At 60.4% G+C, this 115,343-nt stretch carries 82 protein-coding genes and 17 pseudogenes (1 of these 99 running past the window's edge); 72 read left to right on the top strand and 27 right to left on the bottom strand.

The genetic code is table 11. The features are described from left to right. The first annotated feature begins 552 nt into the window (after nucleotides 1–552). From noeE to ACTEK7_RS11805, 11 genes are all read left to right on the top strand, one after another. Complete coding sequence (gene noeE, locus ACTEK7_RS11855) at nucleotides 553–1,707, top strand: nodulation protein NoeE (RefSeq protein WP_225130896.1); 1,155 nt, start codon at nucleotides 553–555, stop codon at nucleotides 1,705–1,707. Between the two features lie 210 nt (nucleotides 1,708–1,917). After that, complete coding sequence (gene cysD, locus ACTEK7_RS11850) at nucleotides 1,918–2,883, top strand: sulfate adenylyltransferase subunit CysD (protein WP_225131002.1); 966 nt, start codon at nucleotides 1,918–1,920, stop codon at nucleotides 2,881–2,883. Next, nucleotides 2,883–4,766, top strand: coding sequence for a sulfate adenylyltransferase subunit CysN (cysN, locus tag ACTEK7_RS11845; protein ID WP_225130895.1), 1,884 nt, complete (start codon nucleotides 2,883–2,885; stop codon nucleotides 4,764–4,766). The genes cysD and cysN overlap by 1 nt, the downstream gene beginning before the upstream one ends. Before the next feature lie 590 nt (nucleotides 4,767–5,356). Then, nucleotides 5,357–5,701 (top strand): hypothetical protein, encoded by a 345-nt coding sequence (locus tag ACTEK7_RS11840; RefSeq protein WP_225147983.1) that lies wholly within the window; start codon nucleotides 5,357–5,359, stop codon nucleotides 5,699–5,701. A gap of 1,348 nt (nucleotides 5,702–7,049) precedes the next feature. After that, nucleotides 7,050–9,461 (top strand): 2-aminoethylphosphonate--pyruvate transaminase, encoded by a 2,412-nt coding sequence (locus tag ACTEK7_RS11835; RefSeq protein ID WP_249782088.1) that lies wholly within the window; start codon nucleotides 7,050–7,052, stop codon nucleotides 9,459–9,461. 31 nt (nucleotides 9,462–9,492) lie between these two features. Continuing rightward, nucleotides 9,493–10,551: a dhydrorhizobitoxine desaturase gene (rtxC, locus tag ACTEK7_RS11830; protein ID WP_225130889.1), complete on the top strand. Its 1,059-nt coding sequence runs from the start codon at nucleotides 9,493–9,495 to the stop codon at nucleotides 10,549–10,551. Between the two features lie 29 nt (nucleotides 10,552–10,580). Then, nucleotides 10,581–11,366: a gamma-glutamyl-gamma-aminobutyrate hydrolase family protein gene (locus ACTEK7_RS11825; RefSeq protein WP_225130887.1), complete on the top strand. Its 786-nt coding sequence runs from the start codon at nucleotides 10,581–10,583 to the stop codon at nucleotides 11,364–11,366. A gap of 162 nt (nucleotides 11,367–11,528) precedes the next feature. Further along, nucleotides 11,529–12,398: an EamA family transporter gene (locus ACTEK7_RS11820; protein WP_225147982.1), complete on the top strand. Its 870-nt coding sequence runs from the start codon at nucleotides 11,529–11,531 to the stop codon at nucleotides 12,396–12,398. Next, nucleotides 12,395–13,681 (top strand): ATP-grasp domain-containing protein, encoded by a 1,287-nt coding sequence (locus tag ACTEK7_RS11815; protein WP_225130883.1) that lies wholly within the window; start codon nucleotides 12,395–12,397, stop codon nucleotides 13,679–13,681. Before ACTEK7_RS11820 ends, ACTEK7_RS11815 begins: the two co-directional genes overlap by 4 nt. Then, nucleotides 13,681–15,018, top strand: coding sequence for a glutamine synthetase (locus tag ACTEK7_RS11810; protein ID WP_225130881.1), 1,338 nt, complete (start codon nucleotides 13,681–13,683; stop codon nucleotides 15,016–15,018). Before ACTEK7_RS11815 ends, ACTEK7_RS11810 begins: the two co-directional genes overlap by 1 nt. Before the next feature lie 2,276 nt (nucleotides 15,019–17,294). After that, nucleotides 17,295–17,765, top strand: a complete 471-nt coding sequence (locus ACTEK7_RS11805; RefSeq protein ID WP_225131000.1) for a hypothetical protein — start codon at nucleotides 17,295–17,297, stop codon at nucleotides 17,763–17,765. Here ACTEK7_RS11805 and ACTEK7_RS11800 read toward each other — a convergent pair whose 3' ends face one another. From ACTEK7_RS11800 to ACTEK7_RS11775, 6 genes are all read right to left on the bottom strand, one after another. Next, the gene (locus ACTEK7_RS11800) at nucleotides 17,766–18,209 is read right to left on the bottom strand and encodes an IS66 family transposase (protein ID WP_463671670.1); all 444 of its coding nucleotides are present in this window, start codon (nucleotides 18,207–18,209) and stop codon (nucleotides 17,766–17,768) included. 94 nt (nucleotides 18,210–18,303) lie between these two features. Further along, on the bottom strand, nucleotides 18,304–18,738 hold the full coding sequence (locus ACTEK7_RS11795) for a transposase (protein ID WP_463671669.1): 435 nt from the start codon (nucleotides 18,736–18,738) through the stop codon (nucleotides 18,304–18,306). A 245-nt stretch (nucleotides 18,739–18,983) separates the two neighbouring features. Beyond that, nucleotides 18,984–19,580 carry an anthranilate synthase component II gene (locus ACTEK7_RS11790; RefSeq protein ID WP_225130879.1) on the bottom strand — a complete coding sequence of 199 codons (597 nt, stop codon included), beginning with the start codon at nucleotides 19,578–19,580 and terminating at the stop codon, nucleotides 18,984–18,986. Continuing rightward, nucleotides 19,577–20,971 carry an aminodeoxychorismate synthase component I gene (pabB, locus tag ACTEK7_RS11785; protein ID WP_225130877.1) on the bottom strand — a complete coding sequence of 465 codons (1,395 nt, stop codon included), beginning with the start codon at nucleotides 20,969–20,971 and terminating at the stop codon, nucleotides 19,577–19,579. Before pabB ends, ACTEK7_RS11790 begins: the two co-directional genes overlap by 4 nt. 184 nt (nucleotides 20,972–21,155) lie before the next feature. Beyond that, nucleotides 21,156–21,440, bottom strand: a complete 285-nt coding sequence (locus ACTEK7_RS11780) for a Dabb family protein (protein ID WP_225130875.1) — start codon at nucleotides 21,438–21,440, stop codon at nucleotides 21,156–21,158. Between the two features lie 135 nt (nucleotides 21,441–21,575). Beyond that, entirely contained in the window at nucleotides 21,576–22,211 is a 636-nt protein-coding gene (locus ACTEK7_RS11775) for a GntR family transcriptional regulator (RefSeq protein ID WP_225147981.1), read from the bottom strand. A 114-nt stretch (nucleotides 22,212–22,325) separates the two neighbouring features. Between ACTEK7_RS11775 and bioB the strand changes: the two genes are divergently transcribed. The 7 genes from bioB (at nucleotide 22,326) to panC (ending at nucleotide 29,862) form a co-directional block, all read left to right on the top strand. Beyond that, nucleotides 22,326–23,321, top strand: coding sequence for a biotin synthase BioB (bioB, locus tag ACTEK7_RS11770; protein WP_225130863.1), 996 nt, complete (start codon nucleotides 22,326–22,328; stop codon nucleotides 23,319–23,321). 51 nt (nucleotides 23,322–23,372) lie between these two features. Further along, the gene (gene panD / locus ACTEK7_RS11765) at nucleotides 23,373–23,726 is read left to right on the top strand and encodes an aspartate 1-decarboxylase (protein WP_225130861.1); all 354 of its coding nucleotides are present in this window, start codon (nucleotides 23,373–23,375) and stop codon (nucleotides 23,724–23,726) included. A 74-nt stretch (nucleotides 23,727–23,800) separates the two neighbouring features. Beyond that, nucleotides 23,801–24,958 (top strand): 8-amino-7-oxononanoate synthase, encoded by a 1,158-nt coding sequence (locus ACTEK7_RS11760; RefSeq protein ID WP_225130859.1) that lies wholly within the window; start codon nucleotides 23,801–23,803, stop codon nucleotides 24,956–24,958. Beyond that, nucleotides 24,951–25,586, top strand: coding sequence for a dethiobiotin synthase (gene bioD / locus ACTEK7_RS11755; RefSeq protein ID WP_225130857.1), 636 nt, complete (start codon nucleotides 24,951–24,953; stop codon nucleotides 25,584–25,586). Before ACTEK7_RS11760 ends, bioD begins: the two co-directional genes overlap by 8 nt. Continuing rightward, a complete protein-coding gene (locus tag ACTEK7_RS11750) occupies nucleotides 25,583–26,848 on the top strand; it encodes an adenosylmethionine--8-amino-7-oxononanoate transaminase (protein WP_225130855.1) in 1,266 nt (421 codons plus the stop codon). Before bioD ends, ACTEK7_RS11750 begins: the two co-directional genes overlap by 4 nt. A 1,280-nt stretch (nucleotides 26,849–28,128) precedes the next feature. Continuing rightward, nucleotides 28,129–29,007, top strand: coding sequence for a 3-methyl-2-oxobutanoate hydroxymethyltransferase (panB, locus tag ACTEK7_RS11745; RefSeq protein ID WP_225130853.1), 879 nt, complete (start codon nucleotides 28,129–28,131; stop codon nucleotides 29,005–29,007). Between the two features lie 3 nt (nucleotides 29,008–29,010). Further along, nucleotides 29,011–29,862, top strand: coding sequence for a pantoate--beta-alanine ligase (gene panC, locus ACTEK7_RS11740; RefSeq protein WP_225130843.1), 852 nt, complete (start codon nucleotides 29,011–29,013; stop codon nucleotides 29,860–29,862). Between the two features lie 231 nt (nucleotides 29,863–30,093). On the opposite strand, the gene ACTEK7_RS11735 is transcribed toward panC, so the two are convergent. Further along, nucleotides 30,094–30,297 (bottom strand): hypothetical protein, encoded by a 204-nt coding sequence (locus ACTEK7_RS11735; protein WP_225130842.1) that lies wholly within the window; start codon nucleotides 30,295–30,297, stop codon nucleotides 30,094–30,096. Between the two features lie 1,347 nt (nucleotides 30,298–31,644). Further along, nucleotides 31,645–31,848 (bottom strand): hypothetical protein, encoded by a 204-nt coding sequence (locus ACTEK7_RS11730; protein WP_225130840.1) that lies wholly within the window; start codon nucleotides 31,846–31,848, stop codon nucleotides 31,645–31,647. Nucleotides 31,849–32,240: 392 nt separating this feature from the next. Here ACTEK7_RS11730 and ACTEK7_RS11725 point away from each other — a divergent pair, with 392 nt between their 5' ends. From ACTEK7_RS11725 to ACTEK7_RS11710, 4 genes are all read left to right on the top strand, one after another. Beyond that, the gene (locus tag ACTEK7_RS11725; protein ID WP_225130838.1) at nucleotides 32,241–32,450 is read left to right on the top strand and encodes a hypothetical protein; all 210 of its coding nucleotides are present in this window, start codon (nucleotides 32,241–32,243) and stop codon (nucleotides 32,448–32,450) included. Nucleotides 32,451–33,223: 773 nt separating this feature from the next. Further along, nucleotides 33,224–33,610 carry an ectoine synthase gene (locus tag ACTEK7_RS11720; protein WP_225130830.1) on the top strand — a complete coding sequence of 129 codons (387 nt, stop codon included), beginning with the start codon at nucleotides 33,224–33,226 and terminating at the stop codon, nucleotides 33,608–33,610. Between the two features lie 808 nt (nucleotides 33,611–34,418). Next, nucleotides 34,419–47,282: a non-ribosomal peptide synthetase gene (locus ACTEK7_RS11715; protein WP_474808389.1), complete on the top strand. Its 12,864-nt coding sequence runs from the start codon at nucleotides 34,419–34,421 to the stop codon at nucleotides 47,280–47,282. A gap of 1,282 nt (nucleotides 47,283–48,564) precedes the next feature. Continuing rightward, nucleotides 48,565–49,077 carry a hypothetical protein gene (locus ACTEK7_RS11710; protein WP_225131115.1) on the top strand — a complete coding sequence of 171 codons (513 nt, stop codon included), beginning with the start codon at nucleotides 48,565–48,567 and terminating at the stop codon, nucleotides 49,075–49,077. Nucleotides 49,078–49,308: 231 nt separating this feature from the next. Here the strand turns inward: ACTEK7_RS11710 and ACTEK7_RS11705 are convergent, their stop codons facing one another. After that, the gene (locus ACTEK7_RS11705; RefSeq protein ID WP_225131113.1) at nucleotides 49,309–49,992 is read right to left on the bottom strand and encodes a helix-turn-helix domain-containing protein; all 684 of its coding nucleotides are present in this window, start codon (nucleotides 49,990–49,992) and stop codon (nucleotides 49,309–49,311) included. Between the two features lie 559 nt (nucleotides 49,993–50,551). Here ACTEK7_RS11705 and ACTEK7_RS11700 point away from each other — a divergent pair. Beyond that, nucleotides 50,552–50,833: a DUF3551 domain-containing protein gene (locus tag ACTEK7_RS11700; RefSeq protein ID WP_128947516.1), complete on the top strand. Its 282-nt coding sequence runs from the start codon at nucleotides 50,552–50,554 to the stop codon at nucleotides 50,831–50,833. A gap of 238 nt (nucleotides 50,834–51,071) precedes the next feature. Here ACTEK7_RS11700 and ACTEK7_RS11695 read toward each other — a convergent pair whose 3' ends face one another. Further along, nucleotides 51,072–51,296: a hypothetical protein gene (locus ACTEK7_RS11695; protein ID WP_225131111.1), complete on the bottom strand. Its 225-nt coding sequence runs from the start codon at nucleotides 51,294–51,296 to the stop codon at nucleotides 51,072–51,074. A gap of 317 nt (nucleotides 51,297–51,613) precedes the next feature. On the opposite strand from ACTEK7_RS11695, the pseudogene ACTEK7_RS11690 reads away from it, so the two are divergent. The 9 genes and pseudogenes from ACTEK7_RS11690 to ACTEK7_RS11650 all read left to right on the top strand — a co-directional run. Further along, nucleotides 51,614–52,241, top strand: a pseudogene (locus ACTEK7_RS11690) (LLM class flavin-dependent oxidoreductase); the annotation flags it as partial. A 104-nt stretch (nucleotides 52,242–52,345) separates the two neighbouring features. Beyond that, entirely contained in the window at nucleotides 52,346–53,365 is a 1,020-nt protein-coding gene (locus ACTEK7_RS11685) for an IS110 family RNA-guided transposase (RefSeq protein ID WP_225131109.1), read from the top strand. Nucleotides 53,366–53,565: 200 nt separating this feature from the next. Continuing rightward, nucleotides 53,566–54,751: pseudogene (locus tag ACTEK7_RS11680) on the top strand (IS3 family transposase). Nucleotides 54,752–54,840: 89 nt separating this feature from the next. Continuing rightward, nucleotides 54,841–55,884, top strand: coding sequence for an IS110 family RNA-guided transposase (locus ACTEK7_RS11675; protein ID WP_225131108.1), 1,044 nt, complete (start codon nucleotides 54,841–54,843; stop codon nucleotides 55,882–55,884). Between the two features lie 269 nt (nucleotides 55,885–56,153). Continuing rightward, nucleotides 56,154–56,351, top strand: a pseudogene (locus ACTEK7_RS11670) (dimethylsulfone monooxygenase SfnG); the annotation flags it as partial. Nucleotides 56,352–56,397: 46 nt separating this feature from the next. After that, nucleotides 56,398–56,631, top strand: a pseudogene (locus ACTEK7_RS11665) (ABC transporter ATP-binding protein); the annotation flags it as partial. Between the two features lie 23 nt (nucleotides 56,632–56,654). After that, entirely contained in the window at nucleotides 56,655–57,257 is a 603-nt protein-coding gene (locus ACTEK7_RS11660; RefSeq protein WP_225131106.1) for an acyl-CoA dehydrogenase family protein, read from the top strand. 1,856 nt (nucleotides 57,258–59,113) lie between these two features. Further along, nucleotides 59,114–59,338 (top strand): DUF6894 family protein, encoded by a 225-nt coding sequence (locus tag ACTEK7_RS11655; protein ID WP_463671691.1) that lies wholly within the window; start codon nucleotides 59,114–59,116, stop codon nucleotides 59,336–59,338. A gap of 109 nt (nucleotides 59,339–59,447) precedes the next feature. After that, nucleotides 59,448–60,371 (top strand): annotated as a pseudogene (locus tag ACTEK7_RS11650) (TRAP transporter large permease subunit); the annotation flags it as partial. A gap of 629 nt (nucleotides 60,372–61,000) precedes the next feature. Here ACTEK7_RS11650 and ACTEK7_RS11645 read toward each other — a convergent pair. The 4 genes from ACTEK7_RS11645 to ACTEK7_RS11630 all read right to left on the bottom strand — a co-directional run bounded on the left by ACTEK7_RS11645 (nucleotide 61,001) and on the right by ACTEK7_RS11630 (nucleotide 63,574). Then, nucleotides 61,001–61,291, bottom strand: coding sequence for a hypothetical protein (locus ACTEK7_RS11645; protein WP_225131104.1), 291 nt, complete (start codon nucleotides 61,289–61,291; stop codon nucleotides 61,001–61,003). A 145-nt stretch (nucleotides 61,292–61,436) separates the two neighbouring features. After that, a complete protein-coding gene (locus ACTEK7_RS11640) occupies nucleotides 61,437–62,294 on the bottom strand; it encodes a S1 family peptidase (RefSeq protein ID WP_225131102.1) in 858 nt (285 codons plus the stop codon). A 169-nt stretch (nucleotides 62,295–62,463) separates the two neighbouring features. Beyond that, nucleotides 62,464–63,219 (bottom strand): hypothetical protein, encoded by a 756-nt coding sequence (locus ACTEK7_RS11635; protein ID WP_225131100.1) that lies wholly within the window; start codon nucleotides 63,217–63,219, stop codon nucleotides 62,464–62,466. 70 nt (nucleotides 63,220–63,289) lie between these two features. Continuing rightward, complete coding sequence (locus ACTEK7_RS11630) at nucleotides 63,290–63,574, bottom strand: hypothetical protein (RefSeq protein WP_225131098.1); 285 nt, start codon at nucleotides 63,572–63,574, stop codon at nucleotides 63,290–63,292. 603 nt (nucleotides 63,575–64,177) lie between these two features. Here ACTEK7_RS11630 and ACTEK7_RS11625 point away from each other — a divergent pair. Genes ACTEK7_RS11625 through ACTEK7_RS11615 form a run of 3 tightly spaced genes read left to right on the top strand, consistent with a single transcriptional unit; the run spans nucleotide 64,178 to nucleotide 67,541 of the window. Then, nucleotides 64,178–65,449, top strand: coding sequence for a phospholipase D-like domain-containing protein (locus ACTEK7_RS11625; protein ID WP_306469184.1), 1,272 nt, complete (start codon nucleotides 64,178–64,180; stop codon nucleotides 65,447–65,449). A 41-nt stretch (nucleotides 65,450–65,490) separates the two neighbouring features. After that, nucleotides 65,491–66,252 (top strand): hypothetical protein, encoded by a 762-nt coding sequence (locus ACTEK7_RS11620; RefSeq protein WP_225143501.1) that lies wholly within the window; start codon nucleotides 65,491–65,493, stop codon nucleotides 66,250–66,252. Nucleotides 66,253–66,284: 32 nt separating this feature from the next. Then, the gene (locus ACTEK7_RS11615; protein ID WP_225131093.1) at nucleotides 66,285–67,541 is read left to right on the top strand and encodes an endonuclease/exonuclease/phosphatase family protein; all 1,257 of its coding nucleotides are present in this window, start codon (nucleotides 66,285–66,287) and stop codon (nucleotides 67,539–67,541) included. 153 nt (nucleotides 67,542–67,694) lie between these two features. On the opposite strand, the pseudogene ACTEK7_RS11610 reads toward ACTEK7_RS11615, so the two are convergent. After that, a pseudogene (locus tag ACTEK7_RS11610) lies at nucleotides 67,695–69,019 on the bottom strand (DUF3422 family protein). Nucleotides 69,020–70,036: 1,017 nt separating this feature from the next. On the opposite strand from ACTEK7_RS11610, the gene ACTEK7_RS11605 reads away from it, so the two are divergent. Further along, on the top strand, nucleotides 70,037–70,552 hold the full coding sequence (locus ACTEK7_RS11605) for a transposase (RefSeq protein ID WP_463671690.1): 516 nt from the start codon (nucleotides 70,037–70,039) through the stop codon (nucleotides 70,550–70,552). Next, complete coding sequence (locus tag ACTEK7_RS11600; RefSeq protein WP_463671689.1) at nucleotides 70,486–70,947, top strand: transposase; 462 nt, start codon at nucleotides 70,486–70,488, stop codon at nucleotides 70,945–70,947. The genes ACTEK7_RS11605 and ACTEK7_RS11600 overlap by 67 nt, the downstream gene beginning before the upstream one ends. Before the next feature lie 289 nt (nucleotides 70,948–71,236). Here the strand turns inward: ACTEK7_RS11600 and ACTEK7_RS11595 are convergent, their stop codons facing one another. Together ACTEK7_RS11595 and ACTEK7_RS11590 are read right to left on the bottom strand one after the other, a co-directional pair. Further along, nucleotides 71,237–71,692 carry a GNAT family N-acetyltransferase gene (locus ACTEK7_RS11595; protein WP_225143497.1) on the bottom strand — a complete coding sequence of 152 codons (456 nt, stop codon included), beginning with the start codon at nucleotides 71,690–71,692 and terminating at the stop codon, nucleotides 71,237–71,239. A 744-nt stretch (nucleotides 71,693–72,436) separates the two neighbouring features. Next, complete coding sequence (locus ACTEK7_RS11590; RefSeq protein WP_225131078.1) at nucleotides 72,437–72,580, bottom strand: hypothetical protein; 144 nt, start codon at nucleotides 72,578–72,580, stop codon at nucleotides 72,437–72,439. 1,120 nt (nucleotides 72,581–73,700) lie between these two features. On the opposite strand from ACTEK7_RS11590, the gene ACTEK7_RS11585 reads away from it, so the two are divergent. From ACTEK7_RS11585 to ACTEK7_RS11555, 7 genes and pseudogenes are all read left to right on the top strand, one after another. Beyond that, a complete protein-coding gene (locus ACTEK7_RS11585) occupies nucleotides 73,701–73,820 on the top strand; it encodes a GTP cyclohydrolase I (RefSeq protein WP_249782202.1) in 120 nt (39 codons plus the stop codon). Nucleotides 73,821–73,929: 109 nt separating this feature from the next. Then, nucleotides 73,930–74,187 (top strand): annotated as a pseudogene (locus tag ACTEK7_RS11580) (6-pyruvoyl trahydropterin synthase family protein); the annotation flags it as partial. A gap of 16 nt (nucleotides 74,188–74,203) precedes the next feature. Continuing rightward, entirely contained in the window at nucleotides 74,204–74,401 is a 198-nt protein-coding gene (locus ACTEK7_RS11575) for a hypothetical protein (RefSeq protein WP_225131124.1), read from the top strand. Next, a complete protein-coding gene (locus ACTEK7_RS11570) occupies nucleotides 74,343–74,759 on the top strand; it encodes a radical SAM protein (RefSeq protein ID WP_368736808.1) in 417 nt (138 codons plus the stop codon). The genes ACTEK7_RS11575 and ACTEK7_RS11570 overlap by 59 nt, the downstream gene beginning before the upstream one ends. A gap of 15 nt (nucleotides 74,760–74,774) precedes the next feature. Next, nucleotides 74,775–75,017 carry a hypothetical protein gene (locus tag ACTEK7_RS11565; protein WP_225131055.1) on the top strand — a complete coding sequence of 81 codons (243 nt, stop codon included), beginning with the start codon at nucleotides 74,775–74,777 and terminating at the stop codon, nucleotides 75,015–75,017. A gap of 177 nt (nucleotides 75,018–75,194) precedes the next feature. Beyond that, nucleotides 75,195–75,498, top strand: a pseudogene (locus ACTEK7_RS11560) (7-cyano-7-deazaguanine synthase); the annotation flags it as partial. Nucleotides 75,499–75,619: 121 nt separating this feature from the next. Continuing rightward, a complete protein-coding gene (locus ACTEK7_RS11555; RefSeq protein ID WP_225131052.1) occupies nucleotides 75,620–76,132 on the top strand; it encodes a type IV secretory system conjugative DNA transfer family protein in 513 nt (170 codons plus the stop codon). Between the two features lie 2,523 nt (nucleotides 76,133–78,655). On the opposite strand, the gene ACTEK7_RS11550 is transcribed toward ACTEK7_RS11555, so the two are convergent. Then, nucleotides 78,656–83,137 carry a Ulp1 family isopeptidase gene (locus ACTEK7_RS11550; RefSeq protein ID WP_225143495.1) on the bottom strand — a complete coding sequence of 1,494 codons (4,482 nt, stop codon included), beginning with the start codon at nucleotides 83,135–83,137 and terminating at the stop codon, nucleotides 78,656–78,658. A 189-nt stretch (nucleotides 83,138–83,326) separates the two neighbouring features. Between ACTEK7_RS11550 and ACTEK7_RS11545 the strand changes: the two genes are divergently transcribed. The 15 genes and pseudogenes from ACTEK7_RS11545 to ACTEK7_RS11475 all read left to right on the top strand — a co-directional run bounded on the left by ACTEK7_RS11545 (nucleotide 83,327) and on the right by ACTEK7_RS11475 (nucleotide 97,501). Next, the gene (locus ACTEK7_RS11545; RefSeq protein WP_225131048.1) at nucleotides 83,327–84,070 is read left to right on the top strand and encodes a hypothetical protein; all 744 of its coding nucleotides are present in this window, start codon (nucleotides 83,327–83,329) and stop codon (nucleotides 84,068–84,070) included. Between the two features lie 154 nt (nucleotides 84,071–84,224). After that, entirely contained in the window at nucleotides 84,225–84,386 is a 162-nt protein-coding gene (locus ACTEK7_RS11540) for a C48 family peptidase (RefSeq protein ID WP_225131038.1), read from the top strand. Nucleotides 84,387–85,085: 699 nt separating this feature from the next. Next, complete coding sequence (locus ACTEK7_RS11535) at nucleotides 85,086–85,352, top strand: site-specific integrase (RefSeq protein WP_249782201.1); 267 nt, start codon at nucleotides 85,086–85,088, stop codon at nucleotides 85,350–85,352. A 119-nt stretch (nucleotides 85,353–85,471) separates the two neighbouring features. Continuing rightward, complete coding sequence (locus tag ACTEK7_RS11530; RefSeq protein ID WP_249782200.1) at nucleotides 85,472–85,945, top strand: tyrosine-type recombinase/integrase; 474 nt, start codon at nucleotides 85,472–85,474, stop codon at nucleotides 85,943–85,945. After that, complete coding sequence (locus tag ACTEK7_RS11525) at nucleotides 85,942–86,130, top strand: hypothetical protein (protein WP_225131036.1); 189 nt, start codon at nucleotides 85,942–85,944, stop codon at nucleotides 86,128–86,130. The genes ACTEK7_RS11530 and ACTEK7_RS11525 overlap by 4 nt, the downstream gene beginning before the upstream one ends. Before the next feature lie 748 nt (nucleotides 86,131–86,878). Continuing rightward, nucleotides 86,879–88,081, top strand: coding sequence for a cytochrome P450 (locus ACTEK7_RS11520; protein WP_225131025.1), 1,203 nt, complete (start codon nucleotides 86,879–86,881; stop codon nucleotides 88,079–88,081). Between the two features lie 95 nt (nucleotides 88,082–88,176). Continuing rightward, nucleotides 88,177–89,460, top strand: a complete 1,284-nt coding sequence (locus tag ACTEK7_RS11515) for a cytochrome P450 (RefSeq protein WP_225131022.1) — start codon at nucleotides 88,177–88,179, stop codon at nucleotides 89,458–89,460. Between the two features lies 1 nt (nucleotide 89,461). After that, a pseudogene (locus tag ACTEK7_RS11510) lies at nucleotides 89,462–89,749 on the top strand (ferredoxin); the annotation flags it as partial. 6 nt (nucleotides 89,750–89,755) lie between these two features. Beyond that, on the top strand, nucleotides 89,756–90,601 hold the full coding sequence (locus ACTEK7_RS11505) for an SDR family oxidoreductase (protein ID WP_225131121.1): 846 nt from the start codon (nucleotides 89,756–89,758) through the stop codon (nucleotides 90,599–90,601). Then, nucleotides 90,601–91,944 carry a cytochrome P450 gene (locus ACTEK7_RS11500; RefSeq protein ID WP_225131020.1) on the top strand — a complete coding sequence of 448 codons (1,344 nt, stop codon included), beginning with the start codon at nucleotides 90,601–90,603 and terminating at the stop codon, nucleotides 91,942–91,944. The genes ACTEK7_RS11505 and ACTEK7_RS11500 overlap by 1 nt, the downstream gene beginning before the upstream one ends. A 154-nt stretch (nucleotides 91,945–92,098) precedes the next feature. Continuing rightward, a complete protein-coding gene (locus ACTEK7_RS11495; protein WP_225131119.1) occupies nucleotides 92,099–93,097 on the top strand; it encodes a polyprenyl synthetase family protein in 999 nt (332 codons plus the stop codon). Between the two features lie 187 nt (nucleotides 93,098–93,284). Then, entirely contained in the window at nucleotides 93,285–94,832 is a 1,548-nt protein-coding gene (locus ACTEK7_RS11490; RefSeq protein WP_225131018.1) for a hypothetical protein, read from the top strand. Next, nucleotides 94,829–95,716, top strand: coding sequence for a terpene synthase family protein (locus ACTEK7_RS11485; protein ID WP_225131016.1), 888 nt, complete (start codon nucleotides 94,829–94,831; stop codon nucleotides 95,714–95,716). The genes ACTEK7_RS11490 and ACTEK7_RS11485 overlap by 4 nt, the downstream gene beginning before the upstream one ends. Before the next feature lie 456 nt (nucleotides 95,717–96,172). Further along, a pseudogene (locus ACTEK7_RS11480) lies at nucleotides 96,173–96,327 on the top strand (4-hydroxybenzoyl-CoA thioesterase); the annotation flags it as partial. 826 nt (nucleotides 96,328–97,153) lie between these two features. Next, the gene (locus tag ACTEK7_RS11475; protein ID WP_306469183.1) at nucleotides 97,154–97,501 is read left to right on the top strand and encodes a hypothetical protein; all 348 of its coding nucleotides are present in this window, start codon (nucleotides 97,154–97,156) and stop codon (nucleotides 97,499–97,501) included. Here ACTEK7_RS11475 and ACTEK7_RS11470 read toward each other — a convergent pair. Further along, nucleotides 97,498–98,405: pseudogene (locus ACTEK7_RS11470) on the bottom strand (IS5 family transposase); the annotation flags it as partial. The gene ACTEK7_RS11475 and the pseudogene ACTEK7_RS11470 overlap by 4 nt on opposite strands. A 712-nt stretch (nucleotides 98,406–99,117) precedes the next feature. Between ACTEK7_RS11470 and ACTEK7_RS11465 the strand changes: the two are divergent. From ACTEK7_RS11465 to ACTEK7_RS11455, 3 genes and pseudogenes are all read left to right on the top strand, one after another. After that, nucleotides 99,118–99,642: a reverse transcriptase domain-containing protein gene (locus tag ACTEK7_RS11465; protein ID WP_346656814.1), complete on the top strand. Its 525-nt coding sequence runs from the start codon at nucleotides 99,118–99,120 to the stop codon at nucleotides 99,640–99,642. After that, nucleotides 99,539–99,766: pseudogene (locus ACTEK7_RS11460) on the top strand (reverse transcriptase domain-containing protein); the annotation flags it as partial. The gene ACTEK7_RS11465 and the pseudogene ACTEK7_RS11460, both read left to right, overlap by 104 nt. Continuing rightward, nucleotides 99,752–100,216: a group II intron maturase-specific domain-containing protein gene (locus tag ACTEK7_RS11455; RefSeq protein WP_346656815.1), complete on the top strand. Its 465-nt coding sequence runs from the start codon at nucleotides 99,752–99,754 to the stop codon at nucleotides 100,214–100,216. The pseudogene ACTEK7_RS11460 and the gene ACTEK7_RS11455, both read left to right, overlap by 15 nt. Nucleotides 100,217–100,288: 72 nt before the next feature. Here ACTEK7_RS11455 and ACTEK7_RS11450 read toward each other — a convergent pair. Continuing rightward, nucleotides 100,289–100,734: pseudogene (locus tag ACTEK7_RS11450) on the bottom strand (transposase); the annotation flags it as partial. A gap of 171 nt (nucleotides 100,735–100,905) precedes the next feature. Here ACTEK7_RS11450 and ACTEK7_RS11445 point away from each other — a divergent pair. The 3 genes and pseudogenes from ACTEK7_RS11445 to ACTEK7_RS11435 all read left to right on the top strand — a co-directional run. Next, a pseudogene (locus tag ACTEK7_RS11445) lies at nucleotides 100,906–101,091 on the top strand (transposase); the annotation flags it as partial. Between the two features lie 71 nt (nucleotides 101,092–101,162). Then, a complete protein-coding gene (locus ACTEK7_RS11440; RefSeq protein ID WP_225127598.1) occupies nucleotides 101,163–102,533 on the top strand; it encodes a transposase in 1,371 nt (456 codons plus the stop codon). 64 nt (nucleotides 102,534–102,597) lie between these two features. After that, nucleotides 102,598–102,861: pseudogene (locus ACTEK7_RS11435) on the top strand (transposase); the annotation flags it as partial. A 308-nt stretch (nucleotides 102,862–103,169) separates the two neighbouring features. On the opposite strand, the pseudogene ACTEK7_RS11430 reads toward ACTEK7_RS11435, so the two are convergent. Next, nucleotides 103,170–104,388: pseudogene (locus ACTEK7_RS11430) on the bottom strand (IS110 family RNA-guided transposase). Nucleotides 104,389–104,652: 264 nt separating this feature from the next. Between ACTEK7_RS11430 and ACTEK7_RS11425 the strand changes: the two are divergent. Further along, a pseudogene (locus tag ACTEK7_RS11425) lies at nucleotides 104,653–104,868 on the top strand (transposase); the annotation flags it as partial. Nucleotides 104,869–105,354: 486 nt separating this feature from the next. After that, nucleotides 105,355–105,927 carry a reverse transcriptase domain-containing protein gene (locus ACTEK7_RS11420; protein WP_225127597.1) on the top strand — a complete coding sequence of 191 codons (573 nt, stop codon included), beginning with the start codon at nucleotides 105,355–105,357 and terminating at the stop codon, nucleotides 105,925–105,927. 11 nt (nucleotides 105,928–105,938) lie between these two features. Here ACTEK7_RS11420 and ACTEK7_RS11415 read toward each other — a convergent pair whose 3' ends face one another. The 3 genes from ACTEK7_RS11415 to ACTEK7_RS11405 all read right to left on the bottom strand — a co-directional run bounded on the left by ACTEK7_RS11415 (nucleotide 105,939) and on the right by ACTEK7_RS11405 (nucleotide 108,308). Further along, entirely contained in the window at nucleotides 105,939–106,277 is a 339-nt protein-coding gene (locus ACTEK7_RS11415) for a helix-turn-helix domain-containing protein (protein ID WP_225127596.1), read from the bottom strand. A 452-nt stretch (nucleotides 106,278–106,729) separates the two neighbouring features. Next, nucleotides 106,730–108,148 (bottom strand): recombinase family protein, encoded by a 1,419-nt coding sequence (locus tag ACTEK7_RS11410; RefSeq protein WP_225139713.1) that lies wholly within the window; start codon nucleotides 108,146–108,148, stop codon nucleotides 106,730–106,732. Continuing rightward, the gene (locus tag ACTEK7_RS11405) at nucleotides 108,141–108,308 is read right to left on the bottom strand and encodes a hypothetical protein (RefSeq protein WP_225127594.1); all 168 of its coding nucleotides are present in this window, start codon (nucleotides 108,306–108,308) and stop codon (nucleotides 108,141–108,143) included. Before ACTEK7_RS11405 ends, ACTEK7_RS11410 begins: the two co-directional genes overlap by 8 nt. A 515-nt stretch (nucleotides 108,309–108,823) precedes the next feature. Here ACTEK7_RS11405 and ACTEK7_RS11400 point away from each other — a divergent pair. Both ACTEK7_RS11400 and ACTEK7_RS11395 read left to right on the top strand, forming a co-directional pair. Further along, nucleotides 108,824–109,249 (top strand): reverse transcriptase domain-containing protein, encoded by a 426-nt coding sequence (locus ACTEK7_RS11400; RefSeq protein ID WP_225127609.1) that lies wholly within the window; start codon nucleotides 108,824–108,826, stop codon nucleotides 109,247–109,249. A 1,059-nt stretch (nucleotides 109,250–110,308) separates the two neighbouring features. Next, the gene (locus ACTEK7_RS11395) at nucleotides 110,309–111,283 is read left to right on the top strand and encodes a tripartite tricarboxylate transporter substrate binding protein (RefSeq protein ID WP_036003826.1); all 975 of its coding nucleotides are present in this window, start codon (nucleotides 110,309–110,311) and stop codon (nucleotides 111,281–111,283) included. 310 nt (nucleotides 111,284–111,593) lie between these two features. Here the strand turns inward: ACTEK7_RS11395 and ACTEK7_RS11390 are convergent, their stop codons facing one another. The 3 genes from ACTEK7_RS11390 to ACTEK7_RS11380 all read right to left on the bottom strand — a co-directional run bounded on the left by ACTEK7_RS11390 (nucleotide 111,594) and on the right by ACTEK7_RS11380 (nucleotide 112,941). Further along, entirely contained in the window at nucleotides 111,594–111,890 is a 297-nt protein-coding gene (locus ACTEK7_RS11390; protein WP_146207753.1) for a hypothetical protein, read from the bottom strand. A 158-nt stretch (nucleotides 111,891–112,048) separates the two neighbouring features. Continuing rightward, the gene (locus ACTEK7_RS11385) at nucleotides 112,049–112,375 is read right to left on the bottom strand and encodes a hypothetical protein (RefSeq protein WP_036003836.1); all 327 of its coding nucleotides are present in this window, start codon (nucleotides 112,373–112,375) and stop codon (nucleotides 112,049–112,051) included. A gap of 212 nt (nucleotides 112,376–112,587) precedes the next feature. Beyond that, nucleotides 112,588–112,941 (bottom strand): hypothetical protein, encoded by a 354-nt coding sequence (locus tag ACTEK7_RS11380; RefSeq protein ID WP_225112605.1) that lies wholly within the window; start codon nucleotides 112,939–112,941, stop codon nucleotides 112,588–112,590. A 129-nt stretch (nucleotides 112,942–113,070) separates the two neighbouring features. Between ACTEK7_RS11380 and ACTEK7_RS11375 the strand changes: the two genes are divergently transcribed. From ACTEK7_RS11375 to ACTEK7_RS11365, 3 genes are all read left to right on the top strand, one after another. After that, entirely contained in the window at nucleotides 113,071–114,030 is a 960-nt protein-coding gene (locus tag ACTEK7_RS11375) for an N-carbamoyl-D-amino-acid hydrolase (protein WP_225146222.1), read from the top strand. A gap of 77 nt (nucleotides 114,031–114,107) precedes the next feature. Next, nucleotides 114,108–114,725 (top strand): TetR/AcrR family transcriptional regulator, encoded by a 618-nt coding sequence (locus tag ACTEK7_RS11370; RefSeq protein WP_036038209.1) that lies wholly within the window; start codon nucleotides 114,108–114,110, stop codon nucleotides 114,723–114,725. An 82-nt stretch (nucleotides 114,726–114,807) separates the two neighbouring features. Then, nucleotides 114,808–115,343, top strand: partial view of an MFS transporter gene (locus tag ACTEK7_RS11365; protein WP_225146220.1) — the 5' portion only. It continues 658 nt past the right edge of the window; only the first 536 of its 1,194 coding nucleotides appear in the window; it begins with the start codon at nucleotides 114,808–114,810; its stop codon lies beyond the right edge, outside the window.

The raw sequence follows: 115,343 nt of genomic DNA, 5'->3' as shown, positions 1-115,343 counted from the left end.
GGCCGGACTATGGAGTGTCTTGGCGGACCAAGGGCAGCATTCACGCTTGCGTCGGCAGCGATGCGCGCTGACAAGATTGCTGCACCTTGCCACGTGAGATGTCCGCGACATGGTCTGCTTCTTTGCCGAGCTCGCCGAGCCGTCCGCTCTTTTGCCGAACTTCTTTGGTGTATGCCGAGCATCAGCGAGGTTGCATGTCGCATTTACGTCTTCAATACCTCAGCAACAGGGAGCTGTGATTATACGTAATAACCTTCCCATGTGCCTTGGCGGTCTTCGGCAAACGTCTGTATAGTTCGTTCCAACCTTCCCATATCCGCAATCAATCTTCGTGTAGTTGAGCTGGCTCGTGACTTCGTTTCAACTGTCGAGTAATCGAGGACGCGATTGCGGTGTCTTTCTGTATCCAGCCGATCGATCGAACTGAACGGTTCTCAAGTCATGAGTGGCAGACAAAATTCTGGTCGTTTTAGCGCTTTGCGGCTGGCTTTCTGTCGATCAATCGAGCGAGCGCCGACAGGGTTCGCTTTTCAAGGACGAGGCGTCTGAACGATGAGCGGATGTTTTGGCCGTTCGCCTGCGGTGTGCTTTCTCCTCGGTCTTCCACGATCCGGGACGACACTCCTGGCGCATTTGCTGCAGCACCATCCAGACATTGTGGCTCCGCCTGAACCCTGGTTGATGCTGGCGGTTGAAGCATTTGGCAGGGTGGATCAGCGCCATCCGGCGGGTGGCTCGCTGATTGAGGCCGCGACCTCTGAATTCTTGGGTCGGATAGATAGCACGATCCCTAGCCGCGCTTTTGCCGATGCAGCCTATGATCAGTATCTGGCACAAGCGGGCAAGCGCATCATCCTAGACAAGACACCACGCTATTGGACGGCGCTTGAGTTTCTTGAATCTGTCTATCCAGAGGCGCCACACATCCTTCTGATGCGCAATCCCTATGCCATCGCGGCTTCACTGAAATCGACGTGGGGGGTCCCACTGCGGGCAGAAAGCTCGCATCCGGTCAGCGTCTCCAGTCTCGTCGATCTCATGCTCCGTCTGCCCGACGGCATCATAACGTCACTCGCCGATTTGGTTCTGGGCCTTCCCAAGCTCGCCGCCCACCGCACTCGCCCGCGCACACAGTTCGTGCAATACGAACTGTTCGTGGCGCATCCGGACGAGGAAATCCGGCGTCTGTTGAGGGGCCTCGGCTGTGATCCAGCGGCCGTCGCATCGGCGGGGATGAGACAAGCAGATTATCTTCGATCGAGTAGCTTCGGAGACCGAAAAATCTTGGAACGAAACGCCGTCGACCAAAGCTCTGTCAAGGCATGGCAATCTCAATTGAGCGTCGAAGAGATGCAAACCGTGACCGATCTGGTCGGCGCCGAGCTTCTGCTAGAACTCGGATATGAGCAGGAACTGGTACATGCACAGCAAGCCGGAGTCCTGGATAGGGGAGGGGAGGTAACTGAACCTTATCGTCAGGTATTCCGAACCTGGTGGGATTTGCGAAGCTCCAAGGCGGGAGCATTATCCGGCCCACCTCACGCTGGAGAGCCGGTCCACACGATGGCTGCCCAGTTGCAACAGACGCTGTTGGCGTCAGAAGCTGATCGAGCTGCGGGGCTGGATGGCATTCGCAACAGCGAAGCGGCTATCGAGATGCTGCGAGGCGAAGTCGCGCGGCTTGAGCGGATCCTCAATATCCGCTAACGGATCTGAATGCTTGCGAATAAAACACGCTGGCTGATTTAGCCATTATCCTTAACCCGCACGAGCTGATCTCCCGATCAGGTGTGACCCAGGCGCCGACCGCACCAGCGGCGGAATGCGATATGCTCCCGCGTCTGCAAGTCTCCTCTCCAGTGGGGCTTGAGCTCATCGACGAGCCATGCGTCTTGGCCAGCCGTTTCCGCCGCGGATATTCCCACTCTAGGCTGGAGCCATAGAACGGCGAAGAACAGAGATCCTGCATCGAAAAGAAGGCACATGCTACCGAAACATCTGCGCCGCCTCGAAGCTGAATCGATTGAAATCATGCGTGATGTGGTCGCCGAGTTCAAAAGGCCGGTCATGCTTTACTCGATCGGAAAAGACTCAAGCGTAATGCTGCACATTGCAATCAAGGCGTTCTATCCGGCAAAATTGCCGTTTCCCCTGCTTCACGTTGACACGACCTGGAAGTTCCGCGAGATGATCAGCTTCCGGGACGCGACAGCCAGGCGGCTCGGCCTCGACCTGATCGTCCATGTCAACAAGGAGGGCCTCGCGCGCGGGATCAATCCGATCGATTCCGGCTCCGCGCTCCATACCCAGGTGATGAAGACCGACGCGCTGAAGCAGGCGCTCGACCTCCACGGATTTGATGCTGCCTTTGGCGGAGCGCGGCGCGATGAGGAAAAGAGTCGCGCAAAAGAACGGATACTCTCCTTCCGTTCGGCCGGACACGTATGGGACCCCCGTAATCAGCGGCCGGAGCTCTGGAACCTGTTCAACACACGGATCCGCCAGGGCGAAACCATGCGCGTGTTTGCGATGTCAAACTGGACCGAGCTCGAGGTGTGGGAATACATCATGCTCGAGAAGATTCCGGTGGTTCCGCTCTACTTCGCGAACCAAAGACCGATAGTGCGTCGAAATGGTGCGATGATCATGGTCGATGACCAGCGATTGCCGCTTAACGGCGACGAGACGCCGGAAATGCGCATGATCCGCTTTCGCACGCTTGGATGTTATCCTTTGAGCGGAGCTATTGAATCCGATGCGACGACGATCGAAGATATCGTCGCGGAAATGCAGACTACGACTGTGTCGGAGCGCCAGGGACGCCTAATTGATGCCGACGAAGCCGCTTCAATGGAGAAGAAGAAGCGGGAAGGCTACTTTTGATGTTTACGAATCCGGCAACAGAACTGGTCCCGGCCAGGACGAAGGATCAGCTGCGATTCATCACATGTGGCTCGGTGGACGACGGCAAATCGACGCTGATCGGCCGATTGCTGCACGACAGCAAGATGATCTACCACGATCAGCTCACGGCGCTGGAACGCGACAGCATCAAGCATGGTAGCACCGGCAATGACATCGACTTCGCGCTGCTCGTGGACGGGCTGGAGGCCGAACGGGAGCAGGGCATCACAATCGATGTCGCCTACCGCTTCTTCACGACGCCGCGGCGCTCCTTCATGGTGGCCGACACTCCCGGCCACGAGCAGTATACCCGCAATATGGCTACCGGCGCCTCGCATGCCCAGCTCGCCATCATCCTGATCGATGCCCGCAAAGGCGTGATGGTTCAGACCCGCCGCCACTCCTTTATCTGCTCGCTGCTCGGTATTCGCCATGTCGTGCTGGCAGTGAACAAGATCGATCTTGTGGCATATAACAAGGAGTGCTTCGATCGGATCGCCCGTGACTATCTGGCCTTTGCCGCCGGTCTCAGCTTCACCTCGATTGTTCCGATCCCGATCTCGGCCCGCTACGGCGACAACGTCGTGGACCGCTCCGCTCATGCCAACTGGTATCATGGTCCCTGCCTGCTCGAGCATTTGGAGAGCATTGACATCCAGTCCGGCACCGCAAGCCAGGCTTTCCGCTTTCCGGTCCAATGGGTAAACCGGCCAAACCCGGATTTTCGGGGCTATGCCGGGTCGGTGGCTTCCGGGAGGATCTCGACAGGAGACGAGATCGTTGTCGCTGCGTCGGGGCGGACCACGCGCGTCAAGCGGATCGTGACCCACGATGGTGACCTCGTCGCCGCCGAAGCCGGGGATGCGGTTACCATTACACTGGAAGACGAAATCGATATCAGTCGTGGCGACATTCTGTCGCGACCGGACGACCGACCGAAGGTGGCCGACCAGCTTGCTGCTTATGTGATCTGGATGGACAAGGAGCCGCTCGCTCCCGGACGCAATTACGTCCTGCGGATTGGATCGCAGACGATTTCTGGCAGCATTACCACAATTAGGCATCGAATCGACGTCAACACTTGTGAGCATCTGGCCGCCGGGACGCTTTCCCTCAACGAGATCGCCTTCTGCGATGTTGTGACCGCAACGCCCGCCGTATTCGATCCTTACGACCTCAATCGAAAGACCGGATCATTTATCGTCATCGATCGTTACACGAATCGTACGGTCGGGGCCGGCATGATTGCCTTTCCGCTACGGCGGGCCACCAATATTGCTAGGCAAGCGCTATCCGTGGACAGGAGGGAGCGCGCCGCGCTCAAGAATCAGAAGCCTTGCGTCATCTGGTTCACTGGCTTGTCTGGCGCGGGAAAGTCGACGATTGCCAACCTTGTTGATCAAAAGCTGTTTGCGATGTCGCGGCATACCATGCTGCTGGATGGCGACAACCTCCGGCACGGATTGAACGCGGACCTCGGTTTCTCGGAGACGGATCGCGTGGCGAACATCCGGCGTGTCGGCGAAGTTGCCAAGTTGATGGCGGACAGCGGCTTGATCGTGATCTGCTCGTTCATCTCGCCCACTAGGGCCGAACGGGACAGGGTGCGCAGCCTGGTTGGCAAGGATGAGTTCATAGAAGTCTTTGTCGATACGCCGCTCGAGGAATGCGCGCGGCGAGACCCAAAAGGCCTGTATTCAAAGGTGAGATCCGGCAAGATCAAGAACTTCACCGGGATCGATTCGTGCTACGAAGCACCAACGACACCGGAGGTTCATCTCAGGACCATGGAGCAGACCCTAGAGCATTCAGCGGAAGCGGTAGTGGATGTCTTGATGGCGCGGTCAATTCTTGATGGTTAGAGGTCCCTCGCGTCGCACCATCGATTCGCACGATATCCCGCAAGCCGGCCAAGGCGATCCAGCTCTGGCGAGCCTGCGATCGGACTTTTGGCTCTAAAGGAACAAAATGGTCGCACCCACTCGTCGATTGCCCGCTTCCGGTTATGTGCTCGAAGTGGATGGCCAACTCAAAACCGAGTACGCGAGCAGAGATGGAGCATGGGCGGGAGCGGAGGAGCTCAAGAAACGCCGTCCCATGCTCCAGATCAGAATCTACGATGTGACAACAAAGTCCAGAGAGGAAGTCCGACTTCCAGTAAGTTGACTTTTCGCTTGGCGCTTCTTGCTGCGCGTACGGCCAGCGACACGCCGAGCTCCCGTTAAAGCCGAGCCGGACAGCGTCTCGGCCGGCTTCGATCTCTCGCGCAGTATGAGGGGCCTCGGTTTCCGGGCTTGGCCGCATCCGGCGAGCGGGCACTTGTTTTCAGGACCCGAATTTGGCAGTCGACCACGACTCCCTCCTGTCGCGGCCATGCCGGCTTTCGGCAAGCTTGCTTCGGTGGCCCGCCGCTCGACGGCGGACAACGCCTGCCTACACCCGCGCCTTGGCATTGCGAGACAAAGCAGCCGCGAACCTTAGCCATCCCGTGCTGCGCTACGGACTTCCGCGCTTCGGGTTCTGCTCCGTACCGCCTGCCGTCGTTGATCGTCATGAAGGCGGCCATGGCGCGGCCGAAAAGGCAAGGGAGCTCATCCATGGCAAGCGACAAGGACGATCTCTTGATGATCTGCTCTGGTCAACCGTCAACCTGTTCGACCGCGCGGTAGACCGCGTCGAACGCGAGCTCGCCATCAACGAGCAGGCGCTGCAGAGGGGCCAACGCGAGCAGAACGGCTGCGAGATGCGATCCGTCGAATCAGAGCGCCTTACCGCCGAGGTACTTGCGCTCCATTGAGTGTTGGACGCGATGGAACTCCTTTCACTTTGGGCCTTACGATTTGGACCAGCCCGTCAACCGCGGCACGCTCGCCACGGCGATGATCGTTCGTGAGACTTTCTCGCCACGAAGCGGAGTGCAGGCCCGAGAGATGCTGCCAGCCTAACGATCGCGCTCACAGAGGGACACGTGCCACTCATCTGGAGTCGAGTCGACCTGGTCCTAGCAAAGCAGGACGACAGGTTCTGCGTCACGGCGCCTCGCCGAAAGGTCGAACTGTTCGTTGCTAAAGCGACAGCAATCGCAAGGTCGCTCAGATTACCTTCAAGCCGGATTCGACCACAGCCTGCCAAGGGCGCTTCATTCAGCGCAACGACACCTGACAGCGGCGGTCATGTGCGACGAGGCGTACACTTTCCAGGTGCCAGCTATCCAGGAGGATCTCGGCGGCATGGCGGAGAAGCTCGGTACCTCCATCTGCGGTATGGCGAGGAATACGTGAACGGAAAGGCTGGCCATCCTTACCTGCTGGTATGCGGCCGCAGGCGGAATGCCGAATGTCCTGATGTCGAACTCTCAAAATACTTCAGCTCGCTGTGAACCTCCGCACTCCGCTGCCTACGTCGGCTTGTCGCCGCCAGATGGGAGTACGTCAGGAAAAAAATCTCACGAGAAAATCCCCGGAGAGGGTTGAAACGCCCCTAACGTCAAGTTGTACGATCTCGAAATGGACAGCGACAGTCATCAGCGTCCCAAACCTCCAACGAGCTACGAAGTGCGAATGCATCAAGTCTCAAGCCCATGCATCAGACTCCCGCTGCCTGCGACGTCATCAAGTGTGCCATGCCTTAATCTGCATCCCGGCGCGATGATCCGGCTGCATCGCTTTCCTAATGTCAGGTTTGCCTGAATGACGCAGGTTCGCACGTAAGTCGGTCGGTCGACCTGCCGCTTCGCGACGCAAGAAGGCGACCGCGCTCACGCCTGCGCATGCGTGATGGCTAGATGACAGCGCGCGTCGCCGCCGGTTGCGTTCGAGGGCGCGGTCGCAAGGCCAATATCTTGGAGGTGATGAATGGTATCGGTGAGCAGCTTTGTGAAAGATCGCTCTGCATCTGCGATGAGATGTGGAGGTTGTCATCCGGCAGGGTTTCGGACACAGACGCGAAGCGCGCCCGCAATCTATGGGCATCTGACCCGAAGCTGTTGAACGGAGGAAGTCGACACTCGCCACAGGGGCTCCCTGGTGGGGTGGGCGTACTCCAGGTCTATTGAAGAATACAACTTGAGGAGGAATGGTTTGATAAGACAGCGCTCTTTGCTGACGCCTGGTCCATTGTCGTTATCGCTGGCGGTCAGGAGCCAGATGCAGCTTGATCTCGCATCGCGCGATTGCGAGTTCAAGGAAGTGACCGCCTGCATGAGGCGGCTGATGCTCAACTTGCTGGGAAATGCTGACGACTATTCGGTCGTGCCTATTCAGGGAGGGGGCTCCTTTGCGATGGAGGCCGCTCTCTCTTCATTTGTGTCCCGAGCCCACAGGCCGCTCGTTTGCATAAACGGCATCTATGGCGAGCGTATTTTGCAAATCTTGCGGCTGTGGGGCGTCGAAGCACTGAAGCTTGTGAAGCGAGCGACCGATCCTTTGGATCCTCAAGAAATTGGCGAGCATCTGAGCCGAAATCCTGGCGTTACGCACCTGTGCTTCGTGCATTGTGAGACGACAACCGGAATCGTCAATCCGCTGGACGCGATCGTGGAGGAGGCGAGAAGACGTGGCGTAAAGACCATCGTCGATGGGATGAGTTCCTTCGGCGGCCTTAATATCGACCTGAGCCAGCGTGGACCTGACGTCCTGGTCACGTCGAGCAACAAGTGCATAGAAGGGCCGCCGGGAGTGGCGTTTGTCATCGCGTCCCGCGAGCTGCTGGAGAATGCGGTTCAAGAACCGAGGTCGTTTGTCCTCGACGTGAGAGATCAATGGCTCTCGCTCGAGCGCACCGGTGAGTGGCGGTCGACCCCTCCCACCCACATCGTTCAGGCAACGACAAAGGCCCTGAAGATTCTGCACGAGGAGGGCATCGATGCCAGACGCTGCAGGTACGAAAAGGTCAGGGACGATCTCGTCAAGGAACTCGAAGGACTGGTGTCTCCGCTGCTGTCCGCGGACTTGCAGTCGCCGGTCTGCGTCGCGTTCAGTGCGCCGTCGGGAATCGTGGACCAGGCAGGATTCGATGGGCTTTATCGCCACTTGGCGGCCCACAACCTTTACATCTACTCAAAGCTGCATCTTGCCACGCGGAGTTTTCGCGTCGGTTGCATTGGGGAAATCCAATCCAGCTGGATCGAGCAGTTGGGGTGCGCTTTTCGTACATATTTCCGGTCCGGTCAGGCTCGGTTAGCAAAGCCGATGTCGGGCCAAGAGGCATGCGGGGCTCGCATAAAGATGCCGGCTCGAGTGGCTGGGGACCCGCGGCTGCCGTTTTCGGCCGAGACTGCTGTTCTGCATGCGGGCTATCGGCGAGACCCGGCGACGAAAGCCGTCGCAGTGCCGATTTACCAGAATACGGCTTATGAACTCGATGGCGATCTCAACCACATCGCTGACGTCTACAACGTCAAGGCCGATGGGTTCACCTACACAAGGATCATCAATCCAACGACCCGCGCGCTGGAAAGGCGCTACGCCGCCGTCGATATGGGGAGCGACTCGCTCGCCGTTGCGTCAGGTCAAGCAGCGACGTTCCTTGCGATCGTCAACCTGTCAAGTGGCGAAGTGGGGGACAATGTCGTCGCCTCTCCGTATCTATATGGCAATACCTGGAACCTGCTCCACAACACATTAAAGCGTCTTGGGATCAGCGTGAGGACGGCCGATCCTCGAAAGCCCGAGACATTTGAACGTGCCATTGATGATCGCACGATATGCCTGTTCGGAGAGGTGATTTCGAATCCTTGTCTGATTCCGCTCCCCGTCAAACAGCTGGCCGAGATCGGCCGAAAGTACGGCGTGCCTTTGGTCGTGGACAATACGACGACGCCACTGGTATGCCGGCCGTCAGATCTCGGCGCTGCTATTACGACGTACTCCGCAACGAAATATATATGCGGCCACGGTACGACGCTCGGTGGACTGATCGTTGACAACGGCGAGTTTAGCTACCGGGGAGCCTCTCGCTTTCCCTTGTTCAACCGTCCCGACGATGCGCATGGCGGAGTTGTTTGGCATAATGCGGTGCGCGATGTCGACGATCTTGGAAGGAGCGAGTTTCTTCTCAAGGCTCGCATGACCTGGTTGCGCGATACCGGCGCAGCCATCGCCCCGTTTGCGAGCTTTCAACTGATCCAAGGGCTTGAAACGCTGCCACTTCGCATGAAGCAGCACTGCGCGAATGCCAGGATCGTGGCCGACGTTCTCAAGGAGCATCCAAAAGTGCGCCGTGTCTTCTACCCCGGGCTCTTCGAAGGCGCCGATCGGGAAACCGTTGAACAGACACTCAATGCTGCATACGGACACGGGGCGATGGTCATGTTCGAGGTGGAGGACGAACAAGCCGGGCGCAAGTTCATCCAGAACGTCGACTTGATGTATCACGTTTCGAATGTAGGCGATGCCCGCACGCTCGTGACCCATCCTGTCTCGACGACCCACACCACCGTCCCGCGGGAAAAGCGCGAAGCCGCCGGCATATTTGGCGGCTCGATCCGGCTTTGCGTCGGCATCGAAGATGTCAACGACATCCTGCGCGATCTGGACAAGGCGCTTTCCGCAATCTGACAACCTGCAAGGCGATCAGGAGGAGGTTCTCATGAATCAGGCAGACGCTTGGAAATTGAGGTCATCACGCTATGAGGCCGTTCAATTCAGCCGAGAAATCAATAAGCAGCTCTCCGAGCTCAGGCCCGACAACATAACGGGAGCGGCTTATATTGCCAAAGATTACGCTGTCATCACAGCGTGTACGCTCGCGACTGTGTCGGTCTCATGGTGGCTCTACCCGCTGGCCGTCCTTCTGATTGGCGCCTATCAGCGCGGATTGACAACCATTGCTCATGATGCGGCTCACCGCACGCTCGCGAAGAACACGACCTGGAACTACGTCCTGGGCATTCTGTTCGCTTCCTATCCCTTGTTCCAGCGCCACTGGGCCTACCGGATCTCGCACGTCTATTTGCATCATCCCTATCTCGGAGATCCGGACAAGGATCCCGACCTGAAGTTCTTTCTGGCCAGCGGCGTTTACAACGTGCAGCCTCCGGAGCGGTACGCTTTCAACATGATCTGGAAGCCGATCTTCGGCGGCGCGACAGTAGCGTATCTGAAGTATCTTTGGGCCAATCGATTTTCGATCACAGATGTCGAGGAGCAGAGCCGCTCAGGCATACTTATCGACAAGTATGGCTTCTATCTCTTCTGGATCAGCATCCTGGCCGGGTCATATGCTGTTGGGCTGCTCCATATCGTCGTCCTGTTTTGGATCGTGCCCTATCTCACCACGTTTCAGGTCCTCGGATGGTTTATCGAGCTAGCCGAGCACTCACCTATGTGCGAAACCGAGACGCAGAACGTCTATCTCACCAGGAATCGGAAAGGAAACTTCCTCGAACGAGCCATCCTCGGACAGAATCTGGATGAGTACCACCTTGAGCATCATCTTTCGCCGGGCATCCCGTTTTGGCTGTTGCGCAAAGCTCAGAAAATCCGAATGCAGGATCCGAACTATGCGAAGGTTGCCGCGACCTGGGGTGGTCTCTTTGTCAAGGGACCTCAAGGTCAACCTAGCGTCATAGGTCAGTTAAAAGAGCGAAATCGACGCTTGTATGAGCAGGCCGTTGCCGAGGTTCGCGCGCGAGGGCAGCTCGCGTGACGTTTCTACGGCCAGAGAGCACCCGAGCCGTGGTCGGCGTCACTTCGAACCGTCTTCTGGTCGATGGTGTGCATCGCGACTGGTTGCGGCGCAAGTACTTGCAGGCACTCCATCGTCATGCGGGAGTGGCTTGCGTCATATTGCCGACGATCGACGCCGAAGATGCGAGGGAGGAGATCGCCCCGGCGATCATGCGCCGGCTCGACGGCTTAGTGTTGACAGGTGATGAATCGAACATCGACCCCGCCGTCCTGAGAGCGCCTGCGTCCTTGACGCAGGCTGATCGGCAGGACGTTGAGCTTGGGATCCTTGACCGTCCGCGGGACAGGCTCTCTGCCGTAACTATAGAGAGCGCCATCGCGCTCGGAATGCCTATTCTGGGCATCTGCCGTGGGCTTCAGGAACTCAACGTCTATTTCGGCGGCACGCTCCGCTCATCGCTTGCGGAGTGGAAGCCGGAAAGTGGCGCGATGCATGCCGAGAAGCCAGATCGTCCAAGAGACCGTCAGTACGACGCCGCGCACACCGTCAGGATATGCTCCGATGGCGCGCTCTTTCCAATCGCGCGGACGATCGAAGCGCAAGTCAACTCGCTGCACAATCAAGGCATCGAGGCGCTTGCCCCGGCGCTGAGGCGCGAGGCGTGGGCGCCTGACGGTTTGGTCGAGGCGGCTTCGGTCATTGGCGCCCCGACGCTCCAAATCGGTGTGCAATGGCACCCCGAATGGCACGTCTCAACCGATCTCCTCAGCAAGCAACTGTTCAAGGCATTTGGAGAGGCGTGTGTTGGGTACTACCGAACTAAGAAGAACTAGAGGCAGGTTGTGACATTTCAAACCAAACGTGGTCCGTGCACGTCGAAAGGACACTCCCTCGGAGCCGAAGCACGCGTCCGGTCCTGCGAGGGCCGTGCGCCGCCTCGCGGGCACAGGAAGACTGGAGGATTGGCGAATCGCTTCGTTCTGGGAGTCCTATTTGTGGCGCTTTATGTCGTCGTGAGCGCGGCAGGCGAGGTTTATGCGGCGTCGTATTTTCAGCAAGCGGATGTGTTCGTCGCGCTCCTGCTGACCTTCGCTGTGGTTTGTCTGATGTTCAATCTCCTGGCTCGCCAGGAAGGACGCGAGGCAACGGTGGCGAAATGGTCGCTCCTCGTCTTCGTCGCGCTCAATGTCGTGACAGCAATCAGCTGGATCGGCCTATTTATCGGACTGAAATACGCTGAACCTGCGATCGTCATCGCCTTCATGGTGGCGCTGGGGCCCACCGCAACAGTGTGGTTAAACGCACTGATCAGGCGCCAGGGTGCCCCTCCAGCATCCGATATTGTCGTGAGCGTTACGATCGCAACGATCGGGAGTTACATGATTTGGATCTCGGCCAGCGGCAACGCAGGCGTGGAGTGGGGGGCTCGATCGTCCTTCGGCATCGTCTTGGCGATCGTGGCCGGCCTATCGCTGGCCCTTACAAATATACTTGTCAAACTGCTGTTCGATCGTGGGTTTTCTGGCCGACAAGTCCTGGCGCATCGCTTTTATGGAACGATTCTCTTGCTGCTGGGACTGGTCGACCATTCATCTATCGTGCCTGAGATCTCGCAGCATTGGTTTGCGATCGCGGCAATTGGGCTGTCGACGATCATTGTTCCTTTGCTCTTGATCCAGCAGGGCATTCGCCGGGTAGAGCCCTTCACCGTCAACATGGTCCTGTCCACCGCCCCTATCATCACCTTCCTGTTCCAGTACTTCGATTCTCGCATCGTGCTTTCGTTACATACGTTCATAGGAAATGCTCTCATTACGGCTGTCGCTGTCGGAAACATCTACTTGCAGTATCGGAGATCCGCATGAAAGAACGGAGTTGTGTAATCGTAGACGCATATTCTACCGGCCGATACCTACCGGAAGAATTCAAGCGCTATGGAATTGGAACGGTGCATGTGATGTCGGCTGCACAGATTCCGTCCATATTCCAATCGCATTTCAATGCGGATCTTTATGATGAAGTCATTCGCCCCACCGAGCGCATGGGATATGACGACATCGTTGATTATCATCTTCAGGCTCTCCATGGCCGGGAATTGGAGTTCGTTGTCGCGGGCTGCGAGACCGGAGTTGAACTCGCCGATTCTCTGTCGGAGCGGCTTGGCTTACCATCAAATGGGACTGCGCTATCCGCTGCTCGGCGTGACAAAGCGCGATTGTCTTGCGCGCTGACCTTTGCAGGCGTGCGATCGATCAGACAAGTCGTGTCCGACAGTCCTGTAGAGATCGCGAGCTGGAAGCGTGAAGCGAAGTTCGATCAGATCGTGATCAAGCCGCTGAACAGTACGGGTACCGAGGATGTATTCTTTTGCTCGACAGACGCTGATATTCAGCGGGCTGTGAGCGCAATTGTCGGGAAGACGAACCGTGTCGGAGCGTTGAATCGTTTTGCCCTTGGGCAAGAAAAAATAAACGGCCAGCAATATACCGTAAATGCCGTCTCGATCGAAGGGGAAGCCTTCGTTACGGAGGCGTGGACCTATGACACGGTTCCGATTGAGAGGGCATCATCGGTCTGCTCACTTGAGAGATTGTTGGGGGGCAACGAACCAATCGTTCAGGAACTGTCCGACTACTTGGTGCGTGCGTTGCAGGCACTACAGATCGTCGACGGACCGGCTCATGCTGAGATCATCGTCGATCATCGGGGACCGGTTCTGGTGGACTTCGGAGCGAGGCTTCAAGGGACCATGTCGGCAAAAGCACGAACGATGGCGTTGGGGCACAACCATATGACCTTGACGGCCTGGCGTTACGCAGATCCCAAGGGCTTTGGTGAATATATGAGGCTGCGCGGGCCCTACAAGCGGCAGGCTCACGCACTTTGCGTCTCGCTGATCTCAGATATGAGCGGTGTCGTTGCCGGTTACCCGGGACTCGAAGCAATCCGCAAGCTCCCGAGCTTCGCGGATGCCATTGCATTCGTCCCGATTGGTCAAGAGCTAGTTCCCACGATCGACTTAGTGTCGACACCAGGCATCGTTTATCTCGTGAATAGCGACTTGACTCAGCTTGAGAATGACTATCGCAAGTTGCGAGCAATGCGGATGGACCAGGTGTTCGATTTGGTGATGCAGGATCGCGACTGATGCCAACTGATCCCAGGTTGACCGGAGCGAATCCAGCCCGCGCGGCGATGGTCGGCTTAAGCGACTTCGATGGCGTTCTGCGAGGCAAACACGTCTTAGGTGAAGATCTCGCGGGTGAAGATAAAGTTATCAAGTTCTCTGAAGCGGTGCTGGCGTGGGATTGTACGGACCGGGTCATTCCGGCCAGTTTCACGCAAAAGCCGCTATCGGCGTTCGGAGATGCTGACCTGCGGATTTTGTCAGGCACCGGCCGTTCGGTGTCTCATCTCGGCGATCAATATCTCTATCTCGCGGAGTTCGCGGGCGCACATGAGAACATCTGTCCGCGCGGTGTTCTGCGTAAGGTCCTGCGAAGGACTGCTGACCACGGATACGACTGCACTGCCGGGTTCGAGTTTGAATTTATGCTGTTTAAGGAGAACGCAGACACGATTGAAGACAAGCCGTTCGGCGAATGGGCTCCTTTAACGCGCGGCCCGTTCGGCTACTCGATTGCGCGCTCTGTCGCACAACATGAGCTGTTCGATGAGATCTTGGCGATTTGTGAGAAGGCTAGAATACCTCTCAGCGGACTACACTTTGAAACGGGACCTGCCGTTGTCGAAGCGTCACTTCGTCATTGTGATGCGCTGGAAGCCGCCGATCGAGCAATCATATTCAAGTCGATGATAAAAGCCTGGGCGCAAACGCGAGGCATGATGGCTACATTCATGGCCAAGGTTTCCGAGAAATGGCCCGGCCAGTCCGGCCATATTCACATCTCGATGTCCTCGGATAGTAAAAATGTATTCTACGACGGTGATGCGTTAGGCAACGTCTCCGATCTTATGAGGCAATTCATCGCCGGACAACTAGAATACATGAATGAGTTCTGTGTGCTCGCTGCGCCGAACGTCAACAGCTACAAGAGATTGGTACCTGGCTGCTGGGCACCAATCTGTCCAAGCTGGGGCCTTGACAACCGCTCCTGCGCGGTTCGCGCCATTCCGGGAGAGCCATCTGCGCATCGCCTGGAATATAGGCTGCCTGGCGCAGACGTGAACCCGTATCTCGCGCTCGCATGTGCGATTGGTTCAGGAATATTGGGCGTCGAGACAGGTCCGGAACTACCGGCTTCGATCGTCGGTGATGCAAGCCTGGAAATGTGTCGTCCGTCCGCGAGGCTGCCTCAAAGCCTATCAGAGGCAACATCTCGGTTTGCAGAGTCTGCAGCGGCCAGTGATGTCTTCGGAGAAAGGTTTGTTGAAGCGTTCGCTTGCTCGCGCCGTTGGGAGTGGGAATCCGTTCAACATCGGGTCACCGACTTTGAACGTCGGAGATACTTCGAGATCATTTAGCTTGAGCTCTTCGCTAGTTCTGAACCTCCTTCCGTTGGCCGGTGCCGGCGCGACCATCGCGGCTGTCTGTGCCGCTGATGTTGAGCTTCATACAGAGCAAGTGTGCGTTACTCGTTAAGTGAGGACCTTGGGAACGGTGAGGAGGTCTGCTATTATCTGCTCTATGGCAGCAACCGCGATTGCTCCGTTCTAGCAACGAACAACACCATTTCCATTCGCATCAATGAAGACGTTCTCGACTTCTTCAAGCGGGAAGGCATGGTCGATTATGCTCAGAGCACGAGCCGAAGAGGCCCGTGATGCGCGACGCTGTAGCCGAGCCGCAGAGCCACGCAGGACGCGAGGCTCACCATTAATGGGGGCAGCGCGACCAGACGATGGCTTAGCCGCCGCCGGCCACAACGAGGCTGGCGTTGATCGGTGCTGACTTATACTCTTGGCGCGGCGCTCTGAAATCCCATCAGGGAAGAGGTCCCAGTCACCTTGGGTCCATTAAGTTCATGAGAGAGCGATGGCGGCGAACGCTACACGGCCATCTTGGGACCGAAAGGCCCCAACGACGTTCAACTCATTCATCACCCTCGGCCAACTTTGCCGAGTGAAGCTGCGGCACCAAGGACTTCCTCAGATATCTATGGCGGTCTTGCGCCAGGGTTTGATTCGCCGGCACTTTTCGAATGGCGTGAGGACGCTCCTTCGGCGCTGGCGCCAAACCTTTCCCTGCCGTCTGCCGCACCGGCATCAGGCCATCAGCCACTCCCGCAAGTGCCTGAACTGAGAGAGTTGTTCGGCGATCACTGGACGCACGGCCCCCAAGAGGCTTCGCCTGTCGTGATCGACATATTGCAGAGCCTAGGTCTTCTGCCGAGCCGGGATGTCCCAATGACCCGTTTCTTAGTCCACGGTCAGCCCTACACGGCCGAGAGCCTACCGGGAGGCCGCGTTCTTCTCTTCCATCGGCCGCAACTTGGCTGAACGGGGCTCGTGGGCACCTAGTGTTTCGGCACAGAGATTTTGAGTCTTTTTGCTTTCGGCACTCTGGTAGATATTTTAGAATAGAGAGCGGCCTAATTTGGTGCGCGCCTTCTCGATCGCGAACATCCAATTGATGGGTGCGCGCTCGGCGTTGCGGCGTTCTCCCATGCAGCGGTCTCTCTGACGAGATGGGCATAACTGTCGATGCGCCGGTCGAGACACTGACGGGCGAGCGCGCTAATCTCGATCTCGATGATGTTGAGCCAATTGGCATGCTTCGGGGGCAATGAAATTCGCGCATGCGCTCGGCAAAGTCGACGGCGGCCGGTGCTAGATGGCCTTCACTGGCCACATACCCCATTTGTACCTTTGGAGTGCACCACATGCTTCTGCGCCATGGCTTGAGATCGTTCTCGGCCAGGCGCCGTCTCGCGCGACAGGCTCTCCTGCGACGTCAGTCTGACCGTCTCGTCGGCCAGCAGCTCCAGTGTCCAGCGCGCGCGGTCGGAGGGCTGAAGCAGGAGGTGGCCACCAGAAGGACCTCTTCTTTGTCGTTGAGCTCGCGCTCTGCCCCTGCACGGGCTCTCCGCTCTGGGCGGCCACCGGGTTGCCTTGCGACAAAACGCCGACGGGTTCGATAGACCATCGAGTGGCCGACGTCCACGCTGCTGGCGATATCGTCACCACTCATCCCGGCATCGGCGGCATCTGCGCCTTTAGCTTGCGCACCGCCTGTCTGCCTCCGGCGCATCGAGGATGTGCTTGATTTGTACGCCGAGCCGCCCAATGAAGCAGTGCGGGCGCGGTCCGGATCCTACCGGCGGGGGGCTGAGTTGACGAAAGGTTCCTGCCGCATCCGCACTGCTGATGAGGCTGACGAGAAACATGACTCGGCGCCGACCGTTCTGGTACGCTAGCACTGTCCCTGCCACATCCCGCCAACCTCAACGGCTCTGTATCCGGGGGAGCTTACTGAAAGCTGACAGACCTGCGCGACAAATCACAAATGGAAGGGGCCCCAGGGCAGCTTGCCACTAGACGTCAGGACGTTCAGGTCCAGACAAAAGGCCGTTCGGCGCGCTTACGATCAGCGGCCGCTACAGCGGCGCGACGGACCGGAGGGGCGGTCAGCCTAGTCCACTGCAAGCTTTATGACTGATCGCCGGTTACGACATCCGGCTTCGGGCGGGTCTTCGAGGAGGAGAGTTTACCATTTGGATCACGCATCAGGCGCGTCCGGACCAAATACGTCGCACCGCTTACACAGTAGCGGTCTAGCTGGCTAGACATTCCTCGTGAACATGACCATATTGCCGAGCCGTCTCTCGATCCAAGAGCGCGCTATTGTCCGCAAAATGATAGACACAGCAGTTCTATTTAAGCCGCTCGGCTGCAGCCGTGATAACTTCGAAATTCTTGGTATCAGACATATGTTCCCTCACATGAACTCCTGGGACAAATCGCCAGGAGATTCTCTGACAATCGAACATCATCCGCTACATGGGGTGACCTACGCGCTTACGCTTGTTTTAGCGCTTTGCCGTCGATACGGGCTCCGGCCATTTCGTTATCACCGCCAGCGACGCAACACGGTGATGATCCGTGCGTCACTGGGCTTCGTCGACAAGGTGCTGCTGCCGGAGTTCACCGAGCTGGCGAGGTCGCTGCAAGTCTATCTGCACGAGGTGACGCCGCGCGTGATCCGCGACGAGTCTATGACGGACGACACCCGCGATGCGCAGGAAGTTACAGATGCCCTGCCGTCGAACTGATCAGGCGGCGAGCTTTGCCTCAGAACCATCGCGCTCGGCTTTCCAATTCCACGGCAACAGCATGTGCAGCCGATTGATCTTTGTACGTCCGGAGACGATGCGCTCGAGAACATTGGTCAGATAGTGCCGCGGATCGATGTCGTTCAGCTTCGCCGTGTTGATGAGCGACGCGAGAATGGCCCATGTCTCGGCCCCGCCTTCACTGCCGGCGAACAAGTAGTTCTTCTTTCCCAGGCCTATCGGCTTGATGCTGCGTTCGACCGTATTGCTGTCGATCTCGATGCGCCCGTCATCGATGAAGCGCGTCAGACCTTCCCAATGGTTGAGAGTGTAGCTGATGGCCTTGCCAAGACCGGACTTCTTCACGCGATCTCGGCGCTTGGAGCGGAAGACACAAAGTCCGCCGTCGTACGGATCGGCCCCAAACGCCTCGCTCACCAGCATCGCTAGCTAGTCCATGCCGTGACGGAAATCGATCGGCTGCGTCGCGATCCAGATCGACAACCCTGGTCGGAGCCCGATCATCGGCCAACCGTCCCTACTGCGGCCAGCACCTCGCACCGCGCCCGGCGGTCGACCGTCCCCCTGACACGGATACAAACCGCGCCGACCTCGATCTCGATTGCCGCCTGCTCTTCGCACGAGGGCAATTTGCCCCCGCAGCCGGTGATCGCGACCGGCAAAAGCCAGCTGGCACGTCTCCGTACCCGCGCTCCACCACCTTCGCCCGCATTGTCCGACGACGCCACAGAAACAACAGGCTTGGGCTGATGTCGTGTTGTCGCGCCATCGCGGACACGCTTGCACCCGGCGCAAAACTCTCCGCGACAATCGCCGCCTTCGCATCGGTCGACCAGCGCCGTCGCCGGCCCGTCCCGGTAATGATCTCGACACGCTGCAGCGTGTCCGAGCCGTCCTTGAGGATAGACGTATGCCTATCCTTATCGCCATCCTTACGACTATCCTTTGACATGGTGATCTCGTGACGAACCATTCCACGAGATCTTTCTAACCGACTAGATCAGCCCTCAGCGCGTGGTGCCTCGATGACGCTCACGAAACCGCAAGGTCCGGTTTCTGTCGGAGGCGCGCCGCTGACTGCGGAGCCGAGCACGGAACAGCGCTGATTACCACAAAATGCCTGCCATATGGCGCTGCGCCTTCCAACCACGTCGGAAACCAACAGTCCACCATCTTGATCGGCAGGCGAGCCGCCTCTCATTGCTCCGCGTGGTTTCGAAAATCCTCTGTGAGTCGCAAGAAGTTCATAAGCAGGACGTGCCCCTGTGACGTAAGTATCGACTCGGGATGGAACTGGACCCCATAAGTGGGATAATAGCCGTGCGTGAAGGCCATGATCTCGCCTTCCTCCGAACGCGCTGTCACTATGAGATTCTGCGCACATGACTGATCAAGCTCGACGATAAGAGAATGGTAGCGTCCGACGTCAAGCGGGGTTGGCAGCCCCTTGAATAACCCTCGGCCGTCATGCGCAATGTACGAGCGCCGACCGTGCATGGGCCGATGCGCACGCGCCACCCGTCCTCCGAAAACGCTTCCAATACATTGATGTCCAAGGCAGATGCCGAGAATTGGTACGCGTCCTGAAAGTTCGCGAACCACTGCTGTCGATATTCCTGCCTCATTTGGGGTGCAGGGGCCGGGCGATATGACCACCGCGCGCGGGTTGAGACCAACGAGCTCGCTGATGCTGATAGCATCGTTTCGGATCACTTCCGTTGCTTCACTGAGCTTGTGGAAATAGCGGGCAATGTTGAACACGAAGGAATCGTAATTATCGATGATGACAATCAAAATGCACCAGCTGGTTCAGAACCAAATGCATCAAAGATTCGCTCTGCCTTGGCGAGCGTTTCCTCGTATTCGGCCTCGGGCTCCGACAGGGCCGTTATACCGCTGCCCGCATGAAACACAGCCAGGTCGCCGTCGATCGTGACCGTGCGGATCGCAATACTTGTGTCCATGTGCCCGTTGAAGCCGATGAAGCCGATCGCCCCACAATAGACCTCTCGCGCTATGCGCTCGATTTCTGTAATAATTTCCATCGACCGCAGCTTTGGCGCTCCCGTAATGGAGCCGCCGGGGAAGCAAGCACGGAGCAGGCTAACGGCGTCTTCGCCTCCGGCAAGTTTCCCCGTAACGATCGACACGAGATGGTGCACTGAGGCATAGGACTCGAGATTGCACAGGGCCGGAACCTCGACCGAATGCGCGGTGCAAACGCGTGACAGATCGTTGCGCAAAAGGTCAACAATCATCGTGTTCTCGGCATGATCCTTTTCGGAAGCGAGGAGAACAGCCGCACGGCGCTGGTCTTCCTTGAAATCAGGAGAACGCGCGATCGTGCCCTTGATAGGTCGTGTCTCGACTTGTCGTCCCTCAAGCTTCAGGAATCGTTCCGGCGAACTTGATGCGATGGTCAGCTTTCCCCATCGCAGCAGGGCCGCAAAAGGCGCTGGATTCAATGATCGTAGCTGGCAATAGAAGGCGAGTGGATCAAACGAGGTCGACAGGCGGGCGCTGAAACGCTGCGCAATATTCGCCTGGAACACGTCACCCGCCAGGATCAAGTCGATCACGCGTTGTACCGCCGCAACGTAGCCCTCGCGGCTGAAGTTCGAGCGCCATGCGCCCGCTTTGCTGGGACAACCCTTCTGTGGCGCCTTTGGACCGGCAAGCAATGCTGCAAACTGGTCGGCTCGACGACGCGCTCGTTCGCTCCGTCGCACCCGATCCTGCTCCGGCCATCCGGTCGAGACGATCCAGCATTTGTTATCCCGGTGGTCGAAGCTGATGACCACATCATAGAAATGCAGGATGGATTGGGGCAAACCCAGACCGGCAATTGCCGGCGCAGACAATCGCTCCAATGTCCTGTTCATGTCGTAGGCAAGGTAGCCCGCCGCTCCTCCCTGGAACGGCGGGAGATCGGGACGATGCTCTTGCGGGTACTTCGCGAGTAGCGTGCGAAGGACCTTCCATGGATCGGCCTCGAGAGTCAGTCCGTTCCAACTGACTTGGCCGTTCGCGACCCTATAGGTGCTGAACGGGTCGCACGTTAGATATGAGTAGCGCCCAAGCAGCTCGTGCCTTGCTACGCTATCGAGAAACGTGAGATGCGATCGATGCCCGAGACGTCGCATCGCTATGACAGGGTCAACCCACTGCAACTCGCGAACGTACATCGTGGTTATCGGTCACCGGCGGCTGACGTCGTGAAAGTGCCGTTCCATCTGTTGGCCCCCCCGATGAGAACGACGCTTGCCTGCGATGGGCCGAAACTTGAGGCCCATTGCCAAGTTAACCAGGCGGTGGACTTTTTGCTGCGACAGCACCTGGATCATCCTGCCGTGGAGGCGCAAGGGGTATCTATGCATCGTAGTCGGCCGCGAACCGCAGCTCGCGGAGCGGTCGGACCCGCTTAATCGACTCCCGGTAGAGATCGTGCGCCTTGTACGCTGCGAGCTCCGCCTCGCTGTCGAACTCACCATAGACCACGACATCGATATCGTTGCCGAGCTGATCGGTCTTGCGGTTGCGGGCAACCTCAAGCCGGCGCGCATGTGGTATCGTGGTGAGAAGCGAAAGACCTTCGATGATATGGTCGATATGCGCCTCGTCCTTGGCGCTGAAGAAGACGATGTGACGAATCATGGCCGTCCGTGGAGATGTCGCTAGTGGGTGGCATAACTATCTGGGAATAGAGCCCGTTGCAATGAGGCTAGTCGCTTGCCGCATGATCGTCGCTTGCGATCGTCGGCGATCCGCAATGAAGCTTGCCAGATTTGCTCAGGGCGCCGGAAGGGCAAGGCGCTCAATGGTTTGAATGTGCCGCGTGAGCAGATTACAGGCTTGATCGACGTTGCGCGTTCGCAAGGCTTGCAGAATCAGGCGGTGATCTTGATTGGAGCGCGGTCGCCAGCCCACCGATCGCGCCATCGCGAACACCAATCGAGAATTGGCAAGCTGCAGTCCATCGAGGCTCGCGAGCAGACGCGGCATTCCGCACGGCGCGACCAAGGCTTGGTGAAAGGCGCGGTTGGCTGTCTCAAACTCCTCGATCGTCTTTGCATTGTCTCCTTCGATCAGGGCGAGCTCGATCTGAGCCAAATGAGCTGTTGTGAGCCTTGGCCCCGAATGGCGCAATGCCACCACTTCGAGCGCGGCGCGCATTTCGGCGATCTCCTTCACTGAACGGGTATCGAGCGGGGAAACCCGAACACCGCGACGCGGCACCGCGACAACAAGATGTTGTGCCTGCAACTGCCGAAAGGCCTCGCGCACGGGGACGTGGCTGGAATTGAATTCTCGTGCCACGTGATCCTGACGGAGTGGCGCGCCTGGCTCTAAGGCGCCGCTGATAATGCGCTCAGCAATTGAGTCCGCGACGCGCGCGACCGTCGTCATGTTGTCACTAGTGATCATAGATTATCTACCGCAATAACCGGTGCATTTGCGAGACAGCTCGATTAGCATCTCTTCGAGGGCAATGACTATAGATAATTGACGCGATTATCTACAATTGAGCGGGATTGGCTTATGGATGCTGCTGCGCAAGTCCAGCGGAAGGAAGCAGGCAACGGGACGCAGGTTCGTTATCATTGGAATGTCGAAGAGGCTAAGGCGCTCTACGACCGTCCTTTTGCCGACCTGATGCTTCAGGCGCAGCACGCTCATCGCAAGAACTTCGATCCAAACCACGTCGAAACTGCGAGCCTGCTCAGCATCAAGACCGGCGGCTGTCCGGAAGACTGCGGCTACTGCTCGCAAAGCGCGCATTACGAGACCGGCCTGAAAGCCACTCGTCTGATGCGTTGCGCCGATGTGGTTGCGACCGCGCAGCGCGCGAAGGGTGCCGGCGCCACGCGCTTCTGCATGGCCGCGGCCTGGCGCACGCCAAAAGATCGCGATCTTGATTCCGTCTGCGACATGGTCAAGGCGGTCAAGGGATTCGGCATGGAAACGTGCGTCACGCTCGGCATGCTGACAACGAAGCAGGCCGCGCGCCTCGCCGAGGCCGGCCTTGACTTCTACAATCACAACGTCGACACATCGCCCGAGTTTTACAGCAAGATCATCACCACCCGCAGCCTGCAGGACCGCATCGATACGCTGGCGCATGTGCGCGATGCCGGCATCAAGATCTGCTGCGGCGGGATTATCGGCATGGGCGAGCGCGTCGAGGACCGCCTGGGTATGCTCGTGCTGCTCGCCAATCTTCCCAACCATCCCGAAAGCGTGCCGATCAACCTGTGGAACAAGATCGAGGGCGTGCCGGTGGAAGACACCGCGGGGCCTCCCGATCCGATCGCGCTGGTCCGGCTGCTGGCGACCGCGCGGATCATGATGCCGAGGAGTGTGGTTCGCTTGTCCGCCGGGCGGCAATACATGACCGATGAATTGCAGGCGCTTTGCTTCTTGGCCGGCGCAAATTCAATCTTCGTCGGCGACGTGCTCTTGACCACCAAAAACCCGAAAGTTGATCGCGACGCGGATCTGCTGGCCCGGCTCGGCATCACGTCCGGGCTCTCCTGACGGAAGCAGTGCGCGCAATATGTTGCCCCCTACATCCAGCCTAGGTGAGAAATGCAGATAACTTTGATGAAGGGCAAAATCCATCGCGCCTCAGTGACCGAAGCTGATCTTCACTATGAAGGCTCGATCTCGATAGATCGTACGCTCCTGGACGCGGCAGGAATGGTGATCAACGAGCGCGTCGAAATCTACAATGTCGAAACAGGGATGCGCTTTGCCACCTACGTGATCGAGGCGCCGCCGATGTCTGGCACGATAAGCCTGAACGGTGCGGCCGCCCGACTGGCGATGCCCGGAGACAAGATCATTATCGTTGCATATGCCTCATTCGACGAGGCCGAAGCAAAGATATTCAAGCCACGCATTGTGCGTGTGGACAGAGACAATCGCATCCTGGCAAGTTGAACCTCCGGCCATCCTTCCTTCTTAAACGGCCAACGCATTTTTTGCGTGATTTGATGCGAGCCTCGGAGTGATGAATGCGGTCAATCCAAACAGCTAGACTTGGTCCCTACGTCGCAGCGTTGAATGCGTTGAACGAAGATAAACGGCTGCGCTGCCTCAAGCCCCGCGTGGGGATCGATTTCGCATCGAACGACTATCTGGCGCTCGGCAACGACTCGCACATCAAAAAGGCGATGGTCGCCGCGCTCGATGCGGGCACTCCGATTGGAGCCGGCGGGTCGCGGCTTCTGCGCGGCAATTGCGAGGAGCATGAACGGCTCGAGACGGAAGCGGCTCAGTTCTTTGGCGCGGAGGCAGCGCTTTTCTTTGGAGGCGGCTACATCGCAAATTTTGCCCTCCTGACAACGCTGCCGCAGCACGGCGATCTGCTCGTTCTCGATTCGCTCGTGCACGCCAGTATTCACGAGGGGGCACGGGCCGGCCGCGCAGAGTGTCGAATTCACGCGCACAATGATCCCCAGTCACTCGAAGACGAAATTCGCGACTGGCGAAACAAAGGTGGGGCGGGCCGCGTCTGGATTGTGGCCGAAAGTCTCTACAGTATGGACGGCGATTTCGCTCCACTCGAAGAGCTGGTGGCAATCGCCGATCGCCACGACGCGTTTCTGATCGTGGATGAGGCTCATGCCACAGGCGCTTACGGGCATCAGGGACGAGGGCTCACGGCCCCTTATGACAGGCGCGAAAATCTCATCGTCGTTCATACCTGCGGCAAAGCGCTCGGTGCGGCGGGTGCACTGGTTACGGCCTCCGGCATCTTGCGCGATTTCATGGTCAACCGCTGCCGTCCGTTTATTTTTGCCACCGCCCCATCACCATTGATGGCCGTTGCCGTTCGAGAGGCACTTCTCACCCTGCAGAAAGAGCCGGAGCGGCAGCAGCGGCTGGCCAATCTCGTTGCGTTCGCCCATCGGCAGATCACCTTGCTTGGTTTGCGCACACCATCGACCTCTCAGATCGTGCCGTACATCGTAGGTGATAATGCTCATGCAATGCGACTTGCCTCTGCTCTGCAGGCGCGCGGCTTCGACATCCGCGGAATTCGGCCGCCAACCGTCCCTGCAGGCACCGCCCGGTTGCGAATTTCGTTGACACTCAATGTTGGGGAAGAGGACGTGCGCGCAATGCTCGATGCGCTGGTTGAGGTGACGAGGGCTCGTTTTGATGAATAAGCGGATCGTCGTGGCTGGTACGGACACCGGGGTCGGCAAAACGGTATTTTCCGCAGGGCTCGCCGGCCTTCTCGGCGCGAATTACTGGAAGCCGGTCCAGGCTGGACTCGAACAAGAGACCGATTCCGAGTGCATCCGCCGCCTCGGTGGCCTCTCGTCCGATCGGATTGTCCCGGAGCTCTACCGACTTCGGACGCCTGCGTCGCCCCATTACTCCGCGGAGATCGACGGTGTTCGCATAGATACAGAGACGCTTCGACTGCCGGACAGCGGCGAGCGGCAACTCGTGATCGAGGGCGCCGGCGGACTCATGGTGCCGCTGACAGCGCGCACTCTTTACATCGACATCTTCGAGCGCTGGCAGCTCCCCGTCGTGCTTTGCGCAAGGACGGGACTGGGCACAATCAATCACTCCCTGCTCTCCATAGAGGCTCTGCGGAAGCGTCAGATTCGAATCCTTGGAATTGCGTTCATTGGCGAAAGAAACGCCGAAACTGAAAGCGCGATTTGCGAGATCGGGAGAGTGCGTTGGTTGGGACGGCTCCCGTGGGTTGTTCCCCTCACGGACGATAGGCTGCAGGCGGCTTTCAAAGACTCCTTTGTTAGCAGCGATTTCCTGAACCTATGAAGATAGCCAGGAGGTCGCCGATCTGGCACCCGTTCACGCAGCATGCTCTACAGCGGGACATGACGAAGGTGCTGCGGGGAGAGGGGGCTTATCTCTACACCGAAGATGGCCGACGCCTTATCGATGCAATCTCCTCCTGGTGGGTCGTGACCCACGGCCATTGCCATCCATGCATCGTGAACGCGATCCGAGAGCAGGCAGGCAAGCTCAACCAGGTCATCTTCGCCGGATACACTCACGACCCGGCTGAGCAAGTTGCGACGGAACTATTGAAGGTCACCTCCCCGGCGCTCGAACATGTGTTCTTCTCCGATAGCGGGTCAACCAGCGTCGAAGTCGCGCTGAAAATGGCGCTCGGCTACTGGCGCAATACCGGAAGACAGCGAACCCAAATTGTGGTGATGCAGCACTCGTACCATGGCGACACGATCGGGGCGATGTCGGTAGGTAGCCGAGGCGTCTTCAATGCGGCCTACGGGGCGCTGATGTTCGAGGTGACCTCGATTCCGTTCCCGGCAAGAGATCGTGAGCAAAGAGCGCTCGATGCGCTTGAAAACGCGTGTAGAAACGAACATCCCGCAGCCTTTATCGTGGAACCCCTGATATTGGGTGCCGGTGGAATGCTGATGTATTCTCCCTCGACCCTAAGAGAGATGAAGCGGATCTGCGAAGCCTTCGACGTCTTGTTCATTGCGGACGAGGTCATGACCGGCTGGGGCCGGACGGGTACCTTGTTTGCGTGTGAGCAGGCCGATGTCATGCCCGATATTGCCTGCTATTCGAAAGGCCTCACGGGTGGGGCGCTGCCGCTCGCCGTCACACTCTGTCGTGCCGATATTTTCGATGCGCATTATTCTGAAGATCGCACACGTACGTTTTTTCATTCGAGCTCATATACGGCCAATCCAGTGGCCTGTGCCGCGGCCAAGGCTAATCTGGACCTATGGCAGGATCAGGAATATCGCTGGCGGCTGGCATCCTTGGCCAGGATGCAAGAGCAGGCACTCGTGCCATTCCGCGCCGATTCACGGTTCGCAAACGTCCGACGCACGGGAACAGTCACAGCGCTTGAACTCAACACGAGCGATGCCGGCTATCTGGCGGACATCGGTCCGAGGCTTTTGGCTTTCTTCCAAGCGCGGAATCTGCTGCTACGCCCACTCGGTAACACGATCTACGTGATGCCGCCTTACTGCGTTACGGCGGCCGACCTTGATGAAATCTATACTGCCATCCGCGACGCTGCTGACTTGCTGATGTGAGATGCACGAGGCTGTGCAATCATCTGCAGCGACAGCATCTTGGAAGGCGAAAGTGTCCGTATTGCTGCCGCTTGATAGTGCAACGAGAATGCAGCACCCAAGGCTCGCAGGCTGATCGTGCTTTAAGCACTTAAGCGCTCCCGACCCCGCTGCCGCAGCAATCCTGCGGGCTAGCCATGAAAGGCGCAGCATTTGGCCGAAATGTCGGGCGAATTGCGTTAACCACGATAGAGAAATCCATTATCTTGAGCAAATTCTCGGCGAGGCTTTCTGCGGAAAGTACTGCTTCGCGAGGCAGCCGCACATCAGAGTCAAGACTCTTGATGGCTGCAAGAACCAGGGAAATGGACCGCCGGGCGACCGCACCTTTGGTGCGCGCGTGGTGCTGTGGTCAGAGGGCAGCGGGGCTTCCCCAAGTAAACGTCTGACAGGAGGCGAGAATGCACATTGGATTCCGTAATTCCCCCGACCATTCAGCCACATGCTGCGCGATATGCGGCGGAAAGTTTGGGCTGATCCGCCATTACTGCTGGCGAACGGCCCTTTGCTCCAAGAAATGCGTCAACCGCTTTAAGGCGCGGCGGGAGGCCGATCAGAATTGGTTGCGACGGGGGCGAGCCGCTTAGGAATGGACTGAGTTGTGCCGGTACGACCCTGGTCAGAGAATTCAAGTGGCCCTCTAGAGCGCGTGGAAATCAAGTGACAGAAACATCGGCAAAAATAATCGACTTCAGAGCCTACAGGGCCAGCAGGCTGGCTCGGTCTGAGCGCCTTCGCGACGACATCTACTCGACCGCGACTCTCGCTGCGCTTACGGCGGCCTGTGACTTTTGGACGTTCCTGGCCTGCCATCCGTTTGCTTTGCTCGGTGCGCCAGCGCGAAAGCGGGAGGCTAACGAGTACCCCTAGGGGGCAGACACGCAGATGTGCCTAAAGACGAAGTCCCCACGCGTGCATCTGCAGCTCGGTCCGGTCGAGCCGTCACCGTTTGGAGAGACTGCAACTAGCCCAGAAACGCGTGCAGATGGTGGCTCGTCGCGAGCGCCGCTCCTCGATTGAGGCCGCGGCTGGCATAGCCGCTGAAACTGCACGGGAAGACGAGCCATCGGGAGGTGAAATCGCGATGAGGAAGGTCTTGTCTCATGGTTGCGCGACCATTGGGCTGTTTTTGCTCTGTTCTCCAGTTCTAGAGAAACTGGGATCTCCATCCTCCATACCATTGACAGGTTTCTCCTGCCTTCTCTAGGAAGCGCCGACGGTGTGTGGGGAGCGGATTCAATATGAGCCACAGTTCAGAGCAGCCTCTAGAGCGTGTCACGATTCCGGCACTGCAGCAGTGGAAGGATAAAGGACGGCGTGTCGTGATGACCACCGCCTACGATGCGGTTGCGACGCGCATCGCGGATCCCATTGTCGATATCATCCTGGTCGGCGATAGCGTTGGAAACGTCTGCCTGGGATTCGACAACACGCTGCCCGTCAGCGTGGCCATGATGAATCATCACCTGGAGGCTGTTGCGCGCACGAAGCCTCATGCCCTGCTTGTGGCCGACATGCCCTTTCTGAGCTTTCATGTCGGTTCTGAGGATACGATTCGCAACGCAGGAGGTTTTCTGCAGCGTGGCGCCGATGCTGTGAAACTCGAGGGTGGTGCCAAACGCATCGATATGGTACGCGCCTTGGTCGATTGCGAAATTCCTGTGATGGGACATCTCGGTCTGACCCCGCAGAGCGTCAACGTCATGGGTGGATTCAAGGTGCAGGGACGGACAACGGATACCGCCTTGCGGCTGCTCGATGACGCCCACCGTCTGCAGGAAGCCGGCTGCTTCGCGCTGGTCCTGGAGGGCATTCCTGCCGAGCTCGCGTCGCGAGCGACCGAATGTCTCACGATACCCACCATCGGGATCGGAGCAGGACCTGATTGCTCGGGCCAAGTGCTCGTGTTTCATGATGTCTTGGGGCTAACCGAAGGTCATCGCCCCAAATTCGTTCGTGCCTATACAAATGGATTCCAGCTGTTCCAGGAGGCGCTGTCGCGCTGGGCTGCCGATATCCGCAAAGGTGCATTCCCGGGCTCGGAGGAGTGCTATCGGCTTCCTGATCAGCTTCGGCATGCCGTCGCCAACTGGGTGCCCTCCAATTCAACCTCAAGGTAAGAAATGCAAGTCATTACGAAGGTCGCTGAGCTGCGTCGCGCCCTTGCAGACGTTCGCAATGCCGATAAGCGCATCGGATTCGTTCCGGCGATGGGATACTTGCACGACGGCCACCTGGCCCTGATCTCGGCAAGCCGGGGACACTGCGACGTCACTGTCGTCAGCATCTTCGTCAACCCCACTCAGTTCGGCCCAAATGAGGATCTCAGCAGGTACCCTCGCGACTTCGCGCGCGATGAAGCGTGGTGCCGCAGTGCCGGGGTCACCATCATCTTCGCGCCAAGTGCAGAGGAGATCTATCCGGCTCAATTTGAGAGCTTTGTCGAGCCGGGCGAACTCGCAAAACCGCTCTGCGGTGCTTTCAGGCCTGGACATTTTCGTGGTGTAGCGACTGTCGTCTGCAAGCTATTCAACATGGTGCAGCCGAACGTCGCGTACTTTGGACAGAAGGATTTTCAGCAATGCGCTGTGATACGCCGCGTGACGGTTGATCTGAATCTTCCGATCGAGATTGTCACTGTGCCAACCGTGCGGGAGCCAGATGGGCTGGCAATGAGCAGTCGCAACCGTTATCTCAGCTCGGAAGAACGTGGTCGGAGCCTTGCGATCAGCCGTGGCTTGTTCGCCGCAGCGCATGAGTTTGCCTCAGGGGAGCGCGATGCGGCAACGCTGATTGCGCTTGCAAGAAAGCATTTGGAAATGGTCGATCGACTGCAGTACCTTGAGCTTGTCGACACTGGGACCCTAAGGATTGCCGAGAGCCCTCTGCGCTACCCGGCGGCACTCTGTGTCGCAGCGTACGTCGGCTCCACTCGGTTGATCGACAATGTAGTCCTATCCCGGTCGCCATCGTAGCTAGATCCGCAAGTGATTGCGCTCACAAACAGTCGAACCGGATGGGTTGGCCCTGAAATCCTCAACATCTCTCGAAGGCGACCCGGAACTGCCCTTTGCGTGCTGAACAACTGCCCCCCCGCTCAACCTCATGATGTCGGCTGAGATCGGCTCTGCCGGCTGACGGGGTGGAGCGAGGCGGGGCCGCTGCCGCGCTGCCGAGAGCAGCCAAGTGCGAGTTCGCTTTCCGTTTTATGATTTCGGCGGCTCGCTTGGACACTCCGGGGCGTTCCGACCGCTTTGCGCGCTTTTTACGACGTCGCGCAAAACAATTTCAGAAAGTCGTACAACCAGCTGTTTGAGGCGCGCAATCTCCTGCTTGCACCGCTTCAGCTCGTGCTGTTCGTCTGTCATCACAGATGGTGTGCGACGATAGCTGCTGCCGAGATGATTCATGTAGCTCCCTTTCCGATTCGACAAACACAGCAGATAATCTGAACAGCCCAGTTGCTTCTCTTCCCTGAACGAGGCGCCTCGGCGTCAGATCAGAGCGTTTCACACGCAGCCCGCGGTGGGCTGGTTGCTAGCTCACTCCCTGCAAAGGGCCTTCGCCCAGGTCGTAGATTCGACGGCACTTTCGGCGACGCCATCTCGCTCGTCGCTCAAGCTCAGTTGCAGTAATGACCCCCAACAATGTGGCCGCGGAATATGCCGCCCTCCGGCTGCATGTGATTGCTCTGGGCGCAGACTGGTAACAAAATGGCAATATCGATTAATGCAACGAGCCGCGCTCTCGCGCTCAAATCCTGCATTGCGGCAGCGCCTCCGATGAATTTTCACGCGACGTTCGCGTCTCCGTGCTGGGGTCCTTCAGCAGGCTTATATGTCCAAAACGCAAGTCGCTACCGAAATCATCCGCCTGCAAGCGGGCATGCCAAAGGAGGTTTGCTCAAAATCGTGTGCTGCCAATACCTGCAATTATGGATCACTAACCACACGCCCATGACCATGAAACTACTTCACGATCGCGCAGACGACCTCCTAAGCTGCATAAAGCCGAAGTTCCCTCAAGAGCGGCCAGGAGGGCGAGTCAAGGGGGCACTTAGCGCGGGCGCCGGATCCTGGCCCGATTTCGTCGCCAGACGCGGGGCGGGCGCTGGTTTTTGACGCAAAGATATGCTTCAACGCATGAATTGAAGTCCCTCTACAGTGCAGGATGCCAAGCGGTCGGGTTTGGAGCCGATAGGGAGGTCTGCGAAAGCGCCTCACCGTATGACGCCGGCGTCCGCGCCTACGTTGCCTCCAAAATCCTGAAGGCCGCCATCAGAGATGAGACGTGCCCCAATCTGCTTAAACAGATCGGTCAGGAAGCTCTTCCAGAGCACCAACGATGTGGCGATTAGATCTAGGACATGGCTTGTCATTGAGGCGAATTTCCAAGTCACAGTGCTGAAGGTCCTGGCCTGCTATCCAGATTCGCGCGCGCCGTCGCGTCGCCTGCGGCATAGCGATCCGGCCAGCTCGCAGAGGTGTATCGTGGTCGCAAATCGATGGCGGCCTAACGTCACCCAAGACGCGGCGTTATCCGATGTGAATCGGTTGGCGCGTTGCTCGCTGCGAGGCCGATCGTTGAAACGAGCTGCTCGCACAACAGGCAGCGCATCCAAGCCTTGGCGCACGCACCCTTGCGCGCCACGATGCCGGTGAGGCGTCACGCTAATAACCTTCGTCCGGAAACGAGGGCGAACTCAGTGTTCGGCGCCGGAGCGCCATCACTCAAGCGAGCGGGTGCGCCATTGCTGTCTACTCCTGTGCGAGCCCCGCAAGTGCCCTTTCAATCACTGTGATGTCTTGACTGACCTGAGCGATCGCTGGCTTCGGATCAACTCCGGTAACGCACTTCAACTGCTGCAGTAGCTCCCGCCGATGCGCCAGAAGGGTCTCCAGCGCGCTGCGGTTGCTTAGTTTCACATAGCCGTCGACGATCAATCCAATCGAAAGAGACATCGAAACTCTCAACCAAAGCTGTTCTCAACGTAGATGCGTATAGCACATCGACAAACGATGTTCAGCTCGTCGGGAGAGAATACTGACGGGCGAGCTTGTTAGCGACAAGCGTCCGGCGCCGGGGGCGTGACCGACTATTCCTTGCGCCTTACAAGCATCCAGCTCTGTTTGAGCGACTAGCCGAGCAGAAGGACGGCTATGGCGAGCCAAAAACGCTGCGGATCGTCGCGAGGGTTGCTAGGCTAGGGGAGGGAATGATATCACGAACTAGCATAGTCTTATCCGCCTGCCGAACGGCTTCCGAGATGCGATGGCAGGCGGCGCGTTGATCGACGACATGCTCGCCTGAATATCTCTTCGTAGAGATTGCGACGACCTCAGGAGCGTCCAGGATGCTCGATGAATATTTGGCCCGCATTCGTGCTCACCGTAACACCATCCACCGCTATTCTCGCCTGCTGAAGTCGAACCTGTCGGATGTCGAACGTCAGTTCATTGAAGGACGCCTCACCGAGGAGCAGGCGGCCCTCGAGTCTCTTTCGGCCGAGACCTTCCCGCTCGCGTTCAGCCTTCCGAAGCGGACGGACATGTCGGCAAGATAGGCGCGGAGCCGCGAACGACGCTCGCATTCGGGACCACGCGATTTCTCGCCGACGGCATCATCATGGGCTCGCGACCCGGCAAATAATCGATGATATCCGCCCGCTGTCGGCCCAGCCCCAAGACCTAATCTGCTGACCTGCACATGAGTTCATTCGGCTCGGGTATCAGCTGCTCAATCTATATCGGCTTTTGCCTTAGAAAGCCGAACTATTCGACCGGTTCTCGCTCCGGACCCGTTTGTATTCGGCCATATCTCGACAATTTGTTAGATTGGCTACACGCCCAGCCAAATCGTTCTCACTCGCTTGCCAGCTGAGACAGCCACAACTTCATCTTTCATCGGCCTGCCACCACGGCATGAGATTTGCTCTACTGGCGGCGAGAGGCACAGCAAGGAGGGAAACGACTTGCCAAATCTGCGATTGGAGACAGTTTATGTCGCCGGCAATATCTCCAGCAGCATTCTGGGGAATCCAAAGGTAAGCGGCGGCACCACGCCAAAGGTGGAACATCAAATTGGTACGCGTCGATCGGGCTCGGCTGCGAAATACCCTCGCGCCGATATTTTCCCTAGTCGCCGTCGGGCAAATGGCAGGCCTTTTGCGTGTAGCCGATCCCATAGGACTGCTGCACGGGCTCTTCGCGACCGACGGTTGGTTGTTTCGACGGACCGCAGTCGGCAGCGCGACAGGGAAGTCGCAGTTCCGGGGCAGAACAACGGCCTCCAGCTTTTGGATCAATCACTTCAACCTGCACCGGGCGATCGAACACTATGATTGTGCGTAGCCTGCGCGACGTCGAAGCAACCGATCACTTCGTCGATTGGGGCAATGGTACTAGCCACCGCCTTCTGACCGATAAGGACGGCATGGGTTTTAGCATCTGCCACACCGTGGTGCGCGCTAACACCGTTTCGCTTCTGCAATACCGGAATCATCTCGAAGCCTGCTACTGCATCGGCGGAGAGGGCGAGGTCGAGGACATGGACGGCAATGTCTTTCCCATTCGCAGGGGTGACATGTATGTGCTTGACAAGCATGACAAGCATTTCCTGCGCGGGGGACGGAACAACGACATGATCCTCGTAAGCATCTTCAACCCGCCCCTTACCGGAACCGAGCGCCACAAGCTCGACGACCCGGCGGGCTCCACATATTGAGTGATGCGAAGAAACGCCAATACAACATGAACTGCCGCTAATTGCGAGATACATTTACTCGAGCAATCCAGCGCTGCCTCGTATCGCACGCGGACCTCAGAAAAAGTCTTTGTTCCGGTTTTACGAAAGGCGCACGCGATGCGCTTCGGCGGAGCTGACAAAATACTTTGGCATTCCAGGTCCATTTTCCCTTGTCCGGAAAGACCAGGCGGGCGGAGGTTTGTGCCGATTGATAGCGCGCTCAATTGTACGATGTCTGGCGACGCTGTTGGACAGCTGACATAGCGCTGCTGTGGCTTTCGCATTGATTGAATTCGATTTCACCGTTGGCACGATAGATGCGTAATCGTCTAAAGGGCGCCATAGAGGAGAAGTCGTTCGATGAGGACGCTTACCAGAAACTCTGACGCGGTTGAGTGGCAGCTGCGATGCTGCCGGCACCATATTTGGTGATGCGCAAGGTTGGCACGAAGATTGAGTGATCTGCTTCGGCGAAGGGTTTCGTCACATCAATGCAGACCAGCCTAAGCCCGACAACAGATACGAACCGATGTGAGCGATTTGCGTGAATCAAGAAAGTCGCCTTCCGAGCTTGAGCGATGAACAGGTGCAGAGCATATCTGCCGCGCATGAACTGCTAGCGCGTGGGGAGGAGTTTTGGCGACGGCGGCTCGAGCAGTTTAGCAGATTGCATCTTCCTTTTCTGTCATCGTCCGTGGCTGCGGCGCCTTCCCGATGGCAGTCGAGTTCGTGGTTTAGCCCAAGCGGTTTGGCTAAACTTTCCCCACAAGATCGCTCGGAATATTTGGTGACCGCTTGGCTGATCTATCTCGCTCGAGTCACCGGGCAAAAAGAGTTTCAACTGGGATGGAAGCCTGCATGGGACGGATTGCAAACTGGCTCCAAACTCGTAATCGCCTCCGTCGTGCCGATGGAGGTTTGCATTGAGCTTGCTTATGATTTTGAAGAAGTGCGCAAAACCGTAGCGGCCGAAGTCGCTCAGCTGAGGGCACACGCCAGCTTTGCCCGAGATCTTATCGCGCGCTGCCCGACCCTGCGAGGAGTGGAGGCGCTACGGGCGCGCCACCCTTGGCCGATTGGTATTGCAATCGCGACAGAAAGCTGTTCCGTCGCCGACGATCTGTCGGCGAGCCACAAGACTGGCCAAGCCTTATGCGGCGATTTGCTGACCTTTGAGGTTCGCGCTCTGGATGGGAGCTTCCGCTGGCATTTTGATGCCGCTCGATTGGCGCCCAAGCAGATCGACGGCATGACGCAGCATTTGCAAGTTTTGTTACGCGGCGTGATGGACGATGCGGGGCAGTCTGTCGGCCGAATCGGCATTCTGCCAACCGACGAACGCGCGTATCTGCTTGAGGATTTGAATCGGACGGCGGCGCCTTTTTCGTTTGAGCGATGTATCCATGAGTTGTTCGAGGCGCAGGTGCAAAGGGCGCCGGAAGCGGTTGCAGTGGTCCATGAGAGGGAGAGACTGAGCTATGGCGAACTCAATGCGCGGGCCAACCGCCTGGCGCATTATCTGATCGAGCTCGGGGTCAAGCCGGACCAGCCGGTGGCGATCTGCCTGGAACGCAGCCTAGCGATGGTGGTCGGTGTGTTGGCGATCATGAAGGCTGGCGGTGCCTATCTGCCGCTAGATCCGACTTATCCGTCAGCGCGGCTGCGGCAGATTGTCGACGATGCAAAACCGAAACTGCTGCTTTGCGATGTCGCCGGTCGAACCGCATTGGGCGCCGATGCCGTGGCCGATGTGACGGTGGTCGATCTGGAGACGACGACCCCGGCTTGGGGCGAGCGGCCGCCTTCGAACCCGGACCCGGGCACGCTTGGCCTCACATCGCGCCATCTCGCCTACGTCATCTATACCTCCGGCTCAACCGGAATCCCCAAGGGCGTTGAAATGTCCCATGGCGCGCTTGTGAATTCGCTTGCGGGCATTGGCACGTCAAAACAGCGCACACTTCAATTCGCGACCCTGAACTTCGATGTGTCCTGTCAGGAATTGTTCATCTGTTGGAAGGACGGCGGAGTGCTTGTGCTCGTGCGGGAACAGACCCGGAGGCGCTTCTCCGACCTGCTGGAATTTGTAGAGCGGGAGGCCATCGAGCGGCTTTTCCTCCCGTTCGTGGCATTGAATCATTTTGCGGAAGTCTGGAGCACGCAGCGGGTGCAGCTGCGCGCTTTAAGAGAGCTTTATACAGCCGGCGAGCGATTACAGGCCACTCCACTGCTTAGGGCGTTCTTCGAAGCACATCCGAACGCGAGATTGATCAATCAATATGGGTCCACGGAAATCAGCGTCATTTCCGAGCACCACCTTGCAGCTGATCCGTCATGTTGGCCCCAGATGCCTCACGTCGGGCGTCCAATCGCCAACACGCGGGTGTACTTGCTGGATGGCTATGGCGCGCCTGTGCCGTTCGGCGCGGTGGGCGAGCTTTACATTGGCGGGGCGGGGGTGGCACGGGGCTACCTCAACCGCCCTGAGCTGACCGCGGAGCGGTTCATCGCCAGTCCCTTTGTCGAGGGCGATCGGCTGTACCGGACCGGCGACCTTGCACGTTATCTGCCGGACGGCAATCTTGAGTTCCTGGGCCGCAACGACGATCAGGTGAAGATCCGCGGCTATCGCATCGAGCCGGGCGAGATCGTCGCGCGGCTTTGCGAGCACGCCTGGGTGCGCGAGGCGGTGGTGGTGGCGGGCCAGAACGGCGCCGGCGACAAACATCTGATCGCCTATGTGGTCTGCGCGCCCGAGGCCGGCTCGGACGAGGGCGATGGAGGCGCGCTTGCGGGCGCCTTGCGGGCGCACTTAAGTGCGCGGCTGCCGGACTACATGGTGCCGAGTGCGTTCGTGCGGCTGGCGGCGCTTCCGCTCACGGTGAACGGCAAGCTCGATCGGAACGCGCTGCCGGCGCCGGCCGATCAGGCCTATGCGCTGGCGGCCTACCAGTCGCCGCAAGGTGCGGTCGAGACGGCGCTGGCGCAGATCTGGGCCGAGCTCCTTGGTGTCGAGCGCATCGGGCGCAACGACCACTTCTTCGAACTGGGCGGCCACTCGCTCTTGGCCGTGCAGATGTCGAGCCGGCTGTCACAGGCTGTCGGGGTCGAACTGCCACTGTCGACGCTGTTCGCAAGGCCAGTGCTGAGTGACCTGGCGGCAAGCATCGTCGAGCTGTTGAGCCGCTCCGGTCCGCACGAGCTGTCGTCGATTGCAGCCGTGTCGCGTCATGAGCCGCTTGTGCTGTCGTTTGCGCAGCAGCGGCTATGGTTTTTGGCTCAGCTGAACGAAGGCAGCACGAACTATCACATTCCGCTGGCCTTGCGATTGCGCGGGATGCTCGACCGCAGCGCCTGGCAGCGCAGCCTTGACCGTCTGTTTGCGCGTCATGAGGCGCTGCGCAGTGTGTTTGTCGCGACCCAAGGCAAGCCCGGGGTTGAGGTTCTGCCGCCGGACGCGGGTCTGCCGATAGTTGAGCATGATCTGCGGGAGAGATCGGATGCGGAAGCGGCATTTTTGGATCTGTGCCATGAAGAGGGGCGCACGCCATTCGATCTTGCGCGCGGTCCGCTGATCCGCGGGCGGCTGATCCGCATCGCCGACGAGGAACACGTCTTCCTACTGACCCAGCATCACATCGTCTCGGACGGTTGGTCGATGGGCGTGCTGCTGCGTGAACTTAGCCAGCTCTACCGGGCATTCGAGGCTGGGCAGGACGACCCTCTGCCGCCGCTTGCGATCCAGTATCCGGATTACGCCGCCTGGCAACGTCAATGGCTGTCGGGGGAACGGTTGCAGAAGCAGGCGCAGTATTGGCGCAGCGCCCTGGCAGGCACAGCCCGTCTTGTCTTGCCGACGGACCATGCGCGGCCTGCCCAGCAGTCGTTTGCCGCGGCCACGGTCCCGATCACCGTCGATGCGGATTTGACGCGGGAGCTGAAGCGGCTGAGCCTACAGCATGGCACGACGTTGTTCATGATGGTGCTGGCGGCCTGGGCGGCGGTGCTGTCGCGTCTGTCCGGGCAGGACGATCTTGTGATTGGCGTGCCGAGCGCCAATCGGGGGCACCGCGAGATCGAAGAGCTGATCGGGTTCTTCGTCAACACCCTGGCGCTTCGGCTGGACCTGTCGGGCAAGCCGCGCGTGTCGGAGCTTCTGGAGCGGACGCGGCGCACGGTGCTGGCTGCGCAGGAGCATCAGGACCTGCCGTTCGAGCAGGTGGTGCAGATCGTGCAGCCGCCCCGGGCTCTTGATCACACGCCATTGTTCCAGGTGATGCTGGCCTGGGAGAACAATGCGGTTGGGTCATTGGACCTGCCGGGGCTGAGTGTCGAAGCTGCCGGGGAGGAGATTGATCAGGTCGAGTTCGATCTGGAGCTGAGCCTTGGTGAGCAGGGCGAGGAGATCGCCGGAACACTGGCTTATGCCACGGCGCTGTTTGATCAGGCGACGATCGAGCGGCAGCGTGGTTATCTGCTGGCGCAGCTGCGGGCGATGGTTGCCGATGCGCAGCAAGAGGTCCACCGGATTGAGCTGCTCTCGACTGCCGAGCGCACGTATCTGCTGGAGGAGCTGAACCGGACGGCGGCGCCGTATCCTGCGGAGCGGTGCATCCACGAGCTGTTCGAGGCGCAGGTGCACAAGGCGCCGGATGCGGTGGCGGTGGTCTGCAAAGATGAGCGGCTGATCTACGGCGAGCTCAATGCGCGGGCCAACCGCCTGGCGCATCACCTGATCGCCCTCGGGGTCAAACCTGGGGATCGCATTGCCACAGTGCTGGACCGCTCCGTCGCTCTTCTGGTGGCGCAGCTGGCAATTCTGAAGGCCGGCGGCGTGTATGTACCGATCGATCGCGCCCTCCCGCCGGCACGACAAGAATTGCTGAGGGCCGATTGTGCTGCACGCTTGGTGCTTTGCGCTGATGATCTGGTTGAGGCGACGATACCTGTTCGTACTATTGGGCCGCTCATAGCTGGAACGGGATGTAGTTCCGATCCTGGGCTGGCGTTGAGCGCTGAAACTGCCGCTTACGTCATGTACACCTCTGGCTCAACTGGCCTTCCCAAAGGAGTTGTTGTTCCTCATCGTGCCGTCAACCGGCTCGTGATCAACAGTGGGTATGTGAAGATCGATGCAGGAGATCGGGTGGCATGGGCTGGCAATCCCGCCTTCGACGCAAGCACGTTCGAAGTATGGGCACCGCTGCTTAACGGTGGTTGCATTGTTGCCATGCATGCCGCCACCGTCAGGGATACTCTTAGTTTTGCCCGCGCGCTTGAACAGCACCGGGTGACGACACTGTTTCTAACAACAGCATTATTCAACCAACATACATCAACGATTGCTCCGACGTTGGCGCAACTGAAGCACCTCCTCTGTGGGGGTGAGTGCGGTGATCTTGCCTCGTTTCTGAGATTGTTAAAGGAAAAGGGCCCCGTACGTCTCATTAACTGCTACGGGCCCACCGAGACGACGACATTCGCGACGATCTGGACTTGCCCGGCTGATTTTAATGGGTCATTGGTCCCGATCGGGCGCCCAATCGCCAACACGCGTGTGTACTTGCTGGATGGCCATGGCGCGCCCGTGCCGTTCGGCGCGGTGGGTGAGCTTTACATTGGCGGGGCGGGGGTGGCACGGGGCTACCTGAACCGCCCTGAGCTGACCGCGGAGCGGTTCATCGCCAGTCCCTTTGTCGAGGGCGATCGGCTGTACCGGACCGGCGACCTTGCACGTTATCTGCCGGACGGCAATCTTGAGTTCCTGGGCCGCAACGACGATCAGGTGAAGATCCGCGGCTATCGCATCGAGCCGGGCGAGATCGTCGCGCGGCTTTGCGAGCACGCCTGGGTGCGCGAGGCGGTGGTGGTGGCGGGCCAGAACGGCGCCGGCGACAAACATCTGATCGCCTATGTGGTCTGCGCGCCCGAGGCCGGCTCGGACGAGGGCGATGGAGGCGGGCTTGCGGGCGCCTTGCGGGCGCACTTAAGTGCGCGGCTGCCGGACTACATGGTGCCGAGTGCGTTCGTGCGGCTGGCGGCGCTTCCGCTCACGGTGAACGGCAAGCTCGATCGGAACGCGCTGCCGGCGCCGGCCGATCAGGCCTATGCGCTGGCGGCCTACCAGTCGCCGCAAGGTGCGGTCGAGACGGCGCTGGCGCAGATCTGGGCCGAGCTCCTTGGTGTCGAGCGCATCGGGCGCAACGACCACTTCTTCGAACTGGGCGGCCACTCGCTTTTGGCCGTGCAGATGTCGAGCCGGCTGTCACAGGCTGTCGGGGTCGAACTGCCACTGTCGACGCTGTTCGCAAGGCCAGTGCTGAGTGACCTGGCGGCAAGCATCGTCGAGCTGTTGAGCCGCTCCGGTCCGCACGAGCTGTCGTCGATTGCAGCCGTGTCGCGTCATGAGCCGCTTGTGCTGTCGTTTGCGCAGCAGCGGCTATGGTTTTTGGCTCAGCTGAACGAAGGCAGCACGAACTATCACATTCCGCTGGCCTTGCGATTGCGCGGGATGCTCGACCGCAGCGCCTGGCAGCGCAGCCTTGACCGTCTGTTTGCGCGTCATGAGGCGCTGCGCAGTGTGTTTGTCGCGACCCAAGGCAAGCCCCGGGTTGAGGTTCTGCCGCCGGACGCGGGTCTGCCGATAGTTGAGCATGATCTGCGGGAGAGATCGGATGCGGAAGCGGCATTTTTGGATCTGTGCCATGAAGAGGGGCGCACGCCATTCGATCTTGCGCGCGGTCCGCTGATCCGCGGGCGGCTGATCCGCATCGCCGACGAGGAACACGTCTTCCTACTGACCCAGCATCACATCGTCTCGGACGGTTGGTCGATGGGCGTGCTGCTGCGTGAACTTAGCCAGCTCTACCGGGCATTCGAGGCTGGGCAGGACGACCCTCTGCCGCCGCTTGCGATCCAGTATCCGGATTACGCCGCCTGGCAACGTCAATGGCTGTCGGGGGAACGGTTGCAGAAGCAGGCGCAGTATTGGCGCAGCGCCCTGGCAGGCACAGCCCGTCTTGTCTTGCCGACGGACCATGCGCGGTCTGCCCAGCAGTCGTTTGCCGCGGCCACGGTCCCGATCACCGTCGATGCGGATTTGACGCGGGAGTTGAAGCGGCTGAGCCTACAGCATGGCACGACGTTGTTCATGATGGTGCTGGCGGCCTGGGCGGCGGTGCTGTCGCGTCTGTCCGGGCAGAACGATCTTGTGATTGGCGTGCCGAGCGCCAATCGGGGGCACCGCGAGATCGAAGAGCTGATCGGGTTCTTCGTCAACACCCTGGCGCTTCGGCTGGACCTGTCGGGCAAGCCGCGCGTGTCGGAGCTTCTGGAGCGGACGCGGCGCACGGTGCTGGCTGCGCAGGAGCATCAGGACCTGCCGTTCGAGCAGGTGGTGGAGATCGTGCAGCCGCCCCGGGCTCTTGATCACACGCCATTGTTCCAGGTGATGCTGGCCTGGGAGAACAATGCGGTTGGGTCATTGGACCTGCCGGGGCTGAGTGTCGAAGCTGCCGGGGAGGAGATTGATCAGATCAAGTTCGATCTGGAGCTGAGCCTTGGCGAGCAGGGTGAGGTGATCGCTGGGACGCTGGGTTATGCCACGGCGCTGTTCGATCAGGCGACGATCGAGCGGCAGCGTGGTTATCTGCTGGCGCAGCTGCGGGCGATGGTTGCCGATGCGCAGCAAGAGGTCCACCGGATTGAGCTGCTCTCGACTGCCGAGCGCACGTATCTGCTGGAGGAGCTGAACCGGACGGCGGCGCCGTATCCTGCGGAGCGGTGCATCCACGAGCTGTTCGAGGCGCAGGTGCACAAGGCGCCGGATGCGGTGGCGGTGGTCTGCAAAGATGAGCGGCTGAGCTACGGCGAGCTCAATGCACGGGCCAACCGCCTGGCGCATCACCTGATCGCCCTCGGGGTCAGGCCGGACCAGCCGGTTGCGATCTGCGTCGAGCGCAGTCCGATGATGGTGGTGGGGCTTTTGGCGATCCTGAAGGCCGGCGGAGCGTATATGCCGCTGGACCCCGCCTATCCGTCGGCGCGGCTGCATCAGGTGCTCGACGATGCGGCCCCGCCGCTGCTGCTGGCCGATGTGGCTGGCCGTGCCGCCTTCGGCGCGGATGTGCCGGCCATTGTGAGCGTGGTGGAGCTCGATGCTGCGGCGCCGGCCTGGGCCAGCCTGCCGGAAGCGGATCCTGACCGGCGCGCGCTCGGCCTGACCTCCCGCAACCTCGCCTATGTGATCTACACTTCGGGATCCACGGGCACGCCCAAAGGGGCACAGAATGAGCATCGGGCTATCGTTAATCGCCTGATCTGGATGCAGAACGCCTATGGTCTGAAGCCAACAGACGTCGTGTTGCAGAAGACGCCATTAAGCTTCGATGTCTCGGCCTGGGAGTTCTTTTGGACTTTGCTTGAAGGGGCAACGCTGGTACTGGCCCCACCCGGTGCGCACAGAGATCCCGATGCATTGGTCGACTTGATCGTCAGCCAGCACATCACGACGGTTCACTTCGTGCCATCCATGCTGGTCAGCTTTTTGGATGCGAAGAGTGTTGACCGCTGCACATCGCTGCGGCGGGTTTTATGCAGCGGCGAGGCGCTCCCTGCCGCCAGTGTGTATAGGGTTCGGCGCGTATTGCCCTGGACGGCCCTGCACAATCTCTACGGTCCGACTGAGGCCGCGATCGACGTTACATCCTGGAGCTGCCCGGCTGAGTTTGATGAGGCCATCGTCCCGATTGGCCGTCCTATTGCCAACACGCGGGTCTACTTGCTGGATGGTCATGGCGGGCTGGTGCCGTTCGGTGCGGTGGGCGAGCTCTGCATTGGCGGGGCGGGGGTGGCGCGGGGCTACCTCAACCGCCCTGAGCTGACAGCGGAGCGGTTCATCCCCAGTCCCTTTGTCGAGGGCGACCGGCTGTACCGGACCGGCGACCTGGCACGCTACCTGCCGGATGGCAATCTGGAGTTTTTAGGCCGCAACGACGAGCAGGTGAAGATCCGCGGCTTCCGGATCGAACCGGGCGAGATCGTCGCGCGGCTTTGCGGCCACCCCTGCGTGCGCGAGGCGGTGGTGGTGGCGCGCGAGGATGGTCGCGGCGAGCAGCGCCTCGTTGCGTATGTCGTTGCCGCCGAAGCTGAGGAATCTGATCTTGCCGGCGGTTTGCGGGCGCATGTGAGTGCGGGGCTGCCGGACTACATGGTGCCGAGTGCGTTCGTGCGGCTGGCGGCGCTTCCGCTGACGCTGAACGGTAAGCTCAATCGAAACGCGCTGCCGGCCCCGGGCGACGAGGCGTATGCGCGCCGGACCTACGCGCCGCCACAGGGCGAGACGGAGACGGTGCTGGCGCAGATCTGGGCCGAGCTGCTGGGGCTGGAGCGGGTCGGACGGCACGACAACTTCTTCGAACTGGGAGGGCACTCGCTCTTGGCGGTGCAGATGATCGAGCGTCTAAGGCGGCGGTCACTGCGCATCGAGGTGCGCACCTTGTTCGTCAAGCCGGTGCTGGCTGATCTGGCTGCAAGCCTGGGCCGCCATCACGAGGTGGCGGTCCCGGCCAACCTGATCACCGAGCGAAGTGCGGCGATCACGCCGCAGATGTTGCCGCTGATTGAGCTGGCCCAGGGCGAGATCGACCGGATCATCGCCACAGTGCCCGGCGGGATTTGCAACATCCAGGACATTTACGGCCTGTCGCCGCTGCAGGACGGCATCCTGTTCCATCATCTGTTGGCGGCAAAGGGCGATCCGTACCTGCTGGTATCGCAGATGGCGTTTGACGAGCGTGGGCTGCTCGATCGCTATCTTGCCGCGGTCCAGCGGGTGGTGAATCGGCACGACATTCTGCGCACCTCGTTCGTCTGGGAGGGCCTGTCGCGCCCGGCCCAGGTGGTGTGGCGGGAGGCGCGACTGGAGGTGATCGAGGTCGAGCTGGATGGCGCTCATGGTGCTGGCGCCGCGCAGCTTAAGGAGCGGTTTGATCCGCGCCAGCACCGCATCGAGCTTGGCCGAGCACCACTGCTGCGATTTATGATTGCGCGCGAGCCCGGCAGCGCGCGCTGGCTGCTGCTGGAGCTGCAGCATCATCTGATCGGGGATCACACGACGCGGGACGTGATGCATGCTGAGGTCCGGGCCGAGCTGGAGGGGCGCCAGCATGAGCTGACGGCGCCGCAGCCATTCCGCAATCTGGTGGCGCAGGCGCATCTACGCCGTGATGCCAAGGCCGATGAAGCGTTCTTTCGGGAGCTGCTGGCCGACATCGACGAGCCGAGCACGCCGTTCGGCTTGCGCGAGGTGCGCGGCGACGGCAGCGGGGTTCGAGAGGCGCAGCGGATGCTGCCGTCAGCGCTCCAAGCGAGGCTGCGCGAACAGGCACGGCGGCTGGGCGTGAGTCTGGCGAGCCTGTGCCATCTGGCGTGGGGACAGGTGGTGGCGCGCAGCAGCGGCCGCGAGCAGGTGGTGTTCGGCACGGTGCTGTTAGGCCGCCTGCAGGGCAGCGCTGGCGCCGACCGCACGATGGGGCTGTTCATCAACACCCTGCCGCTGCGGCTTGATCTTGATGGGACAGCGGTCGAGGCGAGCGTGCGAACCACGCACGCCCGGCTGGCCGAGCTCTTGGCGCACGAGCAGGCCTCGCTGGCGCTGGTACAGCGCTGCAGCGCTGTTGCGGCGTCGGCGCCGCTGTTCAGCACGTTGTTGAACTACCGTCACAACACGGCGCCGGCTGTGCCCGGCTCCGGGATGGATGATGTCTTGTCGGGCATGGAATGGCTGGGTGGGGAGGAACGCACCAATTATCCGCTGACCCTGTCGGTGGAGGATTTTGGCGAGGCGCTGGGCCTCACTGTGCAGGTGGCGGAGCCTATCTCTGCGGATCGGATCTGCGGCTACATGCAGCGGGTGCTCGAGGAGCTGGCAAAGGCGCTGGAGCATGCCCCGGATACGCCGGTACGCGAGTTGGACATCTTGCCAGCTGAAGAGCGCACCTATCTGCTGGAGGATCTGAACCGGACGGCGGAGGCCTATCCATCGGACCTGTGCGTCCATGAGCTGTTCGAGGCGCAGGTGCAAAAGGCGCCGGAGGCGGTGGCGCTGGTCTGCGAAAACGAGCGGCTGAGCTATGGCGAGCTCAACGCGCGGGCCAACCGGCTGGCGCATCACCTGATCGCCCTCGGGGTCAAGCCGGACCAGCCGGTTGCGATCTGCCTCGAACGCAGTCCGGCGATGGTGGTTGGTGTCTTGGCGATCCTCAAGGCTGGCGGTGCCTATCTGCCGCTGGACCCAGCATATCCCAGCGAGCGGCTGCATCAGGTTGTCGACGATGCCGCGCCGCGGCTGCTGCTTTGCGACGTCGTCGGTCGCGCAGCACTCGGTCTCGAGGTGCTGACCGATGTGACGGTCATCGATGTGGAGACGGCCACGCCCGCCTGGGCCGAACGGGCGGCTTCAAACCCTGACCGGCGCACGCTTGGCCTCACATCGGGCCATCTCGCTTATGTGATCTACACCTCAGGCTCAACCGGAACCCCAAAGGGGGTCATGGTCCAGCATCAAGGGTTGGTCAATCTGCTGTCGGCTCAGGTCGGCCTCTTTGGCGCTTCTTCCAACAGCCGCGTCGTGCAGTTCGCCTCCATTGCTTTTGATGCAAGCGCTTGGGAGCTTGTTATGGCGTTTGGCTCCGGAGCCGCTTTGCACTTGCCTGCGGAAGAGATCCGTCAAGCGAGTAACAAGCTATCGGATTATCTGCAAAGCGAAGCCATCACCCACGCGACATTACCCCCAGCGTTGCTTCAGACAAACAAGGATCCGAAATGTTTGGCTGTGCAAGCTCTCGTTCTTGCTGGAGAGCTGCCGAAGCCAGAACTCATCCGAAGTCTGGCCCCAACATCAATTGTCAATGCTTACGGCCCGACCGAGGCAACAGTCTGTGCGACGATCTGGACTTGCCCGGCTGATTTTAATGGGTCATTGGTCCCGATCGGGCGCCCAATCGCCAACACGCGTGTGTACTTGCTGGATGGCCATGGCGCGCCCGTGCCGTTCGGCGCGGTGGGTGAGCTTTACATTGGCGGGGCGGGGGTGGCACGGGGCTACCTGAACCGCCCTGAGCTGACCGCGGAGCGGTTCATCGCCAGTCCCTTTGTCGAGGGCGATCGGCTGTACCGGACCGGCGACCTTGCACGTTATCTGCCGGACGGCAATCTTGAGTTCCTGGGCCGCAACGACGATCAGGTGAAGATCCGCGGCTATCGCATCGAGCCGGGCGAGATCGTCGCGCGGCTTTGCGAGCACGCCTGGGTGCGCGAGGCGGTGGTGGTGGCGGGCCAGAACGGCGCCGGCGACAAACATCTGATCGCCTATGTGGTCTGCGCGCCCGAGGCCGGCTCGGACGAGGGCGATGGAGGCGGGCTTGCGGGCGCCTTGCGGGCGCACTTAAGTGCGCGGCTGCCGGACTACATGGTGCCGAGTGCGTTCGTGCGGCTGGCGGCGCTTCCGCTCACGGTGAACGGCAAGCTCGATCGGAACGCGCTGCCGGCGCCGGCCGATCAGGCCTATGCGCTGGCGGCCTACCAGTCGCCGCAAGGTGCGGTCGAGACGGCGCTGGCGCAGATCTGGGCCGAGCTCCTTGGTGTCGAGCGCATCGGGCGCAACGACCACTTCTTCGAACTGGGCGGCCACTCGCTTTTGGCCGTGCAGATGCTCAGTCAAGCATTAAATCTTGGGCTGAGTTTTAGCGCCACCGACCTCTTCCGAGCCCCTGTTCTAAAGGAGCTTGCATCGAAGATTCGTTTGCAGGTGCAGCCCAGTAACACGGCGGTGATTCCCGTTCGAGCGACCGGATTGCAGCCACCTCTCTTCTTTGTCCCCACAGGTTTTGGGGATTGTTCGTATGTCCTCGGTTTGGCAGCGGAAATGGATGCAGACTGCTCGGTCTACGCTCTGCCATGGCCCCCTTTGGATGACGTTCGTCCACCGACTCTTGAGACGATGGCCGTGGAGGTGATTCTTGCGATTAAACAGATCCAGCCCCGTGGCCCATACCGTTTTGCTGGATACTCATCAGGTGCAATCCTGGCTTATGCAATTGCCGAGCAGTTACTGAGTGTTGATGAAGTTGTGTCATTCATGGCGTTCATCGATGTCAGTCTACCCGCGGCTTCTTCAAACGGATCACTGAAGAATTTGGCGCGAGAATTTGTTTTGGATCGTTGTGGAATCTTGCGCGATGAGTATCACGAGGTTCTGGAACGCGACACCGAACCATGTTCCATCTCTGAGTTGCTTGAAAAGGCGCAGCAAATAGGAGCGTTAGCTCCAGATCACGATCTTCGCAGTGACGTTTCAATGTATCAAAGGGCCGCGACATTTCACCGCGCGCTACAATCGTATCGCGTTCCGTCGCTCGCGATTGAAATACATCAGTTCTATGCGAGTGAGCCTCTCGTCAGTCGTTGGGTACCATTTGACAAACGACCCAGTAGCGACTTGCCAAACCAGGGCTGGGACCGGGTCGTGGATGCTGGGGCTATTCGTGCCGTACCGGTTCCAGGCAACCACGCGACAATGGTGAGCAATCCAGAAAACCGCCGAGTTCTGGCTCGAGCCATTTCAACAGCCTTGATCGGGACTGTTGAATAGACCGAGAAAACTTTCTCCGAAAGCTGAGGGTTCGAAGCTTCGTCTCGAGATCCGCCGCTGCTCGTTGGTTTTTCCCTGGACCTGTGCGCACACGTCGTCGATCGGCTGAAAGCTGATCTCAGAACTCCAGGCCTTCAGATAAAGGCGCCCGCTTACTCTTCCACGTATTCCACTCATCCAGAATGGCACGATCGATATCGAGTGCGGCGGAACTGCCAGCAGCAAGCAGAGTCAGGAAGCCGAGTGACGGTCAGTCCCTCCTTCAAGTTATGCTGTGTCTCGTCAATTTTGCGATGAAACTGCCAATCCTACGATCGAAGGAAGGAAAGGTTTACTTTCAATAAGGCGCTGACATCTTAGTTCGGTTTTTAACAGCCCCGCTGTGGCGTCGATGCCGCGTCGAACGCAACCTGAAATTACACCTGATACTCCACTTCGCCTTGCCGATGCTGTGAAGGTCGCATTTCCTTTGGGAGGAATGACCGTCGCGGGTTTGCGTCGTGAGCGCGACCGTAATCGACTGGTTATCGAGAAGATTGCGGGCAAGGAATTTACAACGCTGGCTCATATCGGACGGATGAGAGAGCTATGCCGCGAAGAAGCAAGGGCGCCCGACTTCAGCTCAAGGCTGCCCGCCGAAACAAGAGCGCATAAATCACTCACCGGGCAATCTGGATCATCAGAGACAACGGCCGGGATGTCAGCACAGGCTGCGCTGCAGATGAGATTGCGGCCGCGGAGGAAAAGCTAGGAGATTACATCAGCTCTAAACACACGCCAAAGCGAAGAATCCTCCACATAGACGATATCGCTATCGCGGATGTCCTCTCGATTTATTTGGACGCGCAGTTAGACAATCTTCGCGGCCGTTTCAATGTCGATAGCGAGAGCAAAGATACGATCGCCAATATCCGCAACTTTAAGAAGCGGATCGAACCGTTGAACGGGTGGGGGGGGGTAAAAATGCCCGAAGCCATCCCAGTCATCGTGAATGCTTAACGCGGGGCTGGCCGGTATCGAGAGGTACGTCGATCCGCTTGCCGCTCTGGTCAGCCGCTACGATCACGTGATCGGCGTACAGGGTGCCAGTCGTGCAATGTTTTGTTGCCATTGAGCTGTAATCCGGCTTGGTCCGACGTCACCGCCGGCTGGTAGCGATCGCCGGCGCCGACGCCCAACTCTGTTATCGCGACTCCGATTATCGCACTATTCGCGATGGCTCTGAGCCACCGCGCTTGGTGGCCTCATCCTTGTTCAGGCGTAAGTCCTCGAGCAGGTCGAAGTGTGTCCTCTGCGCCTTGGAGTCCGTAGGCGCAAGTGCAACGAGCAGATCGAAGGTCTGACGAAGCGATGCGCCGAGACCACCGAACTTGACCGGAACCCGCAAGGCTCCAAACCCCGCCGCTTTGAGCAGCTTTATCGCTTCGAACGGGACAACGCGGTTTCGCTCGCGCTCCACCGCCCCCGCGGCGATCCCCTCAAGCACAGGCCGGAGCGAATCGCTTCTCGAATGGAATGCATTCAGTTTTACGCATTGATCGTATCCACGTCATGCGTTCGCCGCCCCGACTCTGCGATGACCCATTTCGCGCAGCTGATTTTTTTCCTTGAATGGCGCGCCGCCTCGAACGAATGTCTTGGATCCCGCAGAAATACAGTCTGGCTCTCCAACGACACGGGAATATTCTTCGTGAGCGTGGATTTTCGGTCTACTGAGTTGCGCGGAGAGAAGCAGAACAATGACCATTCACCACGTGGGCCCCATATCAGCGATGTAGAACTGGAGAACGGCTGAGCGTCTATTCCAAAGGACGGGTTGCCAAAATGCTGACCGGTTGGCTCAACTGTCTGTATGATCCGGCGGTGCTTACCGGCACCGTGCGAAGGCACATCGTAGCGTTCAGGAAATAGTGCTCGAAAGCTGACTGGTGCGCCTCAGAGATGCGGACCAATTTATGTCTGAAAGCCGGTAGTTGCTGCGCGAGCGATCCTGGCCTCGACCGAAGGGTCTTACGCCGTCCGCGATTTAGCTTTGCAGGTCAACGCTCGCGAGCCGCTGCCGGTCCAGAATCACGATCTCGCGTTGAGTATTGCCGATGAAATCGAGGACGCCATCACTGTGCAATTGCGATACTGCACGCGAAACGGTCTCGATGGTCAGGCCAAGGTAATCCGCGATATCACGCCGAGACATTGGCAGCGAGATAACGTCAGCAGCCGTGAGCCGTTCATCCATTTCGTGCAAGAACGCGGCAACGCGCTCCAGAGCGGTTTTGCGTCCAAGCAGCAGCATGTGGTTTTCGGCGTGCTGCAAGTTATTCGTAGTCAGGCTGAGCAAAGTGCGCCAGACAACCGCGTCAGTCTCGGCCACCGTCTCAAGATGTTGCCGCCTGATCAGGCGAACAGTGGTTTGGATGATTGCTTCCGCCGTGAATCGGTGGGCTACGCCGTTCTCGAGTCCAAAAATATCACCTGGCAAATGAAATGCGCCGATCTGACGGCGTCCATCGGGGAGTAACTTGCAAGTCCGTACCGCGCCTTTTCTGACCTGATAGACGTACTCGGCTGGGTCACTCTCGATGTAGATCGTCTTACCTTTCTTGTAAGTGAATTCGCTCAAGCTGACGATCGGATTTGACCCGCTCGATATGCCGAGCTCACTGAGCGAATTGATGCGGGATCTTTGGTCTGTGGTGATGCTCACAAACATGGTCCGACACTCCTAAACCAGAATATGCGAAGGGAATTGGAGCCTCGCGAATAAATTTGGTGCAATCTATGGATGCCTGCACAGTATTTAACAATCATCTATGAAAAAGAAGTCGTGTCCTTGTGACGCAGTGCCCGCGCAACAGTCGAGGCGAGGCAATTGTGGCCTTCGATCGTCGAGGATAGGTGCCCGGCAACACGCCTCAGAGCGAATGAAACGATCCTAGATTTGACTGCTGTACGAGTGTTCTGCTGCGCGAAGGCGCCAAGTCGCGGTTAAAAGATGCGTTTCGCCGGGCGGTGTCGCTGGAAGGCTGCTTCGAAATGCCGGCGGGTTAGCCCAGGACCGAGGACGGGTCGAATAATCCGCTCCAACCCTCTCATTGCTCCCCACCCTTATATCCAACGTCCTGCTCAAGTATCCCGCTCGGGTCTCTGTCCACGGGTGATGGTCTTGCTGACGATAGTCCGACTGGACCCACCATCCGCCATTGATTAAGATCAAACCGCTTTATTCGGATCCTCTATCCTTCAGCGAATTAACGGAGGCAAGAGATCTCATGCGCTACGTTCTCGCTATCGGAGTGCTAACACTTCCTATCCTCGTCGGCTTTGGATCAGGCTCGACCGCCGCTTCACGGGTTCATTCGTACACCCCACCGGCCCGGCAAGACGTTTATTGCTTGCAGGGCCGAGCCTGGGGATATCCGGGCAACTGCCAGTTCTCAACCTATAGCCAGTGCATGGCTACCGCCTCTGGCACATATGCCTATTGCGGTATCAATCCGATCTACGCCTTCGAGCGACAGGGAAGGCAATTCGGCTGGAGCGAACGTCGTTAGGTCAGCCAAGGACGGCGTTGGATGAACGGGCGGGCCGTCCAGGCTCTTGTTGCCGTTCGCTCGACCCCGCCTATTCTGCGCTGAATCCGTTGGGGCGTTCGTTTGATTGCGTCCAGTGCCGAGCGTGCTTGCATGTTGGACGGCAATAGCCGGTCCGACCATGCGAATTCGATGTCTCCGATCTCTTCGGCAGAGCAAGTGATCTCAGATGCCGGCGAATGCGATTGGAATATTCCAGTCAGCGGCCGAAGCCGCAGTATTTGGTGCAGATGGTCCGATGCCGCCGTACGGCCGTGGCGATTTGAATGACCTTCTGCGCGGCGAGGAAATGATCAGCTTGCACCCACACAGCAACAAACGATGCGTTCGCCGCTAAACAAAAGGAAGCTGATTTTCCCCGCGTGGCGAAAAATAGTTCGTCTTGGACTCGCATGGTCGAACAATCTCTGAGAGGATTGATCATCAGGCGATGGTCCCACTCAGGAGCGCGGACAATGCGCAACTACGTCTTCGACAACGTTACGCATTCGATTCCGAGCAAGCTCGTCGACCAGTTGTGTTCGTGTTGTTCCTGAGCGGCGTCTTAATTCATAGAGACGATCTGGCCTGAGATCGCTCCAGCTCCTCGAAATCAATAACGCAAACGCTGGCTGAACAGCAGTGTCGCGCCCGTTCGTCGTGATCGGCGTGGTCGCATGGTGCTGCGCGCTCAGGCCGCGCCTACCTCGCAGTAAGTGTCATTCTCAAGGGACAAACCACTAGTCTGTAAACAACGAACCGATCAAATTCGCCTACTGGGTGCCGAACGTATCCGGCGGGCTCGTGATTTCTTCGATCGAGCAGCGTACCAGCTGGGACATCGACTACAACCGGAAGCTTGCTCAGATCGCCGAAAAGGCGGGCTTCGACTACGCACTCAGTCAGATCCGATTCACGGCGGGTTAGGAGCCGACAAGCAGCACGAGCCGGTCAGCTTCTCGCATGCGCTGCTGGCTGCGACTGAAAAGCTCAAGATGATCGCCGCTCTCCTTCCCGGGCCATGGAATCCCGCCGTAGCGGCGAAGCAGATCGCGACAATCGGCCAGCTTACCAACGCGCGCGTTGCGGTGAATATTGTGTCCGGTTGGTTCCGCGGTGAATTCCACGCAATCGGAGAGCCTGGCTCGATCACGATGAGCGCTACCGGCGTTCGGAGGAGTTCATCAATGCTCTGCGCGGGATTTGGAGGGAAGAGAGCTTCACACTCAAGGGGGACTTCTATCGGTTCAACGAGTACTCGCTGAAGCCGAAACCGCTCGATCCGCTGCCCGAGATCTTCCAGGGCGGCTCTTCGCGCGCCGCCCGCGACATGGCCGCTCGCGTGTCCGACTGGTACTTCACGAACGGGAATACGCCCGAGGCAGCCGCTTTACGGAAGAGATGGGGTATTCGGTCCCGATCGTCTGACCTATTTGCTGCGCGGCACGTTTTGGCTGACGATCATGGACCAACTCCATCCGAAGGAGAAAAGTCATGATCTACGTCGGCCTCGATGTTTCGCTGAATTCCGTTGCGGTATGTGCGGTGGACGAGACCGGAAAGCTTATCCGGGAGGGAACCATCTTGGCGGATGCGCCATCGATTGTGCAGTACCTCGAACCATGGGCTGGTCAAGTTCAACGGGTGGGCCTTGAGGCAGGACCGACGTCAGAATGGCTGACCGCAAATCTAATCGAACTGGGGCTGCCGGCCGTCAGTTTGGAAGCCCGCCAGGTTAAGGCGGCACTTTCGGCCATGCCGGTGAAGACCGATCGGAATGACGCCCGTGGGATCGCGCAGGTGGTGAGAACGGGATGGTTCAAGCCTGTTCACGTCAAGAGCATCGGCAGTCAAAGGGCCCGGACGCTGGCCGCGGCTCGCAAGCATATCATCCGCTCCATCGCTGCCGCAGAGCAAGTCATCCGCGGACTTCTGCGTCCGCTCGGTCTCAAAGTAGGAGTCGTCTCGCGGAGTCTGTTCGCGACGCGAGTTCGTGAGTTGGTCGGCGATGACGACTTGCTGGAGGCGATCATGAATCCGCTGCTTGCCGGACGCGAAGCGCTGATGCGGGAGTACGGCCGACTGCATCGTCTGGTTCTGAAGGCCGTGCGCAGTGACCCGGCTTGTCGGCTCTTGATGACAATGCCGGGGATCGGCGCGGTCTCTGCGTTGACCTTCCGCTCCACTGTGGACGATCCGAGGCGATTCCTGCATTCTCAATCCGTCGGTGCCTATCTCGGGTTAACGCCCCGGCGATACCAATCTGGCGAGGTTGATCGGGTGGGACGGATCACAAAAGTCGGAGATGGAGAGACGCGCACAGCCCTGTTCGAAGCTGCCAACGTTGTTCTCAGGCCATCAACCCGATGGTCTCCGATGAAGGCTTGGGCGGTGCGTGTTGCCCACCGGCAAGGAAGCAAGCGTGCGAAGGTCGCGCTGGCCAGAAAGATGGCTGTCGTCCTTCACCGAATGTGGATTGATGGAACCGAATTCCGATGGACGGCGGTGGCGTAAGGACGCCGTCGCCATCCCAAGAGACGCCCGTCGCGGGGCGTGGGGATGGTCGAGTTCGTATGATCTGTCGTGGCGTCCGCCCTCCAGGCGGCTGACTACGCCGAAGAGCTTGAACCGACCATTCAACCGAACCCCATCGTGTGGCGGCTTTGCCGACCACGAACAGAAGCAAGGTACCCGCGGCACGCGCTCTTAAGGGATTGACAGAAGCAGACCGAATACAGAAGCAGATCATCGGGATTTTGAAGGAGCACGAAGCTGGCGTGTCGGTTGCCGATCTGTGCCGGACGGCGTCAGCGATGCCAGCATCTACAAATGGAAAGCCAAGTTTGGCGGGATGGAGGTATCGGAGGCCAAGCGGCTGAGGACGCTGGAGGATGAGAACACGCGTCTGAAGCGGCTTTTGGCCGACGCCATGCTGGACAATGCTGCGTTAAAGGACCTCCTGGGAAAGAAGTGGTGACGCCCGCGGGGAAGCGGAAAGCTGTCGCCCATCTCATGGATGCCCACGGGATGAGCGAACGGCGGGCGTGTAAAGCCATCGGCTGTTGCCGCATGACCATCAGATACCAGACGTCCCGGGCGGATGATGCCGCCCTGCGCCAACGCATGAGGGCGCTCGCCCAGGAGCGCCGTCGCTTCGGCTATCGGCGCCTGCATGTTCTGCTCAGGCGGGAGGGCTATCTGGTCAACCACAAGAAACTGTTCCGGCTCTACCGGGAAGAGAGGCTCGCGGTTCGTCGCCGTGGCGGCCGCAAGCGGGCGATCGGGACCCGAGCGCCGATGGTGGTGCCGATAGCGCCGAATGACCGCTGGTCGCTCGACTTCGTCTCGGACCAGCTCACCGATGGCCGCCGCTTCCGCATCCTGACCGTGGTCGACGAGTGCACGCGCGAATGCCTGGCGTTGGTGGCCGATACCTCGCTGTCGGGCTCCCGGGTGGCGCGGGAGCTGGACCGGCTGATCATCGAGCGCGGCAAGCCCAAAATGGTGGTCAGCGACAACGGCACCGAATTGACCAGCAACGCCATCCTGACATGGGCCGATCAGAGCCGCGTCGCCTGGCATTACATCGCGCCCGGCAAGCCGACGCAGAATGCCTTCATCGAAAGCTTCAATGGCCGTCTCCGAGACGAATTGTTGAACGAGACGCTGTTCACGTCGCTGGCCCAGGCCCGCGTCGAACTCGGACATTGGCGGGCCGACTACAACGATACGCGACCTCACTCGCAACTCGGATGGAAAACACCATCGGAGTTTGCCTTCACCTGCAACCCGCGACGGGATCTGGCGCTGCGCTATGCCGATGGCTCCGCACCAGCTCCCGTCGCTACCACCGCCCATTCGGCTAAATCCAACAGCCGGGGCGAACTCAGGACTGGATAAAACTTGATGTGGTGGAACGGCCCGCTCCAACAGCATCAAAGTGCTAGAACGTGGTCGTTGTTCGAACGCCACAAAGGAGGGACCGTTCCGTGAAACAGGTTATCACCATCGGGCTCGATCTGGCCAAGCACGTTTTCCAGGTTCACGGGGCGGATGCCGAGGGCTCACCCGTGTTCAACCGGAAGCTACGGCGCAGCGAAGTTCTGCGTTTCTTTGAGAAGCTGCCACCATGCCTGGTGGGAATGGAAGCATGCGGTAGCGCCCACTATTGGGCACGCGAGATCGCAGCTCTCGGTCATGAGGTCCGGCTCATTCCGCCGGCTTATGTCAAACCCTTCGTCAAGCGTGGTAAGACGGATGCGGCGGACGCGGAGGCCATCAGCGAAGCGGTGACCCGAAAGACCATGCGCTTCGTGCCGATTAAGACGGCTGAGCAACAGGCTGCCGCGATGGTGCTGAAGACCCGCGCTCTTCTAGTGCGGCAGCGAACGCAGGCGGTCAACGCGTTGCGCGCGCATCTGGCAGAATTGGGCATCATCGCCACCGCCGGCCTGGCAAAGGTTGAGGCGCTGGTCGCAATCATACGGGATGAGACAGATGCTCGCCTGCCCGCAGCAGCGCGCTTCGCGCTGATGGCTATTGCCGACGAGATTGAAGCTTCAGCCGACCAGATCGAGAGGCTCGAGCGCGCAATCGTTGTGGAGGCCAAGCGCGACGAGGACATGCGTCGGTTGACCACAATCCCTGGCGTCGGCGCCATTACGGCGGCGACCATCAAGGCGCTTGTGCCGGATCCCGGCGGGTTCAAGTCGGCTCGCCACTTTGCCGCCTGGCTGGGATTGACGCCGCGGTCTCATTCAAGCGGAGGCAAAGAGCGGTTGGGACGAATATCGAAGATGGGAAATCCGGAACTCCGCTCTCTCCTCGTTGTCGGGGCAACGGCCGTCTTGCGGGTCGTCCGAAACGACGCTCGGGCGCGGCCGTGGCTGAAGGCCCTTCTTGCCAGACGGCCCTTCAAGGTTGCCGCCGTCGCGCAGGCCAATAAGACAGCGCGGATCATCTGGGCGCTCCTGAACAAGGGCGGAAGTTATCGGCGTCCCGACCCATTGGCGGTTACCGCGGTGACGCAGTGACCACCAAAATGATCTGACCGGCGCAGGCCGGCAGAGGGCAAGGTGCAACAACAGGCGATGAACCCTTGGGACGAAATCCCGAAACGAGTGAAGCTACTGCCCCCAATGCGCTCAAGCGCGTAAACTTGATTTGGCTCCTCGTTCCGCGGATCTCATCGAGGCCAGCGGCCATATTGTGCCGCGCGCAAAGGCCGGACATATGACCGCACCGTCCCAATGTGTGAAATCGACTGAAAAAGCTCTTGCCTCGCGGGCCGTTCCACATATGGGGGCAAGGTCAGAACCTGATCGGCACGCCGCAGCAAGTCGCTGAACGGATCATCGAGCTCAAGCATGCCGGCGCCGACCTGATCCTGCTCGGGTTCCTGCACTTCCAGGAAGAGGTCGAATATTTCGGCAAGCATGTGATCCCGCTGGTCCGCGAACTCGAGACAAGGACGCCCGTACGCGTTCAGGCTGCCGAATAGGTGTAAAGCGAGGGGCAGCCACGTGATGGCGATTGCGACAGGGACGCTGAAGCAGCTGAACAGCGAGCAGGGGCTTTCAATCCTGGTCGCGGAACAGAATTCGACGGTGGCGCTGCGCTTTGCCGACCATGCTGTCGTGCTTGAGAGCGGCCGTAGCGTGCTGTCCGGCTCGTCAGTCGAATTGCACAGCCGCGACGACATCAAGGCCCTTTACCTCGGCGGTTCGCCGCAAACCGACGCCGCCGAGAAACCGCTCATCCATGCCGTTGTCGCAGTTTGACGAAACACAAGGGAGAATGACCAATGGCTAACGACAATCTTGCTCGCAAGTTCGATTCTGACATCTATTCTCGGCTGGATGCCGCGATTGATGCGACCGTAAAGGTCAATGCCGATCGCAATGATCTGGAAAGTCGCTTTCCAAGAGAAAATCTGAGGGCATTGGCGGAAGCCGGCTGGACCGGCGTGTTGAATGAATCACGCTTTGGGGGCCTCGCTCTTGGCCATGTTGATTTTGCCGAAGCCGCTTACCGGATCGGACAGGCCGATGCATCGACCGGCCTCGTCTATGTCATGCATGTCGGCGCGGCTCAGACGATCAGCCTGTTTGGTAACGACGACCAGAAGGAGCGCTGGCTCAAGGCGAACAATGGCGCCCTGCTTGGCACATATTCGACCAGCGAGCGCGCCACCGGTGGGCACTGGTGGTACAACCTCTCCGAGGCATCGCGCGAAGGCGACAATTATCTCCTCAACGCAGAAAAGTCGTTCACAACGAGTTCCGGCCAAGCTGATTTCAGCTTCGCGACAGCGTTGACGGGAACACCATCATCTTCTTCCAGTTCCGTCAGTGCCATCAAGATCATCATTTGCGGACCTGTAATGCCGAGCGCATTCGCCTGGTAGGACCGAAGATCGTCAAGGCATATGTCGATCGATCTGATCTCCCATGTGAAGCGCCTCAGTAGATCCTGACTCACGCGCAGCTCCTTCCGGAGGCGTGTCGCTAATCCAGGCAGCTTGGGTGGCATCTGATCTCAGGAGCTCCATCCTCGAAACGATTGGCTGCTGGCCGGGCTCAACAAAAGGGGACCGATCTTCGCTGATCGCTTCGACGTCCCAAGCGCCCGATCTAAAATCAATCGCCACACTCGGACGAGTTCGTTCCGGTTCGATATCTAAGAGGAGGAGCCCCGGTCCAACTTGGACTGTATCACGTCACTTCACCTAATTGTCGTAACTAAATCCGTCAAATACTTGAGAATGTCCGCAGGATTTTCGTAGATCGCGCCGCTTGTGCGCAGTTATTCTGCAGACATATCCTTGATGTCGCGAATCGTAGACAGCGAGTTCGAGCTCGGGTTGCGCAGGATGTCCTTGCCATAAGCGCCCCAAAGAACGAGACTGATCTCGCACAGCTTCATCGGGGCACGGGTCCCCACGGCCTTGCGGCGAGCCCGCCGTTTGCGGACGGTGAGCCCTTCCTCGCGGTAAAGAGAAGTGGGTGCCGATCCAGAAGGACATGGCCAAGCTCGGCATCAACTTCAAGGACAACTGGGTTATCAGTGGTCGAGACCTTCGCCGAATTGGTCGGGCTGGTTTAACTGCGGACCTCTTTGGCTAAGGGGCAGCAGGTGCAGCAGCCGCAGTTTCCTGTTGCTTCTTCAGCTCCGCGACTTTCGCCAGCACAGCCGCCCAGCGCGGCGCAGAGCGCCGCAATCGCAAATTGACGCATGAAAAATTACCCCCAAGACCGGAGGCGACTATAGGGCGAGGGACCCGAGAGCAGCAACAATTCTTTGACCGCCGCCCCCCAACGGCTTGGGGGTAGCAGGGTCGCATACCGCATAATATATAGCGGTCGAATCGCATCAAAGCAGTTGATGACGGCCCGAATCGAGGGATTGTGACAACCTGCAAAAAACGCAAGGCTTGATTCCCTAGCGTCTAACGCTAGTAATTCGTTAAGAATTGCTCGCGCGACTCGAATAGTCGCAGATCTGGGGAGGAACTATGGCAAGGCGGGTTAACGGCCCGTTAACCATAAACGACGACAGTCAGTTCGTCGACGACCAACCCATTGAAAAGAATTCGAACAGCCACTTTAACGCAGGCCTACTGCAACGAATGGTCGTGCTTGGTTGTTCTGTAGATCCGGTCCGCCGGAAAAAAGGAGGCGGTGCCCATGAGACACCGCCCCAAGTCACTGAGATGCGGACTGTTCAGCTTAGCTGGGCAGTCCGCGGCAGTGGGCGATGACCCACTCCCATTTACCGAGGCGGAACCGTGTGTAAGCGCGAACGCTTACAGGGCGGGTGCCGCCACAGTGCGGGTAGTGAAACATGCTGTTTCACCTCCTTTCCGAGATCGCGCCAGGATCGAGCCTGGCCCTCCTTCGACGAGCGAAGCCGCCGAAATCCATGTAAGTCGTGACGACTTCCACGCATCGCGGAGTGGGCGATTCGGATGCACCATCTAGCTAAATGAACGAATCGTCAGAGAGTCGCAAGGGTGGTTGGCTGCTATCCAGCTTTTTCAGTGGAAGGGCGCGGTGATTCGCGCCCAGTTACCAATGGCGAGAAGGTAACTGCGGCCGAGATCGAGAAGCTGAACAAGTAGTTGGCCACGATCTTGACAGCACTGTCCCCGACGCTGCCGGTGGTGCGGATGTGGTCTCGCAGTTTGACGGCACCTGTCGTTTATGACACGTGCGTCCCGCCCTGAGGTGGGCGCATGATTGCTGCTAAACGAGGGCCATTGCTGTGCAGCGCTACTATCTTCCGATTATCCATAACGGACAACTACAGGCGGACGATGCCGGCGAGATGTTTGGCTCAGCCGCTCTCGCGAGCCAGTACGGCGCCCGGGTCGCTCATGAGATCGGCAGCGATCCCGAGTACGATCCAGGGAGTGGCACAGTGGTAATAGTTGTCGATAGCGCCGGTGTAGAGATCGCGCGGCATGCGGTTGGCCGAGCTGCCTGGTAAACTTCCCACCGTGGGAAGTTTAGCTCAGGTCACTTTGCGGCTTGTGTGAACGACCCTGGTGCTGGCGACTCCTTTACTTCCGTTTTCGCTGTTCTCGGCCAAGCCACTCTTGGCTGCGGTGGCTCCTGTGCTGTTTCCCGAGATGCGGCAGCGCGGGGCCAAACCGGGTGACCTCGTTGCGCTTCTGGCGGCAACCGGAGCGCAGACCGAAACGATCCCGCCCTCGCTAGTCCTGATCACAATCGGCTCGGTGACCGGCGTGTCGATCTCGGCGCTCTTCACTGGCGGGTTGCTCCCGGGCGTGGTGCTCGCGGTCATGCTCGCGGCCGTGGTCTGGTGGCGATATCGCCGCGAGGACCTGTCTCACGTCAAAAGGGCGAGGGCCCGGGAGATTGGCCGCGCCTTCGTCATCGCGATACCGGCCATCGCGCTGCCTTTCGTGATCCGGACCGCGGTCGTCGAAGGCGTCGCGACTGCAACGGAGGTCTCGACCATCGGCATTCTTTATTCGGCCTGCGCGGGTCTCTTCGTCTATCGCCAGTTCGACTGGCGTCGCATCTATCCGATGCTGGTCGAGACAGCCTCGCTGTCAGGCGCGATTCTGCTCATCATCGGCGCGGCGACAGGCATGGCCTGGGCACTGACCCAATCGGGATTTTCTGCCTCTCTGGCCAAATTCATGACCAGCCTTCCCGGCGGGGTCCCCGTCTTCCTGGCCGTGACGATCGTGACTTTCGTGATCCTCGGCAGCGTGCTGGAGGGAATCCCGGCTATCGTCCTGTTCGGCCCGCTGCTGTTCCCGATCGCGCGGCAGGTCGGGGTGCACGACGTCCACTACGCGATGGTGGTCGTTCTCGCCATGGGCATCGGCCTGTTCGCGCCGCCGTTCGGCGTCGGTTACTATGCCGCCTGCGCCATCAGCCGCATCAACCCGGACGAGGGCATGAAGCCGATCGTGGGCTACATGATCGCGCTGCTGATCGGCACCCTGATCGTCGCAGCCGTGCCCTGGTTGTCGATCGGCTTCCTTTGACGAGCTCGGCAGGAGCCTCGCGGAAACCCGTGCCTCCTGCTCGGGCGAATTTCGGCAGGTAAAGGGGCAGGCCGTCGCAAGGCATATCGATCTGCTCGACCTGGCCCTTGCCAACCTCCGTCACCCGGAGCTTCTTGCCTCCGAGCGTGAAGGCACAGTTCGTCGGCTGAGGCCCAGTTTGCAATTGTTGCCGAATCTGCTGAAGTGAGACTTGTTGATCTTCGAGGACCGAAATGGTTGACGTGACCTGGCGCGCGCGATTTCGTTTGAAACCAGCGCCACCTTCGGGCAGCGTCAAGAGGTCATATTTCGCGACGACCGCCGGCTTCTTCGTGAAGATGATGCTCAAGGTCTCGTCGAGCTGATAATACCCTCCCAGTGTGAGAAAATCGGTGCCTGGCGGGAATGTGTAGGTGTAGCTCGCGGTCCCATTGAATTTCACGGCGACCTGAGCCGTGAATTTGGGGTTGTCGATGGCCGAGCCTGCGAGAGCCGTGGCCTGCACGGAACGATAGAGCCAATCCTTGATCGCCAGATTCTTTGTGAGCGAATGGTACGAAATCGTTTCGCACTCGCAGGGCAGGGCACTATCGAGGATAGGTTTTTCAGAGTCGAAATTGATCGACGCTTCAGGTATGGCTGCCCCTCATATCAAGGGTGACGCCGTTACCACCGCCGATGACCCAGTTCGAGAAGGGTGTCGTCGCCGTAGCGGGCACCTTCCGCGTCAAGCCGACACCAGGAACGATATCCGCTTCTGATTTTGGATTGAGTGTGACCGCGATCTTCCAGTTTCGTGCATTGAACAGTTCATGCGGCACCTCGCGGTCAAGCGTGCCGAGCGCATCCTGGAGCTCGCAGGCCGAATGGAGCATGATCTCCCCCATCGGCAGAGCCCAGTCCGGAGCAATGTCGGGCACGATGACGCATCCGCCGAGCCCGCCTGCCAGCACAAGCGCTAATCGCCGCGATCCTGTCACGTTCGTCCCCCTGCCTCGTTCGTTCCCCGCTGCATGCGAAATCGCTTCCCCTCGCGATCCTGCCTTATGCAGCTACCCGCTCGCACTATTGCAGGCCATCCCCCGCAATGCGCTCCTGCCGCAAAGTCACGTAACCGGCCCACCATCCGCGCCAGCGATCGACAGCGGGCCCACTTTCCAACCGATACGCAAAGACCGCCGAACCGCCACCGCTATCGATACTGCAGGTGATATCGTGTGCATTATTTTCGCTCTCTGCCTTCGGCACACAGGCTACAACCTTGTAGCCGGGCTCTGCAGCAAATCGGGATTGGTAGTTGCGGGAATGCGATGCCAGGGCGACGGGGTGATCGTCCTTGGTCTCTGAAACCGTGTAGCTTCTCTCAAGCTTGGCGGGGCCCAGGGGCGCTTTCGACGCCGTCCCGTCGACCGCAATGGTGGTGTTCGCGTCGACCACGAGATCGTCCTGAGCCACGCGCCAACACCGCTTGTCCTCGGCAATGTCATACAAAGGACTTGCGATTAGCTCCGACGCGGGGATGAAGTAATTCACACCGTTTACTTTGCGTGTCTCGCCGCCGAAGGTCCACTGGACAATGCCGCCTGCCGCGATACCCAACAGAAAGCCGTGATCTTCGAAAACCGGGCCCCCGCTGTTGCCCGGGTTCATCACAGTGTCCGTCTGCCACCGCAGTTCCTTGGGTGGGGAGCCGTGATTGCTGATCAGACCGCCCGACAAGCTCAGGTCCTGATTGAGCGGAAAGCCCAGTACGAGCACCGAAGTGCCCATCGGAGCCTGGGACGGTTTTAAGACAATGGGGATAGGGCAGCGCTTCCCGCCCGCGTCGGAAACGGGTGTGCTCAGCTGGAGCAGCGCTAGATCACGATCCGGATGGTGAAGAGAGGAGTGGGCGGACAAGTGCCTCGCGCCGTCTGGGCTCATGTCGAACCGCGCGACACTTTTGCTCTCGCTGCGGTCAGTCCAGGGGGCTGGCGATTGCCAAGGAAAAGCATCCGATCGTAACCAGCTACTGACATCGAACCAACCCTTGGGACAACCCCACGAGCCAGACGTCTCTCATACGGGGGCTGACCTCCAGTATGTCGCTCTGCTACCGCCGATTCATCCGCAGGGTGCCGATCTTGAGAGGCTCCGCCGCAAGTGCGAAGGTGAGATTTTGCTGGGACTTTTTCTCGTGGCCGCGAAGCGCTTTCATGATGGATGGGTGATCCGTCGTGAAGAGAAGCTTCTCATCGAGGCACGCCTCAACTTCCTTCTTAGGCCGCTTGTCGGATACGAGGCCGAGCATCAGGATTGGGCGGATCGTCGGCTTAACATTAATGCCGGGCGAGGTAGCTCGCGCGTCACCCATGACGGGATCCGTTTCCCAATACTTATCGGGATCGAAGAAAATCATGGGGGTCACTTCGTCGAGGGTCTTCGCGTAGTAGTTCCGCTCCACGTCCTGGTAGACCTCCCGCATGGTTCCGCCGCCGCCTCGCCCATAGACGATGCCGGCACGCGAATTGTTGACGAGGGCCTCTTCCCTTAGGCTGTTCTGAAAATACTTTGCATAGTGTGTTGCGAAGGGCATAGTCGGCTCGGCACCGTAGAGCCAGGTCGGGATAGCGAGGCTGACGGGGAGAATTTCGGGCGCCTTGGCTCGCGCCTCGAGCGCTACTTTCAGCCATCTGCGTGCGTCGTCAATGGCGCCGAGCTTTTCGTCCTTGATGGTCCAGGTGTCAGTAAAAAGGTCATCCAGAATGGGCGCCTTCGGTACAGCGCTTAAAAGGCCGATCGCTTCGTCGAGCGGACCTACGCTCTCGAACGATGAAAAAGCCACGCCCAGATGAGCGGCCTCCATCACCCCCGGCCCTCCGCCCGTGACCAAGAGAAAGTGCGCGCGGGCAAGTTCGCGCGCCAAATAAGCAATGGCTTTATAGGCCGCATGGTCTCGCGGAAAGACTGTGACCTCCCATCACGCCGACCAGCGGCCGTTGAACCGTTTTCAGAAAGATGCGTAGGGCATCGGCGATGGCTGCGTCGTGCGCGGCTTGCGCGGCGCGGACGGCGAGTGACGTTGGCACCGGCCCGCCGTCGGTTGCGAACTCACGGTAGATCGCAAAGTCCCGGGAGAGCGTGAAGCCCATGGGGTCCCATGGGTTGAAGCCTCCGAGCAACTCCTGAGCGGTGTACAGTTGGCTAGGCACAATGACGCCCATCGCAAAGCCTCCGGCGAAAATGACAAAAGTAATTCAGCGTGAGACGTTTCGACGGGCGTTATACACCCGCCGCACGTATTGCGCGAGCGTCGTATTCGTGCATGATGCGCCTCGAAGCGGGGGAGCGATCATGGTCGCGGCGGTGACAGTCAAAGCCTATGCTAGCCCGAGCTGCGTGCTCTTGACGTTCGATTGGAAAGACGGCGCCGAACACGAAGATTTCCTTGGGTTCGCCATCCAGCGCAATCCGGGTTATGGGCGCGACAGAAAGCCGCAATTCTTATTCAACAAGCTCGACTTTGTGCCCCTCGCGGAGGACGCCCGCCCAAAGGGAAGCGATAAGGCGCCGATCCAAAAGTTCAACTGGTGGGACGGCGGGATCAACCTAGACGATCAAGGCCAGACGTTCGAGTATACAGTTATTCCTGTGCTTGGCACCAGCCCAGGCGATCTGCAGCTCCAGGACGCGGCGGCCGGAAAAAGAACCGTGACGGTGCCAAGGCCCCTCGAAGGACAGATCGCCACCTACTTCAATCGCGCCGTCGTCAGCGCGCAGAGCTTTGCCAAGCAAAAGGACAAGCCGCTTGAGAAGCGGATGGATGGCTGGCCAACGGCCTGCAAAACGCCATTCCTCAAATCCTCAGCGAGAGCGACGCATTTGAATGCGCCATCTATCATCTGTCGGACGACCGGTGGATCATCCCGGCTTTCGAGGCCTTCAAAGGGCGCGGCTCGATCATCTATTTCGAGAAAGCTGACGACACCAAGTCCCGCGCCGCCGCGCATCGGATCGCGGAGGCACGACCCAACATCTCGATCCATAAGCGGGATGCCATATCCAAGCTAATGCACGATAAGTTCATCATCTTCTACCGGAAAAAGCATGAGCAGGCCGTCTTGATGGGCTCGACCAACTTTACGCCTGAAGCCCAAACGATCCAGGCCAACCTCCTTCATATCATCCATTCCCGCGAACTTGCCGCGCTTTACGCCGAGCGCGCGAACGTGCTGGCCAAAAATCTCGGCAAGAAAGATATGGACCCGCCGGACTGGAACGACGTCACGGACGTCGACGGCACCGAAATGCGCGTCTTCTTTTTGCCCGAGCCCGGCGAAAGCCGAAAGTTTCTCGACACGGTGACCGAGGCGGTCAAGAACGCGAAGTCCTCCGTGCTGTTCTGCATGTACACGGCCTCCGACAAGGATCTCATGGAGGCAATCTTTGCCAAGGGAGACTCGTCGAAGCACTTGATCTACGGGCTTCTCAACAGCATCGATGATCCCGACAAGCCGACCAAAAAGGGCGAGAAGCGCAAGCTTCCGGAGATCGCCGCGACCATTTTCCATCGCTCGCAGAATAACCCGGACACACTTCCCTACGCCGCTTTTAGCGCCAATGCGCCACGCGGCTTCCTGCCCGAGCTCAAGACCATCGATACCTCACCGTTTGATGCCTCCGCCGCAAAAGGCAAAGCAAAACCGGCAAAGAAAGCCACAAAGAAGAAATCGAGTGGCCCGCCGCCTATCCACGTGCATCACAAATTCATCGTGATCGATGGGGATACGGAGACGCCCACCATTTACACGGGCTCGCCGAACTTCAGCAAGGCATCGGAAAACTCAAACGACGAGAATGTCCTTGAGATCAAGGGCAACACGCATCTGGCCCAAGCCTATGTTGCCGAGTTGATGCGCCTCTACAATCACTACCGTGCCCGCGCGATCTGGAACAAGACCCACGAAAAGACAGGCACGAAACCGAAGCCGGGCTCGGAGGCCGATCCTCTTGTCCTCAAGCAAACGCGGGATGAGTGGGTGAAAGACGCCTATAAGAAAGGCACAAAGGCCGCTCTCGCCAGGGAGCGCGGCTTATAGGGGCGCTCTGATGTTTTCGTTTCTCAGACGTTGCTTGAATTTTGTTTTTTGTACTCGAACAAACCATTTCCGATCGAACCTATTCAATTGCAATCATGGCCCAGACCCCACGATCCTCAGCCCTTCTCCGTCTTTCCAAACGCTATACCATCATCGCTGTCGCGGCCTGGACCATCGCCGGCGCTGTGATCGCCGGGGTCTGGAAGGTCTACGAGTTTCAGACCGAGCAGGCCCGGCTCCTTAGTGAATCGCTTGCGAAGCAGGCCGAAGTCATTGCCGAGCGCGACGAGGCACGCAGCCAGGCCGCGCTGACCCGAAGGATCGAGGCGCAGAAGCCCTTCTTGCAGAAGAAGCTCGATCTCTTCTTCGAGACCATTCAGCAGGCTCAGCGCCTGACAGAGTGGGAGCTCGACCCTAAAGATGAAACCTGGAAGCAGGCGACCAAGCGCTTTTGGGAATTGCGTTGGGGCGAATTGGAGATGGTAGGCGATGCCGGCGTCCGGAACGCCGCGCGGCTTGTCGGCCAGCAGATCACAGAGACGGAGGAATTTCCAAGCCGCGACAGGCACGATCTCCGTTGGGCGGTTGAGTGCTTGGCGGACGAGCTTCGCTTTGCCATCGAGCACGCGTGGGGAATCGATCGAAATGCCACGCGCGAGAGCGTGCTGCGCGGGGAGGGAGCCACCGGTAAGCTTCCCAATGGCTGTGTCGCTGGCAACCGCGATCCCATCCGCCCGGCCGGCATGCAACCCCTCAAGGCAAAGGGAAACCTTCACCAAGTACGGTCGCCCCAAACTGAATAGGGCCGGTCTGTTGCAAACGTCTGGAGCACTACATGATTCTTCGCCGATCTGTCCTGTTCGCCCTCGTCTTGTTGCTCGGCACAGCGCCGACGGCCCACGCGCGTGACATCCGAATTGCGACATGGAATCTGGGCTGGCATCTCAGCCAGGTCGAGGCGAAGGAGTGGATTCGTGATTGCGGTCAACCTTTCGCCCTCAATCCAGCGAGTGGATTGTTTGAACCCTCGACGGCAGGGGCCACCAAGCCGGGCTGGGAGCTCAAATGGGGACGAAACGCAAAGATCAAATGGGACATCGCGGCAAAGCCGCCATGCGACGTTTACCAGGCCAATTTCAAGATCGTGCCGGTGACCGAAGCCGCCTACCAAAAGCGCTCGCAGCAACTCCAGGATTTCATCCGAACGAACCTCGATCCTGACATCATCACTTTTCAGGAGGTTAGCGGCGCCACCGCCGTTCGCGAGGTTCTGCCCAACAACGGTGCTGATTACGAGATTTGTTCGTTCGACACGTTCAAGGTCCAGCGGCTCGCGATTGCTTGGAAAAAGAACCTCGGGACGGGCTCCGATTGTGGGGTCGTTGCGCCCCTATCACTCCCGGATCTAGCCGCCGTAGATCAGGTGCGCCCGGGCTTATCACTGACGCTGCAGATCGATGGCAAGCCGTTGCGTGTTATGACCGTGCATCTCAAATCCTCCTGCGTCAGCCCGCTCGAAGACCGCGGCAAGCTTGACGGCGGGGGCGATGCGTGTGCCATCCTGCAGAAACAGGTGCGCCCGTTGGAGGATTGGCTGGAAGCGAGCTCTGCCAGCATGCCGGTCGTTCTGATGGGAGACTTCAACCGCAATCTGTCGCACGAGAAAAATTCGATCGGAAAATCAGATATTCGCTCGGACGGAAGCGATCCCGCTTCCTCCCTTCCGAGTGGCGTCCTCGTTCGCAGCCTCTATGGCGAGGTCAATGATGGGGCCCCCACTTCCAGCGCCCTTTCCCATCTGGAGCCGGAATGCCCGGTCAACCCTGTCGCTAAGCAACTCTGCGAACGCTCGAAGCGTGAGCTCTTCGATCAAGAGGCCGTCAAGCCGCTGACAAAGGCCGATAGCCTTGGCTGCCGCAATCCCCTGGGCCTTGATCAGATGCTCGTGAGCGCGAGCCTTTCGATTCCAGATCCTGCCATCAAGGTTGCGATCGGGCGCTTCGGCGGGACGCGCCCGGCAGGCCAAGGCCATCCGGATCCTTTGCTGGCCATTTCAGATCATTGTCCCTCCAAAGCGACGCTTCGTTTCTAGTGCAAGGGCGACTGAGCCGATCCAAAAATGCCTCGCCCGGTTAGTCCGGGCGGGGCATTACCTTGCGCAGGAGCCGGCCGCGATCTTGCGGCAGCGTCGCACCACGATCATGCGAGCTTCGCAGGATGGACGCACTGATTCCGTTAAGGAGCGTCAGTCGCAAGCAACCGAGGGCGCGTTGTCGTGCTTGAGGTGTCGCTTTCGGACATTGTAACTCACCAGCCAGATCACGCCGACTGCGATCGGCACGAAGGCTGCGGTCAGGAACGAGGGCTCTACTCGCAGTCCGACGTCATGCGCGCCCTTGGCAAGATAGCTAAACAAGCTGACCACATAATATCCTATCGCTCCGACCGACAATCCTTCGACCGTGCACTGCAGCCGAAGTTGCTGTCTGGCGCGCTCGTTGATAGCCTGCAACAGGTCACGATGTTGTCGTTCGATTTCGACGTCGACACGGGTTCGCAACAGATCGGCGGCACGCGCGAGCTTGACCGACAGAGCCGCCTGACGATCCTCTACGGTCGCGCAGGTTCGCATTGCGGGCGCCATGCGGCGCGCCAGAAACGACGACCAGGTTGGATAACCCGAGACATCGTTGCCTTCAATGATGGACAGTCGCGATTGGACCAGCTCGTTGTAGGCTCTGCTGGCGCCGAAGCGAAACAGGCTGCCGGTCGCGCCTTTTTCGAAGCAGGCGGCCAGCGCCGTCAACTCGGCAAGCAGATGGTTGTTGAACTGCAGCCCCTCACCGCTTTGCATTTTTTCGAGCGCCTCAACAAGACGGCGGTCGATGCGATCAACGGAAGGTGCAAGCTCAAGGGCGGCCGACAGGCCAAGCAGCGCCAGTGGACGGTAGGTCTCGATCTCCAGGAGCCGTTGCACCAGCGCTCCGAGATCCTGCGACGTCAATCCGAGGTCGCAGACGAGGATTTTCGTAAAGCCTTTTTCGTCTACGCGGAAGTCTGAGGCGGCAACGCCTGCGCCGTTCTTTGTGGCAACCATGGCCAGGCTGTTCTTGTCAAAAACCTGTTCGGCGCGCCTGGTCGGCGAGGCGTCCTGCTCCACTTCTAGCCTGATCGCGACCAGCAACTGTCCGGTCTGACGCAACGCGCGGATCAGCGATCGGACGGTACCATCAACTTTGTCAAATCGGTCTGCGGCGGAAACATTTTGTTACTCCAGATCCAGGTAAATGTTGTGAATTCCGAATGCTGCTCCCAACGTAGCGTAGCGGTCCCGATGACAATCTGATGAAGTTTCGCCGATTGCTCAGGTGGCGGAAGATTGCGCTCGAGGCAAAAATCGATAAAGCGGCAGCGATCGCTTGTGGCCGCCTCACCCTGCGCAAGAAAAGCCAAGTGGATCACGCTGAATGGCGAATCAAGGCGCGTGAAAGGGCGTGCGTGCACTTCGCCGAGCACGGCGTCGCGTTGCGGATGTGGCGTGAAGGTTCGCAGATCCAATTCATCGACCATGTATTGACATCTCTCTTCAGGGTGAGCAAGCAACCGTCAGCCGCGCGAGGCCGTGGCAAGCAGGAGCGTCTTCCGTTCCCCCGGCGGGGTGCAGACAGGCAACCTCCGGTGCGGCAACCACACTGTCGATTGACAGATCGAGGCCCAAACACGACTCCCATCTTGCTGCCGCCGCCCTGACGCGGAGAGGCGGTGCAGGATTTGGGCCAGCACTGCAGAAGGGGCACGCTTGTGTCCTTTGGCGCAATGTGGCTTTCGAAGACAGTTGGAGGCGGGTTTCAGACATGAAGCGCGCGCTTGTATTCTGATAGGATGCGTACGTGGCGCAGGCCACAGGAAATTGCCTGCTTCGCACGGTGATCGCTCGCCAGGCGGCTGAGACGCCATGCTGTGGACGGATTTGTCCATGCAGAGACCGGCGACTGACCGCGCCCGGACCAGCCGGGCAAGGCTTGGCCGATGGGCTGATAACGTCACGTCGCGTGAGGATGACGTGATCACGCAGCCGGAGCGCACGCTGTCATAGTCTTTTGAGGTGACATTCAGGGCAGTGCAAGCGCCGCGGCTCGACCGCAGTGAGACAGATACGTGGCGAATGTCGTGAGCGATCGACCGAATAGCGGCGGATCACAAGTACGGCCGACTCGACTTGGCGGGCGTATTGCTCAAGTGCGCTCGCGGAGGTTTTGATCCGTCTGTCGCCACGCGGCCGAGAGCCAATCTCGGTCAAACTCGCTCGCCGGTCTTTGCAGGACGCGAGGATCGCCACGTTCTCGTTGATGTCAGCTCTGTTTCGGATCGAGCGCACGAAGCGGCCTCTTCGATGGGTGGATCTGGCCGAAGGCCGGCTAAGCAGCCTCGATCGCCTATGGCGCAACAGCGGCGTCACAACGCTCATCCCCTGCCGGCTGCGCCGTCATTCCTCGCCAAACAAGAAAGTTCCTCCTCTGCTGTCGAGCCCCTGCGGGGTGCGCCGTCGATCACCTCCGGCCTGTCGATCACCATCGAGGCCGCAAGGTGCGGGCTCGGAAAACAGAGATCAAGGAGAACTACCATGGCGACCATCGGCACCTTCAAGACGACCGGCAACAACGAGTCCGGGCGCTCTATCTGCCAAAGGAATGGACGGACGACCCCGCTCGCCTGAAAGCCGCGCATGTCCCGAGCGATGGGCTTTGCTACGAAGCCCAAGATCGCGCGTCGAATGGTCGCTCCGCGATCGCCGCAAAGGTGCCGTTCTCGTTCGTAACGGCGGACAGCGTGTATGGCACAGGTGAGATCGAAACCCTGCTGCGCAAGGCGGGAAAAGGCTATGTTCTGGGCGTTGCTTCCAATCACGTGTTCCGTTCATGGGGCAAGCAGCAGCCGGTCGCCGGCACCGCCTCCGCGATCGCGCAGAGCCTTCCCAAGAAGTGGCCTGGCACCGCTCCGCCTCCGGCGAAGGGACCAAAGGTCCGCGCTGGCACTTGGCCGATCTCGACGCTGGTGAATACAACGACGACCTTGCCGGAGAATGGACGGGGGGTCTTCTGATCCGTCGCAACGTTACTGACGCCAGCTTGGCCTTCTCCACATGGTGCCCCAAGGGCAGGTCCATGCAGAAGCTGGCGTCGGTGGAAGGCCATCGCTGGGCTATAGAGGACAGCTTCGAAACCGCCAAGAACGAGCTCGGCCTTGACCACAACGAAAGCCGCTCCTGGCATGGCTGGCATCGCCATGTCTCACTCGTCATGCTGGCCTTCGCCATGATGGCCGTCATCCGTCATCGAGCCAACACTGGACCATCGCTCAAAAAATGCGACCGCGGCCTCGACCGAAGCATCGCTCTTGATCCGCTTGTCGATCCGGGAAATCCGCCCCATCGCCATGAAGCTTCCCCAGCGACTCATCTCGCACGCCTACGTCCTCGCATGGTCGTCCTGGCGTAGGGCTCATCAGGCCAACGCGCGCAAAGCCCATCTCAGGCAAAAATTGCAACTGTAATGCTAGTTAGGGCACCCGACGGAACACAGCAAGACCGAGTCGTCGTTCTCAGGGGGCAAATACAGCAGTGCCATTAGCCCACTACAAAAATAAAAAACATAAGTCCAGAACGCACAGACAATTACGCGTTCCGGTCAATCAACCGGCCCTAACGAAGAACATTGGGTTCCAAGCTAGATTGATCCGCTCAGCTTCTTGGTCATCCAGGGACGACTCTAAGTTGACCCCACCGGCTCATATCATGCGGCAAAGCCGGGGGCCGACTTCCTCGAAGCCGTTGCGCAGATAGAAGTCGAGGGTGCGCTTCCATTTCGGCTGCCACGGTGCTCCGACCTCCAGCCGCTTCCATCCTCGCGCGCGTCCTTCGGACAGAGCGACCGCGATCAGATGAGGCGCAATGCCCTGCGATCTCATGTCGGGGCGAACATAGAGCTCCGAGATTTCTCCAAACTTGCCGCCCGCGTAGATCGCAGTGCATTCGTTTAGAACCATGACGCCAACCGGCTCGTTGTCTCCGCAAGCGATCACCGCGACGACGCTGACATCCGCAAGAACTGCCGCCGCGCTTTGCGTGACGATTTCGATCCCCGGGGCCATCCGGCGCAAGAGCTCGACTTGGAGAGCATAAACGAAGCCGGCGACGGTTCCGGCATCTGTGACTTCAGCGCGGCGTGTGGATATGACCGGCATCTTTCTTTCTGCTCCGCATCGGAATTGAATCACTCTGCGCCACGAGCGTCAGCGTGACATTTGTGATCCGCTAGACAGACAAGGCTAGCTGAGATTCCCGAACACCTCGAACCAGAGCCGATTGGAGCACTTTCCAATCAGCTGATCTCTGCTGTGGGTCTTGGTTGTATGAAAACGCCTGATGACCCGCGATTTCGGCTGTCAATCAGCGTCCACAACTGAATTTCGATCCAACCGATGGCTTTCACGTCGCAGGGTTTCATCACGAAGCTAAAGCGCGCCTCTCCAAGATAGGATCATGATCATCGCGAACTTCATTGTCGAAACGGTCCTTCAAGCGGCTGCTGACCTTGTGCCGACAATCCAATGAGACGATCACGCATTCCAGGTCAAAAGGCCGATGGATGTCGTCACCTAGAAGGAAACCGTTCAGAGGTGTATGCACCCCACCGCATTTTGACCCTCGGGAACCGAGCTCAATCGCTCTGTGACGGCAGTCTATGGATATTGGCCATCTCCTTCCTCGATGCTGAATCCTTTACCAGTCACGATGTTTGGAGACCAGCTCTCTGGAATGGTAGCCATGGATCCCTCCCGCCAGAAGGATCGCTGGGTTAGGATTCGACAGCCAATGACAGGATCCTCTCGGTCGTCGAGAGCGATCGGGTCGAGACGATAACTCCACTCCTTAGCTCCGCGGCAAAGTCGATTTGCACCGGAACCGCCTCGCTTGGTGCGCTCTTGCTACAAAACAAGGCCCGCGCGCAGGTTCGCAGCACGCGTCGGGGAGTTGCCGTCAGGCCAGTACGCCGCGCCGATCAAGAGTTGCTCGATCGTGTTGAGATTTTCGACGATGAACTCGGCTTGCCGGTCGGGCCGCCTTGACACCGACATCCTCGGCGGGATGTACCGCGTCCACAAAGAAGCGGTCAGGCCACGAGCTGCTGGAGTGTTGCAATCTCTTCCTGTCGCTCGCGGAAGGAGGGCTCGCGGACCAGGTCCAGGCGCTGCTAGTCGGTACATCTTCTTCGGCTGCGGAGCCTCGCCATTGCCCGTTCGTATCTAGCTTCACTGGTGCCCGAACCCGGGAGACCACGTCGCTTGGCTTGGTCAGGCGATGAGCGCGTTGCTTGCCGCGGCTTCATGCTGCCATGAGTTTCGCGAGCCGCGTCAACGCTTCGCGCTCTTGGTGGCGATTCACGTGCGCAATTTGACCTGGTCAAATGTCCAAGCCTTGAATAGCTTTGCCGGGCCAGGAATTTCGCCCCGAGCTGCCGCTGCCTGTATAGCTCTCTTGTTCTCGCCTGTTATTTGGGCGACATCTTCGACCTTGACGCGTTCGGATGTCCCGTTCATCGGTTCTTCGCGCCAATCACGGGGCCGATTAACTGTCTGATGACTTCGGGGCGGGTAAGATTTGGTTGCTTTTGCTGGCGCTTCAATCGTGTCCGCTTGTCGGTGTGTATGTCTGAATCCCGACACGAAGTCGCACATGATCGGCCGTCGCGGCACGATGCATTGATTTTCTCTTCCTCAAGCAAGTCTCGCACAGATACTTTTGCGGCATGCTGATTGCAGGGAGACGATAAAGGACCGTTTCGGCAATAGTGGTCTCTCGGTCAACGACGCAGGAGAGATGAAAGTTCTCGATCGTATGCAAATTGATACTAAAAACTGCCCCGGGTAAGGCACCTCCCCAATTGAAGCGCTTTGTTCAGCGCGTGTCGGCCGCAGATCATGTCGTTCACGCAAACTAGCGAAGCTGCACAGGAGTTCTGATGAGCTCTACGCAAGCAATTCGTGAACGCCTGCGCGACGCCGGCGCGTCGTTTGCGGCAAACGACAATATCGCAGAATATCTGCTGCCTGGTGACATTGATGTGATCCAAGCCGAGGTCGAGCAGCACGTGCACGCTGTGCTTGAGGCCATGGTTATCGACACCAGCCGCGACCACAACACCAAAGCGACCGCGAAGCGCGCAAATTTGTGCGCCTTGCCAACTGGATCATGTCGCGCCCGCACATCCAGGAGGAGGCCGCTGTTATGCTGGCGGACGAACTGGAACGCCGTATCCTGCCGAAGGGATTGGCCGTCATCGTTAGGGCGCAGCACCAATGCATGATCTAGCGTGGTGTTCGCTAGACTGACACCATCATGATAACCAGCATCATGCGCGTGCTTTCCGCGACGACAAAATATCGCGCAGCGAATTTATGGCACTGATCAAGGATCAACCGTGACCTACCTATCGACGAAGACATACGGTCATGAAACCGGACTATCCGCTACATTTCGCCAGTGGCGCGCGCTGTCACACTGTCGTCTGCTGCACGGTTACTCGTTGTCATTTCGCTTCGAGTTCGAGGCCGACACCCTAGACGACAAGAATTGGGTCGTTGATTTTGGCGGCCTCAAAGAGCTGAAAGCGATCCTCGAACACACATTTGACCATAAGACCGTCGTAGCTGCGGACAATCCGGAGCTTGAATGGTTCCAGGAAGCGGCGCGGCGTGGCGGATATCGTTGTGCTACCTGCTGTCGGCTGCGAAAAGTTTGCCGAGCACGTCTACGGCATCGCGAGCAAGTGGCTGCTGACAGAGCGACTTGCTCCGCGTTGCCGGCTTGCATCTGTCGAAGTCAAAGAGCACGGTGCGAACAGCGCGATCTATCGGGGAACGAGCCGTGCTGCCGGTCAACGAGATCTTTGAAAGTATCCAGAGCGAAGCCTGCAAGAGCGGCACGCCGTCAGTGTTCCTGCGGCTACAGGCCTGCCCAGTTGGTTGCCTCTGGTGCGACAGCAAGCGCAGATGGAAGGCAGATCCAGCATGTCAAGTGCCGATAGCCGAGATCACGGGATCGAGGACGCCACCCGGGGCTAGGATGTCGCCGGAGGAAATATTGCTCGCCGTGCAGGGGTTTAGGGCTCGGCATGTCGTGATCACGGGTGGCGAGCCCGCAGCGTACGACTTTCAGCCATTGACGACGCTACTTATCAAGTCTGGCTTCTCGGTGCAGGTGAAGACATCGGGACCCATGCCATTCAGGTGCACCCCTGCACGTGGGTGACCATCAGCCCGAAAGTTGGCACGCCCCGTTGTTTTGGATGAACCGCTGCGGCGTGGCAACGAGATCAAACATTGCGTGGGCAAGCCTGCCGATATCGAGAAGCTCCTGGCCCTCAACATCCCTCGTGAGTTCATGCCGATAATATGGCTGCAGCCCTTGAGCCAAAGCCGCAAGGCGACGAAGCTTTGCATTCAGGAGGCGACTGCGTGCGACTGGCGTGTCAGCATTCAGACGCACAAGTTGCTCGGCGTGGGGTAAGCAACCCTGCGCGTCAAAGCGTTCTGCGGCTTCACCTTAGAGACGATCATGAATTGCGTCCTCTAAGTCTGAACTCAATGAAGGGAAAGCGGCATTCATCGCAGGCTTCTTTGCCGTTGTTCGCCATTGCCAAGCGGGCCTGATTTCAACTCTTCACATTCTAAGCGAATCCTCTCAATGACCGATTTCACATCCGAAGCCGCGCTGGTTCTATTTTCTGAGCGGTCAGGATTCCGCCACCTGCCTCGCTTGGGCGCTGTCGCGCTTTGCCCGGGTTGAGACCGTCGGCTTTGCCTATGGACAACGCCATGCGATCGAGCTGGCCTGCTGCGATCAGTTGCTGAACGGACTGAAGAAGCTGCGCGTAGACTGGGCGAGCAAGCTCGGCGACAACCATACGCTTGAGATCCCCACACTGGCTGCGATATCAAAGACTGCACTGACCGGCGAGGTCGCGATCGAGATAGGCGCGGACGGGATGGCCGCGGCGCGACAGTTGAAGAATGAGACTGTCCGCAATTTCTGCCTGAACGAATTTGAGCGCTTTTCGTTCGGCTACCGAGCCGACGGCACTGCGCCGATCCAAAACAAGGTAGGCGCCGGTGTTTAATCGCCTCCTGGCCGCTCCCGCGCACGATCTCCACGTCAGGCAGATCATGGATGAGGGCAGGGTGTTGCTCGTAAACCTGTCAAAGGGGCGGATCGGCGAGGACAGCTCGTCCCTTCTTGGCGGCTTGCTTGTGACGACGCTCGGACTTGCCGCTTTCAGTCGGGCTGAATTGCCGGCGCGTGAGCGACCAGACTTCTACGTCTACATTGATGAGTTTCAAAACTTCACCACTCTCGGGATGGCAAATATGTTCTCGGGGTTGCGCAAATATCGCGTCGGCTGCACTGTCGCACATCACTATCGTCATCGGTTAGAACCGGATGTGCGCGATGCGGTGCTCGGAAATGCCGGATCGATTATCTCCTTCAGAGTTGGTGCTGAAGATGCGCAACACCTTGCTCGCGAGTTTCTGGGAACGTTCGAGGAAGCCGATCTCCTGCAACTGCCGAACTATAGGATTTTATCTGAAGCTCATGATCGACGGGACGCCGTCGCGGCCATCTAGTGCCGGTACGCTTGAGCCCGGCGTCCTAGATTAAGACACCGCCGTTGATTAGTAAGTCTCGGCGCGTCGAGCTTCTTGCAAACCCGGCGCGGGGGGATAGCGCCCCAGGATCATCGTCTCCGGCTCATTCCGCGCTGGCACTGACCCGCTCCCCCAAGCGGAACCTCTCCTACTTTCAGCTATCGCTTCGGTGGCGACGCCGCTAATATTTCAATTTTCGGCACCTTCGGGACAAGGCTCTTTGCAAAATCGCGCGAGAGATCTCCCCATATTCCTTTTGCAGGCGGCAGACAGGATACTATCGAGCAGGGCGCAGCCGGTTTTCAGGCTTTCCTGTTCTGCCGCTGGTTCGACAGCCTGAGCGAAAACAACAGGAGCCATTCCGCGCCGATGTGCACTGCAGCAACGGTAGCCATGCGTCGAGTAGAGGCATCTCACGTTTCGGATCTCGACAAGCTATCAATGAACGTTCCAGGGGCGACATCAAGGTGATCTGGATCATGGATTTTGAGAGCGGTCTGGCCGGGGGTTGGCAACGATCTCTTTAAGATGAGCTGTCCCCAATCTCCTGAGAAAGCGAGTTGTCTTTAGGGCTGCGGCCCGCTTTATCGACGCACAGCAAGCGTTGCTTTTTGTTCTTTACTGTCGCGCAGTCCGTTATTGGCATACTGGCCCGCCGTACATCGGCTGCCAATGCGGGCGAACACGAAAAAAAAGATGATTGCGGAGCTACAAAGGTACGAGAACCATCTCTGCTTTTGAATTGACTGCCGACGATTCATCCGGACTCATCTTTCCGCAAAGAGAAGGCATGAAGGCTGCTCGCAACTCGGCAACTGCCCTCCGTGGGCGGTTCGCCCGGAGGCAGCGGCGCCGCGCAGCCTACGCGTTGCAGGCTTTCATCGTGCATCGATTAGGTTAGCTATAAGACTTATGCGCTTGCAGACCAATTCACTCAAACTTGTAGGACACCTCTAAGAAGGTACCCCATCGCTCCATGCTGTACTTTGCGAGTGCAGGGATCTGGATGAACGTGCCTCGGTCGCTGCAGCCGCTGCAGTTGAATGTGACATCGCTGTCATTCTTGGTCCACATTGCCCAGTACCGAGTGCCGACGCCGATACTGAAATTTCTGCCGAGGAGGTACGACAGCGTTCCTTCGATCTGTACGCCCCCCACCTTGCCTGCACTGATCGTAGAAAGTTGTTTCAGGACGGAGGAGATGGTTATCACGACCGGTGAAGTCGGTCCATGGCAGGTAAGCAACATCTGCGCTCACGGCGCTCAAACAGCATAGTCTCGGCGTTAAGCCCGACGCGCAGCGCATCCCAATTGGCACCTTGAGTACCGATGATTTGCTGGGCCGGAACCGCGCATGCCCCGTATGGCGAGGCTGTCTGCACGCATGCGATCGAATCCGACTTTTGGCCGAAGTAAGTGCCACTGATAAATGCGCCCAGCTTGTAGGTGCTACCGCACATAAAGTCGTAACCGACATCGGCGGTGTAGTACGTGAACCTTCCGTTGGCCTGATCTCACAGAGTGTTGCATAGGCCGTACTGCCGATGCTCGAATCCTCGTTCATTCTTCCCTTGTTGAAGCGTCCGAGCCAACGTTGCCCTTCAGGAATATCCCCCAGGACTATCAAGCCGTGCGAACAGCTCGCCGGAAATGCCGTCCAAGCCATGATAGGTGAGCGTGGAATTGGGGATGCCGCTATCTCCGGATATCGGCGGCTGATTCGTGTAGTCCCACTGGAATGTGCCTCTGCTGAGCCAGACCCGCGAGCCCCTTCGAACGACCAGTCGCCCGTATCGAAAACAGGCTTTATTGTTTTGGCGGCCGCTCGTCCCGGATAGACCGATGCGTCGAACCATTCCGCCCCGCTCGCGTCGCCGCCGAAATGGTGATTCAATCTGATCTTTCCGATGTGACAGTTGCTGGACAAGCTGGTTGTCCTGGCGGCAATGTCGGCGGGGCGGGGAACTGCACCGTCGGCGGGGTCGCCAGACGCGTCCCCATCGAAGCCCATGTAGTCGTACTCGAATTTGACACACCAAGCAGGTGTAAGCGCTTGCTCAAAGCGACTCCGACGACGGTCCAGCCGAAGCGACTATAATCGAACTGCGTTGTATGCTGCAGGAAGCCGCAAAGCGCCCCTCGAATTCGTTGTTATGTTGCCTCGGTTATGTTGCCAGGCTGCCCGCCCTGATGTAGCCCAGCGTTTGGCCTGTTAGGCCGAAGCGGCGTAACCCACTCGAGCAGTCCCTGTGACAAAGGCGTTTGGACCTGCCTCGCAAGTGGCGATAACAACAGCGCCCGAGAAGGCAAGACAGCTGTTGGTGCCATCGGAGACAGCATGGCTCGCATCGACTTCGGTGCCGGAAATCCACCTATCCGTTTGCCAGTTGTAGCCGGGAGCGGATCGGCATCCAGTATTGGCGCAGCGCCTCGACGGTCGCTGGAATGTCGAGGTGGGCATTGCGGAGAAAGTCCTCGGTCTCGCGGCCGCTTCGCGCTCCCTTAGCCTAAGCCGGGATGAGCTCGAAGCCGGTCCTGGAGGGACCGCCGATTGGCGACGAGGTTGTCAAGGTGCAGCAACTCGTGCCCTGGCCGCTCTCCTTGGGCCAATCGTCGAACCAGCGCCCGCGTGCCGTCCACCACGAAGACGCCGCAATCATAGCTGTTCCGCTGCTGGGCCATGCTAGGTGACTCCAGGCGGGCGCGCAGCCGTCGTGCGAGCTGCGCTGCCGGCTCGTGGTTGTGTCCCCGGACAGAGTCGTAGTGATAGGCAATCGGCTCTCCTCGCGTGCGGCGATCAAGGAGCAGCAGCGACCAATGCGTGCCGAGGCGATTAGGATCCATTGCATCGTTCACCGGCAGGAATAGGAAGTCGGCGGTATCATTACCATTCGGATCGTAGACGATGCGCCGGAATGCACGGAGCATGTCGGGCTCGGCGCCGAAGCGCAATTGATAGTGGGCTATCAGGGGATCCACGAACTGCGCCAGGGCGGCGAATTCCGGACGGTCCCGCTGCAACTCCTGCGCCAGGAGCTCGTAATCCCTGTGGATGTGCTCGTCGCCCAGCCATTCCTTGGCGCCGAGCGCTAGTCCGCTGCGGCCGTGGGATGAGGCTGTCGGATCCAAAGCCCCGATCTGAGCATCGGCGGATGTGCGCGGGACAGGCGCATAACTAGCATCATCACGCGGCTCCTGCGGCGTCGGCGCATTCAGATCAATCAATGGCTCACGACCCCCGTAGGTGTCTGAGCGAGCCCTGGCAAGATGCGCGGGCGCAACATGAGCATCGTCGCGCAACTCGGATGGCGTCCGTGCATTCAGATCAACAAAAGGCTCTCGGCCGCTGTAGGTGTCTGAACGAGCTCGGGCAGGATGCACTGGCGCAAAATCAGCATCGTCGCGCAATTCGGACGGCGTCAGCGCATTGAGATCAACAAATGGCTCAAGGCCAGCGTAGGCGCCTGAGCGAGCCCTGGTCGGATCGGCTGGCGCAAAGTGAGCATCGTCGCGCAATTCGGACGGCGTCCGCGCATTCAGATCAACAAAAGACTCTAGGCCGCTGTAGGTGTCTGAATGAGCCTGGGCAGGATGCACTGGCGCAAAGTCAGCATCGTCGCGCAATTCGGACGGCGTCGGCGCATTCAGATCAACAAGAGACTCTAGGCCGCCGTAGGTGTCCGAGCGAAGCCTGGTAGGATGCGCCGGCGCAAAGTGAGCATCATTGCGCAACTCGGACGGCGTCGGCGCAATCAGACCATAAGATGGCTCAAGCCTGCCCTTAGCATGTGACGCGGGCCAGGATGGTGATGCTCGTTCTTGCACCTGTTCACCCAACCAAACCCAAGCTCCGGCGCTCGGGCTGGCCGGCGTTGAGGGAAGATCCTGCGCCGAGCCCGAGTGCCAATCGCCCTGCGCGGCCGGCGAGTTCGGCTGCTCAGGGCCTGGCAGCCCCAGTTCTCGGTTCGGCTCAATGAGTTTCAAGTAGCTGCGAAGATGCGACAAATCGGGACCGTGTACTCTGCCTCCAGTCCGTTGGAATGCTACCACGTCATTGTCGAGGGATACCTGCTCCCTGCTCGAGCCGTTTAGCCGCCCGATGATGCTCCCTTTGCGCTTCTCTCTAAGCCACGCACTAAGCGCACGAAGACGCCTCGCCCGCTGTTGCGCAGACTGCCTCAGCTTCGCAGTCGGAGTTTTAAGATCTTTCAGAGCTTGGTTCAGCGCGCCCTCGATGAGGGGCGCATCTTCTGGATGAGGAACTAGGCGACGGGGGGCACCGAGGACGCGGGGTTCAGGTGCTTCCACTTCTTCACCCCCACGCAGCAGCCGCCGGAGATGATTCAGAGCCGATCTAATGCGGTTGTTGGGGTCACCGCCCGAGCTCCTGTACTTCGCAATCTCCGCGTCCAGCGATGAACCGTCGCGCAGCCGAGAAGCTACCGGGCCCCTATGACTCGCGTTGACCCAGCGAATAAATGCCCCAAGCCCGTAAACACCGTTGTTGATGGCCCCTTTGGTGAGCTTGCGCAGCTCCGCGTCTCCACGAAACTTCGCCAAGAGCTCCGCGTCTTCGACCGGAAGCTGCTCGCCGATCGGTTCGTCCGGCGACGGCATCGGGGCTTGCATCTGCGATGGTGACGCCACCACTTGATGGGATAGGGTCTGCATCAGCTGCTGCTCAACAGCGACGACCTGCGGAGGCGGCGAGGAGCTGCGTCCGTCCATCGTCTCTAAAAGCAGATCCTGCTGGTTCGCAGGCAGAGTCTCCGGCCAGCTGCCAGCTCCGTTCGACCCGCTGTGCTGCGCAGTCGTCCGCCTCGTCTCGGCGCGAACCGCGTCTTCGAGATCAGGAAGCGGGCGAATATGACGCCGTAGTTCGATCGCTCTAGCACCCGCCGGCGACCTCAGGAGATGAGCCAGTGCGGCCCCGGCTTTTCTGCGGCCATGGGGGTCCTCCTCCTTATACTGGCTGACATCTTCATCCAGCGAGTCGTGGCCAAGTCGAGCAGCAATGCCGGGCTTATGCTTTTCACGGAGGTAATCACTCAAATCGATAAGAAGAGTTGCATAGGTCCTGGCGGTGTTGGCGGTGCTTGGGGCTGCTTCTTCCTTGTACCTTTTGATGAGATCCGCATCCTGGGGATAGGGATTCCGCTCAACCCGGCTTGCAAACGGCGTGATGCCGCCCGGCGATTGGGAGGCTCTAAGAAGATCCAGTGGGATAGCGATGGCCTGCTTCTCCTTCTCGGCGAACTCCTGGGCATCCTTGTCCAGCGACTTGTCGTAAAGCCGGGAAGCAATGCCCGGCTTGTCGTTCTTTACGAGCCAATGCCCCAAGCTGAGAAGACCACGTAGATTGCGACCGACCGTGCTCTCGGAGGCCCCAGCCTTGATGAGTGCCGGCCTGAGCCCCTCAATAAGAGACGCATCTTCGCAATAAACAGGATCCAGGCTGCTACCTGCGAAAACAAAATTTGCATGGCCGGGCGGTAGCGCCGAGGCATTCAGCATCGTTCTACCGCCTTGACCGTGCGGAGGCGGCGTAGATGGGTGGCCGCTCGCCCGCATGATGGGAATCTGCTCGCCTGGCACGAGAATGTTGCTGTAACGTTCATCCGTCAGCTCGTCGTCCTGGTGGCGCCGGTTCACGGGATTAGGGGACTCTGTAGGATCCAATGCTAGGCCATGCCGCGGTGGCTGAAGACACGACGATGCACCGGCTTCGTCGACCGTCCCCAAGAATAAATCTTGATCATCCCCCTCAGCGAGTGCCGCTGGCCAACTGAAGGCGGGCTGCGACCCGCCCTGCTTAGCCGCGGCCTCAATGCCCCCGGCCCGGCCAGTGATTGACGCGACTCCGCCCGGCGACTGAGAGGCGCGGAGACGATCTAGTGCGGTAAGAACGAGGTGCCTGCGATTTTTATCGAAGATCGCAGCGTCGTTGCTCAGCGATTCGTCGTTAAGCCGAGCAGCCACTCCCGGCTTTTTTTTTGCGAAGAGCCACCGGCTAAATCTGCGAAGAGGACCAACATAATTCGTCTTAGCGGTGATCTCCTCGTACCCAGCCTCAACGAGTGCTTCTTGAAGTCCGGAAATCAAGCGTGCGTCTTCGGGATGAAAAGGGGGACCGTTGAGTTTTCTCGCTCCGTTACGGAGATGATCAAGTGCCGCGCCGATACTTTTGCTACCCCCGGCGTCCTTGTAGCGCTTGATCTCTTCATTCAGCGGTTCGTCGTCGTTCCATGTCTCGTCCTGAAACCGAGCAGCAATGCCACGCTTGTTGTTTGCACGAAGGTAGTGGCTGAAATCCGTGAGAATAGATGCATAGGTTTTGGCGGTACTTGAAGTTCGGGCCGCCACTGCTTGCTTTTTGTATTCCTTGATGAGAGTCCCGTCCTTGGGATAAGGAGTCAGGTCAGGGCGGCCTGCGATCGGTACGGCTCCTCCCGTCAATTGAGAGGTCCGCAGATGAGCTAGTGCCCAAGGGACGTTCGCCGTCCCACCTTTTATTATGAACTCCTCGACATCCTTGTCCATCGTCTCGTCATGAAGCCGATCAGCAATGGCCGGCTTGTCGTTTGCAAAGAGCCAACGGCTCAAGCTGAGCAGATAACCGACGTAGCTCGTGGCGGTGCTCTCAACGGCTCCACCCAAGAGGAGCGCCTGCTTAAGGCCGGAAATAAGGGGCGCATCCTTAGCATAAAGCGGATCCTTGCTGCGACCTACCAAGACCCAATTTGATTGAGCGGTCTGCAGCGCTGAGGCGCCCAGCACCGCCTCATCCTCTCCGGCATGCGCCTCAGATCGCGATGCATCCGCTTGATGGGCGCGGACCTGCATGAGCACGGGAGCAGACGGCACAGCGATCTCGCCCAGCTGCTGCTCAAAGGCGGCCGCATCTGTGGACGGAGCCGATGAGCTCTCTTGCGGGCCCGCGGTGCCCGATTGTTGACGCACCCAGTTGGTGGATTCGAACTTCATTCGTTCTCAGTTTCGGAATAATAGGCCAATTTGAAGCCTGAGGTCGCTTGTGATTTGCCACGGAACCGCAAGAATACTGGAGCGCGCGGTCGGAGTGCTTGGACGCGGCGTTCTGGGGCGTTCACGATAGTTTTCTGCTGGAGACTCTATGAGCGATAGCTGTCGAGAACCTGACGCGGAGCCGCCGACTTGTTGCAGCGGACACCCAGGCTGCCCCCTTGGCCGGAAATCAATAAAGACCTGTTCACCGGAGAATCAGACGCGCCAGCTCGGTCGTCAGAGATCTACCGCGGTCTCGACTCTTTCATTGATCTGCCGGCCACACCGCACCAGATGCGTGACGATGCTCACTCAGTGCCGGTGCTCAGCCCGGCCGGTAGTGCCGCGTTCTTCGTCGGGCCATCAGGCGTGCTTCAGGAGCTTGAGGATATCGGATATCTCGTTCCCGAGGATTGGCAGCATGGCTCCCAGCCGGTGGCGGATGTCCAGATCCGTATCCTGAATAACCACGGGTTGCTGCCGACCCAGTTCAGCGGCCCAAGGCAGGTTTTGATCAACGGTGAGACCTACTCGATCGCATTAGGGCCGCGAGGACGCGGTGCACAATTCATCCATCATCCTCGCCCGTCCCCGGTCCCGCCTGCTCAGATCGGCCCTTTGACCGGAGTCTCTGTTGACCGCAGCGGACGCGTCCTGGGCCCCACGCAGTGGCTGGGTGACGAGCATATTGAGCGGGACTATGGGGTCCTGAGGCGGGAGTTGCAGGAGAGCAATCCCGATCTCGCCGCCCGGATGCGGTTCGTGGATCCTTTGATAGCCCAAATGTTGCGGTCAGGCTCCAACGAGGACGCGGAACGCGCATTCGGGTGGAGTCGCGGTGATAGAGCCGACTTCCTGTTCCTGCCGGTTAAGCGATGCCAGCGCTGCGGATAGAGGGTGGCGCGGCAGTCACTGGTCGCTGCTGCTGGTTGATCGCCGCGATCGGGCAAGACCGGCTGCCTATCACTAGGACTCTGCGCCAGGACCCAATAACCTGCCCGCAGAGCAGCTCGCAGAACGGCTGCAGGCCAACCTGCAACAGGGCTCCATGCGCGAGCAGAGCAACACCTATGATTGCGGCGTCTTTGTCGTGGACGGCACCCGGGAGCTGGCGGAAGGACGGCATCCAGACCCGCTGAACCTCAGCAACCTCCGCATCAATCGGCGGGCACTGCAGGACCGGCTAAGGGCTGGGGTCAGCTTCAACTGAATAGAGCGCGCGCAGCTGGTTGAAATGCAACTTCTCGCCGATTGAAGGTCCACAATCGCGCGTTCGCAGAGCATCATGGTGTCTCACAAGTCAGGAGCGGAGACTGGAGCTAAGGCTATTTTCGCAGACGGCGAAGGAGCCCGACGGCGATTGCGCGGCCAGCTTCCGACGGCCGCACAGCCATCATCAACCTCTCCGGTATCATCTTTCCCAAACAGCCGCAGCTGGGACTAAAGGCCCAGCTGCGAGCTAAACACGTGGAGACGTCGCGCCAACATTGCTCCACGAATTGACCCGGCGGCTTGGCTCTCGGCATTTTGGATCCATATTTCGATTGAATCGCCTGTCCAATCATGCTGCGTCTATGCAGCGATGCTCCCGCGCCTGGGGTGATCGGCGCCCAAGTTCTGCAAAACCTGCAGCCAGGCGCCTCCTTTCCGAAGCTTGAATGGTTGACAGACTTATACCAGCCTCCGCGGGCCATGCTGTGCGTGCCGCGAGCACATACAAACCACCACGAGAATCCGCCGGTCGGCCTTCGCGCGACGGCGTGAGTTGTTCGGCTGCTGATTCCGCTCGATGTCGCCCACCATTGAACGAACCCGCTCCGCGGGAGGCCGTGGCGAGACCATTTATCTAAGAGGCATCTGTTTGAAGGATGGGACCGCAAGTCCGTTCCTCTCAATACAGGAGTGCCTCATGGCCACGATGAGTTCGAGCCCGCTGCGCCGCCGCATGATCGACGATATGACGCTGCGCAACTTGTCACCGTCGACGCAGCAATCCTATGTCTACGCGGTTGCAAACTTTAGCCGACATTTCGGCCGATCGCCCGACAAGCTCAGCCTTGAGCAGGTGCGCGCGTACCAACTGCACCTGATCGGGTTGAAGCGGTCGTGGACCCACATCAACCAAGTGACGTGCGCGTTACGCTTTTTCTATGCGCGGGCGCACGGAGGCGATTGAGAACATTATTTCGGCCTGTGAGCCGGTCAAGCAACCGCTGGTGCTGAGTGCGGAGGAAGTCGCCCGTTTCCTGGAGGTTGTACCGGCCCTGCGCGACCGCGTTGCGCTGGTGACGGCCTATGCTGCCGGGCTACGAGCCGGCAAGGTCAGCCGCCTTGAGGCCCAGCGCGATCGACAGCAAGCGCATGCTGATCCTGATCACCGCCGGCAAAGGCGGCAAGGACCGTTACGTGATGCTGTCGCCGCGGCTGCTCAGCATCCTGCGATCCTACTGGTGTCTGGCCAAACCGCGCCATTGGCTGTTTCCAGGGCGCAATCCGGACGATCCGGTGAGTGTCGGCACGTTGCAAGAGGCCTGCCGCAAAGCTCGGCAACATGCCGGTCTCGATAAGCAGGTGACGACACATGTTCTGCGCCATAGCTTCGCTACTCACCTTTACGAGCGCGGTACTGATACCCGGCTCATCCAAGTCCTTCTTGGGCATGCGCGACTGTTATCGACGGAGCGCTACACGCACGTCGCAACCAATCCGCAGCCCGTGGTGCAGACCTGCATCGTGCACCTAATCCGAGCGTTTCGGCAGTTCTGTTGATTGGTATCGGCGGGTTCGGCAAATGCCGCATTCTCAAACAGGCGGTCGAGGCGTTCGAGATAGCCAATAAGAGTATCGTCGTCCGCCACTTGTCGCGTAACGCTGAGGTAACCAAGAAGAGCCTTGAGGATATCGGCGACAACGCAGGAAGCCGCTCACCCGCTGCAGTCAATTCGGATGCTTGAAATATCCCGTAAAGGCTGCGCCGCACATGCGGCGCGAGAGCGGGCCTTTTGTCGGGCACTTGCTGCGCCGGTTGTCGGCATTGAGACAATGCAAGAAGCCTGACACTAGGAAGTGCCTGCTGAGCCTCCGATTCACTCCGGCACGCGATTTGCTCGTTCACGGCATCATCACTATCGCAACGCGATTGGTCTTCGAGACGGAAACGGCGCCTTCGCTGTTCGCGTCTGGTCCGTTCCGACGGTTTGCGTGGCAATGACTTGTCGCTCGCTTGTGACCAAGAAAATGCAGGAAGTGTTGGATGCGATCTAGAGTTCTCCTTTTGGGAGCCACAACAGTTGCGCTCGTCGCGGTGCAACCAAAGCGGCAGACCTTGAGCCAGGAGCGAACTGCGCATGGCGCTGTGGGCGTGGTCCGGAGGCTATAGTGGCGGACAGGTCGGTGGCGGGTGGGTCGAGCCTCCTTCACCAATCCCTGCGGTCAGTCGATCTATGACAGCCGACGGGTTCGAGCCGCACGGCGGCATAACGCGCACCTGTCGATTGGCCAAGGGCCGCATTTCTGCTTGGGCGCTGGGCTGGCGCGCCTACAGCGATGCGCCTTCCCCGCGCTGTTCGTGCGACTAGAGGATGTCGCGCTGATCATCGCCGCGGAGGACCGTCGTCTACATGCCGTCTTACGTCATTCGCTGCCCGCAGCGCTCGCCGGTCACCTTCCGCCCTTCCATCGCTTAGAGAGTGAAGTGCCACCATGTCCGAACAACCCTTGCCGAGGCTGCCGATGTGGCGCGTCGATCACATCGAGCCCTCGCCCGAGATGTTGATGCTACGCGCCAACGGTCCGATCCACCGCGTGCGCTTCCCGTCCGGGCACGAAGGCTGGTGGGTGACAGGCTACGACGAGGCCAAGGCGGTGCTGTCTGACGCGGCGTTCCGGCCCGCGGGAATGCCGCCGGCGGCATTCACTCCGGATTCGGTGATTCTCGGTTCGCGGGGCTGGCTGGTCTCGCACGAGGGAGCCGAACATGCCCGGTTACGCAAGATCGTGGCGCCGGCCTTCTGCAACCACAGGGTGAAGCTGCTCGCCCAGCAGGTCGAGGCGATCGCCGCGCAGTTGTTCGAGACGTTGGGGGCCCAGCCCCAGCCCGCCGACCTGCGGCGCCACCTCTCGTTTCCCCTTCCGGCCATGGTCATCAGCGCGCTGATGGGCGTGCTCTACGAGGATCACGCCTTTTTCGCCGGGCTGTCCGACGAGGTGATGACGCACCAGCATGAAAGCGGCCCGCGCAGCGCGTCGCGCCTGGCTTGGGAAGAACTGCGCGCCTACATTCGCGGCAAGATGCGGGACAAGCGCCAGGATCCGGGCGACAACCTGCTAACGGATCTGCTCGCGGCGGTTGACCAGGGCAAGGCGACGGAGGAAGAGGCGATCGGCTTGGCGGCGGGTATGCTGGTGGCGGGCCACGAGAGCACCGTCGCGCAGATCGAATTCGGCCTGCTGGCCATGTTCCGCCATCCGCAACAGCGCGAACGCCTGGTCGGCGATCCATCCCTGGTGGACAAGGCGGTGGAGGAAATCCTGCGTATGTACCCGCCGGGCGCGGGCTGGGACGGCATCATGCGCTATCCGAGGACCGACGTGACCATCGCGGGCGTTCATATTCCCCCGGAAAGCAAGGTGCTGGTCGGCCTGCCGGCGACGTCGTTCGATACGCGCCATTTCGTCGACCCGGAAATCTTCGACATCGGGCGCGACGGAGAGCCGCACCTGGCGTTCTCTTCCGGGCCGCACTCCTGCATCGGCGGCGCGCTGGCCAGGCTAGAACTCAAGGCGGTGTTCGGTTCGATCTTCCAGCGCTTTCCCGAGCTGCGCTTGGCCTTAGCCCCCGAAGAACTGAAGTTGCGCAAGGAGATCATCACCGGCGGGTTCGAGGAGTTCCCGGTGCTCTGGTGATGTGCGGACGCCGCTGGGGGATCGCGATCGTCTCCGCGATTTGCCGGCGTGCCTGCCACGTACCGGTCAGATCAGCCAGCCAATAGGTAACCAGGATGGACGTGCAAGAAACAACATGCCGGGACGCCTTCGCCGAACTGGCGTCGCCGGCGTGGATTCACGACCCGTATCCATTCATGCGGTGGTTGCGCGAGCACGATCCGGTGCATCGCGCGGCGTCGGGCCTCTTTCTGTTGAGCCGCCACGCCGACATCTGCTGGGCTCTCAAGGCCACGGGCGATGCTTTTCGAGGACCGGCGCCCGGCGAACTGGCGCGCTATTTCCCGCGTGCGGCGAGAAGCCTGTCGCTCAATCTGCTGGCGTCCACGCTTGCGATGAAGGACCCACCGACGCATACGCGTCTGCGCCGGCTGATCTCGCGCGATTTCACCATGCGCCAGATCGACAACCTGCGGCCGAGCATCGCGCGCATCGTCGCAGCGCGGCTGGACGGCATGGCGCCCGCGCTGGAGCGCGGGGAGGCGGTGGACCTTCATCGGGAATTCGCGCTGACCTTGCCCATGCTGGTCTTCGCCGAACTGTTTGGCATGCCCCAGGACGACATTTTCGGGCTCGCCGCCGGCATCGGCGGCATCCTGGAAGGCCTGAGCCCGCACGCCAGCGATCCCCAGCTCGCCGCGGCGGACGCGGCCAGCGCCAGAGTGCAGGCCTACTTCGGCGACCTCATACAGTCCAAGCGCACCAATCCCCGCCACGACATCGTGTCGATGCTGGTCGGCGCACATGACCACGATGCCGACACGCTGTCGGATGCGGAGTTGATCAGCATGCTGTGGGGCATGCTGCTGGGCGGCTTCACCACCACTGCTGCGAGCATCGACCATGCCGTCCTGGCGATGCTGGCGTATCCCGAACAGCGGCACTGGCTGCAGAAGGACGCCGCGGGGGTGAGGGCATTCGTCGAAGAAGTCCTGCGCTGCGACGCGCCCGCGATGTTCAGCTCCATTCCGCGTATCGCCCAGCGCGACATCGAACTGGACGACGTGGTGATCCCGAAGAACGCGGACGTGCGCGTGCTGATCGCGTCCGGCAATCGCGACCCGGACGCCTTCGCCGATCCCGATCGCTTCGATCCCGCGCGGTTCTACGGCACCAGTCCAGGCATGTCGACCGACGGGAAGATCATGCTGAGCTTCGGCCACGGCATTCACTTCTGCCTCGGTGCGCAACTGACCCGGGTGCAGTTGGCCGAGAGCCTGCCCCGGATCCAGGCCCGCTTCCCCACGCTGGCATTGGCCGAGCAGCCGACCCGGGAGCCCTCGGCGTTCCTTCGGACGTTCCGCGCACTGCCGGTGCGGCTGCATGCGCAGGGGAGCTGAGATGCGCGTCATGGTCGACCAGGATCTGTGCGGAACCAGCGGGCAGTGCGTGCTGACGCTGCCGGGCACCTTTCGCCAGCGCGAACCGGACGGCGTGGCCGAAGTGTGCGTGGCGAAGGTCCCGCAGGCGCTGCACGCCGCCGTGAGGCTCGCGGCGAGCCAGTGCCCGGTCGCCGCCATTCGGGTCATCGAAAGCGACGCTGGCGATGGCGAGCGCGCCAGCGCGCACCCTGCGCCTTCTCCAGCGGAGGCCGAGCGGCATGCCGCGAAAGACCAACACAATCTAGGGCGATACATGGGACGGTTTGAAAGCAAAGTGGCCGTGGTGACCGGCGCCGGAGCCGGCATCGGCAAGGCATGCGCCCTCGCCATCGCGCGCGAGGGCGGCAGAGTGGTGGTGGCCGACATTGATGGATCGGCGGCTATCGCCTGCACCGCGCAGATCGCGGCCGAAGCGGGCCACGCGCTCGCCCTGGCGATCGACATCGCCGATGCGCAGGCGGTGGCAGCGCTGTTCGAGACGGCGGAGCGGCACTTCGGTGGGGTCGACCTGCTGGTGAACAACGCGAGCGCGATGCATCTGACCCCGCGCGACCGCGCGATCCTTGAGCTGGACCTAGCGGTCTGGGATCAGACCATGGCGACCAATCTGCGTGGCACGCTGCTCTGCTGCCGGCAGGCCATCCCACGGATGATCGCCCGCGGAGGTGGCGCGATCGTCAACATGTCGTCGTGCCAGGGGCTCAGCGGTGACACCGCGCTGACATCCTACGCCGCGTCGAAGGCGGCGATGAACATGCTGTCGGCCTCGCTCGCCACCCAGTACGGTCATGCGCAGATCCGCTGCAATGCGGTTGCACCCGGTCTCATCATGACCGAGCGTCTCCTCGCCAAGCTGGACGCGTACATGCAAACCGATCTGCGCCGGCACCAGCTCCTGCCGCGCGTGGGCCGCCCCGAGGACGTGGCCGCGCTGGTGGCGTTCCTGCTCTCCGACGATGCTGCGTTCATCACCGGCCAGGTCGTGTGCATCGACGGCGGCATGCTGGCGCATGTGCCGACATACGCCGACGGTGGCAACAGCCGCGCCGCGCGGCCTGCCGGCGAGACCGCCGAAGCGGACGCGGCGCCGCGCTGCTGATGGACATGCTGCTCAACCCGCTGAACCGTCGGCATCGGCTGCGGCACGACATCCCGGTCGTGCCCGGCGCTTTTCCCTTGGTCGGGCATCTTCCCGCCGTCGTCTGCGACCTGCCGCGCCTGCTGCGGCGCGCGGAACGGACGCTGGGCAGCCACTTCTGGCTAGATTTCGGCCCTGCCGGACACCTGATGACCAGTCTGGATCCGGATGCTCTCGCAGTGCTCCGGCACAAGGACGTGTCCTCGGCGCTCATCGAAGACATCGCGCCCGAATTGTTTGGCGGAACGTTGGTCGCCCAGGATGGCATCGCGCACCGGCAGGCGCGCGATGCGATCCAGGCGGCGCTTCTGCCCAAGGGGCTGACCCAGGCCGGCATCGGCGAGCTGTTCGCGCCCGTCATCCGGGCGCGCGTGCAGAGATGGCGCGACCGGGGCGACGTCACCATCCTGCGCGAAACCGGCGATCTGATGCTCAAGCTCATCTTCAGTCTCATGGGAATCCCCGCGCAGGACCTGCCGGGATGGCATCGCAAGTACCGGCAACTGCTGCAGTTGGTCGTCGCGCCCCCGGTCGACCTGCCCGGACTGCCCTTGCGGCGCGGCCGCGCCGCCCGCGACTGGATCGATGCGCGGTTGCGCGAGTTCGTCCGCGCCGCGCGCGAACATGCCGCGCGCACCGGGTTGATCAACGACATGGTGAGCGCCTTCGATCGCAGCGACGATGCGCTTTCCGATGACGTCCTGATCGCCAATATCCGCTTGCTGCTGCTTGGTGGTCACGACACCACCGCCTCGACGATGGCCTGGATGGTGATCGAGCTGGCGCGGCAGCCTGGGCTGTGGGACGCGCTGGTCGAGGAGGCGCAACGCGTAGGCGCGGTGCCGACCCGGCACGCGGACCTGGCGCAGTGTCCGGTCGCCGAGGCGCTGTTCCGCGAGACGCTGCGCGTGCATCCGGCGACGCCGCTCCTGGTGCGTCGCGCATTGCGTGAATTGCGACTCGGCCAACGGCGCATTCCCGCGGGCACCGATCTGTGCATCCCGCTGCTGCATTTCTCGACCTCGGCGCTGCTGCACGAGGCGCCTGATCAGTTTCGGCTGGCGCGGTGGCTGCAACGCACCGAGCCGATCCGGCCGGTGGACATGCTGCAGTTCGGTACCGGCCCACACGTCTGCATGGGCTACCACCTGGCATGGCTGGAACTGGTGCAGTTCTGTATCGCCTTGGCGCTGACCATGCACGAGGCCGGGGTGCGGCCGCGGTTGCTGAGCGGCGTCGAAAAAGGCCGGCGCTATTACCCGACCGCGCATCCGTCCATGACTATCCGCATCGGATTCTCATGAGCTGGCATCGCATGCCCCGTGTGGTGAGGCAGCGGCGCCGGCGACACGCGGCATTGCTCCACTCGGCGCGCGCGCTCGGTGCGAGGCCGGCAACACCGCGGCGGCTCGCGGCTCGCCGTGGCCGTCTCCTGGCAGGTACAAGGACATGAACAACATGCAGACCGGTTCCACGCCACACGACGACCGAGCTGGCGTTTCCGCGAACGGCGGATCGGGCGCGCAGGCGCGCGGCGCATCCGGCAGGCTGCTGCCCGAGATTTGGATGCAGGACGGCGCAAAGCGGGTCGAACAGGCGCTGGCGCGTCTTCTCTGCGCCGAAGACGACGGTGAGACCGAGCTGATGGCGGCGATGCGCTACGCCACCTTGCATGGCGGCAAGCGCACCCGCGCCTTGCTCTGTTTGGCTGCCGGCGCACTGGCCGACACGCCGGCGCACATGCTCGACGAAGTCGGCGCCGCCATCGAGATGATGCACGCCTGTACGTTGGTCCACGACGATCTGCCTGCGATGGACGACGACGTGCTTCGCCGCGGCCTTCCGACCGTGCACGTCAAGTTCGGCGAAGCCACCGCGATCTTGGTGGGCGATGCGCTGCAGGCGCACGCCTTCCTGACCCTGGCGAGCCTGGATGCGCCGGGCGACAACCGTATTGCGCTCGTGCGCGAACTGGCGCAGGCGGTGTCCGCCGAGGGGGCCGCGGGCGGGCAGGCCATGGATCTGTCGCTGGTTGGAAAGCACGTCGAGCTGGACAGGATCCTGGTGATGCACCGGATGAAGTGCGGAGCGCTAGTGCGCGCATCCGTTCGCATGGGCGCGCTATGCGCCATTGCGGAGGATGCCGCGCACGCTGCGATGTACTGTGCGCTCGATCGCTACAGCGCCCATTTCGGCCTGGCGTTGCAGGTGATCGACGACATTCTCGACGCGACAGTAGATACCGCGACGCTGGGCAAGACCCCCGGCAAGGACGCGGCGGCGCGGAAGCCGACCTGCGCGTCGATCATGGGGCTGCAGGCAGCGCGGCAGTTCGTGATGGATCTGTTGCGCGACGCCGGGGAGGCCGTCGCCCCGTTGGGGCCGCGTGCGGAACGGTTGGCGCAGATCCTGCAGCGGGCCGACGCCTATCTGTTCAAGCACGCGCCATGCGCATGAGCGCGCCGGTCCACATGGAGTCGCCCCTGGGCCGCTGCGATCGGCCTGCGGCAGCGGTGCATGTTGTCCGAATCCGTGGCGCTGAGCGCAGCGGTTGCCCAGCATGGCCGCGACGGGCCTGCGGCGACGTGCGCGGCGTCTGCCCGATCCTGGTTCCCGTCAACCGTCTGCAGAAGGAACATCCCGCGTGAACGCGCTGGCTGAACAGATCCTTTCCGAATTGCGCCACCTGCTGAGCGAGATGCGCGATGGCGGCAGCGTCGGTCCATCCGTCTACGACACGGCGCGAACTCTGCAGTTCCATGGCAACGTCATCGGTCGGCAGGACGCATACGCGTGGCTCATCGCACAGCAACAGGCCGATGGCGGATGGGGAAGCGCAGACTTCCCGCTGTTCCGTCATGCGCCGACATGGGCGGCGTTGCTGGCATTGCAGCGTGTCGATTCTCTTCCCGGCGCTGCCGACGCTGTCCAGGCTGCAACGCGGTTCCTCCAGCGCCAGCCCGATCCCTATGCGCGTGCGGTGCCGGACGACGCGCCGATCGGCGCGGAGCTGATCCTACCGCGGTTTTGCGACGAGGCCGCATCCTTGCCGGGCGGCGTGGCGTTTCCGCGCCACCCGGCGCTGTTGCCGTTGCGGCAAGCGCGGGTCAAGCGGGGGGCCGTGGCGACGTTGCCGAGCGGCCATCCGTTGCTGCACTCCTGGGAAGCCTGGGGGACGTCGCCGACCACCGCATGGCCGGATGATGACGGCAGCATCGGCATCAGTCCCGCGGCCACTGCCGCGTGGCGTGCGCACGCCGTGACACAGGGGAGCACGCCGCAGGTCGGGCGCGCCGACGCGTATCTGCAGGCGGCATCGCGAGCAACGCGCAGCGGCATCGAAGGTGTCGTTCCCAACGTCTGGCCGATCAATGTGTTCGAGCCATGCTGGTCGCTATACACCTTGCATCTGGCCGGTCTGTTCGCGCATCCCGCGCTCGCCGGGGCGGTGCGCGTGATCATCGCGCAGCTCGACGCCCGCCTGGGCGTGCGCGGTCTGGGCCCGGCCGTGCACTTCGCGGCAGATGCGGACGACACCGCCGTTGCGTTGTGCGTCCTGCGCCTTGCAGGCCGCGACCGGGCGGCCGATGCGTTGCGCCATTTCGAAATCGGCGAGCTGTTCGTCACCTTCCCCGGCGAGCGCAATGCCTCGGTGTCGACCAACATCCATGCCCTGCATGCGTTGCGACTGTTGGGAAAGCCCGCCGCCGGCACCAGCGCCTACGTCGAGGCCAATCGCAACCCGCACGGTCTCTGGGACAACGAAAAATGGCACGTTTCGTGGCTGTATCCCACCGCGCATGCGGTCGCAGCGCTGGCGCAAGGCAAGCCCCAGTGGCGCGACGAGCGCGCGCTGGCGGCGCTGCTGCAGGCGCAGCGCGACGACGGCGGCTGGGGCGCCGGTCGCGCGTCCACATTCGAGGAAACTGCCTATGCGCTGTTCGCGTTGCACGTGATGGACGGGAGCGAAGAGCCGACAGGGCGGCGGCGCATTGCGCAGGCGGTGGCGCGTGCGCTGGAGTGGATGCTCGCCCGCCATGCGGCGCATGCATTGCCGCAGACTCCGCTGTGGATCGGCAAGGAACTGTATTGCCCCACCCGGGTCGTGCGCGTGGCCGAACTCGCCGGGTTGTGGCTGGCACTTGGTTGGGAGCGGCGCGTCCTGGCCGAGGGAACAGGAGCGGCGCCATGATTCAGACCGAACGCGCGCTGCAGGAGGTGCTGGAGTGGGGGCGTTCCCTGACCGGGTTCGCCGACGAGCACGGCGTGGAAGCGGTCAGGGGCGGCCAGTACATCCTGCAGCGCATCCTTCCGAGCCTGCACGATATCAGCGCCCGCACCGGCCGCGATCCGCAGGATGAAACGCTGACCGTGGCGTTCTATCGCGAACTGGCGATGCTGTTCTGGCTCGACGATTGCAACGACCTTGGCCTGATCGCGCCGGAGCAGCTCGCCGCGGTGGAGCAGGCACTGGGGCAGGGCGTGCCGTGCGCGCTCCCCGGATTCGAGGGCTGCGCTGTGCTGCGCGCTTCGCTGGCCGCGCTCGCCTACGATCGTCGCGACTATGCTCAGCTTCTCGACGATACCCGGTGCTACTGCGCGGCGCTGCGCGCCGGACACGCGCAGGCGGTGGGGGCGGAACGCTGGTCCTACGCCGAGTACCTGCACAACGGCATCGATTCGATCGCCTACGCGAACGTGTTCTGTTGCCTGTCGTTGCTGTGGGGACTGGACATGGCGACCTTGCGCGCGCGTCCGGCGTTTCGCCAGGTCCTGCGGCTCATCTCCGCGATAGGGCGCCTGCAGAACGATCTGCATGGACGCGACATGGACAGGTCGGCCGACGAGGCCGACAACGCGGCGATCCTGCTGCTGCAGCGCTATCCGGCTATGCCTGTGGTGGAGTTCCTCAACGACGAGCTGGCCGGCCATACGCGCATGCTGGATCGGGTGATAGCGAAAGAACGCTTTCCCGCGCCCTGGGGACCGTTGATCGAGGCCATGGCCGCCATCCGCGCTCAGTACTACCGGACCTCGACCAGCCGCTACGGCAGCGACGCTGCGGGAGGAGGCTAACGTGCGCCGGCCTGAACGCGCGAAGGCGGCGGCGTGCGCGCGCTGCCTTCGGCCGAATCCGACGCAACAACGTCGCCCGATGCGACGGATGCCCTCGTTGTCCACCGTGCAATACGCAGTGGTAGAGAGTCCTTCCGAAGCGGATAGTTGGTCTATGGATTGCCGATCAAAGGGGATGCCATCGCTCATCGCGAAATCCCAGAGATGCAGCTTCGGCAGCAGCAGAACTCCGTTTACGTTCTTGTGCGCGCTGTGGTTGGATGCCCGCAATACGCGTTGACGATAGATCTTCGATATATTCGCCCGAAGTCGATGTCGGCAGCGCAACGCCTGCCGCATTCAGGCCGGTGAATCAGCTTCCGGCAGCTGGAGCCAAGCTCAAGCTTTTGGCGCTTGCTCAGAAAACTGCCTCTGTGTGAGACAAGGGTCCCTGTACGCGCAATAAGAGGAACCGCGCTGACAGTCTCTCTTGACGGCGAAGTTCGAGACGGACGGCACTACATGCAGGTCCGTGTCTACTTTGAAGATACCGACGCCGGCCAGATTGTTTATCATGCGAATTTTTTGCCTTTCATGGAACGTGGCAGACGAACTACTTGCGCCTGCTCGGCAATCCGTTAACGGGGGAGGCGATGCAATTTGCAGGAGAGCCCGCAAGCAAGTCGGTCACGGCGCCACCATTGAAGGTCGGCAAGGATGCTGTTTGTGGCTTCAAGGAAGGGGCGCGCTGATCTCGCTGTCAGATACCAAAATTGAGCGAACCCACTAAAGCTCCTGGGCCGCCGCGACGAATTATTGATTGCGGATTGCTTTAATGGAAGGCTGTACGGTCAAGCGATAAAGCACGAGGTGGGCCGCTCCGAGCTCCTCGATCAGTGTGCCGCAAGCAGGGCAGTGGTAGTTTCCTTGGATGCCACGTTCAGACGTAAGCTCAAGACGGCGAAAACCAGCACCGCATTCCGAGAGTCAAATCACTCTTTTTCATGCGTGGCCTCCTCGCGCCGGCAGTCGTCACATTTCTTTAACATGCGCTTAGTTATCACGCATCTCTCTGGGACGGTCCTTCAAGCACAATTAACATTGAGGATTTGCTGGCGCCTGCGCCGTCGGCAAATGGTAGTCGTACAAATCGGACATCCGACAAAAAATTTCGCGCGCAACTGACGAGCGCTACTTCGTAGAATACGTGAGGCTCAAATCATTCGTTCGAAGATTCTCGTCGTTCCAGTGGCGCTGGCAAACGCTTTTCGTTGAATTATGCACTACCGCCGCGGATTTTCTGCGTTATGAGTCTTGAAGACGGTCGCGCCAGATGTTTCAGGCAACGGCATCGATCAGCAGGGGCCGAACGCGACCGTCTCGTCTTTTTAAGAGCGAATTAAGCCAAGCTGGATTTGATGCCGCCCGGGCAGGAAGCTTAGGTGAGTGGGGCGTGTGATGCGTGCTGCCAACGAGCAATCCGCGGAATCAAATACGAGGCTGATCAATGACATGCCGGTCCTGCGGCGCAAGTGGCAGGTTGCGCTCAAGCCCGGCGAAACGCTTCCCCGCTACGAAAATGTGCTACTGGGGAGCCTCGGGCGGCTTGCCGATCATCTTGTGCTGCTCAGGTGTAACAATGGCGCGTTTGCCGTTTCGCGCACCGGTCGCTATGCTCAGAACTGGCTGGGCGAGGCCCGTTGGGACATTCCGCTGGATGCGTTGCGTCCAGATTGCGCGACAGCCCTCACCGGGGCGGCTTCGAATGCGATTGCAAACAACCATCCCTATCTGGTCGTCCGTTAAGAAGGCGAATTGAGCGCGGCGGGACGGCCGAACGTGCGCCATAGCTGGAGCGGATGAGGCACAAGAGTTCTCTGAGCCAGGCGAGGATGCGGCGGAAGTTGTGGCCCACGGCTGAGAGGATGACGTTAGCCGCATTGCCGGCGCGGCCTTTGAGGTAGCAGCGGCCGAGGTGACCATCGGCCTTCAGGTGTCCGGTGATGGGTTCGATGGCGGAGCGGCGGCGCAGCTCGCGCTTGATGACACCGAAGACGCCGCGCTTCTGGCCGGAGATGAAGGTCCGTCGGGGATTTTGTGCGTCGTGGCCGCGGTATCCCTTGTCGACATAGGCCCGCTCGATCGCGCAGCCGGTGAGTGTCTCGGTGCGGTCGATGACGTCCCGCAAGGTGTGACCGTCGTACGGGTTATCGGGTAGCGCCCTGGCCTGCAGCACGAACAGGCCCCCGGGAGAACGGCCGTTGTTGGTGACGATGGAGGCTTTGACGCCGAACTCGTAAGGCGCGGCTGCTTTGCCCTTGCCGATGCACTCCACCTCCGGGGCGTGGAAGGAATAAAGCTTGAAGCCGCGCTGGCGCTGCTGCTGCGAGCGGATCTGCGAGGCCTGGCTGAGCGGGAGGGCGAACGTGTTCTCAAGCACAGCCTGACCTTCGATCTTGCGGCGGATATCGCGGATGATCCGGCCCAGTCGGCTGCGCAGGATGCGCAACTGCCGCTGATGCCGCTTGAATTGCTTGGCATGGCCGTAGCGTCCCGCAATCATCGCCGCGGTCTTGGCAATGCGAAGATAGGACTGCCGCAGCTTGACCCCGTGCTTCCTCGCCAGGCGGTTGAGCCCCTTGATTGCCGCGTGCAGCAGCTTGGCATCGGTCGGGAAGGTGATGGCCTTCGGCTGCACGGTGGTATGTGCGCCATGACGGCGCGAAGAAGGAGGTTGAGTATGTAGACCATCTTCCGAGCAGCCTTGCTGCGCAAGAGATGAGGGCAGGCCCCTCGGACTCGGATTGCAGGATCAGAGTCCAAACCGCCACAAGCTGCTTTAGCTCAATGGCTGAGGTGGTGAGCGTTGCTGGAAAAGGCGGGCAATCAGCCTGTCAGGTGAGCCACGGGAAGACGAACGCAAGTAAACCGCCGATGATGCATCGAAAGTACAGTTCAGATGTTGTCGAAACCAGGGGCGATACCACCTCCTGGGATCAAGCGCGACGAGAGCCTGTGTATTGGCCGGCGGCAACCGGTGTAGAGGCGGCGCGATCCCGATGGCAGGCTCTTGCGCGGAACATGGGAACCTGCGTCGCGATGCCAAGGGAGACCCCAAAGGCGGCGGACCCGCCGAGGGCAGAGTACCAATGCGCGACGCAGGGGCGGACGGGTTCGTAATAGTGATGAGGCCCGGTAATACGGGCGGAGCGAAGGGACCCGATCTTCCAGCCAAAGTCACAAGCCAACCGGAAACGGGAGGAGCCGATGACTGAGGCAAAGTCGTATCAGATCCCCAAACATCTCGTTTGGGAAGCTTGGAAACAGGTGAAAGCGAACCGCGGGTCAGCGGGTGTGGACGGGGTCTCCATCGAGGAATTCGAAAAGGACTTGAAGAGAAACCTCTACAAGATCTGGAATGAATGTCGTCGGGGACATACTTTCCGCCTCCCGTCCGTCTCGTGGAAATTCCCAAGGCTAATGGAGGGAAGCGTCCGTTAGGAATACCCTCTATAGCTGACCGCGTGGCTCAGACGGTTGCAAAGATGGTTATGGAGCCGACGATGGAACGAATATTCCATCCGGACTCCTACGGCTATGGGCCCGGCCGTTCGGCGCTTGACGCAGTGGGGACAGCGCGAAAGCGTTGCTGGAAATTCGACTGGGTTATCGACCTTGATATCAAGTCGTTCTTCGACTCGATTCCTTGGCACCTGATCGAAAAGGCCGTCGCCCACCACACGGAACTGAGTTGGATTCGTCTCTACGGTAAAGCGGTGGCTGCAAGCTCCCGTGGAGAAAGAAGACGGAATCCCTGTGGAGAGAACACGCGGAACCCCTCAGGGTTCGGTGGTTTCACCGCTGCTCGCAAATTTGGTTCTGCACTATGCATTCGATCACTGGATGCAGCGGACCTTCCCTTGTTTGTGTTTCGAAAGATACGCTGACGAGGCGATAGTCCATTGCAGAACTGAAAGCGAGGCTCGAACCGTGATGGAGGCGATCCGAAAACGTCTTGCGGAATGCGGTCTGGAGCTCCATCCGGAGAAAACCCGGATCGTCTACTGCAAGGATAATAAACGGAGAGAGGAATGCGAACACATCTCGTTCGACTTCCTTGGCTACACCTTCCAGCCGCGCAGCGCTCGCGATCGAAAGGGCGAGAAGTTCCTCAACTTCCTCCCGGCAATCAGCAACAAGGCTGCCAAAGGAATCCGACAAACCATTCGCTCATGGCGACTGGGTTCGACGCGAAACCACTGGAGTCTTGAAGAACTCGCCAAGCTGATTGATCCTGTCGTGCAAGGATGGCTGAACTATTACGGACGGTTTTACCGGACGGAATGTGTCAACGTCCTTCGTCACGTAAACGACGCGCTCGCCCGCTGGACGAGGCGGAAATACAAGCGGTTGAAAGGCCGGAAAGTCGCCTCAGTATATTGGTTGGGACGGCTCGCACAGCGCGATCCGAACCTACTCTATTTGTGGCGAGTCGGCATTCGACCTGCGGCTGGAAGATAGAAGCCGGATGAATCGAGAGGTTCACGTCCGGTTTCGTGAGAGCCTCGGGGTGCAATTCCCCGGGGGCTACTCGACCGACCGTGACCCGCTTGAGGTCCTGGCTGCGCAACGCGCCGGCCTCGTGTGCCACCCGCAAGCTCTCGGCCAGCAACAGCTCCAGCTTGTCGCCGAGCCGCTTGCGCCAGTGGCTCAGGTCCGAGCGCTCCTGCGGGAATGCGTGCTGGAAGAACTCTTCGCCGGTAAAGTACTGGAAATATGGGTCGTGGACCCAGCGCTCGCACACCCCCCTCATCGGACAGCCCGTAAATGTGCTTGAGCAGCAACAGCCCGATCATGAAGCGGCTCGCGATCCCGGGCCGACCATTCTCGCTGTAGAGCGGCGCGATCTCGCCGTCGATCCAGTCCCAATCGACCTTGCCGGCGAGCTGAACCAGCTCGTGCTTCATATTGATGATTTGGTCCAGCCTGGCCCGGAACAGATCGCCCGATCCCGTCGTCCTGTGCTTCTTCGGTCGCATCGCCACCTCCGATGCGATGACGGAATCATGGTTGGCGATTCGACCGAATCCTGAAAATGAAATTGCAAGGTTCCGACGCCCGAAGCATCAAACCCCTGCAAACGCAAAACAGTCCACAACGACAAATGCGATTCTAGCTCAATCGCTTAGCCACTCTTCACGGACGACTACGGCCGGCGTGAAGTTCTCGGCATGGACATCGGTCCCTCGGAGGCCGAGACGTTCTGGACCGCGTTCTTGCTCAAGCTCGCTCGGCGCGGGCTTCGTGGCGTCAAGCTCGTGATCTCCGATGCGCATGAGGGCATCAAGGCCGCCGTCAGCAAGGTGCTCAACACCGCCTGGCAGCGCTGCCGCGTGGGATCGTTGAAAAAGTCCGAATTGACTGATTCCATTCTTGTCGGCGATTCGCGATCGGCGGAGCAAACGAGATGCTGGGGCGCAAGGAGCGGGATCAGCTTGAGCTCTTCATCACCGGCTCGCTCAAACAACTCGTCCCAGACGAGCACGTGCTGGCGCGGGTCGATCGTGTGCTCGACCTGACTTGGCTAAGGCAAGAGGTCACCGACTGTTACTGCGCGAATGACGGCCGGCCCGGCATCGATCCCGAAGCGGCGGTACGGCTGATGCTCGCCGGTCTGCTCAGCGGCATCGTGCACGATCGCAAGCTGATGCGTGAAGCTCAGGTCAACATCGCGATCCGCTGGTTTGTCGGTTATGGCCTGCATGAGCAACTACCGCACCATTCAAGCCTGACGCGCATTCGCCAGCGCTGGGGCGAAGAGCGGTTCCGTAGGATCTTCAAGCGCACGGTCGAGGCCTGCCTGAAGGCCAAGATCGCCACTGCGGAGGTGGTCCACATCGATGCGTCGCTGATCCGCGCCAATGTGAGTTGGGACAGCCTCACCGAGCAGCATGTGGTGGATGTCCTGAGCGAAAATCAAAACGAGGATGAAAGCGAGGCTGAGAAAACGGGCCGACAGAGTGGCAAGTACAAGAAGGTCTGCACGACCGACCCCGATGCGACGATGGCCACGAATGCCCGCAACCGGCGGCTGGAGCCCTCTTACAAGCAGCACACGGCCGTCGATGACAAGGTCGGAGTCATTTTGGACGTCGCGGTCACAACTGGACAAACGAACGAAGGCGAGATGATCGAGCCGCAAGTCGACGAGGTTGAAGCGATTACAGGCATTGACATCAAAACGGTCACCGCCGATGCCGGCTATGCCTACGCTAAAGTATACGGTGCTCTCGAACGGCGCGGCATCGATGCCCTGATCCCAGCTAAAGCTGAACCGATCAAGAGTCGCGTACCGCTCAGGCGCTTCCGGTACGACGCCAAGCACGACATCCTGAAGTGCCCGCGAGGACGTGTCTTGCGGCCCGCGCGACCCATCAAGCACGGCCGTTTCTTTTACTCAAAGGCAAAGGATTGTGCCCGGTGTCCGCTCAAGGGTGATTGCCTATCGAAGGGGCGAGTTAATAAGGCAGTTGTTGTAGGGAACGATTATCCGGCACTGCTCCGCGCCCGGCGCCGTCGCGAACGATGGAGCTGGCAGGATCGACGGCTCTATCAGCGTCATCGCTGGCGTTCAGAGGGCTTCCATGGCGAAGCCAAGACCTGGCATGGGCTGGCGCGCGCCATACGGCGTGGTCTACCGAACATGAAGATCCAGGCCTATCTGACGGCCGCCGCCATCAACCTCAAGCGGCTGGCAGCCGCTCTTGTTGCGCTTCTTTTGTGCTTGATCGCCTCCCTCGACGCGTCTCCGTCGGCATCGCGCGGAGTGCCGGGTTGATGTGAAGGCATGAATGGGCCGGTCGCTGCATCGAGCGGATTCGGTGAACCACTTGTTCAACGACGCCCGCGTCCACTTCATGCGCAACGTCCTGGCCCATGCCGGCAAGAGCGGAAGACGCGTCGTCTCCGCCTTCATCGCCACCGCCTTTGCCCAGGACGATGCCGAAGCGGCCAGGGCTCAGTGGCGCAAGGTCGCCGACCAGCTCCGTCCCAAACTGCCAAAGCTCGCCGCCTTCATGGATGAGGCCGAGCCAGACGTGCTCGCCTATATGAGCTTCCCGCCTCAGCACCGTGCCAAGCTGCATTCGACGGATGAGATGGACAAGCGATTTTTAAATGATCGCCCCGATGACTATGCGGAAATCGCGTCCATTCTTTTGTTCGGCCGCGGCGCGGGCCATTCTTCCGTCCCGGTCACCGATCTCGCAGCCGCCGCGCGCAGGGTCGGTCAAGGCTGGCCGCGTTTGCGGCCACCGCACGGCTTGGCCTTGACCGGCCCGAGCACGGCGGCATGCTGGCGTGGAACGGGACTGCATTCCTGGCTGGCACTGCCGTCAGCGGCGGTTATGGTTGTCCGGCGCGGGCGACCTCGTGGCGAAGCGTGACGCGTCGGCTGAAAGCGTCACCGGACTGCCTATTTTGTCCTGCCGAGCTGAGGCGCCCGCGCGCCAGGTTTTGGCCGCCGCGGTTTCCATTGCGACACCAATTGTTCGTAGTTTCGCTCCGCCTGGGCGGCAATCAACATCTCACGGTCGCGCAGCGCCTTGATGTTGTAGGCATAGGCTGGTCCGCAGCCGGCTGCCCTTCTGTTGCGGATGTCCAGCTTGAAGTTGCATTGCGCGGGTCTTGTTGGCGACCAGCGCCGGACGCGCCCACAGCTAATCTTCGCCCTTCGTCAACAAATGCCAGCAGAGCACCGTGAGCTTGCGAGCCACGGCCACCGCGGCGACCTGATGGCCACGCCGGGCGCGAATCCGCACGAAAAAAGCATGCAGTGGACCGGGCGCCTTGGCCGCGGCCCAGGCGGCCTCGACCAGCATGGCGCGCGCGTGACTGCGGCCGATCTTGCTGATGCGACCGTGATGGGCGGCTCCCAGTCCCGACTGCCGCACCCGCGGGTTCAGCCCGAAATAGCTCACCAGCTTCTGCGGGCTGTCGAACCGGCTGATGTCGCCGATCGCCGCCACGATGCCGGCGGCGACCGCCAGATTGACGCCGGTGATCGTCATCAATCTGTTGACCGCGAGGTCGTCGATGGCGTCCTGAGCGATCTCACGGTCGAGCAGAGCCAGGTCTTCCGCCAGCCGGTCAAGCTCACGGACATGCCGATCGATGGCCGCGCGCTCATCGTGCGGCAGCTGTTGGGCGGCCAACCACGCCCGGCCGCGGGCGTTGAAAAGATCGGCATGCGGGCACTTCGGGATTAGGTGCGCGTGCAGGATCGAATGCACCTCGTTCTTGAGCCGCGTGCGATGCCGCACGACCTGGTAGCGCCGCGCCACCAGCCGACGCTTGCGTTCGGTCTCCGCGTCAGGCGTCCAGATCTGCGGCAGGTACCCGGCCGCCTGCAGACTGGCGAGCGTGCCGGCATCGATCTTGTCGGTCTTAACGTGAGCCTGGGCGATCGCCTTCACCTGCAGCGGATTGGCGATAATCACCCGTGCCACGAACGGCGCCAGAACCCGCGACACCGCCATGCTGTTGGCAGTCGCTTCGAGCACCACCTCATCACTGGCCAGCAGGGTCTTGCCAAATCCCTCCAGCGCAGTCCGCGTCATATCGATGCGGCCCGCATGTCGGAGCCTGCCGTCCTCCCAAAACACCACCTCGCCGAAAGTTCGGTGGACGTCGATGCCAATCACCCGTCGCATTCGCACCTCCTGCCAGACATAATGACGGGAGCTGCGGGCGACACGACAACTACGGATTCGCGCTCCCAGCGCAACCGGGCGAGTCGCAGAGGCGGCCAGCTACTAACTCGAGCTCTCGGCTCATCGAATAACATCGGCCTGCCCGCACTTCGTGCTCCCGGTGCCTCTGTCCCGATGGTCGCACCATACGCCACGATGTAGAACACCGCAGCGGGAACGTTGGCACCGAGACATCTCATACCGGTTACCAATCCGATCGAGCGCCTCAACGGCGAGATCAAGCGGCGGACCGAGGTGGTTGGCATCTTCCCAAATGAAGACGCCATCGTTCGCCTGGTCGGCGCGATCCTTCTCGAGCAGAACGACGAGTGGGCGGTTCAGCGGGCCCGCTACATGACGCTGGAAACCATCGCGCCGTTGAGTAATGATCCAACCGTCAGCCTCCCGGCTATCGCCAGCTGACTAGTCCGGCTCTTGCCGGCGAACGCGGTATCCCACCGCCAGTTACACCACGCTCAGGGAGTACGTCATGCCAAGCTGATGATTGCTTGTGGGTGCAAGTCCCATCCGGCCAAAGCCGTAGCAGGCAAGCCGGGACCGAGTCTTGCGGGCGTCGCGGCAACGCTGGAGTCCGAAGTGTAGACAGGAGTCGTGCGGGGTGCGGGAATGAGCCTCGAAAGGTGGATGTTCGCGGAGGCCGAGTGTGTTCCCTAAGCACGAAGGCTGCATGAGCATCGTCGATACGCGAGACGATGCCGCTCCGTCGGGGTCGATGGCCGCATCACGCACGGAAGGCAATCATCGGAACATGAGAGGCCCGACCGGGTCCGCTGGATTGATCTCCAGCGGGGGACAGCGGCAAGGCACTGCCAGAGCCGTTGTCCGAGCTGAGGTCGGGAGTCGGACTGGTCCATACTACCTGTGAAGTCGTCGAAGGTAACGAGACGCATGGAGGGAAGGGACCAGCCCGAGGGGAGCCTGCGCGAGGAGGCCAAGGTCCGGACACAGAGCCGGGTTACCTTGCCGCCGAACCTCAAGCGGGTGAGCGCGGCAGCCAAGCAAGCTGTCCAAACCCGGTTCACGGCCCTGCTGCACCATGTCGATGACGACGCTCTTCTTCGGGCGTTTCGACGACAAAAGCGGCAGGCCAGCGCGGGGGTCGATGAGGTGACGGTGGCGAAGTACGAAGAGAGGCTGACGGATAACCTCCGCGACCTCTGCGGACGGGTCCACTCCGGTCGTTACCGGCCACAGCCGGTGCGGCGCGTCTACATCCCCAAAGCCGATGGCGGTAAGCGGCCTCTCGGCGTGCCGGCGCTAGAGGACAAGATTGTCCAAAGCGCGGTGGCCGAGGTGCTGAGCGCCGTCTACGAGGCCGACTTCCTCGGGTTCTCCTATGGCTTCCGGCCGGGGCGGAATCCTCACATGGTGCTTGATGCTCTGCATACGGCGATCATGAGCCAGCACGTGAACTGGGTGCTCGATGCCGACATACGCAGCTTCTTGGACGTGGCTTCATAATACCCCCTGGTTCATGCGGTTTGGTCGAAAAGGCCGGCTTGCGGGGCTAAGACCTTGATGCGGAGTCCTTTTTGCTTCCCGCGCACAACGTGCACGGCTTCGAGTTCGCCGCGCTTGACTCGCTGCAAGACGGTTTGGCGCGAGACCCCGAGCGCCCGCATAGCCTCGCGCATCGGCAGAAAGTCGTCGGACGTTTCACTGTTGAAGCGGGCCTTGAGTTCATCGGTCAGGCGAATGCGCCAGGGAGCGCCTGGCGTGAGCTGCTCGCCGGCGATAATGCCGTCGTTGAGCAAACGATGGATCGTCGAGGGAGCGACACCAAGCGCGGCGGCGGCTTGCTTGATGGTCAAAAGATCGGGCCGGCGGCTTGCGGTTTATCTTGGAAGCCTGGGATCTTCCAGTGCCGGCGTAAATTACCGACGCGGTTGCGGTCGAGCGGTGGCCGTAGGCCGTTGTGCGGCTCTGCCGGTTGAGGATGCCGGCGATCACGGCATCGGGATAATGCACTGCCAGTCGTCGCAGGAGCGCAACTGTATCCTCGTCGGTGCGGATCGTCGCTGGCCGCGATCGGGGCAGGCCGAGATCAATCTCGGTCAGCGCGCCGCCCTTCCAGCGCAGCGTCAAATGGGCGGCAAAGGCCTCGCGATCGACTTTGACGATGACCTCGTCGAGGAGCGTCCGCAGCAACTCTTTCCGGTCGCGCGGCGTCGTCGTGCTTGCGTTCCAGACGGAGACGAGATCAGGTCCGAGCGCGAGCAGGCGGTCACGCTCCTGTTGGCTGATCGTATGGGGGCGAGCAGCCTCACGACGCGCAAGATCGGCCTTGGCGGCCTCCAGCGCCTTCAGGCACGCTTCCCACTCTCGCTCGAGAACCGCGCGCGACGAGACGGTTATCGGGATCGACGGCGCGATAGCGCCGTTCTGCACGCCGGGCTTCGTAGCTGGCGCGTTCCGCGGCAAGTCGCCATTGCTTGAGCCCCGCCTCGCGATCCGCCTCAAGCCGTTCCGCGGCGGTGAGTGTCGCGGTCAGCTTTGCGGGTTCTAAGGCGGCGATGAACGCTTGGGTGATGGCGTGGTCGATTTGAACGCCGCCGATATTGAGGCAGTAGACGCCTCGGTTCTCGACCAGCACTTTGCCAGCACAGTGATAGCCTGGCGAAGCATTGCGTCCGCGATAGTGGGTGTGCAGGCGGCGGCCGCAATGGCCGCAACTGGCAAGACCTTGCAGGAGGGCGCCACCCTCTCTCACGGCACCGCCGCCCTTGTGCGGCTGAGGTCGCGTGTTCGCGGCGAGACGTTGCTGATTTGCTTCATAGGTCTGCCAATCGATGAAGCCTGGATGATGCTCGGGGATGAGAACCTGCCATTGGGAACGCGGCAAGAATCGAATCCGCTGCTTGCGCGCGCCAGTGCCATCGAGAATCGTCTCATGGCGCGTTTTGCCATAGACATAGGCGCCGGCATAGACGGGATTGGTCAAGACCTGGTGGATGGCGGTGTAACTGGCCTCGACCCAGCGGATCTCGGCGCGGGCGTGCAGCTGCAGCGGGAACGTGAGCCCCTCGGACCGAAACCAGAGCCAAACGCGACGTGCCGATCCCATCTCGGCAAAGCGCGCAAAAACATGGCGAATGGCGGTAACGACAGCCTCATCGGGATGGAAGCGGACCTCGCCATCAGTCTCGCCCCAGACGAAGCCGACCGGCAGACCGCGGCGCAGTTCGCCGCGCGCCGCCTTGTTGCGGATTCCACCGTTGAGGCGAGCCCGCAGCACGTGCAGTTCGGCTTCGCTCATCGTGCCTTTGAGCCCCAGCAAGAGACGGTCATTGAACATGGCCGGATGATAAATGCCGTCGGCATCGCCGATCAGCGTGTCGGTGAATCCGGCCAGATCAATCAGGCGGTACCATTCGGCGTTATTACGCGCGAGCCGCGAGACTTCGAGACCGAGCACCAGTCCGACGCGCGCGAGCGCCACTTCGGCGGTGAGGCGGGCAAAGCCCGAACGCGCCACCGTGCCCGAACCGGAGAGGCCAAGATCCTCGTCGATAACGATGATGCGGTCATCGGGCCAGCCGAGGTCGCGCGCTTTGCCGACAAGTGCATATTGCCGCTCGGTCGATTCGCGGTTGTGCTCGACCTGTGCGGCGCTGGATTGGCGCAGATAGACGACGGCCTGTCGAGAGAGATGAATTGACGTAATCTTGACGTGCTCATTCATCGCTTGCCTCCGTCGCCGGGCCGCTCTGAAGCAGGCGTGACATGAGGCGCGCCAGAAGCTCGATTGCCGCGATGCGGGCGGCTTCGTCGATTTGGTCCCACGCGACTGGCGCGCTTGGTGGAACCTCGGGCTGATCGAACAAGTCCAGGTTCAATTGCATGGCGGCTCTCCTTGCACGGCGCCGACTCGGCACCCCGGATGCAAAGAGCGTCGACCAGCTTGCGCAAGTGGAGCAAATCACCGAGCCTGCCGAGATCGTGGACAGCGTCATCGGCATCGATTGGCGGCGTGCCTCCAAGCGGCTCCACCTTCCAATCGGTCCAGCTCGCCGGAATCAACGACCGACTGCCATCCGGCAGAACCGTGAGGAGAAAGTGGATGCCGCGCCGCCTGATGGTACTGATGACGGCCAGCGTCCGACCTTCGAAAGCGTGACGCGTGCGCGTGATCGTTACCGAAGCCGGAATATCTTGGCGATGGGCAGTCTGTGGCCGCTTCCTTCGACTCGGTCGACCACGAGTGGCTGTTGCGGATGCTGGCGCACAGGATCGCCGATCCTCGCATCTTGCAGCTCATCGGGCTGTGGCTGCGAGCCGGCGTTCTTGAGAGCGGCGAGAAGCAAGAGACGGACAGGGGCACGCCGCAAGGGGCGGGCATCAGCCCGCTCCTGCCAACATCTTCCTGCACTACATCCTCGATCTCTGGACCCAGAAATGGCGTCATCGCCACGCACGCGGTCGTATCGTGATCGTGCGCTACGCGGACGACTTCGTCATGGGCTTCGAGAACAAGGCAGATGCGCGGGAAATGCTGTTGGCCCTCAAGGCGCGGCTGGCCAGCTTCGGCCTGACGCTCCATGAGGACAAGACGCGGCTGATCGAGTTTGGCCGGTTCGCGGCCCTCTCGCGTCAGCGGCGGGGCGAGCGGCGGCCAGAGACCTTCGCCTTCCTCGGCTTCACCCACTACTGCGGGCGGACCCGAGATGGCCGGTTCATCGTGAGGCACAAGACGGAAGGGAAACGCCTGACGCGCAAGCTGACGGCGTTGCGCCAGGAGGCCTGGCGGCTCATGCACGCGCCACTGGCCACGCAGCACGAGTAGTTCGCCGCCGTTCTGCGCGGGCACTATGGCTATTATGGCAGGCCGCACAATTATCCAGCGCTCAACGGCTTCTACCGCGAAGTGCGTCGGACCTGGCTGCGTTGTCTGAGACGGCGTAGCCAGAAAAGTCGGCGCATGGGCTGGCCGGAGTTCGAGACCCTGACGGCACGCTTCCGCCTGCCAACTCCACGCATCACTCGCACATGGGCGCAGGCGCGGATATGACGCGGGTTACCCTCGGGAAGAGCCGGGTGCGGGAAAGCCGCCTGCCCGGATCTGTGAGGGCAAAGCCAAATGGCCGAGCTACTCGACCACGATCCCGCGACCCGGCCCCAGAGCGCGTGATCTACACATGTGACGGTTTGAGTCGCACGGAACGGACCGTCTTCAGTGATCTATTCGTTGGCTTCTCCCCTTTAGCAGTCCCGGATTTCGCATTTTCGTGATCACGGGCGCCTCCGGTGGCATCGATGGGCGGTGATTCTGACAAACGCGGCTAAATCAGCAGATCCAAGTTCAAACCAGCGCGCACACTTGTGCCCCGTTCCCCCAGAGAACGCCGCAACGAAATCGCAACGAATTGGGTGAAACGACCGTGAACAAAACGGGACGGTAACCGCTGCCACCTCGATAAAAATCAATAACTTAGAAGATATTCACTGCGTTCGGGACGCAGGGGTCGCAGGTTCGAATCCTGCCACTCCGACCATTCTTCCAAAAGTCGACGTTTTCCAAGGGCTTGGCAGACCGGCTGCCGGCCGCCTCAGGACGCCTTTTTGCAACGATTTCGGGATTGGGTCCACGGCCGATTTGGCGGGGCAGGGTGGCCTGTCGCGGTAGCATGGCTTGCCAGAAGCGAGCGCCGGCGGTTCCGACTTGCGGAGCTAGGTCAGGGGCCTACCGCCGCGCCATCAGCACACCCACCAAAAACGCCACCATCAGCGCCGGGCCGTGGTGCCTCGCCGGTTGCCCTCCAGTCATCCCGACGGCTAGATGAGTCCCAAGCTGATCGCGCGCCTGAGGCGCGATCGGCCAATAACAAAAACAGGGCTGGAAATCATGAACAATAAAATCATCGCGCTCGCTACGGCTTTTGGCTTCGCGGCCTGCGGGTCGGCATGGGCCGCGTGGCCCGACGACAAGCCGATCGAAGTCGTCGTCGGCTTTGCGCCCGGCGGCGGCACCGATGTCATGGCGCGCAAGCTCCTTCCCTTTGTCGAGCGTGTGCTGGGCGGCAAGGCGAAGTTCGTCGTCCTGAACAAGCCCGGCGCCGGCGGAGAGATCGCGTTTGCGTCGATCGCGCGCGCGGCGCCCGAGGGCTATTCGATCGGTGTCGTCAACGTGCCAGGCTACAACTTCCTGCCGATGACCCGCAAAACCCAATACACCACGGATGAAATCCGGCTGGTCGCTCGCGTCGTCGAAGATCCGAATGTCATGGTGGTGCCTGCCGATAGCAGATTCAGCAATCTGCCGGATGTCGTTGCCGCACTGCGCAGCAAGCCGGGCTCGGTGACCTTCGGTCACAATGGTGCCGGCACGAACGGTCATCTGGCCATTCGCATGCTTGCGGCAGCCGCGAAAGTCGAGCCCAACGAGATCTCCTACAGAGGAACGGCCGCACAGCGGACCGATCTCCTGGGCGGGCATCTGGACGTCGGCATGGTCACCCTCAGCGAGATCCCCGAATTGCATGGCACCAACAAGGGGCCACTTCGTGTCATCGCGATCCTGTCGAAGAAGCGCTTTCCATCGCTGCCGGGCGTTCCGACGGCAGAGGAGGCGGGCTTTCCGGTCATGACGACGGCGGAACGCGGCTTCGCGGTCCCGAAGAGCGTTCCGGACGACGTCGTTAGGAAGCTGGAAACCGGGATTGCCGAAGCGCTGCGCAATCCCGAGTTCGTGACGAGCTCGCCCGGCGACGAGCCGGTGATCGCCTTCCTGCCTGGCGCCGAGTGGCAGAAACATCTCGACGATATGTCCGCAGCTTTACGTCCTTACGCCGAGCAGATGCGAGCAGACGGGCAGAAGTGATCGATCCTTCCGTAGCCGGCGGCTGTTGGGAGACTACCGCCGCGCCACCAGCACGCCCAGCAGAAACGGCATTGGGCCGGCTCTCAAAACCAGAGGACGAAGCCGCCCTAGTGTGGATATCGTCGCAAGTCGTGACTTTCACGATTCCTCGCTCTCGATTCGCACTCCGAATTTTAGCGGAAATTAGCTGACAACCTACTTCTGCAGCTCGCCTCGGTGCTGCGGAGCAATCCCTGCTGGTGCGCCCCGCCAACGCAAACGGCGCGGCCGTGATCGACCGCGCCGCTGTGATCTTCTGATGTGAAGGGCCCTATTCTTCGTAGGGTGCGTAGGCTGATGTGCCCCAGCGAGGCCCGTCATAGCCGTAACCCGGGCCCGGGTAACCGTAGGTGTTGGTGGGGTGCCAATCGCCGATGCGCTGGCATTGGCCGATGCCGGCCATCAACTGGCCGCCGCTCATGGCGGGCCCGGCGGCGCCGACTGCTTCTCCAGCCGGTGGGGTGCACGGGCCGGGACCGCGTCCCGCAGCGAGGCTGGGGCTTACAGTTGCGAGCGGCAAAATCGCGGCCAGAGTTGCGGCGACGCTCACGAGTTTCGTACGTGTCATGGTTGTCTCCATGTTCGAGGCTTAACGGGGGACCAATCCCTCCTGCCGCGAGACGTTCCGCGCGGAACGGTCGCGTTTTCCCGAGCAAAAAAGGTTTCCTCGGGTTTCACGGAACGCCGCGATTTCCATTGACGTGAGCGCGTCATCGCGAGCGCGCATCATCTGCGAGCGACCAGCACACCGACCAGAAAGGCCACCAGCAGCGACGGCAGCGGGGCGTCGCGCACCATGCCGCGGACGACGTCTTGCCAGTGCTGCTCCGGCACCAGTCTCGGCGATCGCACGTTGGGCGCGGGCTGGATACCCCAGTGTGATGCGAGCTCGGCGACCTCGCTTTGCGCGAGGCGCACGCCGTCGCGGACGCGATAGATCGCGGCCTCGGACCGCTCACGCGGTGCGAGCAGCATCAAGGTCTCGACCGCGGTGCGCAGCGTCATCTCGCCGTAGCCTTGCAGCCTGACCTGCTCCTCGGGATCGGACGTCATGCAAAATCCCTCACAGCGTCAAATTCTTCACAATGAGAAATGGCGCGCGATGGTGAAGGCCGCCGCCGTGCACAGAACCAGCGTGGGCCCGGCCACGTCGCGCGCGAGATCGGCGCGCGTCAGCTGCCTGCTTATGGTCTTGCTCCATGCTTTGCATGGAAATGGCCGCCGCCGCGCTTGGTTCCCTGCGCCGGCGCGAATCGGCAGGCCGACTATTTCCGCAGCAGCTCGCTCAAGGCCGCCGTCGCTTCGGCGCAGCGGATGTCGTCGATCTCCCGCGACAGGCTGAGCGCGCTCGATCTCAGCTCCTCGAGCTTCCAGCTGTCCGGATGCTGGTTTTCGAGCTGACCGAGACGCTTGTTCAGATCGTCTAATCTCGATTGAAGCTGCCCGATGCTGGCGGCCCCATTCACTTTCCAAACGCGTTGTGCGCGCATCGTCGTTCCCCTGATAGTCTCACGGCCTTGTGAGAGCGGTTCATGGCCGGAATGGGAGTTTGTTTTGTCCGGCTTCAGACGGCGGGGAACCGTTGCAGATCGGCAACGAAGTTCCTGTTTGGTGCTCACCCAGCGCCGCACGATGATACCCGCAGGCCCGGAATTTGATTGTGCCCTCAGTACGGGGCGCCGAGGCGGCCTGTGCGCGCGGGTGATAGGCTCTGGCCGGGCGCACTCGAAAAAAATGAGGAACGACGCGTGACGAGAACTGTGACCATTGCAGCCGGCCAGCTCGGACCGATCGCGAGGAGCGAGTCGAGGTCCGCGGTGATGGCGCGACTGATGGCGTTGATGCGCGAGGCGCGGGCCTGCGGCTGCGACCTGATCGTCTATCCCGAGCTGGCGCTGACCACGTTCTTTCCGCGCTGGTACTTCGAGGACCAGGCCGAGATCGACAGCTTCTTCGAGCGCGAGATGCCGGGTGCCGAGACACAGGCGCTGTTCGATCTCGCCCGCCAGCTCGGCATCGGCTTCTGCCTCGGCTATGCCGAACTGACGCTCGAGGTCGGGATTGTCAGGCGCTACAACACGTCCATCCTCGTCGACAAGAGCGGCGCGATCGTCCTGAAATATCGCAAGGTGCATCTGCCCGGCCATGCCGAGCACGAACCGTGGCGCGAATTCCAGCATCTGGAGAAGCGCTATTTCGAGCCCGGCAGCGGCTTCGGCGTGGTCGATGCCTTCGGCGGCGTGATCGGCATGGCGATCTGCAACGACCGCCGCTGGAGCGAGACCTATCGCGTGATGGGCCTGCAGGGCGTCGAGATGGTGCTGATCGGCTATAACACGCCGGTGCACAATCCGCCCGCGCCAGAGCATGACGATCTCTCGCTGTTCCACAATCATCTGGTGATGCAGGCCGGTGCCTATCAGAACGGCACTTTCGTTGTCGGCGTCGCCAAGGCCGGTGTGGAGGAGGGCGTCGACCACATCGGCGGCAGCTGCATCATCGCGCCCTCGGGCGAGATCATTGCGGCCTGCACGACAAAGGGCGACGAGATCGCGCTGGCGCGCTGCGATCTCGATCTCTGCAGTTCCTACAAGCGCACCACCTTCAATTTCGACGTGCACCGCCAGCCGCGCGCCTACGGCATGATCGTCGAGCGGAAGGGCGTGGCGATCATGGCGGATGGGACGCCGGTGCCGCGGAGGGGGTGACGCTCTCTCCTTCGTCATTGATTCCCTTCACGACCACGTGTGTTTATTCGGAAACGTTCGTTCCCTAGTATCCCGTAATGCAAAAGACCGCCCGCCGCTCCCGGCCTGCCGCCCGTCTGCCCGGCCGTCCCCGGGAATTCGACATGGACACCGCGCTCGACCGCGCCGTGCGTGTGTTTCGCGAGCGCGGCTATCATGCCACCTCGATCGGGGACCTCACTGCGGCGATGCGGCTCGCGACGGGAAGCATCTACAAGGCGTTTCGCGACAAGCATGCGGTGTTTCTCGCCGCCTTCGAGCGCTACACGGCCCTGCGCCAGCAGCAGACCCGCAGCGCGGCGCGTGGTGCAAACGGCCGCGAGCAAATCCGCAACGTGCTGCTGTCCTATGTCGAGCACTCCCGGGGAATCGAGGGGCGGCGCGGCTGCCTCGTGGTCGGCAGCGCGGTCGAGCTGTCCGCGCTCGATCCGGTCGTGGGTGCCCGCGTCAGCACACAGCTCGCGAGCAACGAGAGCTTCATCGCCGGCCTCATCCGCGCCGGACAGGCCGATGGCTCGATCCCCCGCCATGTCGTAGCCGACGACACCGCGCGGCTAATGCTCTGCATCACGCAGGGAATGCGCGTCGTCGGCAAGGCGCGTCTGCCGCTCGACGCAGAGCGTCTCGTCGGCGCCGCAATGAAGCTGCTCGCCTGAATTTTTTGTCAGAATAGGGAATGACTATTCCCTATACCTTACCTAATGGCCATTCCCTGCGCCTTACCTGGAGACCATGCGAATGACGATGAATGCCACGATCGAGACCGCGCCCGGGCCGGATGCGGTGTCGCAGCGCCTGACCTTCGTGCTTGCCGCGGCCTGTGGCATGGTCGCCGCCAACATCTATTATGCGCAGCCGCTGATCGCCCCAATCAGCGCCGCGCTCGGCCTGTCGCATGCAGCTAGCGGGCTGATCGTGACGATGACGCAGATCGGCTACGGCACCGGGCTGCTGCTGATCGTGCCGCTCGGCGATCTCGTCGAGAACCGCGCGCTGATCTGCTCGGTGATCATGCTCGGCGCCGCGGCGCTGCTCGCCGCGGCGTTCGCAAGCTATGCGCTGCCGTTCCTCCTCGCCGCACTGTTCATCGGCCTCGGCTCGGTCGCGGTGCAGATCATCATCCCCTATGCGGCGCATCTGGCGCCTGAAGCCATCCGCGGCCGCGTCGTCGGCAACGTCTCGACCGGCCTGATGCTCGGCATCATGCTGGCGCGTCCGGTGTCGAGCTTCGTCACCGCCTTGCTGTCGTGGCACGCAGTGTTCTTCGCCTCCGC

This window comes from Bradyrhizobium sp. JHI2711 (assembly GCF_056156565.1).
This window is presented reverse-complemented; position numbering and strand designations above follow the sequence as displayed.

Excerpts from the sequence above, each read along its gene's own strand:
- noeE (WP_225130896.1), top strand. The coding sequence starts at position 553 with ATGAGCGGATGTTTTGGCCGTTCGCCTGCGGTGTGCTTTCTCCTCGGT.
- cysN (WP_225130895.1), top strand. The coding sequence starts at position 2,883 with ATGTTTACGAATCCGGCAACAGAACTGGTCCCGGCCAGGACGAAGGAT.
- ACTEK7_RS11835 (WP_249782088.1), top strand. The coding sequence starts at position 7,050 with ATGCAGCTTGATCTCGCATCGCGCGATTGCGAGTTCAAGGAAGTGACC.
- rtxC (WP_225130889.1), top strand. The coding sequence starts at position 9,493 with ATGAATCAGGCAGACGCTTGGAAATTGAGGTCATCACGCTATGAGGCC.
- ACTEK7_RS11815 (WP_225130883.1), top strand. The coding sequence starts at position 12,395 with ATGAAAGAACGGAGTTGTGTAATCGTAGACGCATATTCTACCGGCCGA.
- ACTEK7_RS11810 (WP_225130881.1), top strand. The coding sequence starts at position 13,681 with ATGCCAACTGATCCCAGGTTGACCGGAGCGAATCCAGCCCGCGCGGCG.
- ACTEK7_RS11805 (WP_225131000.1), top strand. The coding sequence starts at position 17,295 with ATGACCATATTGCCGAGCCGTCTCTCGATCCAAGAGCGCGCTATTGTC.
- ACTEK7_RS11800 (WP_463671670.1), bottom strand. The coding sequence starts at position 18,209 with ATGCTGGTGAGCGAGGCGTTTGGGGCCGATCCGTACGACGGCGGACTT.
- ACTEK7_RS11795 (WP_463671669.1), bottom strand. The coding sequence starts at position 18,738 with ATGTCAAAGGATAGTCGTAAGGATGGCGATAAGGATAGGCATACGTCT.
- pabB (WP_225130877.1), bottom strand. The coding sequence starts at position 20,971 with ATGTACGTTCGCGAGTTGCAGTGGGTTGACCCTGTCATAGCGATGCGA.
- ACTEK7_RS11780 (WP_225130875.1), bottom strand. The coding sequence starts at position 21,440 with ATGATTCGTCACATCGTCTTCTTCAGCGCCAAGGACGAGGCGCATATC.
- ACTEK7_RS11775 (WP_225147981.1), bottom strand. The coding sequence starts at position 22,211 with ATGATCACTAGTGACAACATGACGACGGTCGCGCGCGTCGCGGACTCA.
- bioB (WP_225130863.1), top strand. The coding sequence starts at position 22,326 with ATGGATGCTGCTGCGCAAGTCCAGCGGAAGGAAGCAGGCAACGGGACG.
- panD (WP_225130861.1), top strand. The coding sequence starts at position 23,373 with ATGCAGATAACTTTGATGAAGGGCAAAATCCATCGCGCCTCAGTGACC.
- ACTEK7_RS11760 (WP_225130859.1), top strand. The coding sequence starts at position 23,801 with ATGCGGTCAATCCAAACAGCTAGACTTGGTCCCTACGTCGCAGCGTTG.
- bioD (WP_225130857.1), top strand. The coding sequence starts at position 24,951 with ATGAATAAGCGGATCGTCGTGGCTGGTACGGACACCGGGGTCGGCAAA.
- ACTEK7_RS11750 (WP_225130855.1), top strand. The coding sequence starts at position 25,583 with ATGAAGATAGCCAGGAGGTCGCCGATCTGGCACCCGTTCACGCAGCAT.
- panB (WP_225130853.1), top strand. The coding sequence starts at position 28,129 with ATGAGCCACAGTTCAGAGCAGCCTCTAGAGCGTGTCACGATTCCGGCA.
- panC (WP_225130843.1), top strand. The coding sequence starts at position 29,011 with ATGCAAGTCATTACGAAGGTCGCTGAGCTGCGTCGCGCCCTTGCAGAC.
- ACTEK7_RS11735 (WP_225130842.1), bottom strand. The coding sequence starts at position 30,297 with ATGAATCATCTCGGCAGCAGCTATCGTCGCACACCATCTGTGATGACA.
- ACTEK7_RS11730 (WP_225130840.1), bottom strand. The coding sequence starts at position 31,848 with ATGTCTCTTTCGATTGGATTGATCGTCGACGGCTATGTGAAACTAAGC.
- ACTEK7_RS11725 (WP_225130838.1), top strand. The coding sequence starts at position 32,241 with ATGCTCGATGAATATTTGGCCCGCATTCGTGCTCACCGTAACACCATC.
- ACTEK7_RS11720 (WP_225130830.1), top strand. The coding sequence starts at position 33,224 with ATGATTGTGCGTAGCCTGCGCGACGTCGAAGCAACCGATCACTTCGTC.
- ACTEK7_RS11705 (WP_225131113.1), bottom strand. The coding sequence starts at position 49,992 with ATGTTTGTGAGCATCACCACAGACCAAAGATCCCGCATCAATTCGCTC.
- ACTEK7_RS11700 (WP_128947516.1), top strand. The coding sequence starts at position 50,552 with ATGCGCTACGTTCTCGCTATCGGAGTGCTAACACTTCCTATCCTCGTC.
- ACTEK7_RS11695 (WP_225131111.1), bottom strand. The coding sequence starts at position 51,296 with ATGATCAATCCTCTCAGAGATTGTTCGACCATGCGAGTCCAAGACGAA.
- ACTEK7_RS11685 (WP_225131109.1), top strand. The coding sequence starts at position 52,346 with ATGATCTACGTCGGCCTCGATGTTTCGCTGAATTCCGTTGCGGTATGT.
- ACTEK7_RS11660 (WP_225131106.1), top strand. The coding sequence starts at position 56,655 with ATGGCTAACGACAATCTTGCTCGCAAGTTCGATTCTGACATCTATTCT.
- ACTEK7_RS11640 (WP_225131102.1), bottom strand. The coding sequence starts at position 62,294 with ATGAGCCCAGACGGCGCGAGGCACTTGTCCGCCCACTCCTCTCTTCAC.
- ACTEK7_RS11630 (WP_225131098.1), bottom strand. The coding sequence starts at position 63,574 with ATGGGCGTCATTGTGCCTAGCCAACTGTACACCGCTCAGGAGTTGCTC.
- ACTEK7_RS11615 (WP_225131093.1), top strand. The coding sequence starts at position 66,285 with ATGATTCTTCGCCGATCTGTCCTGTTCGCCCTCGTCTTGTTGCTCGGC.
- ACTEK7_RS11595 (WP_225143497.1), bottom strand. The coding sequence starts at position 71,692 with ATGCCGGTCATATCCACACGCCGCGCTGAAGTCACAGATGCCGGAACC.
- ACTEK7_RS11585 (WP_249782202.1), top strand. The coding sequence starts at position 73,701 with ATGTCGCGCCCGCACATCCAGGAGGAGGCCGCTGTTATGCTGGCGGAC.
- ACTEK7_RS11550 (WP_225143495.1), bottom strand. The coding sequence starts at position 83,137 with ATGAAGTTCGAATCCACCAACTGGGTGCGTCAACAATCGGGCACCGCG.
- ACTEK7_RS11540 (WP_225131038.1), top strand. The coding sequence starts at position 84,225 with ATGCGCGAGCAGAGCAACACCTATGATTGCGGCGTCTTTGTCGTGGAC.
- ACTEK7_RS11535 (WP_249782201.1), top strand. The coding sequence starts at position 85,086 with ATGGCCACGATGAGTTCGAGCCCGCTGCGCCGCCGCATGATCGACGAT.
- ACTEK7_RS11530 (WP_249782200.1), top strand. The coding sequence starts at position 85,472 with ATGCTGCCGGGCTACGAGCCGGCAAGGTCAGCCGCCTTGAGGCCCAGC.
- ACTEK7_RS11520 (WP_225131025.1), top strand. The coding sequence starts at position 86,879 with ATGTCCGAACAACCCTTGCCGAGGCTGCCGATGTGGCGCGTCGATCAC.
- ACTEK7_RS11515 (WP_225131022.1), top strand. The coding sequence starts at position 88,177 with ATGGACGTGCAAGAAACAACATGCCGGGACGCCTTCGCCGAACTGGCG.
- ACTEK7_RS11505 (WP_225131121.1), top strand. The coding sequence starts at position 89,756 with ATGGGACGGTTTGAAAGCAAAGTGGCCGTGGTGACCGGCGCCGGAGCC.
- ACTEK7_RS11500 (WP_225131020.1), top strand. The coding sequence starts at position 90,601 with ATGGACATGCTGCTCAACCCGCTGAACCGTCGGCATCGGCTGCGGCAC.
- ACTEK7_RS11495 (WP_225131119.1), top strand. The coding sequence starts at position 92,099 with ATGCAGACCGGTTCCACGCCACACGACGACCGAGCTGGCGTTTCCGCG.
- ACTEK7_RS11485 (WP_225131016.1), top strand. The coding sequence starts at position 94,829 with ATGATTCAGACCGAACGCGCGCTGCAGGAGGTGCTGGAGTGGGGGCGT.
- ACTEK7_RS11475 (WP_306469183.1), top strand. The coding sequence starts at position 97,154 with ATGCGTGCTGCCAACGAGCAATCCGCGGAATCAAATACGAGGCTGATC.
- ACTEK7_RS11465 (WP_346656814.1), top strand. The coding sequence starts at position 99,118 with ATGTCGTCGGGGACATACTTTCCGCCTCCCGTCCGTCTCGTGGAAATT.
- ACTEK7_RS11440 (WP_225127598.1), top strand. The coding sequence starts at position 101,163 with ATGCTGGGGCGCAAGGAGCGGGATCAGCTTGAGCTCTTCATCACCGGC.
- ACTEK7_RS11420 (WP_225127597.1), top strand. The coding sequence starts at position 105,355 with ATGGAGGGAAGGGACCAGCCCGAGGGGAGCCTGCGCGAGGAGGCCAAG.
- ACTEK7_RS11410 (WP_225139713.1), bottom strand. The coding sequence starts at position 108,148 with ATGAATGAGCACGTCAAGATTACGTCAATTCATCTCTCTCGACAGGCC.
- ACTEK7_RS11405 (WP_225127594.1), bottom strand. The coding sequence starts at position 108,308 with ATGCAATTGAACCTGGACTTGTTCGATCAGCCCGAGGTTCCACCAAGC.
- ACTEK7_RS11395 (WP_036003826.1), top strand. The coding sequence starts at position 110,309 with ATGAACAATAAAATCATCGCGCTCGCTACGGCTTTTGGCTTCGCGGCC.
- ACTEK7_RS11390 (WP_146207753.1), bottom strand. The coding sequence starts at position 111,890 with ATGACACGTACGAAACTCGTGAGCGTCGCCGCAACTCTGGCCGCGATT.
- ACTEK7_RS11385 (WP_036003836.1), bottom strand. The coding sequence starts at position 112,375 with ATGACGTCCGATCCCGAGGAGCAGGTCAGGCTGCAAGGCTACGGCGAG.
- ACTEK7_RS11370 (WP_036038209.1), top strand. The coding sequence starts at position 114,108 with ATGCAAAAGACCGCCCGCCGCTCCCGGCCTGCCGCCCGTCTGCCCGGC.